Genomic DNA, 113845 nt, shown 5'->3' on the forward strand with positions numbered 1-113845 from the left:
GCGGCGCGGCTTCGAGCGCGAACGCCGTCACGCCAGCCTCGGCGAGTTTCGCGGCGTTCTCCGCATTAAAGGGATCGAGCATGCCGACCAGCACTGCGCCGCGCTTCATGAACGGCAATTCGCTGACGGTGGGCGACTGGACCTTGAGCACGAGGTCCGCGCCGAAGGCCGTGGCCGCATCGGCGACCTGCGCGCCCACGGCCGTGTAGGCCTCGTCGGGATAGCTCGCGCCGACGCCCGCGCCGGCCTGGATCGTGACCGTGTGGCCCTGGGCGACGTACTTCTTGACTGTCTCCGGCGTCGCGGCCACGCGGGTTTCGTTCGCCCGGGTTTCTGCGGGTATTCCAATGTGCATCAAAGAACCCCTGATTGCAAAAGCGTGATACGAAACAAACCAGTTGGCTGCCGAGGGTTCGAGCAACCCCGCAACCATCCCCGAATGTGAATGTCTCGCAACCGCAGAGACATTCGTTGTCCTGATTGATATGGATAGTCCGCAAAAGAGCGCAGCCCCGAAGGGCTGCTCTTCGCAAAATCCTGCTTTCTAAAGTACCTTCTTTTCGCGCAAGGTATCGATATCGGATTGCGACATACCCAGCACATCACGCAGCACGGCGTCCGTGTGCTGCCCGAGCATCGGCGGCGCTCCGTACGAATCGATAGGCGTGCCCGACATCTTCACCGGATTGGCAACCATACGGACCGCCTCGTCGGTGAGCGGATGCGCGACTTCAACACACATCGCACGCGCCTGCACATGGGGATCGGCGAACACTTGTTCCAGATTGTTGATCGGCCCCGCCGGCACCCCAGCCGCGTCGAGAGCCGCCAGCAGTTCATCGCTTTGCCATTTGGCGATAAGCGGTTCGAACACTTCGCCAAGCGCGCGGCGATTCTTCACTCGCAGTGCAATCTCGCTGAATCGTGGGTCGCTGGCGAGTTCGGGATGCCCGAGGACCTGGCACATCCGCGCGTATTGTTCGTTGTTGCCAGCAACGATCATGATGTCGCGATCGGCACAGCGGAACATGCGCGACGGCATGCCGCCGTTTCCCTCCGTACCGCGCCGGATCGGAACCTGCCCCGCAACGAGGTACTGGCTCGCATAGTGCGATGTGGCGGCGATCATCGCATCCAGCAGCGCCAGGTCGATGTACTGCCCCTCCCCACTGCCGCCTTGCGCCGCGTCGCGATGATAGAGCGCGGCGATGATCGCGGACGCCGCGTACTGTCCACAAAGGATGTCCGCGAGACTGGGCCCGGTTTTCATCGGTCCGCCGCCTGGCACGTCGTCGCCGTTGCCCGTGACGCTCATCAGACCGCCCATCGCCTGGAAAATCGAGTCATATCCGGGGCGGGGACTGTACGGCCCGGTTTGTCCGAACCCCGTTATCGAGCAGTAGATCAAGCGGGGATTGACGAGCTTGAGGCTCTCATAGTCGAGCCCGTAGCGTTTCAGGTCGCCAACCTTATAGTTCTCGAGCAGCACGTCGCAATGCGCAGCCAGCGAGCGGATCAGCGTCTGCCCGTCGGGCGTCGAAATATCGCACGTGATCGACTTCTTGCCGCGGTTCGCGCTAATAAAGAACGTCGATTCGCGCGTGACCTTGCCCTCCCGATCCATGAGAAACGGAGGGCCGAACTGCCGCGAATCGTCCCCTTTGCCCGGACGCTCGACCTTGATGACCTCCGCGCCGAGATCCGCCAGCATCTGCGCCCCCCAGGGCCCCGCGAGAATACGGCTCAGGTCGAGTACGCGAACCCCCGTCAACGCGCCTTTTGTCATATCAAACTGTCCCCTTGAATTCACACCGGCCGCGCCGCAAGCCATGCATCAGCGTCCGACGAACTTCGCCGTACGTTTTTCGATGAAGGACTGAACGCCTTCCTTTGCATCTTCCGTGTTGTAGAGAAACTGCTGCGTCGACTGAATCGTCGCGTAGGCATCCTGCCAGCCTTGCCCCAGTGAAACACGCGCGTTCTGAATCGTGGCCTGCACGGCGAGCGGCGCCTGCGAGGCGATTCGCTCTGCGATAGCAAGCGCGCGGTCGAACTCCTGGCCCGCCGGCACGACGTCCTGAACGAAGTTCATGTGGCGCGCCTCCTCGGCAGTAAACTCGTCGCCGGTGAGCAGCACCTTCATCGCGTTGCCCCAGCCGGCACGCTGGACCATGCGGAACGTCGCACCACAACCTGCCATGATCCCCCGCTTCACTTCAAGTTGGGAGAAACGGCAGTTATCGGCGGCCACGGCCACTTCCGACGCGAGCATCAATTCGACCGCGACCGTAAAGCAGATCCCCTTGAGAGCGATGACGACCGGCTTGGTGCGCAGCGGCGCGCGCAAGTTGAACGGATCGACCTCGCCCTCCGGAAGCAAGGGTTTGCCCTCACGGCGCAGCGGCGCGATCTTCGGCATGTCGAGCCCCGCCGTAAAGTGGTCGCCTTCGGCATAGACCAGACCGCAGAACAAATCGCTACTGTTCTCGAGCTGCGTGTAAGCGGCGGCTAGTTCCTTGAACATCTTCGGGGTAAAGCCGTTGCGCTTTTCCGGCCGGTCGATCCCTATCAAAAGCAGGTTCCCGCGTTGTTCAACGCGAATCTGTCCGTCCTCGTGACGAGTCGTCATGCACTGTCTCCTCGCGGTGTTTTCCGTTAGCAAATCTGACCATGGGCTCAATTGACAAAGCCGGGTCACACATTCAGAATCATAAACGTCGTTCACAAATTTGGCAACGCGCGGCACGACCCGGCGCAGTCTGAACGGGGTGCCACAGCCAACACAACCGAGGCCGGGCAGATACCGATGCTGGCTTAAGTGTTCACCCTGATTCCCGCAAGGAAAGACCATGGCCTACGAGACGATCATCGTCGAAATTCACGGCAAGACCGGCTTGATCAAGCTGAACCGTCCGCATGCCTATAACGCGCTGAACAACCAGTTGATGGACGAGCTGACGGCCGCACTCGACGGCCTCGAGGCCGATCCTGCCATCGGCGCGATCGTGCTCACCGGCAGCGAAAAAGCATTCGCCGCCGGAGCCGACATCAAGATGATGGGCGAATGGACGTACATGGACGTCTACAAGAACCAGTTCATCACTTCGAACTGGGAGCGCACCTCGCGTTGCCGTAAACCGGTCATCGCCGCCGTCGCCGGTCTCGCGTTGGGCGGAGGCTGCGAGCTGGCCATGATGTGCGATTTCATTCTGGCCGCCGACAACGCGCGTTTCGCCCTTCCCGAAATCACGCTCGCAACCATTCCCGGCGCCGGCGGCACGCAGCGCCTCACGCGCGTGCTCGGCAAATCGAAGGCGATGGATATGATCCTCACCGGCCGCAAGATGGACGCTGTCGAAGCCGAACGATGCGGGCTCGTGAGCCGCATCGTTCCCGTCGATACGCTCGTCGGCGAAGCGCTGAAAACAGCCGACGAAATCGCGCGATTCTCGCAACCGGTCGTGGCGATGGCGAAAGAGTGCGTCAACCGTGCTTACGAATCGAGCCTCGCCGAAGGCATCCTGTTCGAGCGGCGCATGGCTTATTCGACCTTCGCCACCGAAGACCGCAAGGAAGGCATGGCAGCCTTCGCCGAAAAACGCAAGCCGCAGTTCCGCGATTGTTGAATCGCTGAAAATGCCACTTCTGCCGTGGCTAACCGAGCACGCCAGGCCGCGCGCATCCAGCGCCCTCCTCTGGCACCCACACTCCCTCCCCAGACTACAGGCACGTGATGAAACCCTACGTCAACCGTATTACTGAACTACTCGGCATTCAATACCCCATCATTCAAGGCGGCATGCGCTGGGTGGCGCGGGCTGAACTGGCAGCGGCCGTAGGTAACGCGGGCGGTCTTGGGTTCATCTCCGCGCATACGCATGCAAGCGCCGACGCGCTCGCGCGTGAAATCGACAAAGTGCGTTCGCTCACGGACAAGCCGTTCGGTGTGAATCTGACCGTACTCGGCGCGAATGCCGGTCTCGACTATGACGCGTATGTGCGCACCATCGTTTCGCAGGGTGTCAAGGTCGTGGAAACGGCAGGTAGCAATCCCGCGAAATACATCGCCGAATTCAAGGCGCAGGGCGTCAAGGTCGTCCACAAGTGCGTCACGGTCCGCCACGCGGTAAAGGCCGAATCGCTCGGCGCAGACGCCATCAGCATCGACGGGTTCGAATGCGCGGGGCACCCCGGTGAAGACGATATCCCGGGACTGATCCTGATTCCCGCCGCCGCCGACAAGCTGAAGGTGCCGATTCTCGCCTCCGGTGGTTTCGCCGATGGGCGCGGTCTGATGGCGGCTCTGGCGCTCGGTGCGGACGGCATCAATATGGGCACGCGCTTCATGCTCACGCAAGAATCGCAGGTCCACCCGGCGATCAAGCAACGTCTGCTGGAAGCGACGGAGCGCGATACGGTGGTGGTCGGCCGCTCGCTCGGCGATGCAAGCCGTGTGATCAAGAATAGCGTGAGCCTCGCCGCGCTCGAACTCGAGCGCAGCGGGCACGTGACGCATGCCGACCTCTACGCGCTGACCGGAGCCAAGCGTTGGATGGACGCATTCGGCACGGGAGAAGTCGAAGGCGGCGCGTTCCCCGCCGGGATCGTGACCGGTCTCATCCACGACCTGCCGACTTGTGCGGAACTGATCGAACGCATCGTGAAGGAGGCTGCCGCGATCGCGCAACGCCAGCTCGGCTTCGGAGCCGCTCTCGCATGAAACTCACCGGTCTTCGCGTGGTGGACCTGTCACAGTTCATGCCGGGTCCGTTCCTCGCCGCCAATCTCGCGGAACACGGGGCGCAAGTCGTCAAGATCGAACCGGTCACCGGTGACCCCACACGCGGTGCACCGGGCACGGATGGCGCGTTCTTCGCCGCGATCAACCGCGGCAAGCGCAGCATCGCCCTCGACTTGAAGCATCCCGATGGACGCGAGGCGGCGCTCAAGCTGATGAACGAGGCCGACGTGGTGATCGAATCGTCGCGGCCGGGGGTGGCCGCCCGCCTTGGCATCGACTACGACACGGTGAGCCGGACGAACCCGCGACTCGTTTATTGCGCGATGACCGCATTTGGACAGAATGGCCCGCTCTCTCAACTGCCCGCCCATGATCCGGTGATTCAAGCGCTCGCGGGCACGCTGCCGCGCGATAGCCGCGGGATGCCCGTTACCACGGGGCCGTCGCTCGCGGCGCTCGCCGGTTCGTTGACGGCGTTGTCCGCTGTGTTGATGGCACTCCTGCGCGCGCGGGAAACCGGGCGCGGCGACTATATCGACGTCTCGCTCTTCGATGCGGCGCTCACGGCGCAGCCGTATCTGAGTGGCCGCTTGCTCAACACGCCGGACGTTTCACCTCAGGAAACGCCAGACGACGACAGCGGGCTCGCACTGCTCAGCAGCTATGAGACCGCCGATTCGAAATGGCTCTGCCTCGGCGGCCGGGAGCGCAGTTTTGCCACTAACCTGCTTACGCCACTCGGCCGCCCGGATCTGGTCGGCGACGCCATCGGTCCGGCCGGCGACGGTCAGACGCGGGTGCGCGCATTCCTGACGCGTACCTTCCTGACCCGCACTCTCGATGAATGGCTCGACTGGTTCGAGGGCCGAAACATCAGCGTCGCGCCGGTGCTCTCGCTCGCCGAAGCGCTCGACCATCCACATGCGCATGAGCGCGCGATGATTCAAAGCGATCCGTCCGGACGCAAACACGTTGCAAGCCCGATGCACTTCCGTATGGAGCCTGCGGCGCCGCCGCTCGCCGTTCCGCGCCTTGGTCAGCATACGGAAGCCGTACTGCGCAGCATCGGTTACAGCGAAGAGCGGATCGTGGAAGTCATCGCGTCGGGCGCCGTGCGTGGGCAGTACGACGACATCTATGCCGTTGCGCAAACGACTCAAACTACGCACTGACGCGAACAACATCATGCCTTTACTGCTAGAGGCGGACTCCGTCGACTTCGCATCCATCGTTCGTCCCGGAGATACCGTCGCGTGGGGTCAATCGAACGCGGAGCCCCTCCCACTCACGAGAAAGTTGCTAGAGCAACGGCACGGCATCGGCGCGTTTCGGATTTTTCTGGGCGCTAGTCGTTTCGACACGTGCCGGCCGGAGCACGCTGACTGCATCGATTTCGTTTCGTACTGCGGCACAGGCGCCAACCGCGCTTTGGCCAAGGCTGGCGCACTCGATATTCTTCCGTGCCACTACTCGCAGTTTCCCCAGATGATGGAGTCGGGCCAGTTTCCCATCGACGTCTTGCTGCTGCAGCTGGCGCCGCCCGATTCACTGGGTCGCTACAGCCTCTCCATTGCGCACGAGTATCTGATTCCGGCACTGAAGCACGCGCGCGTCGTCGTCGCAGAGGTGAATGAGCAGGCGCCCTGGACGTACGGCGAGCGCTACCTTCGCGACGATGAGATCGACTTCATCCTGCCGACGTCGCGCGCTCTACCCGAAAGTTCGCCCAGCGCAGCAAGCGCAACGGAACTGGCGATTGCGCGGTACACGGCAAGTTTGATCGATGACGGCGCCACGATTCAACTTGGTCTCGGCGCGATTCCAGAGGCGATCCTTGCCTGCCTCTCCGATCGTCGAAACCTCGGCATTCATTCCGGCACGATTGGGGACAAAGTCGCCGATCTAATGCTAAGCGGCGTCATCAACAATGCGCGCAAATCCATCGACATAGGCAAGACCATCGCCGGCGTGATGATGGGTGGCCGCCGCATTCACGAGTTCGCGCACCGCAACGACGCCATCGAGTTTCGTTCGACCCGCTACACGCACGACCCGCATGTGCTCGCGAGCATCGATCGCTTCGTCGCCATCAACTCGGCGGTCGAAGTTGATCTGAGCGGACAGATCAACGCCGAAATTGCGGGGGGCGTGTACGTGGGCGCAGTGGGCGGCGCGCTCGACTTCCTGCGCGGCGCGCGACGCTCTCATGGCGGCGTTCCCGTCATCGCACTGCCCTCCACGGCTGGCAAGGGCGCCACCCGCATTGTCGCGTCGTTGACCGGACCGGTTAGCACGCCGCGCAGCGACGCCGGGATCGTGGTGACGGAATACGGCGTAGCCGATCTGCGCGGACTGACGCTGCGGCAACGGCGCGAGCGCATGCTTGCGATCGCCCATCCGGACCATCGTGGCGCGATCGACCAGATGGCCGGCGCCCCGCCTTCCAATCGTTCCGGAAGTGCGACGCTCGTCGCCTGATTGCCATCGGGCCCGAATCAGAAACTCGAAACCCTGCAAGGAACTGTCCCATGAAACGCGCAGCAATTGTGTCCCCCGTACGCACGCCCGTCGGCACCTTTGGCGGTAGCCTGCGCGGTGTCTCCGTCGAAGAACTCGGCGCACTCGTTGCGAACGAAACGATCCGGCGAGCGAGACTCGATCCCGCTCGCATCGACGATGTCGTGTTCGCACAATCGTACGCGAGCAGCGAAACGCCCTGCGTGGGCCGCTGGATCGCGCTGCAGGCGGGCCTGCCCGTGGCAGTGCCGGGCATGCAACTGGACCGTCGCTGCGGCGGCGGCCTGCAGGCCCTCGCCACCGCGGCGATGATGGTGCAAACCGGCGCCGCCGACGTGGTGCTGGCCGGCGGCGTGGAAAGCATGAGCAACATCGAGTACTACAGCACGGACATGCGCTGGGGCGCCCGTTCGGGCTCCGTTCAGTTTCACGACCGTCTCGCACGCGGCCGCGAGCGCTCGCAGCCCGAATCTCGCTTCGGCTATATCTCCGGCATGATCGAGACAGCGGAAAATCTCGCCACCGACTATGGCATCAGCCGCGAGGCCGCCGACGAATTCGCGTTACGCAGCCACCAGCGCGCGGCGGCGGCGTGGGAGTCGGGCCGCATGGCCGAGGAAGTCGTTGCGGTCAGCGTGCCCCAAAAGAAGGGCGAGCCGCTCCGTTTCTCCAGGGACGAAGGATTCCGGGCGGACGCCAGCATGGAAAGTCTCGGCAAGCTTCGCGCTTTGATGCCGGGCGGCACGGTGACCGCCGGCAACTCCAGCCAGCAGAATGACGCCGCCGCCGCTTGCCTCGTGGTTGCGGAAGACCGTATCGAAGCGCTCGGGCTCGAACCCATCGCCTGGCTGACCGGCTGGGCCGCCGCCGGCTGCGAGCCGTCACGCATGGGCATCGGCCCCGTGCCTGCGGTCCAGAAGCTCATGGCGCGCACGGGTCTCTCGCTCGATCAGATGGATCTCGTCGAAGTGAACGAAGCGTTCGCATGCCAGGTGCTGGCAGTCCTCAAAGGCTGGAACTGGCACGATACCGACCGGCTCAACGTGAACGGCTCCGGCATATCGCTCGGCCATCCGATTGGCGCAACGGGCGTGCGGATCATGACGACGCTCCTGCACGAACTGACGCGTCGAAAGGGACGATATGCGCTCGAGACCATGTGCATCGGCGGCGGCCAGGGTATCGCCGCCGTCTTCGAGCGCGTTTGACACTGGGCGACGCAGCGCACGGCCTGGCGCCGTGCGCGTGCCCTAACCCTCAGGCCTCCACCTCGACCATCACGAAGTCGGCCTTGGTCGCGCCGCACTCGGGGCATGCCCAGTCATCCGGGATGTCTTCCCAGCGGGTGCCGGGCGCGATGCCCTCCGCCGGAAGTCCCGCCGCTTCGTCGTAGTAAAACCCGCAAAAAATGCATTGCCACTTTTTCATGATCGTCTATGAGTCGTTGAGGTGGGGTTATTTCAGGGCGCTACGTCCCAGGCGAGCGGCAGATAAAGCATGCCGTTGACCGAGCCCGAGCCGCATCGTGGCTTGTCGCCCTCGCGAATGCGGAAATCGGGAATGCGTTTGAGCCATTCCTGCAGGAACACCTTGATCTCCGTGCGCGCGAGAAACGATCCCGGACAGCGATGCGGTCCGTTGCCGAAAGCCGCGTGCATCACCGGCTTGCGCGTGAGGTCGACGGCAAGCGGGTTGCTGAACTTGCGGTCGTCGAGGCCGAACAGAGAGTTCGGCAACTGGATCTGGTCACCCTTCCTGAACTGGATGCCTTTGTATTCCATGTCCTCGGTAATGAGCCGCGCGGTATTCGCCACGCCAAAGCGCCGGATCAATTCGTCGACCGACGACACCATCAGTTCCGGATTCTCGATGAGTTGCTGCCGGTGCGCCGGATTCTCGGCGAGGAAACGTGCGATGAAACCCATCATCGAGGCGACGGTATCCAGGCCACCGAACAGCACGACGATAAACATCCCGAACATGCGCTCGGGGCTGATCGGCTTGCCATCGACCTGTGCGTTGACAATCAGGCTGACCAGATCGCCGCCCGCCTGGGCCTTGCGCTTTTCCACCCAGGTGGCGATATAGCCGCCAAGGCGATGCTGGGATTCGATGCGTTCGTCGAGATTGCCGCGTACGGCCCACTCCGCCCATTCGAGCAGTTGCTCGCGATCGCTCAACGGAAGGTCTGCGAGACGCAGAAAAATCACGATCGGCAGGATCTTCGAGAACTCCGAGACGAACTCGCATTCGCCTCGCGGAGCGATCTTTTCGATCAACTCGATTGCGAGGCTGCGCACGTCGCTCTCGAGCGACGCGATTGCCTGCGGAAGAAAAGCGGGCGTGATCAGGTTGCGGTACGCAGTGTGCTCAGGCGGGTCGAGTTCGAGCGGCACGAGCCGCGACTCGTTGAGCGGCGGAATGTTGACGCTTTGATGCGAGAAGCGCGTATGGTCCTTCTGCATCGCCTCGATATCTTCACCTCGCGTGGCGATCCAGTGGCCTCCATAGTAAGGGGACCATACGATGTCGGGCCCCGCGTGCAGCGACTTCCATGCCAGATGAACATCGTCTTGTGCGTCAGGCGGGTTCATATAGTCGAAATCGACCACAAGGTCTCGCGGAACATGGTCCGGCACGGTCCAGCCTTTCGTATGATTCATCTTGCGTCTCCTTTCATTTCGTCGTCTTCGAATGGATGAATCGCCACACTCTGCGTCAATGCGTCGGCGTTCATATTATGCAACGTCGTTCAGTTTTGCTATTATACCGAGGCGAGCATTTCTACATCAACGCCTGTATCGAACGGAGACAAGAGTGAGCGATTTCGTCAAGGACAAGGTGGTAGTGGTAACGGGTGCGGGTGCCGGCATCGGGCGCGACTTCGCGCTGCAATTCGCGGCGAACGGCGCCAAGGTCGTCGTCAACGACCTCGGTCGCAACGCCGAAACCGGCGAATTCGCCGCACAGCGCGTTGTCGCGGAAATCAAGGAGGCCGGCGGACAAGCGGTTGCCTCGATGGACAGCGTCGCCGAATGGGATTCGGCGCAGAAGATCGTGCAGGCCGCGCTGGACACGTTCGGCCGCATCGACTGTGTGGTGAACAACGCCGGCATCGTGCGTGACCGCATGTTCTTCAACATGAGCCTCGACGAGTGGAAGGCCGTGGTCGACGTCCACCTGAACGGGTCGTTTTTCGTGGCGCGTGCGGCGGCTCCGCATTTCAAGGCGCAAAACGGCGGCAGCTTCGTTCATATGACCTCCACGTCGGGTCTGATCGGCAATATCGGGCAAGCCAACTACTCGGCCGCCAAGATGGGTGTCGTCGGTCTGTCCAAGTCGATCGCCCTCGACATGGCCAAATTCAACGTGCGTTCGAATTGCATCGCACCGTGGGCGTGGACCGCGATGACGGCCTCGATTCCCTCGGAAACGCCGGAGCAAAAGGCACGCGTCGAGATTCTCAAGCGCATGGAATCGCGCAAGATCGCGCCACTCGCCGTGTACCTCGCTTCCGACCAGGCCGCCAAGGTTTCGGGCCAGATCTTCGGTGTGCGCGCCAACGAAATCTACTTCTTCAACCAGATCCGCATGATCCGCTCACTGCATCGCGACGGCGGCTGGACGCCCGAAGCGATTGCCGAACAGGTCATGCCGGCGTTCGAGTCGAGCTTCTTCCCGAACGTGCCTTCCATGGCGCTCACGCCGTGGGATCCGGTGTAAGCACAGTTGGACCACGCCCGCGCCACATCTTTCGGTGGCGGCGCGGGCGCCCCGCAATTCCCCTTACCCTTCTACCGAACCACGCACGCTTTCGGTCTTTTCGGACAAGCTGACGATGCGTCTTGCCTTGAGCAAGACCGGCAAGTCCACCATCCGTCCATCCACGGACACTGCCCCGCCTTCAGCGCGCTCATATGCCTCGACAATTTTCCGCGCCTTGGTGATTTCATCTGCGCTTGGGCTGAACGCAGCGTTGACCGCTGCAACCTGGCGCGGGTGAATACACAGCTTGCCGCCGAAACCCAGCGATCTTGCCTTCGACGCGTCATGCGCGAGTTGCCGTTCGTCATCGATCGCCACGGTTACGCCATCCACCGGAGACTGAATTCCGGCTACACGCGAGGCCAGCACGATGCGCGAACGCGCGTGCAGCAACGCGTCCCATGAACCATCGCAATCGAGATCGAGTTCGAAGTCCACCGAGCCGAAAATGAGCCGCTCGACACCGGGCATGCGCGCCACTTCCAACGCGTTCCAGACGCCCTCGGCGGATTCGATGATCGGCCATATCGGCTTCTGCGTTGCCACGGCGACAGCGGTCAGCGCTGCCGCGTTCTCCGCCTTGGGCAGCACGATGCCATCGATACCGTCGAGCACTGCAAGCGAGAGGTCATCCTCGAACCACTGAGTGCCAGCGCCATTGATGCGCAACAGCACGCGAACAGGCGCAGCCACAAATGTTCGCGCGGCATCGGCAACATGTGCGCGCGCGGACGCTTTATCCACGTCCGCGACGGCGTCTTCGAGGTCCACGATCACTGCATCGGCGCCTGCCGCGAGCGCCTTGGCGAATCGCTCGGGTTTGCTCCCAGGCACAAAAAGAAACGAACGCATAAAACTCCAGTTCAGAGACCGGTCCGCGGAAGTTAAAACACGTTGGCGGACCGGATTCAACACATCAGGCGAGCACGGCCGATGCTTCCATGCGCAACGACCCATCGCTACCCGAAATCCACAAGATCACCTTGCCGGGGTCCGATTCGTCCCGCTTCCCGCAGACATAGAAAGGTAACGTGTCCACCACCGGCTTGATCGCGCGGAACGAAAACGATCGCACGCGCACGCCCGGCAGCTCGGATCTCAGCGAGTCCATAAGTAGCGTGGCGAGCAGAGGGCCGTGCACGACGAGCCCCTCATATCCCTCTTCGCCGGTCGCGTATGGCCGATCGTAGTGGATACGATGACCATTCAAGGTAAGCGCCGAATAGCGAAACAGCAGCACGGGATCGGGAACGACCTCGCGCGCCCACTGAGCGCTCGCGGGCGCGGCCTGTGGCGCAGCCGGCTTTTCGCTCGCAGCCGGATGGTCTCGATAAACGATATCCTGGCGTTCGACGATCGCGAGTCCGGCAACGTCGCTGACCTCGTGCTTGACCTTGACGAACACGAGATCGCCGGTACGTCCCTGCTTGTGTGCAACGCTCTCGATGCGAGAAAGCCGCGTAATCGCGCTGCCCGCCTTCAGCGGCCGCAGAAACTCGAGTTGACTGCCCGCCCACATACGCCGCGGTAAGTCGACAGGCGGGAGGAAACCTCCACGCTTTGGATGACCGTCCGATCCGACCATCGACTGACGATGAACCGGCAGAAAATAAAGCCAGTGCCACAACGGCGGCAAGTCATCGCCCGCCGCAGCAGACGGTTCGTCACGGTCGAGCATGGCGCCGAGCGCCGCCATCGGCGTGAGCGTGACCTGGTCCTGCACTTCCTCGGTGCGTCCGGTCCATTGCTGCAAATACGTGATATCCATGACCATTGCGGTGATCACTCCAGATCCAGCGCTTCACGAATCGCAACGGCGATCGGGAGCAGCGGATCTTCTTCCGGCGTGGTCGGATTGAACAGCTTGTTGTGGCAGATTGCCACCGCGAGTTCCGTGTCCGGGTCCGCCCAGCCGATCGAATTGCCCTGCCCCGGATGACACAATGCGCGCGGCGAACGCGCCGCCGTCACCGGCGGATGATTGCCGCCGAACCAGAAGCCGCCGATCGTGATCGGAATCGGAAAGCCGAACATTACGGGGTCCGGCTCTTCGCTGTTGGCGCGCGGCGTATTCAGCGTGGCCACGAGTTCCTTCGAAAGGATCCTCACGCCGTCCAGCTCACCACCGCACGCAAGCATCGCCCAAAAACGCGCTTCACTACGCGCATTGAAGATCCCGCCCACGCCCGCCACCTCGGCGCGCCGTACGTCCGGGCGCTCGAACACCTGCGGCGTCAATGCGACCTGCTGCGGCATCGAGCGCAGGAACAGAGGCGGCAGGTATTCCGCGGGAACCGGCACCATTGCGTCGGTAAGACGAGCGACGCGTGGCTCGACCTCATCAGGAATGCCAATCCAGAGATCGTGTATACCGAGCGGCTTCGCAATCTCCTCCTGAACGAAACGGCCCAGCGAGCGCTTCTTCGGATCGGCGCGTCGGACCAGTTCGCCAACGATCCAGCCGAAGGTCATCGAAAGATAAAGCGTCTTCGTGCCCGGCTCGGCGAGCGGCTCCAGGTTCGCGATGGCGCGCGTCATCCATTGCCAGTCGCACATCAGTTCCGGCGTCACGCCGTCCGGCATCTGCGGCACGCAGGCGCGGTGAGTCAGCACATCGCGTACCGTCGTCTTGTCTTTCCCGTGCGCACCGTACTCCGGCCAATAGCGCGTGACCGGCGCGTCGTATTCGATGAGTCCGCGGTCCGCCAGAATGTGCAGCGCGGTTGCCGCGACGGCCTTCGTCACCGAATAGACGTTGAAGAGCGTATCGCCGTCAACCAACCGGCCGGTGGACGGATCGGCCACGCCGCTCCATGCGTCGATCACGAGCTTGCCATTCAGATAGGCCGCCACCTGCACGCCGATCTCGCCGCCTTCCCGCGTCGCACGGTCGAGCGCTTGTTGAACAAGCGCGTTTCGCTCGGATAATGTTTGCACTGTCAGGTCCATATCGTGTCTCCCATTCGTGAACATGTCGCTTTGACGGGCTAGGTCTTGCCAGACTGCGCAGCAATACCGGCAAGCCCTTCAAGCGCGAGTCCGTAGCCCAGTTCGTCGACCATGCGACGCTTGAATGGCTGAGCAAAGACCGCGCGGGTATAGCGCAGGGTTTCGATCGGCTTCGCCGCGAGGCCGCGGGCGATCTCCCAGGCGCGCTCGAGCAGCGCTTCCTGGGCGAGGACTTCGCCGACCACGCCAAGCTCCCACGCGCGTTGCGCCGTCATGCGCTCGCCGGTGAGCAGAAAGTGGCGTGCGCGGTTATGGCCGACCAACATCGGCCAGACGATCTGCACGCCATCCGCCGGCACGACGCCGTGAACGAAGTGCGCCTGATCCGAGATTTCGGCGTGACTGGACGCGAGCACGATATCGGAGAGCACGAGTAACTCGGCGTGAATGTGCGCCGGGCCGTTGATTGCGCCGATCACGGGAACCGGAATGTCCAGCAGTTGCATGAGCAAGTCCTGCCCCTCGCGCTGCAGGCGCGGCCAGATTTGCGCAAGCGGTTCCGCCGGCAGCTCGGCGTAGTTCATGGCGTCGCAGAAAGCATTGCCGGTGCCCGTCAGGATCACTACGCGATTTTCGAGGTCGCGTGCGATCTGATAGAACGCCTCGCCCAGCTGACTGTGAATGCTGCCGTCGAGCGCGCCCCACTTGAGGGGGCCGCCATCCGTGTGCAGGCGCACCTGTAGAACGCCATCGCGCCGCTCGAATTCGATGTTCGCAAAGCGCTTGCCATAGTCCTCGAGACAGCTCATCGTGCGTCCTCGAGGATCAGGCCGGCGGCGCGCCATGCCATCGCCATCATGGGGCCGTTGGTGTTACCGGAAATCATCGTGGGCGTCACGGAGAGATCCATCACGCGCAGGCCTTCAACGCCCCGCACGCGCAAGCGCGAATCGAGCACGGCAAGCGGATCGGAGCCCATCTTGCAGGTGCCGCAAGCGTGGTAGCCGGACTGTCCATCGCGCCGGTAGAGGTCGAGAATTTCGGCGTCGGTCTGAACGGCGGAACCTGGACGCGTTTCTCCTTCCAGCAGGCTAGCGAGCGGATCGGCGGCCAGCACGTTTCGCATGAGGCGGAATGCGTTGACGGCCATCCGCTGGTCGTACGAATCGGCGAGGTAGTTCGCAACGACTTCGGGCGGCACGCGCGGGTCCGCCGACTGGATCCTCACGTGTCCCTCACTGCGCGGACGCAGTGGATAGCTGAAAAGCTGCATGCCAGGAAACGTCTCGAACGCATAGCTGGCCGCGCCGAAATCCATCGAGTACGGCGCCATCATCAACTGAACGTCGGGGCGCTTCGCGTCGGGAGCAGTCTTGACGAAACCACCCACCTGATAGGAGCCGAGCGACATCACGCCACGACGGAACAGGAAATACTGCATCGCGTTGCGCCACAGGCGCAGGCCGCTGAACTGCCGGTTCTGCGAATCGCGCCACTCCTGCAAACGCGCCTGCATCATATACAGATAGTGCTCGCGCATGTTGAGCCCGACGCCCGGGCTTGCTGCCACGACCGGAATGCCAAGCGACTGCAGATGGCCGGGATCGCCAATGCCCGACAACTGCAAAAGCCGCGGCGACTCGATCGCTCCAGCCGACAGCACGACTTCGCGGCGTGCAAGGTAAACGATCTGCTGCCCCGCGCTTTCGCATTGCACGCCAGTTGCGCGCGTACCGTCAAACACGATTCGGGCGGCCTGCGTCGCGGTAACGACCGTGAGGTTCTTGCGCGAGCGAGCAGGTTTCAGAAAGGCTTCGGCCGAGCTCTGCCGCTGTCCCTTGCGTATCGTATAGATCAGATAGGCCACGCCCTCGTGGTCGAGCCGGTTGATGTCCTCCACGCGCCGAATGCCAAGCGATCGGCACGCCTCGAGAACAGCGTCGCCAATACGGTTGCGCTGTGCATATGGCGAGACTTTCAGTGGGCCGCCCGAACCCCGCAGTTCGTCGGCGCCCAGCGCGTGATCTTCGATCTGCCTGAAGCACGGTGACAGGTTCTGCCAACTCCAGCCCTCCACGCCCAGTTCGCCCCATCCGTCGTAGTCGTCAGGATGTCCACGCATGTACACCATGCCGTTGATGCTGCTCGAACCTCCGAGCATCTTGCCGCGAAGCCAGATTTCATTGCGGTGCCCGTTGCCGTCGTCGGGCTGCACCGGGATGAACCAGGCGTGCGCCGGATCGCCCAGCAGCTTCCCGAAACCCTTGGGCATCCGGATCAGGGGACTGCGATCCTCGGGTCCTGCTTCAACAAGCAGCACCGTGTGGCGCCCGCTTTGCGAAAGACGGTTGGCGAGCACGCAACCCGCCGCGCCCGCGCCAACCACGACATAGTCAAACTCCGTCATCAATGCGTTCTCCGCCGTCGGTGCGCGCCGGGCAACTCTATGCGCGAGTTGTCCGGCGGCACTTGCCTTGTTGGTCGGCCTCGTGCAAAGCCCGTGAGGCCGGCTTTGTTCTGATCAGCCGAAGACGACGGGAATCGAATGCGGAACGCGCATCATGATGCCGTTGATCTGCGGAGCCTGGGCGTCCGGATCGAGACGAAGATTGGGCAGGCGGTCGAGGATCGCGTTGAGCGCGCGCGTCATCTCCACGCGCGCGAGGTGTTGACCAATGCACACGTGAGGTCCATATGCAAACGCGAAATGCCGGTGAGCTGGTTTGCGATAGATGTCGAACTTGTCCGGATCGGGGAAGCGGCTGGGATCACGATTGGCGCTGCCTGCCAGCACGTCGAGAAATGCGCCTGCGGGAATCTCGATGCCACCGAGCGTGACGTCACGCGTCGCCAAGCGCGACTGCATCAACACGGGGCCGTCCCAGCGCAGCGCCTCTTCGATAGCCTGCGCGACCAGAGTACGATCCTGGCGCACCGCTTCGAGCTGCGCGGGATCGCGCAGCAGCGCGAGCAGCAGCACGCTGGTTGCGCGATAGGTGGTGTCGCCGCCCGCATTTACGAGCTGGCGCAGGAACGAAATGACGACTTCGTCCGGAAGCAATTCGCCATCGACTTCCGCAGTGGCCAGCGCACTGACGAGATCGTCGCCCGGATTGCTGCGGCGCGCCTCGACGAGTTGCGCGAAATAAGCACCCAGCTTCGTCGACGCTTCCACGCCGTGCGCCACGTCGATCGACACCAGCGTTTGCGCGATCGCCAGCTTGTGGAAGATCTTCACGTCTTCCGGCGGCAATGCGAGCTGACGGTAGATGATATTGAACGGATAGTGAAGCGTGAACTCGTTGACGAGATCCGCATGCCCGCGATCCACGAACTTCGACATCAGTTCGCTTACCACGGGATCGACCAGTGTGTCGCCCCATGCCGCCACGGTGTGCGGCAAGAACGCTTTCTGAAAAATGCGGCGGTAGCGCGGGTGCTCGGGCGCGTCCATCGTCGAAATGCTGCGTCCGAAGCTGATGCCGATATTGCGCTCGTACGACTTGTTCGAGAACGTAGCCGGATCGCCCAGCACCTGCGAGACCTCGTCGTATCCGAATACGCAGTAGTGCGCGACGTCGGACATCGTCAGGTCCGCCGCACCGCCCATCAGCACACGATAGTCCCCTTCCTGAACCGTGCCTTTTTCGCGCAGTTCGGCAATGCGCGGATACGGGTTGGCATCGGCTCCGTAAGCGAGCGAATCCTCGAAAAAGGGGTTGAACGTCGGATCGTCGAAGTCTTCAAGTCGCAGCGCGCCAGCCATGGTTCCAGTCTCCATTAGTCGTTCGATAGCCGGTACCGGCATTGCCGAAAGTACCTATAGTTGAACTATGTTCGATTTTGCACGATTGTGCAAGAACGATTTATCATTCGGTTGAAGGGGCCTTCGGCGCTTGCCGGTTGCGCCCGAAATGAAAGGAAAACCTATGTCGTCGAGGAATACCCAGACCGCCAGCAGGCCGGCAGCCGATAACAAGGAGCCGCGCGCTTCGGCTCGCAGCACCACGCCCGAGCGCATTCTCGATACGGCCGAAAGGCTGTTCGCGATGCACGGTTACTTCGGTACGTCGATTCGCGACATCATGCAGAGCTGCGGCATGGAGCTGAGCCTCGCGCGCTACCACTTCGGCAGCAAGGACGCCCTGTTCCAGCAGTCGATAGGCCGCCGCGCAGCCGCGATCAGCCAGCAGGTGATCGATTCGCTGGAAGCGGCGCTCGCGCCATTGCACCGCGAGCGGCCCGATGTGGAAGCCATCGTGACCGCGCTTTCCGCGCCGGCCTTCGCGCATCTGAAGAGCGGCGACCCGGGGTGGCAAAACTACCTGCGCCTGCTGACCCAGATCGGCTGCCTGCTGGAGCGGCCCGATCTCACGGCGCCGTTCTACGACCAATACGCGCCAGCGGCGGCCCGTTACCGCGACGCCTTCGCGAAGGCGCTGCCTGGCGCCACGCGGGAAACCGTCGAACTCGTGCAGCATTTCGTCGAGTCCGTGTTTCATCTGGTGCTCAACGAGCTGTACGCGAAAGAAGCCCGATCCGGAACGCGCGCGCTTACGGCACCACATATCGAGCGCATGCGCACCTATTTGATCCGCTTCGCGGTTGGCGGCATCGAGGCGATGGTCAACTCCGCGCGGGAGCAACGGGGGTGCGTGAGCGGGGTTGATGAGCATTGACAGCCGCGCCGACCGTCGTTCACAATTTGGAACAGCATTCAGAATAACTGAGGTCGCAGCGAGTGCGGCCGTGCGAGACGGAGTTCGCCTTATGACAGCTGTAGACGCAGAAAACACCGCGCTGATCGTCGGGGCGGGTCACGCTGCGGGAGAATGCGCGACCGCGATCCGCGAACAGGGTTGGACGGGACGCATCGTGATGGTGGGAGAAGAACCGCATTTGCCGTACCAGCGGCCACCACTTTCGAAGGCATTCCTGTCCGGCGAATCGACCGCCGAGCAGCTCTACCTGAAACCGCTTTCGACTTACGACAAGGCACGCGTCGAGTTCATTCCGAATACGCGCGTGGAGCGCATCGACCGTGACGCGAAACGGGTCACACTCTCCAATGGCGGCGAAATCAGCTACGCGAAGCTCGTTCTGGCCACCGGCGGCCGCGCGCGGCGACTCGCGTTGCCGGGTATCGAAGCCATCGAGAAGCTGCAGAACTTTCACTACCTTCGCACGCTCGATCACGTCGCGCGCATTCGTAACCAGTTTCATGCGGGCTCGCGCCTCGTGATCATCGGCGGCGGCTATGTCGGCCTCGAAGTGGCTGCAGTGGCCGTGAAGCGCGGCTTGCACGTCACCGTGCTCGAGGCATTGCCGCGTGTGCTCGCGCGCGTCACCGCGCCCGAGCTTTCCACGTTCTACGAGAAAGTGCACCGCGAGGCCGGGGTCGACATCCGCACGAATGCGATCGTGAGCGGATTCGAACTCGACGCGTCCGGCGACGCGGTCGCCGCAGTCGGCTGCGCGGACGGCACGCGTGTCGCGGCGGATCTCGTCATCGTCGGCGTGGGACTGGAGCCGGCCACCGAACTCGCGCAGGCCGCGGGTCTCGCCGTCGACAACGGCATTGTGGTGGACGAGCATACGCGTACCTCCGATCCGGATATTTTCGCGGTCGGCGATTGCACCAATCATCCCAATCCGTCGCTCGGCCGCCGGCTGCGCCTGGAGTCGGTGCCGAACGCACTCGAGCAGGCCCGCACCGCCGCGGCATCGCTGTGCGGCAAGGAGCGCGTCTATAACAGCGTGCCGTGGTTCTGGTCCGATCAATACGATCTGAAGCTAAAGATGGTCGGGCTGTCCCAAGGCTACGACGAACTCGTCTTGCGCGGAAGTCCCGAGAGCCGCTCGTTTTCGGCGTTTTATCTCAAGGATGGCGCGATGCTCGCAGCCGACACGGTGAGCCGTGCGCCCGAATTCATGCTGGCAAAGCGGTTCGTCGCCGAGAAAATTCTGGTTCGTGCGGCCGATCTCGCCGACGAGTCGATCCCGTTGAAAAGTCTGCTCCCCCAGTCCAACTAATTTTTCAGAGGTCCAGAAGCCATGCCGCTCATTCGATTCATCCAGCCGGACGGCAGCGAAGCCGGCGTAAGCGCCAACGTTGGCGACTCGGTCATGCAAACTGCCGTGAACAACCAGGTCCCGGGCATTCTCGGAGATTGTGGCGGCAGCTGCAGCTGCGCGACCTGTCACGCCTACGTCGACGAAGCCTGGCGCGGCCACATGCCAGCGGCCGAGTCCTACGAAGTCGACATGCTCACCTGTGCGATGGACGTGCGCGAAAACAGCCGTCTGACGTGCCAGATCTTCATGACGCCGGAACTGGACGGCCTGGTGGTGCGCCTGCCCGGCTCGGCGGCCTGAGCGTCATGACCACGACTGCCCCACGCACGACGCTAATCACCGGCGCGGCTTCCGGCATGGGCGCCGCCCTCGCCCGGCATGTGTCCGCACTCGGCGAACGGGTGATTGGCGTCGATCTGAACAATGCCGATGTGTGTTCTGACCTCTCCGACCCGACGGGACGTGCAGCGCTCGTCGCGCGCGTGCAGGAGATTGCGCCATCAATCGACGCGGTGGTCGCGTGCGCCGGCGTATCTCCCCCCGTGGCCGGCGACACGCTGGTGTCGGTCAATTACTTCGGCGTTGCGGACCTGCTGCCGCGCCTGTTGCCGCTCCTGCAGCGCGGAAAACAGCCCCGCGTTGTGGTGATCTCTTCACTGGCCTCGCTTCATCCCGTCGATACGCGGCTCGTCGAGTTGTGCCTCGACGGCGACGAAACCGCCGCGCGGGAACAGGCCGCGAAAATCGGCGCGCAATGCTATGCGTCGTCCAAACGCGCGCTGACCCAATGGATACGGCGCACGGCCGTGCTGCCCGGCTGGGCGGACCAAGGGGTGTTGCTAAACGGGATCGCGCCGGGCATTGTGAAAACGCCGATGGTCGCGCCCCTGCTGGAAACCGCCGAGGGCCGCGAGGCACTTGCAGCGGGTGTGCCCACCGCCGTGCGGGACTATGCGAGCGCTGAGCAGATCGTTCCGCTCCTTGCGTTCCTCGCCGGTCCGGCCAACGCCTACATGGTGGGCCAGGTACCCTTCGCGGACGGTGGCGCCGACGTGCTCTTGCGCGGGGAAGCGGCGCTTTGATGCACATGCCCGCGCTAGCGCCGAAGGCGCAAACACGATTACGGCGGCGCTTACGGCGCCTTCGTCAACACGTTGATGGCGTGCTGTTCGCTCTTGCTCCAGAACGCCGCCCACGTCGGAAAGCCCTGCGGGAGACGCGGCTGGTAACGGTCGCCCTCGTATTTGCCAGGCCAGTTCTGGAAGCGCGGCGCGCCGGGACGTGCGAGCCAGTCCGTCGAATACCAGTGCTGCTCTTCGCGGCGCTCGAAATACCACTGCCCGTCGCGCCGCACATAGTGATCGAAGTAACAGATCGCCATCACCACCCACGAGCCGTCGTCCTCGTGCTCCGCGCGGCAATATACGGTACCCGTCGCATGGTCAGCGTCGATGAAATCGACTGCGTGGCCGCAGATCTGGTGGATGCTGCGATAAAAGCCGCGCAGGATATGTTCGGACCCGTAGAACGTTTTCAGTGCAGCGCGCCCCACGCCCCAGCGGCCGCAATTGACGTCCTCGGCGAACAGTTGCACAAGGCTGTCCAGATCGCGCGAATCGACCGCGAGTGCGTATCGCGCCGGCAACTGCTGAATGGCGAGCTGCGCCTCGATGCGTTCGACACGCGCAAGAATGCTGGGGTCCGTCGTCATGCTGCCCCCTTCGCGACGTTGGCCGCCGCGGCCGAGCGTGCGCGGATTTCATCGGCATAGTACGGCTGGTGTGAAAGCAGTCCACCGTCGACGTTGAATACCTGGCCCGTGACGAACGCCGCTTCGTCCGAAGCGAGATACACGACCGCGTGCGCAATGTCCTCGGGCTGTCCAAGGCGAGGCGTGAGATGGTGGCTCAGCATCATTTCCCCGAGTTCGCCCGCGTAGTACGCCTGAGTCACCGGCGTGACGATCAGCCCGGGAGCAATCGCGTTGCACCGTATGCCCTCCTTGCCGTGCTGCGCGGCAATGTAGCGCGTCAAATTCTCGATGCCGGCCTTGCAGACGCCATAGGCGCTGTACCCCAGCGCGCCCGCCTGAGCGGAGCCCGAAGAGGTGTTGATGATCGAACCGCCGCCGCGCGAGCGCATGAGCGGCAGCGCGCGCCGCGAAGCCAGCATCGTGCCGCGAAGATTGATGCGCATCGTGTCGTCCCACACCGCGACGTCGACCGCCTCGACCGCCGCATCGACCGTACTGGAAAGCGACGTGGCGGCGGCGTTGTTGTGCAGGATATCGAGGCCGCCCCAGGTTTCGAGCGTGAGATCGAACAACGCCTCGATCGAGCTTTCGTCGCCGATATCGACACGCGCCGCAACTGCCTGGCCGCCCGACTCCTTGATACGGCGAACCTGCTCCTGCGCGCCTTCGAGATTCAGATCCGCCACGACCAGCAAGGCGCCTTCCTGCGCGAGCCTTACGGCGCAGGCAGCGCCGATACCCGATGCGGCCCCGGTCACAATCGCAATCTTGTCTTTCACGCGTTGCACGATCTGCTCCTCCCCGCTCAAGCCGTTGCCGGTATGCGGTTGCTTGCCGCAACGCGGTCGAGATGAAAGTCGATATCGCCGAACATCTTTTCCATCATCACCATCTTGCGGAAGTAGTGGCCAACCGGATATTCCTCGGTCAGCCCCATGCCGCCGTGCAACTGGATACCCTGCGCGCAAACGAAGCGATTGGCACGCGCGGCAACCGCCTTGGCCGCCGAGATGGCGCGGCTGCGTTCGGACGCCGGCCGGTCGATATGCGCGATCCCGCAGTACAACATCGAGCGCGCTTCCTGCGTGGCGACGAACATCTCCGCCATGCGGTGCTGCAATGCCTGGAACTTGCCGATGGGCTGGCCGAACTGAGAGCGTCCCTTGATGTACTCCGAAGTGATGGCCATCACCGCCTCCATCATGCCGAGGCTCTCGGCCACGCTCGCAAGGGCGGCGAGTTCCGTTGCCTGCGTGAGCACCTCCAGCGCGCGCTCCGGTCCGACGATCAGCGCATCGTCGCCGACCTCGACGTCGCGCAGGTCGATATCCGCCGCACGGGAGCTGTCGAGCAAGCGATACGACCGGCACGTGACGCCCGCAGCACGACGGTCGACAAGAAACACAGCAACGCCTTGCGATGCGCTTTCCACTCGCGCGGTCACGAGCAGTTGATCTGCCGACTCACCGGCCACCACCAGCGTCTTCGCGCCGCTGATGAGATACCCCGAGGAGGTTTTGCGAGCATGGGTTCGCGCATGGCAAGCCACCTTGTAGCGGCTGCCAGCTTCACTATCCGCGAGCGAAAGCAGCAGCTTGCCTTCGATGACGGCGGGCAGCAGCGTCTCGCGCAGAGGCCGCGCATCCCCTCGCTCGATAATCGTGGCGCAAAGCAGCGCGGTTTGCACGACGGGCTCGAGCGCCATGCCGCGGCCGAGCGCCTCCATCAGGATCGCCATTTCGACAAACGAGCACCCCAGTCCGCCGACATCCTCCGGCATGGTCAGTCCGAGCCAGCCAAGCTCGGCATATACGCGCCAATGCTCGCGGCTGAAGCCCTCTTGCTGCGCCGCGATGTGCGTGCGTGCCTCGAATCCATACTCCTGATGGACGTAGCGTTCCGCGCCATCCTTCAGCATCAATTGTTCTTCGGAGAAGTTGAAGTCCATGGCTACAGTCCGAATGCGAGTTTCGCAATGATGTTCTTCTGCACTTCGCGCGCACCGCCGTAAATGGTGGATGCGCGCGCGATGAGATAGCCCGACGTGCGGCCGCCCACGTAATCGGGCCAGTTTTCGTCGACCGCAGGATCGGCGTGCGCGACGCTGTGGTCGTCGAAGCGCATCACGCGGGGACCCAGCGCGTCCATCTGGAGCTGCGTCACGCGCTGCTGCATTTCCGACCCGCTGATCTTCAGTGCGGACACCACGGCGTCGAGGTTGCGCTCGCTCTTCTCTTCGGCGAGGATGCGCAGCACCGACCACTCGAGCGCCATGAGATCCGTTTCGATCTCCGCAACCTTGCGCGCGAACCCGGGCGTATCGATCAGCCGCACGCCGTCGACCATCTCCTGAGCGGCGATGTCCTTCGCGCGTTGCAACTCACGTTTGTTGAAGTACAGGAACGCGCTCGTCGTGCGCTCCTTCTCCAGAAGGTACTTCGCATAGGTCCAACCCATGCCCGCCTCACCCACGAGATGCGCCTTCGGCACACGGACGTTCTCGAGGAACACCTCGTTCAGTCCCCTGCCGCCTTCGATCGACACGATCGGACGCACGGTAATGCCCGGCGTGTCCATCTTGACGAGCAGGAACGAGATGCCTCGCTGCGGCTTGACCGTCGTATCGGTCTTGACGAGAAAGAATCCCCAGTCGGCAATGGTGGCGTCGCTCGTCCAGATCTTCTGGCCGTTGATGACGTACTCGTCGCCGTCGAGTACCGCCGTGGTTCTCAATCCGGCGAGGTCGGAGCCCGCGTTCGGTTCCGAGAAGCCTTGGCACCAGAATTCATCGCCGGACAGGAGCGGCTTCAGGAAGCGCTCCTTTTGCCAGGCCGAGCCGAAGGCGATGATGACGGGCGCGACCATATGCGTGGACTGCCAGCTGTAGTCCATGGCATCGGCGTTGTACAGCTCTTCCATGAAGATATGCTTGCGAAACCCGCTCCAGTCGGTGCCGCCATGCTCGACCGGCAAATGGGGCGCGCCCCAGCCACGCTCGTACAGAATGCCCTGCCACTTGCGAATGTCGTCGCGCGCAGGCGGATGCACGCCAACGCGCCACCGGCGTGAAATATCGGCGGGTGCATGCTCCTTGAAGAACTGCATCACTTCCTGGCGAAACGCTTCGTCTTCCTTGCTATAAGCAAAATTCATGTTTCCCGACTCCTGAATCTTTTACGCACCCGTATATCAGACTGGCCGGGCTCGCCCTGCTCGTGGAGGAGCCCCATTTAGCGGCCACGGAAGGCAGGCGCTCGTTTTTCTCTCGCGGCCAGCCGGCCCTCCGCTGCGTCTTCTGAATTCACCGCGAGCGCTACAGCATTCAGCTCCTGGGCCAGAAACTCTTCCATGCTTGCGGCGTTCAGCCGGAACAATTGCTTCGTCAGGCCAAGCGAAAAGGTCGGGCCGGCCGCCAGTTCGCCGGCCAGCTTCGCGGCTGCCGCGTCGAGTTCGCCGTCCTCGACGAAGTGGCTGGCAAGGCCCATATCGAGCGCTTCCTGGCCTGTCAGCCGGCGATTCAGGTACATGATTTCCTTAGCGCGAAACTCGCCGCAATGACGCGCAAGCAGATGCACCATGCCGCCTTCGGGCAGCGTGGCGCGCATCAGGAACGCGGGAATGAACTGCGCCGTGTCGGAAACGACCAGCTGGTCCGCGCAGAGCGCGAAGCTCCACGCGATACCCACCGCAACGCCCCGCACAGCCGCGACCATCGGCTTGTTCAGGTTGTACAGCCTGAGCGCGATCTTCTGATAGACGGCCATCGAAGCACGAGCATGGGCAACGCTCATCTGCGGCGGCGCGGCGCCGCTGCCTTTGATATCGGCGCCCGCGCAGAAAGCGCGGCCTGCGCCGGTGAGAATGACTGCACGAATCTCCGGGTCCTGCTCGATGCGATCGAGGTGGCCGAGAATCAGCTCGAGCATTTCCGGCGTCAGCGCATTGAGCTTCTCGGGGCGGTTCAGGCACAGCGTCGCAACTGCGCCGTTCAATGTGAGTTCAACGTCCATGATGTTCGGATCTTCGTTCGAATTCGGTTCGTCAACTGCCACGAGCGTGCAGGCGGATCATCCCGTCGCCGAAAGGCTCGTCGCGGCGCTTGAGCGCTTCCTTCAGCCCAACCGCGTCCATATCTGCCTTGAACTGCGCGCGGCGCGGTCCCTGGCTCTGGTGAGCCCGCGAGTCGTTCTCCACGGCGAGCCGCTGAAGCGTGCGCGAACCGGCCAGTTCCAACCCGATGTTGACGATGCGCTTGTTGGCCGCCAGCAGATCGGCGTCGACGAAAGACAGACGGCGCGCCAGTTCGCCCACCTCCGCCTCGAGTTGCTCCGCCGGCACCGCGTCCATGACGAGGCCGATTTTCGCCGCGTCTCTTCCTGACAGCGAATCTCCGGAAAGCAGCAGACGTTTCGCCCACTGAGGGCCGACGTGATAGAACCACATGTGCGCAGGGGGCGAACCGTTGGCGCGCGTGGCGGGAAAACCGATTCTCGCGTTGTCGGCGGCGATCACCATGTCGCATGCGAGCGCGAGATCCGTTCCGCCTGCAAGACAGTTGCCGTGAACCTGCGCGATGATCGGCTTGTGGATCTCGGCCATCAGATTGACCGTCTCTGCCTGCCGCTCCATCGACCAGCAGTCGTCGTCGAAACTGCGGATCGTGCCACGATACTCACCCGGATCGATGGCTTCCGCCGCCCGGTCCGTATACGTCGTCACGAGGTCGTATCCCGCGCAGAAGTCACGGCCCGCCCCCGAAAGCACGATCACGTTGACCGACTTCAAATCGTCGGCTTCCAGCAACGCCGCCTTGAGTTCCTGCAGCAGCGGATTGTTGATGGCATTGCGCTTGTCCGGGCGATTCAGCGTGATGCGTGCAACGCGCTCCGAGACTTCGAACTGTACGCACTCCGTACTTTTTAGCCATTTTGCCATGATCGGTTCTCTCTGAATGAAGCGATTGCCGGTTCAACTACGCAAACTGCTTGCGCAGAATCACCTTGCTGATCTTGCCTGTCGGCAACCTCGGTAGCTCGTCGACGAACGCAATGGCTTTCGGGCACTTGTAGCTCGCGATCAGGTCGCGACAAAATTCGATCAGCTCGGCTTCGCTGGCTTGTTCGCCCCGACGCAGAACGACGATCGCCTTGACGCATTCGCCCCACTTCTCATGCGGAACCCCGATCACGGCCACGTCGACGACGGCGGGATGCTGCACCAGTGCGTCCTCGACTTCACGGCTGTAAATGTTCTCCCCGCCCGAAATGATCATGTCCTTCTTGCGGTCGACGAGGAAGATGTAGCCGTCCTTGTCCTGATAGCCCATGTCGCCGGATCGATACCAGCCGTCTCGCAGCGCTTCCACCGTCGCGACGCTGTTATTCCAGTAGCCGCTCAATTGCGTCTGCGAGCGCAGCCATACCTCGCCCGTCCGGCCTTGCGGCAAGTCGTTGCCGTGGTCGTCGACGATGCGTAGTTCGATGCCGGGACACGGGCGCCCGACCGATGCGAGGCGCCGAACCTGTTCCGGCGAGCCGTGCGGCTTGACCTCGTGAGAAGGCAACCAGCATGCGTTGCTCTCGGTCATGCCGTATTGGACCGAAAACACGGGGCCGAGCACCCGAATGCCACGCGAAAGCAGCGGCGCAGGCACGGGTGCCGCCGCGGTGACGATGTTCTCGATGCTCGATACGTCGTAGCTCGACAGTTCCGGCACGTCGAGCACCGCCTGAAGCATGGCGGCCACCATGAACGTGAAGGTGATACGCTCCTCGGCGATCGTTTCCAGCATCTGCTTCGGCTCGAAGCCGCGATGCACGACCGTCGTGCCGCCCATCCAGGCCACAGAATTGACGAAGCCAATGCCGCCGACATGGAACGCCGGCGTGGTTTGCAGCACGCGCGTGTTGCCGGAAAACTCCGTGACGAGCGCGCAACTTTCCGCGGTGACGCACATGGCGTGGTGCGTGCGAACGACGCCCTTGGGACGCCCCGTGGTGCCGCTGGTGTACATCAGGTAAGCGTAGTCTTCCGGGTTCGATCGGATCGGCGGCCCTTCCAGCGGGCCCTCGTCCATCACCGCTTCGAATGAAACGGCCCACTGCGGCGTGTCGCCGATGCAGATGTACTGCTCGATTTCCGGCAATTGCGAACGCAGCTCATCCACGACATCCGCGTACTGCGCCTCGAAGACAAGCGCCTTGGGGGCCGCATCCTTGAGGATATAAAGAATCTCCGCTGGCGCCAGCCGGAAGTTGACGGTTGCCAGAATGAAGCCTGCCCACTCGCATGCGCGGTAACTCTCGTAGTACTCCGCACAATTCATCGCGAGGATCGCAACCCGATCCTGACGCCGCAGGCCGCGCTCATAGAGCGCCCCAGAGAAGCGGCGCGCGCGCTCGGCCAACTGAGCGTGCGTCAAACGGCGCTCAGCGTACACGAGCGCCGTGTGGTCGGCATGCAAGCGAGCGTTTCGCTCAATCATCTCGCCAAGGGTTCTCATTTCAGTCCCGTCGTTGTTTGTCACTTCGTTCTTTTAGCCTGCGAGCGCCTGCGGATCGGCCAGCACGGTCCCGATGAATGCGGCGAAGCGCGCCGCATCGGCTCCGTTGATCACGCGATGGTCGTAGCTCAGCGAGAGGGGTAACATCTTGCGCCAGCTAATACCGCCACCGCCGTCTTCTGCGGGTGCGGCCGCCAGCCGTGTTTTGGTCACGCCGAGAATCGCCACCTCCGGCGCATTGACGATAGGCGTGAAGCCGGTGCCCCCAAAGCCGCCGAGCGAGCTGATCGAAAAGCAACCGCCAGACATCTCCGCCATCGAAAGGCCCTTTTCGCGCGCCTTCAGGGAAATCGCCGCGAGTTCGGTTGCGAGTTCCTCGACGCTCTTCTTGTCGCAGTCACGCAGCACCGGCACGAGCAGTCCAAAGCGGGTGTCGACCGCGACCCCAATGTGGAAATACTTCTTGAGGACGATGTTCTTGCCATCCCCGTCGAGCGAAGCGTTGAATTGCGGAAACTCCTGCAAAGCGCGCACCACCGCCTTGATGAGAAACACGAGCGGTGTGAGCTTCACTGCCGCATTCGCCTCGTTGCGCGCCTTGCGCCAGGTTTCGAGCGATGTGATATCCGCGTCGTCGTGGTGCGTCACATGCGGAATCGTGAGCCAGTTGCGCGACAGGAAGGCCCCCGTGAGTTTCTGGATGCGCGAGACCGGCTTGATCTCCACCTCGCCGAATTCGGCGAAGTCGACCTGCGGCCAGGGCGGCAAATTGGCACCAAATGCAGGCGTTACGGGTTCGCCGGGTCCGGCATTCGCATTGGCCTGCGACCGGTTAGCAACGGATTCGACACTCATCGCGGATGCCTCTTCAAACGACCTTTGGGTACTTGACGGCGTGAAGCCGATCAGACGATTTCCGCCAGCAGCGTGCCGACGGGATACACCTCGCCAACCTGTGCGACGATGCGCAGCTTGCCCGACGCCGGCGATTCGACTTCCTGAATCGACTTGTCGCTCTCCAGCGCGTAGAGAATCTGGCCTTCGTTGACGGTCGCGCCGTCTTCGGCCAGCCATTCGGCCAGCGTGCCTTCGTTCATCGAAAAGCCCAGTTTGGGAAGCAGAACTTGTGTGGTCATGACGTTGCTCTATTGATGATGAAAATCCTTGGGTGCGCCGCTGTTATTTCAACGTGGCGCGAACCGCCGCTTCGATATCGGCCACGCCCGGAACGAAGGCGTCCTCAAGCGGCTTGGAGAACGGCACAGGGCAGAATTGTGCGCCCACGCGCTGCACCGGCGCCTTGAGTTCACGGAAAAGGGCTTCGTAAATGCGCGAAGCGATTTCCGCGCCCACGCCGAACGGCCTGACCGCCTCGTGTACGACGACGGCACGTCCCGTTTTGGCAACCGACGTCAATATCGTTTCCGTATCCAACGGAGAGACAGTGCGCAAATCGATCACTTCACACGCGATGCCATCTTTCGCGAGCGCCTCCGCGGCAACCATGACCTCTTGCATGCGGCGGCTGTAGCTGATCACCGTCACGTCGGTGCCTGCGCGCACCACGTTTGCCTTGCCAAGCGCAATCGCCACGCCGCGCTCCGGCGCATTGCCCGGATTCCAGTAGGACGGCATGTTCTCGATGAACAGGCACGGGTCGTCGTCGCGGATGCAGGACAGCATCAGGCCATAGGCATCGGCCGGGTTGGAAGGCGCGACGACCTTGATGCCCGCAACGTGCGCGAACCATGCCTCCAGGTAATCGGCATGCTGTCCGCCCGTGCCGAACCCCGCGCCCGTCATGGTGCGAATGACGAGCGGCACGTTGGTCTGTCCGCCCGACATGAAGCGCAACTTCGCGGCGTGATTGACGATCATGTCCATCGCGACCGTCGTGAAGTTCATCAGCATGATTTCCGCAACGGGACGCATGCCGACCATCGACGCGCCGATCGCGGCGCCGATGATGGCCTGCTCCGAGATCGGCGTCGAACGCACGCGCGACGTGCCGTATTTCGAAGACAGTCCCTTCGTTACGCCGACAATGCCGCCCTCCTGGCCATCGGCCACGTCTTCACCCAGCACGATCACATTGGCGTCGGCCGCCATTGCGTCGTCGAGCGCGTAGTTGACGGCCTGGATAGTGTTGATGTTCGTGGGTGCCTGGCTCATGCGATCACCTCGTCCTTGAAGATGTCACGGCGAAGCTCCGCAACGTCGGGATATTCGCTCGACAACGTGAATTCGACAGCAGCATCGATCTGCGCCTCGTGATCGGATTCCATCGCGGCCAGTTGCTCTTCGGTTGCGTGCTTCGCTTCGATGAGCCACTGCCGGAAGAGCGGCACGGGATCCCTGGCCACCCAGGCGGCCTTTTCGTGCTTGTCCATGTACGCGTCCGGGTCGCCGAACACGTGCCCCTGAAAGCGGAAGGTATTCGCTTCGATGAGCGTCGGGCCGCCGCCGTTGCGAGCGCGTTCGACCGCCTCGTGTGCCGCCCTGTGCATCGCGATCGGATCGTTGCCGTTGACCGTGACGCCGGGCATCTGATACGCGACGGCACGCTGCGCGATATTCGCCACAGACGTGCCGTAAGCGTATTTCGTGTGCTCGGCGTAGCCGTTGTTCTGGCACACGAAGATCACCGGCAACTTCCAGACGGAAGCCATATTCAGCGACTCATGGAAAGCACCGATATTCGACGCGCCGTCGCCGAAATAAGCCACGGCCACCCGCGGCTCGCCACGAATCTGCGCGGCCAGCGCGAGGCCGTTTGCAATGGGCATGGAACTGCCCACGATGCCCGTCGTCACCATGACGCCGGATGCGGGATGGGTAACGTGCATCGGGCCGCCCTTGCCCTTGCAAGTGCCGGTCACGCGGCCGCCCAGTTCGGCCCACAATTCCTTGAGCGGCACACCCTTGGCGATCATGTCGTGAACACCGCGGTAGATCGTGCAGATGTAGTCGTCGTCGGTGAGGCACACCGACATCGCGGAGGGAATCACCTCCTGGCCGCGCGGCGAGTAGTACGGCATGACCAGCTTGCCGGACTTGATGACGGCACGAAAGCGCTCATCGTTCTGCTTGATGAGTGCCATGCGCCGGTAAATGTCGACCAGGACTTCACTGCTGGGCGGCTGATAGGCGTTCATTCGTATCTCTCCTGTCTCACCAGATTTTTGGCGCGCCGCTTGCATGGAGCGCCGCGATATAACCAAATACGAACGACGCGCCGATACTGCTGCCGGCACCGGGGTAGCAGCGGCCGACCACGGATGCCGTGCAGTTGCCGGTGGCGTACAGGCCGGGAATCTGCGAGCCGTCTTCCCTGAGCACGCGAGCGTATTCGTCGGTCACGAGGCCGCCCGCCGTACCTACGTCGCCGGGGTACATGCGCACGGCGTAGAAGGGGCCCTCTTCGATCGGCCCGAGGTTCGGGTTCGGCTTGATAGTCGGGTCGCCATGACAGCGATCGAATGCGCGCGAACCACGCCCGTAGTCTTCGTCGACGCCCGTTTCGCAGAAGCCGTTGAAGCGCTCGATCGTTTTGAGCAGACCAGCGCGGTCGATATGGCATTTCGCGGCCAGTTCTTCGAGCGTATCGGCCTTGATCATGTAGCCGCTGTCGAGCCACTTCTCAGGAATCTGCCCCGGCATGGCGGTGCCCCACGGGTAATACTTGCGCTGCCGGCTGTCCATGACGACCCACGCGGGCACGGCCTTGCCGGTCTCCTTGTGGCGCTGGTACATGCGCTGGCCGATTTCCATGTAGGCGCCCGCTTCGTCGCAGAAGCGTTCGCCATCCTGATCAACCATGAGGGAAAACGGCAGCGAGAGGTCGAGGTGATGCATAAACGGCAGCGGTGAACCGTCCGGCGCGCGCGCGCCCTCGGGCAGTTCTTCGTTGGGGCCGAGCGACGTCACGACCCACCACGCCTCCTCCATGCAGTCCACGGCGCCGCCGAGCGCGATGGCGGCTTGCAGGATTTCGCCGGTATCGCCCGGATTCGCGTTCGTCCAAGCCGCCGATGAAGGCTGCGGCTGGTATTTGCGGCGCATTTCCGCGTTGTGCGAAAAGCCGCCGGTGTTGAGCAGCACGCCTTCGCGAGCCTGGATGCGCATTTCGCGGCCGCTGCGGACCGCAACGATGCCGGTCACGCGCCCGTCCTCGACAATGAGTTCGCGCACTGGCGTGTCGGTCCAGATCGGCACGTTCGCACGCAACGCCATCTGCAGCATGCGCCCCTGAATTGCCGCGCCGTTGGCAACCAGCTCTTTGCCCGTGATCTTCTGATACAGCATGCGGCCGCCAAGCTGCATCGCCTTGCGCTTGCCGCCCCACGTGCGCTTCATCAGAAAGAGTTGCGGATATTCGTCCGAATTGGCCGGCATCGAAGGGCCCTTGTAGCGCGACAGACGCGGCGCCCATTCGCCCAGCTCCTTCACGTCGAACAGCTTTGCCAGCAGCGAACGGCCACGCGGCTCGCCACCGGGCAGCGTGTCGTAGTAGTCGGACCAGCCGTCCGCGTACACGAACTGCATACCCTGCTGTTCGAGGAACTCGGCCATCTTCGGCCCCGTGCGCAGATACGCCTCGCGTCGCGCCTCCGATGTGCCCGGGCCTTGATAGGTCACCGCCGCGTCGAAGTACTGACGCGCGCGTTCATACGAATCGCTCACGCCGTGGCGCTTCATCACGTGATTGTTAGGCAGCCACCAGACCCCTCCCGAATAACCGGTCGAGCCGCCGACCTTCGGCAGCTTCTCGATGATGAGCGCATCCTTGCCCACCGACTTGCAGGCAAGCGCAGCGCACATCGAACCGCCACCGCTGCCGACCACCACGAAATCGTAGCTAGCGTCCCAGGTCCCCGACATCACTCCTCCTGCGCGATGAATTCGCGCAGCGCGCGATGGAAGTTCGACACCGACGTTTCCTGCAGCGGATTCGTGCGCGAACCCTTGAACCCGCGCGACTTCATGCCCTGCTGCACGTTGGTCATGTTCTGGAAGTCCTGCCACAGGATCAGGCCGAAGTTTTCCTGCGCGTTCTCTTTCCAGTCGTCCACGCCGTAATAGAACTCACGCTTCAACGGCGGCTCCGCACCCGGCGCGAAGCGCTGAAGCGACCAGATGTCGTAGATGCACGAATCGGGGTTGTCGCCGTCCGGCCGCGCACGATAGAACAGCGCGCCATCGGGGTACGGGAGAAACACGAGATTCGGAAACACGTGCCAGTCCGCACCCGCGCGACCGAGCTGCTCGAACGTAATCTCGGGCCAGCCCGCACCTTCTGCGATGGCCGCTTCGCGCTGGAACTCCATCGCCTTCCCCAAGACTTCGAACTGGTTGCCCGACGGCGACATTTCGTGCATCAAACGCTTCGCGGCTTCATAGTCGCGAGCCGTGTTGATCGCCTTGAGCGTTTCTTCCATGACGCGGAAGAAGTTCACGAGACCCTGGCGCACGTCTTCAGGCATGGGCTTGCCAGTGCGCGGCGACGGCGCGCCGATCATGCGCGTGGCCGTCGAGTACCCGAACATGCCGTGGCGGCCGTAGGCGAAGCTGCGCGTTACGTCGTCGCCGGCAACGTCGAGCAACTGCGGATGCGTTGCGGCAACGTGATAGCCTTCGTTGAACGCTTCGAGTGCGACCTTCCAGTTGCACGGCAGGCGAATCGACTTGTACCAGCGGTAGCGCATCTTCTCGAACTCGAAGCAGTTCGTGATCTCCGGCACCGGATCGAGGAATCTTGCGAGCGGTTCGGCGTTCGGATCCATGTTGATGAAAACGAAACCGCCCCACGTGTCCACCAGAACGTCGGTGAGACGCAGATCGCCATCGGCCATTTCCGGGCAGCCTTCCCAGTCTTGCCGGTCGAGCACGCGCGCCACGCTGCCGTCCAGATTCCACTGCCAGCCGTGATAGGCGCAGTGAAACTTCGCGGCCTTGCCGCAACCGTTGGTCAAGCGGCGCCCGCGATGCTGGCAGACGTTGAAAAAGGCCTTGATTTCTTCAGCCGACTTGCGCACGACGATGATCGACTCGCCCGCCACATCGAAAGTCACGTAGTCGCCGACGTTGGGAATCTCCTCCAGGCGGCAGGCGACCTGCCACACGCGCGGCCACAGGCGCTCGTTCTCCCGCTCGAGAAACTGCTTCGACAGGTAACTGTCCTTCGGGACGAAATCGAGTCTGACCGTGTGCGCACCCGAATCGGGACCTCTGTTACCCATGGATATCTCCTTGATGTGGCCGGCGTAGGCGCCGGTTCCGGCTTTTTATGTCGCGGCCGCTCGTTTTGCAGCCCGGTCCGTAACCAATATGCAACTATCGGTGCAATTTCCGTGAACGGCGTTCAGATGCTAGGCCTGCGCCCGGATTGCTGTCAATCCGGACGAACGTCAATCGAACTCAATCGAGCGCCGCGGTCAGTGCGGGTACCGCTTCGAACAGATCGGCGGTGAGACCGTAATCGGCCACCTGAAAAATCGGGGCCTCGCTGTCCTTGTTGATTGCGACGATGACTTTCGAGTCCTTCATGCCCGCAAGGTGCTGAATAGCGCCGGAGATGCCGACGGCGATATACAACTGGGGCGCGACGATCTTGCCGGTCTGCCCGACTTGATAGTCGTTCGGCACGAAACCGGCATCGACGGCCGCGCGCGAAGCGCCGACGGCCGCACCAAGCTTGTCCGCGAGCGCATCGAGCAGCTTGAAGTTATCGCCGTTCTGCATGCCGCGACCGCCCGAAACGACGATGTTCGCCGCGGAAAGCTCCGGGCGGCTCGACTTCGTGAGTTCCTGACCGACAAAACGGGCCCTATCGAAGGCCGGTGCCGTGGCAATCGCGCGCGCGGGCGCGGTGCCCGAACCGGTGGCCGCCGCATCGAAAGCGGTCGGGCGGATCGTGATGACCTTGATGGTATCGGACGATTGCACCGTTGCGAGTGCATTGCCCGCGTAGATCGGACGCACGAATACATCGGGCGCCCTGATGGCGACGACATCGGAAATCTGCGCGCTGTCGAGCAACGCCGCCACGCGGGGCATGAAGTTCTTGCCCACGGCCGTCGAAGCGGCAATCACATGCGTATAGCCGCTGGCAAGTGAAACAACGAGAAAGGCGAGATTTTCCGGCAGCGCGTGCGCGTACTCGGGTGCGTCCGCCACCAGCACCTCGGCGACGCCGGCAATGCTGGCCGCTTGCTCCACCACGGCCGCGGCGCCGTGGCCCGCCACCAGCACATGAATGTCGCCGCCCGCTGCGCCCGCCGCCGTGACGGCGTTGAGCGTGGCGCGCTGCAGGGTTGCGTTGTCGTGTTCGGCGATTACGAGAATAGTCATGATCAGATCACCTTCGCTTCGTTGCGAAGCTTTTCAATCAGCGCTGCAACATCCGGAACCATTACGCCGCCTTTACGCGCCGGCGGCTCAGTCACTTCGAGAACCTTCAAACGAGGCGCGACGTCAACGTTCAGCGCCTCGGGACTCAGCGTCTCCAGAGGTTTCTTCTTCGCCTTCATGATGTTGGGGAGCGTCACATAGCGCGGGCTATTCAGGCGCAGATCGGTCGTGACCACCGCTGGCAGATCGAGCGCGACACGTTCAAGACCACCGTCGATCTCACGTGTAACGAGCAGTTGCCGCTCGTCTACTTCCGTCTTGAACGCGAATGTCGCTTGCGGCCAGCCGAGCAATGCGGCGAGCTTTTGACCGGTTTGACCAGCGTCGTTGTCGATGGCCTGCTTGCCGAGCAACACCAGCTGCGGGTTTTCCCGCGACGCAACGGCGCTCAGCAGTTTGGCGACTGCGAGAGGCTGCAGGTCGGCATCGCTTTCGACGAGCACTGCGCGATCCGCCCCCATGGCGAGCGCCGTGCGCAACACCTCCTGCGATTGCGCAGTTCCCGCCGATACCACGACGACTTCACTCGCAATACCCGCTTCCTTGAGGCGCACCGCCTCCTCCACCGCGATCTCGTCGAACGGGTTCATGGCCATTTTCACGTTGGCCAGATCGACGCCCGAACCATCGGCTTTCACCCGCGGTTTCACGTTGTAGTCGATCACGCGCTTCACCGCGACCAGTATCTTCAATTTGACGCTCCGAACGCTTTGTTGAACAATGTTCTATATTCTGAACTCATCTTTTTGCGGCTGTCAACGAGAAGAATGAACAAGGCGTCATTCGGCAACGAATTTGGCGCTCTCGTTCACCACCATGGAGACAACGAATGAAGCTCTATCGATGCGAACGTTTTGAGGGAATCTCAGGCTTGGCGCTACACGAGGAACCTGATCCACCGCAGCCTGGCTCGCATGAGGTGCTGGTGCAGGTCAACGCAAGTTCACTGAATTTTCGCGAGCTCTTGCTGATGAACGGCGCATTTCGAGACTGGATGGCGCCCAACTTCATTCCTGCCTCGGACGGCGCCGGCGTCGTGCTTGCAGCCGGTTCTGGCGTTCGGCGTTTCAAGCCCGGCGACCGGGTGATGGCGAATTTCGCGGAAAACTGGCATGGTGGCGCCCGCCCGCAACACGCGGATATGCTGGGCCGCGGCGCGATAGTCGAAGGCATGCTGCGCGACAAGGCGGTGCTGAACGAGGAGGAACTGGTTAGCGTTCCGGATCATCTCTCCGACGAGGAAGCTGCAACGCTGCCTTGCGCCGCCGTCACCGCATGGAACGCGTTGTGCGGGCATGCGCCCCTTCTGCCGGGCCAGAGCGTCCTCGTGCAAGGTACCGGCGGCGTATCGATTTTCGCGCTGCAGCTTGCGCGTCTGTTCGGCGCTCGCGTGATTGCCACGTCGTCGAGCGATGCGAAGCTCAAACGCCTCGCGCAATTAGGCGCCGACGCCACCATCAACTACCGCGAAACGCCGCAATGGGACGACGCCGTGCTGCGCTTGACCGATGGACTGGGCGTCGACGTCGTCGTCGAGGTGGGAGGCGCGCAAACCTTCGGCAAGTCCGTTGCCGCCACACGGGATGGCGGCCGAATCAGCGTCGTGGGGCTGCTAACCGGCGCGCCCTCTCCGGGCGAGGGATTCTTCACGCGCGGCCTGTCGATCGCGCCGATCCGCGTCGGTTCCCGTCAGGATTTCGAAGCGATGAATCGCGCGATCGGGCTGCACAAACTGCGGCCCGTAATCGACTCGGTTTATGACTTTGCACATGTACCGGATGCGCTGCGGCACCTCGAAAGCCAGCAGCATTTCGGCAAGATCGTCATTCGCCACCCGCAAGCAGCCACTGCATGATCGATGGGAGTCAGACTATGAAACTGTTTTCACTGGAAGGGCAGATTGCGCTCGTCACCGGAGCGTCACGCGGGCTCGGCTTCGCCATGGCAAGTGCGTTGGCGTCGGCGGGTGCGACCGTCATTCTTTGCGCGCGATCGCGCGAGAGTCTGGAAACTGCCGCGGAATCGATCAGGAAGACGGGCGGCAGCGTCGACGTGGAACCGTTCGATCTCACGGATCAAGACGCGATCAGAAGCGGCGTACGCAACGTCCTTGCGCGTCATGGACGCATCGACGTCCTGCTCAACAATGCCGGCATTTGCGAATGGAGCGATTTTCTTCAGTCGAACGTTGAAATGTGGCAAAGGACGATGGATACCAACGTCACGGCCGCGTATCTGCTCGCGCAGGAAGTCGCTCGTCCCATGATCGAACGCGGGCACGGACGCATCATCAACGTGGGTTCCTACGTTTCGGTGCTCGGCCGGGAGAAGCTCCAGGCATACGTGGCCAGCAAGCACGCGGTCGCCGGGCTCACGAAATCGCTCGGCGCGGAGTTGGGCCGCCACGGCATTCGTTGCAACGGTATCTGTCCCGGCTATTTCCTCACCGATATGGCCGAGCCCGTTACATCGAATCCGCAAATGAAGGAGATCGTCCGCTCGCATATCTCGGTTGGACGCTGGGGGAACCCGGAAGAACTCGGCGGCGTAGCCGTGTTTCTCGCCTCCGAGGCCAGCTCCTACATGAATGGCCAGATGCTGATGGTGGACGGCGGCGTCTCGGAGATCCTGAGCTTCTCGATGTCCGTGGTGTAGGCCTGCCCAGCACCGTCCGCCCCGACGTTTCCTGACTTGCACGCAATTCGGCCGCCATCTTCGCAGATGGCGGCCCGCCACATTCTTTCTGCGGGCAGTGCCGCGTAACGCGGCACATGCGACACGGTCACGACCGCAGGGTCACCTCGCCACTGCGGGCTTCGACCTGCGACGAACCCTTCGCCGCGGCTTTCGCCACTGCCTTGCGGGTGATCCCTTGCAACAGGAAATGCGACAGCGCCGGGATCAGGATCAGCGCACCGATCATGTTCCACAGGAACATGAACGTAAGCAGGATGCCCATATCGGCCTGAAACTTGATCGGCGAGAATGCCCACGTCACCACCCCCGCGGCCAGTGTCACACCCACCAGCGCCACCACCTTGCCCGTGAACTGAACTGCGTGGCGGTAGGCCACCTTCAGCGGCTGCCCTGTGCGCTGGTACGCGAGCTGCACGCTCAGCAGGTACAGCGCGTAGTCCACCCCGATCCCGACCCCCAGCGCAATCACCGGCAGCGTCGCCACCTTCACGCCAATACCCAGCTTGACCATGAGCGCCTCGCACAGCACCGACGTAATGCCGAGCGGAACGACCGCCACCACCACCGCGCGCCAGCTGCGGAACGTGATGAAGCACAGCAGGATCACCGCCGCGTACACCATGAACAGCATCGTGCGGTTCGCCTTCGCAACGACCACGTTCGTCACCGCGTCAATACCCGCCGAGCCCGCCGCCATCAGGAACTGGTGGTCCGCGTCACTGTGCGCCTTCGCGAACTCCTCGGCCACCTCCATCACCCGCGAGAGCGTTGCCGCCTTGTGGTCCGTCAGATACGCAATGACCGGCGCCGTACCGCACGTCTGGCTGATCAGGTCCGGATGGTCCAGCAGGATCTGCCAGACCGTCTTGTTGATGATCGACGGCACACGATCGATCGTGTACCACTTCGGATAGCCCTCGTAGAAGCCCGAGGTCATCCAGCGCGTCAGGCCACCCACCGAGGTCGTCGTCTGCACGCCCGGAACGCCGCGCAGTGCGGTCTCGAGGCGGTCCGCCTCCAGCACGAGCGGGAAGTTGTTCGCGTCGCAGGTGCCGTGCGACGACTTGCCGACCACCACGAACAGATCGCTCGACAGCCCGAAGTGCGCGTTGATGTACGCGTTGTCGAGGTTGTAGCGCGAGTTCGGGCGCAGCTCCGGTGCGCCGCTATCCAGGTCGCCGATCTGCAGGTGCTGGCTGATCGACCAGCCGACTGCCGTGAGCGCCGCCGCGCACACGATCGCGCCCACCGCCCAGCGGCGCTCGGTGAACCGGTCCAGCAGGTTCCAGAGCGCACCCGCGGACGAGGTGCCGCGTTCGTCGTTCTGCTCGCCACGCACGCTGCGACGTGCCGCCGACGGACTCACACCCACATACGAGAGCAGCACCGGCAGGAGCAGCAGATTCGTGAAGACAAGCACGCCCACGCCCACGCTCGCCGTGAAGGCCAGGTCCTTGATCACCGGAATGTCGATCACCATCAGCACGGCGAAGCCGACGACGTCCGCGAGCAGTGCCGTGAGTCCGGCCAGGAAGAGCCGCCGGAACGTATAGCGCGCAGCCACGTAGCGGTGCGTGCCGCGCCCGATGTCCTGCGTGATGCCGTTCATCTTCTGCGCGCCATGCGACACGCCGATCGCGAACACGAGGAACGGCACCAGCACCGAATACGGATCAAGCACGTAGCCGAGCGTGCTGATGATGCCCAGCTGCCAGACCACGGCGATGAGCGAGCAGGCCACCACCAGCAGCGTGCTGCGATAGCAGCGGGTGTACAGAAAGATCACGGTGAGCGCAATCGCCGCGGCGATACCAAAGTACATCGCCACCTGCTTCAGACCCGCGATCAGGTCTCCGATCAGCCTGGCGAAGCCCACCACGTGCACGCGCACCTCGCCCCGGCCTTCGGTCTTGATGACCTCGTCGATCTGGCGCGAGAGCTTTGCGTAGTCAAGCGCCTTGCCCGTATCGGCGTAGTGGTCCAGCAGCGGCAGCTGGATCATGCTCGAATGCAGGTCGTTGGATACGAGGCTGCCAACGATATTGGCGCGCGCCACGTTCGTACGCAGCTGTGTAATCGCCTGAGTCGAACTGTCGAAGCCGTCCGGCATGACGGGACCGCCCGCGAAGCCCTTCTCGGTCACCACATTCCAGCGCACGATCGGCATCCACAGCGATTTCACACCCGGGCGATCAACGCCTGGAATCAGGAACAGGGCATCGTTGATGCGACGCAGTGCCGCCAGGTACTTCGGATCGTAGATGTCGCCGGAAGGATTCTCGACGACGATACGCAGCGAGTTGCCGAGTCCCTTCAGGTCCGCCTTGTTGGCAAGATAGTTCTTGATGTACGGATGCGAGAGCGGAATCATCTTCTCGAAACTCGCATTGACATCGAGCCGCGTCGCCTGAAACCCGAGCACCGCGGTGATGATCGCGCAGATGATCATCAGCCAGGGACGCCGGTTGAAGATCAGCCGCTCGAGCGCATTGCCAGAACGCGAATCGAACTGGGCAAGATCCGCCACGACGGGCATTTTGTCGAATTGGGCATTGTTGCCGCCAGCCATGTCTGCTCCCCCTTATTGCGACTTCGCCAATGTGACGCGCGTCAGGCCTGCTGCGCCGGCCAGCACCGCGGTGTCGTCGCGCAGCGCCATGGCGAAGACCCCGCCCGGCTGGCTCGCGCCCAGTGTGTGGAACGTTGCGCCCTGATCGGTGCTCTCGAGCAGTTCGCCGGCCTGCGTGGCCAGCAGCAGACGACCATTCGGGAGCTCGGCTGAGGCGAGGATGCTCGCGCCGGTTGGCAGCGTGATTTTGCTCCAGGTGGCGCCGCCATCGGTGGAGCGGTAAGCGTTGCCGAGCAGGCCGTATGCGACCATCGCGTTGCCAGCCGCGGCGAGTCCGAAGAGGCTGCCCTTCGACGGCGAGGACATCGCAACGAAGCGCTGCCTGTCGGGGTCGAGTTTGAGCAGCAGCCCCTGCTCGCCCACGATATAGAGCGTCCCGTTAATACGCCGCATCGCATGCAGGTTCAGGGCGTCCGGGTTGTCGACGCGGTCAAACCATGGAACCCAGTTCTTGCCGCCGTCTTCGGTATGGAAAATGATGTTGAACGAACCGATGACCCAGCCCGAGCGCTCGTCGTCGAACCAGACGTCGAGGAAAGGACGTCCGCCCTGGTCGGCCACGAAGCGCTGGGCCTCCTCGCGCGAGGCCTTCAAGTCCGGCGAATCGCCCCGCTGCTGCGCGTAATAGTCGGTCATCAGCTTCGCGGCCTGCTCGCCGTCAAGCTGGCGCGTCCAGGTATTGCCGCCATCGGCCGTATGGAGCACTTCCCCATCGTGTCCGACCGCCCAGCCCAGCGTCGAGGACTTGAAGGTCACCGCAACAAGATCGGCGCTCACTGGCACGTTCACCTGGCGCCAGTGCGCCGCGTCGTCGTCCGAGACGAGAATGACGCCGCGTGGCCCCACCGCGACCAGTCGCTGGCCGGCCTGGGCAACGGCCATCACGGGTTCGTGTGCAGCGCGTGGGTTGGTGATTGCCGGCGAGTGCATCGGGTCGGCAAACCCCGCATAAACCGCACTGCTCGCGAGGCCTGCTGCCGCCACCAGGGCGAGCCAACGAAACATGGTATTGCGCATTGCGTCTCCTTCACAGTTACTGCCGATCGACTCCGCGAGCTGTCCTGGGCTTTATGTAATTTTGGCGTGCAGTGCCGGGTCGAACCGGCACTGCAAGTTTGCTGCGCTTACTGCTTTACCGCCTGCTACCGGATACCGCTTGACTGCATGTGCTCCGGCGTAAAGAAGTCATGCGAAAAGCTGCTATTGAAGAAGACGCCCGGCGATTCGGCCGGATGGCTTCCGAAGATATACACACCGCTATTGAAGTCGTAGAACCAGTTGCCCAGCGAATACGGCACTTTGTAATCGTAGGCAGGCACCGTGGTCTGGAAACCCCCACGATAGAGCTTGCCCGACTGGTCGTACGCGTCCATCATTCCGCCGCCGCCGTCCTCGTCGAAGTACATCGTCTTCTTGCTGTAGATGTGGCGCGAGCCCGGCTTGAGCGTCAATTCCACAACCCACACCCGGTGCAGTTCCCAACGCACATCGTCGGGATTCACGAAATGCGGCGTCAGGATCTTGCTCGCAGGCGTCTCGTACTGTTGCTTGTAGTCGTTGTACGGGATGTACATCTCCTTCTTGCCGATCAGCTTCGCATTCCAGCGATCGATCTTCCCGTAGAACAACTGAATGTCGTCCATCGTGATCGCGCCCGAGTAGCCGGGGTTCGGAGTGTCATAGGCCAGGTCTGGCGCGACTCGTACGCGACGCTGACCGGGGTTGTACTCCCACGATTGCTGGTCGTGATCCGCAGTGTCCGTGAAGAACCAGTAAAGCGTGGTATCACCAATCATTCGCGCCGGCGCTACGAAATCATTGTTGATGTACTGCCAGACGGCAGTGCCACCCTTCTTCTTGAATGCATCTTCCTGCTTGAGGTCGAAATACGGGTAGTAAATCGAACTCTTGAATTGCGCCGCGAGGATCGGCGTGCCGCTGGTGTCGACGAGCCACGTCTTTACGTTGTTGCGCTGCGCCGTACCGACGTAGCGCAGTTCCCAGTCCCACATCGCTTCCTGCCCATTGCTGGGCACAGGAAACGGTTTTCCGCCGAATGCATCTGCCACGAACAGACCGTTCTTTTCGAGCTTCGCACTCTGCGCATTCTTTTCCGAGTTCGCCAGATACCAGTCCGGGTACGAGACGGAACGGTGCGTCGGGTAAACATCCATGCGGTACGTCGGGTAGCGCTTGAACAGCTCGAGCGAACTGGCACTCAATTTGTCGGCGTATTGCTGGTAGTTTTGCGCCGTTATCTGCATCGCCGGCTTCTCACCGGCAAACGGATCCGCCCACTTTCCCGAGTCGGGCTTAAAACCCGCCGGCGCCTGCGTAATTCCGCCCGTGTACGCAGGAATCGTCCCGTCCTTGCTGCCGGCAATTTGCGCGCCGAATGGCGTCATCCCGTTCTCGAGCGCGCCAGCCATCGGCGCCATGCAAACAGCCGCCGCAAATGCGAGCGCCTTCATCAACATCAGGTGCTTCTTCAAAGCCTTCACCATCCCTTTCCTGATTAACTCAGAACCAAAAGCAACAACGCTACTTTCGATACCCAACACCCATGTAGAACTTCGTTGCCGAAGCGTCCTGCCCGGCGGGGCCACGCAGGACGCTACTAATTACCTCACTCCTGCATCGGCAGGCAATTAGCGCACACCCGCAGACTGCATGCGTTCCGGCGTGTAGTAGTCGGACGGGAAGCTCACGTTAAAGAGAATCCCCGGCGTCTCGGCAGGGTGACTGCCGAAGATGTAAATGCCGCTATTGAAGTCGTAAAACCAGTTGCCGAGCGAATACGGAACCTTGTAGTCGTAGGCGGGCACCGTCGTCTCGAATCCACCACGATAGAGCTTGCCCGACTGGTCGTAGGCGTCCATCATCCCGCCACCGCCATCTTCATCCAGGTAGAGCATCTTGCGGCCGTAGACGTGGCGCGCACCCGACTTGAGCTTCAGGTCAATGACCCACACACGGTGAAGCTCCCAGCGTACGTGATCCGGATTGACGAAATGCGGTGTGAGGATCTTGCTCGCCGGCGTTTCATACTGCTGCTTGTAGTCGTTGTACGGGATGTACATCTCCTTCTTGCCCACGAGCTTGGCGTCCCAGCGATCGATCCGTCCATAGAACAACTGGATGTCATCCATCGTGATTGCCCCCGAATACCCGGGGTTCGGCGTATCGTAGGCCAGATCCGGCGCCACCCGCACACGACGCTGCCCCGGGTTGTATTCCCAGGACTGCTGATCATGATCCGCCGTATCCATGAAGTACCAGAAGAGGGTCGTATCGCCAATCAAGCGCGCCGGTGCCGCGTAGTCGTTGTACACGTAATACCAGTTTGCGAGGCCCGCTTTTTTCCGGAATTCATCCTCCTTCTTGATATCGAAGTACGGGTAATAGAGCGAGCTCTTGAATTGCGCCGCAAGGATCGGCGTACCACTCGAGTCCACCAACCACGTTTTCACGTTATTGCGTTGGAGCGTACCGACGTAACGCAACTCCCAGTCCCACAACGCTTCCTGCCCATTCTTCGGCACCGGAAACGGCTTTCCGCCAAATGCTCCGGACAGGTAAAGGCCGTTCTTTTCAAGCTTCGCGGTTTGAGCGTTCTTGGTGGAGTTCTCCAAATACCAGTCGGGATACGAAACGCTGCGGTGAGTCGGATAGACATCCATCCTGTAAGTCGGATAGCGCTTGAATAATTCGATTTCCGACGCACTTAATTTGTCCGCGTATTGCTCGTAGTTTTGTGCCGTGATCTGGAGAATGGGTTTTTCACCGGGAAACGGATCCGCCCATTTTCCTGAGTCCGGTTTGAATGCGGCCGGAGCCTGCGTGATGCCCCCGGTATAGGCAGGAATTGTCCCGTCCTTGTTTCCTGCGATCTCGGCGCCAAACGGCGTCAATCCGCTATCGGCGGCTAGCGTGTATGGCGAAGCCCAGATTGCCGCAAGAACCGCAAGCGCCTTAAGAAGCTTTGGGAATCTTTTCACAGCTGTCTCCATTATCAAAACGTCGTCTGATACGTGATGCCGAGCCACGACTTGTCGCTGTACGGCGCGCCGAGAGCGGTTGCGGCGCCCGCCGTCGAGTACCCCTTCTTGTTCATGTAATAGGTGTAGGTGATGTCCACCTCGTGCTTGTTGTAGATTGTGAAGTCGAGCCCGACCACGAACGTATTCTGGCCTTGTGCCTCGGCGGCCGGCGAGATAACGGACGAGTAGCCCTTCAGGTTCAGATTGACGAACAGCGGCATCGTCAGGTCGACCCCAGGGAATACCTGATACCACTGCGGGCTCGCACCGATCCCGAGACCGGCCCAGAAGCGCGTCGAGCAGTTATTGAATGCAGAATTGCCCGATGCCGAACACTGGCCGGTGGTGTCATAGCTGGAATTCGCAAAATTTCCCGCATTCGACTGCACGCTCAACAACTGATTGAACGAGAATTCCGCCTGCAGGAACATGTTGTCCCACAACGGCGACTTGCCGAACGACTGCGTAACGTTCAAAAGACCATGCAGCGTACGGCCGGTCGGCGCGTCGTTGACCGTCGTCGTGTTGACTGCATTGAGCGGCATGTTCCAGCGGTATGAGACTTCCCCAGCCACGGCGGCATTGCCGATAGCACTATTGAAGCCCAGACCGATCAGGTTGACGTCGTTGCCGTATTTCGCCGTGACGCCCGGCAGATTGGTGCCCGGGAAGAGTTGCGGCCCAGCGCCCGGCACGAGCACGGCCGCCCAAGGCATCTTCATGGCGAAGTGGCGATACGTCAGTTCGTAGGTGGTTGCCAGCGAATCAACACGCCACTTGCCGTCAAGACCGATATCACCGATCTGACCTTTGGTCGGCGGTACACGCGGAATCGCGAACGTGCCCAGTCCGGGGATCGTCGTGTAACTGGCCACCGGCGGCCCATAGAGAATCGGATCCGCACCGCCGAAATAGGTGCCGCCTTCTGGCAGGCGATCGTGGTTCCACTCGAAGGTGTATTGCGCCCCGAGGGTGATCGTATCCGTAATGTTCGTCGTCACGTCAGCCTGAGCCGTCGGCAACACGATTTCCTTCAGCGATGCGCTCGGGCTCTGCGTCAGCTTCATCAGGTCCAGCGGCGCCTGGCCAATCGCCACCGAGTTGGCGCCGCCCAGCGTAGCAAACGCCGACTGCCCCCAGGTTACCGCCGTACGGCCTAGCTTGACGTTGACAGAATGCCCGCCGAGGTCAAAGGTGTTGAACACGAAGGCATCACGCAACTCGGCGCTCGGTCCCTGGTAATACTTCTTGATGTAGCTTGTGTACTCGTTGTTGGGATAGTTCGGCGGAAATGCAGGATTGCTCGTGTTGTGATTCTTGAACGTCGGGTCGTACCACGCATCCATACTGATGCGGAAGCCCGACGTCTCCTTGTACTTGAAATCGAACTCGCTATAGAGGTTCAGCATCGCCTGGATCGTGCTGAACCTCGGCGTCGACAGATCACCTTCGTCGTAGGTCGGACTGTTCGTGTAGAAGTGATCCGGGTTCTGAAGCCGAATGTCGTAATCCGCACGCACCGTGTTATCCCATTCCATGTCGATGTCCGGGTTCGGCACATCGAAGTGAAATGCATTGGCGTTCGCGCTCCACAACCCGCAAGCCGCCGCGATACAGGTTGCATGCACGCCAAGGCTGATCGCACTTGGCTTCAGGCTCTTCATTTTCATGCGTCTCCTCTTTTCTTTGTCGAACTGCCGCAGAAAAGGCCAAGGCCGTTGGACTGCCGCAGACTTTTAGCTATGAAGCGAAACCGGCCTCCCTACCTCGTCAGCATCGCGTCTCGGGGTCCCCCAAGCGCATCACCAGAATGCGAATGCTGTTCGCAAAGATAAACGCTCGAAACCTGACTGTCAACGCTCGCTCACCCCTATGCGGTACATTTTCTCGAACGCCGTTCACAAACCTGGGTAAACGAGGGTTCGATTTTTGTCATCGGCTTAACTCGGTACATGCATGCCTCGGCCAAGTGGCGCCGACTGCATACGGCGCGCGCGCGTTGTGCCCACGCGTGTTGGCAGCGCTCGCATTTGCGGGGCATTCGCCTCGCCTGTGCGGGTTGGCGATGCGATCTATGGGAGCTTTCGCTGCAACAACCCGGCGGCGGTTCATCAATCGACATGCAGGCCGGACGCGGCCAGGTACCGCCGACCCAAAGCGGTACGCGGTACCGGTCATGGCAGAAGCGGCGTTTAGTCTGTCGATTCAATGGTGAACGGAGGAAGAATTGCACGAGCGACCGAAGCGCTTACGGGACCAGGCCGTCTTCCTTGGCAGTCCTTCCATATATGCCGGCTGTCGGCCGAGACTTTCGCGATCCGCTACCCCGTTCCTGCGCGAGAGTGCATTGCTGGTTTTCGGGGAGCAGGAGGGAACACGCGCCAGGCCCCATCGTCATGCCGAAAGAAGAATATCGAAAGCCCCCCCTCCGAGGCGGATGACCGTGCGAGCACACACCTCGTCTGGCTCGAATTCGCGAAGTTATATCGGGTCACGTGCACCGGGGTGGTCGCAGAGGGCGCGAACCATTTTTCGATGAGCGCACGCAAAGAACTTTCTCCAAGTTTCATGCCCTGCTCCTTCAACCGCTCGGTGCGCGCCTCTGACGATCACACTCACGAGTGCAAATGGAGGCACTCACCAGTCAGCCCAGACACCCGGTTCCTCGTGCTCCGGTTGCCGTCGCGAAAGGATCCGTGTGATTGGACACAAATGTGTCTACTGACTAAATATTAGTAGTCAGTAGACCCATTATCAAGATTCAACCGTACCAGGGGAAATGCCGGTATGGACAAGTCCACCCTATTTTCTAGTAGCATGCGTGATGCTACGGGGCGAGAGCCGCATGTGATCTGGAATCAATTAGTCGTCGGACTACCGTTTATTCGTCGCCTGACTAGCAGTATCATCAGATCAAACTCGCCGCCGTCCGTGTCGAATCGGAAGACGTACCTACCGGGGGCGGGAACAGTTGCCAGTCTTGTTCGTCTCGCCCTTACAACGCGCGCGAGAGGGACAGGAAACGCCAAGGAGAGCACAACAGATGAAAGACCTGACCATCTCATCGGCAGACCTCGACAAGCCGGCAGCAGACGCGCCTCGGCGGCGAGGGAACAGATCTACACGTGTGCCAGCCATCATTGAAGTGGCGATCGAAGTCTTCGCATCGGAAGGCAACGCTGGATTCACGCAACGCCGCATCGCCAGCGACGCAGGCATCCGGCTGAGGACGCTGCAGCACTATTTCAGCACCCGCGAAGAACTATTGCGGGCCACGATAGAGGCATTCACGAATCGCTATTTCGAACACTATCAGGCGATCACGCAGGACAAACACCGGCCACCGGAGGCCCGGCTGGACATGATCGTCGAAGAGGCATTCTCTGTGCTGACGGCACCCGGCGGCAATCGCGTTAGCGCCTTTGTGCTGGAAACCTGGAGCCTGGCTGAACACGAACCGTATCTCCATGCCCTGATGGCCAAATCCACTGCGGATTTCCAGGTTCTTCTCGCGGAACTGATCGCGGAAATCAACCCAACCTTGGCGTCGGCGGAATGTACGCTGCGTGGCGCCCTGCTTCTTTCCCATCTGCAAGGTCTGGTCGTCTTTCTTCGCCGGTCGGGGACGAATACACCCGAGCGGGATTCATTCCGTCACGCCATGAAGGTCGTCTGGCGTGCGCTGAGCAAAGCGTCTCCATGAATCTGAAGTTCAGGTGCGCGCAGCACGGGTAGCGGTCTGCGCGCACCGCCTTCTGCAGATGTGGACGCTCAGCCGGCGACTTTCCACACAAGAGGCAAGTGGTACAGCGTGCCGTTCACCCCTCCGTGGACACCCGCCTTCTCACCCGGCTTGATCTGGAAGTCAGGAATACGCTTGAGCCATTCCTGGAGGAAAACCTTCAGTTCCACGCGCGCAAGGAACGAGCCGGGACAACGATGCGCACCATTGCCGAACGTCGAATGAATCGGCGTGGGCCGGGTAAAATCGACGGTAAGCGGATCGTCGAATTTTCTCTCGTCGAGGCCATGCAGCGTGGTCGGCATGATGATCATGTCTCCCTCTTTGAGCCGCACGCCCTTATATTCGAAATCGTGAGTGATCCGCCGACCCTGGTTGACCACCGGGAAACGCCGTAATAGCTCGTCAACGGCCTTTTGGGTCAGTTCGGGATTGTCGATGAGCTGCTTGCGGTGCGCGGGACTGCCGGCCAGAAAACTGGCGATGAATCCCATTGCGGACGCAACGGTATCGAGGCCGCCGATCAGCACGAGTCCGCACAGACCGCGAACCTCCTCGTCGGTCAAGGCTCGCCCGTCGATTTTCGAATTCACGATCTTGCTGATGAGATCGTCGCCCGGATTCGCGCGCCGTTCGGCGATCTTCACGCCCAGGTACTGGAAGATTGCGCCTAGCGCACCGAGCTTCTCCCTGGCGTCCACCGGGCGCACCATCTTGTCGGCGAGACTCAGGAGGTACTCGCGATCCTCGGCGGGCAGCGCCACCATGTTCATGAAAATGCCGATCGGCAGATGCTGCGCGAACCCAGAGACGAATTCCACTTCGCCCTTCGGGTAAAAGTCTTCAATCAACTCGATCGCCATTTCGCGCGCTTTTTCTTCGAGCTTGCTGATCGCCTGCGGCATGAACGCGGGCGCGATCAACGCACGATACGCCGTATGCTGCGGAGGATCGAAGAAGATCGGCGGCAACGGCTGATGCTCGACCAGGGGAACGGTGAGCTGCTTCGACGAGAAGTTCTCGTAGTCCTTCAAGATGTGATAGATGTCGTCGCCGCGCGTGGCGATCCAGTGCCCGCCGTTGCGAGGCGTCCAGAAAATGTCGGGAATCCCTTCGGCGTGCAGCTTCTTGAGCGAGAGATGGTAGTCGTCTTCTGCGCCGGGCGGGTGATAGATATCGATATCGAATACCCGTTCCGGCGAAACGTGTGCGGGTACCGGCGCCAGTTCCGGAGTCACGCCATGGCCAGTTGCTGACATAAGGTTGTCTCCTTTCTTCGAATTGACCGCTCTACGCGGTCGGATGAATCGTTCTTGTTGCCATCGAGCCGCGGTTACAGGAACGCGCCGTATAGCTCGATATGGTGCTCGGTGTTTCCCCACGTCATGTCGATGCAGGTGAGGCGCTTTACATACCAACCCACCGCCAGCTCGTCCGTCATGCCCATCCCACCGTGAAGCTGCACTGCCTGCTGCGCGACGAAGCGCGCGCTGCGCCCGATCAGCGCTTTCGCAGCGGTCACAGCGCGATGAGCGGCAACGTCATCGTCTTCGCCGAGCCTGGCAGCCGCAAAATAGACGATCGATTTCGCCTGCTCCACCGCGGTCAAAATATCGGCGGCGCGGTGCTGCAGCGCCTGGAACTTGCCGATGGGCGAGCCAAACTGCTTGCGTGTGCGCAGATACTCGAAAGTCAGTTCGCTCAGCCGCGACATCGCGCCCACGGCTTCGGCGCACAGCGCGAATATGCCCTGATCGACAGCCCAGTCGAGCAACGGGTAGCCTCGATCGATCGTGCCGATCACCGCCTGTTGGTCGACTCGCACCCCGTTCAGCACCACTTCCGCGACACGCTGGCCATCCAGTGCGGGAAACCCCTTGACGCTCACACCTTGCGCGCGCGCATCGACAGCGAAAAGCGTGATGCCGTGCTTGTCCGCCTGCTCGCCTGCCGTGCGCGCCGAGACCAGCAGAATGTCCGCGCAGTCGCCGTGCAGCACGACGCCCTTGCGGCCATCGAGGACGAACCCGTCGCGCGTTGCCTCGGCCCTCGTCGCGACGTTCCACAAATCGAAACGCGCGCCAGGTTCGAGTGTTGCAAGCGCCGTCTTCAGGCTGCCGTCTGCGATGCCGGCCAGCAGCTCCGCCTTGCGTGCCTCGTGTCCCGCGCGCCCGATGAGCTTCGCGCCGATCACAGCCGACGAAACGAACGGTTCCAGCACGAGTCCCCGGCCGAAGGCTTCCATTACGAGCATGGTCTCGACCGGTCCCGTGCCAAGGCCGCCGTGGTCCTGCGGCACGTTTAGCGCGAGCACGCCCATTTCGGCGAGCGTGGACCAATGCGCATCCGACCAGCCCTGCGGCGTGGCAGCGAGACGGCGCCTCGCCTCGAAGTCGTATTCCTTTTCGACGAAGCGACCGACCACGTCGGCCAGCATCTGTTCCTCTTCAACCAGCGTGAAGTCCATGGCGTGTCCTCAGATGCCGAGCGCCTGCTTGGCGATGATGTTTTTCTGCACTTCGGTCGAACCGCCGTAGATCGAAATCTTGCGCCAGTCCAGGTAGTGCGCGGCCAGCGCGTTGAGCAATTCGCCGTTCGCGGTTTCGCCGCGCCAGTCCGCCTCCAGCGCTTCGCTTACGAAGGGCACTGCATACGGGCCTGCGCATTCCATGATCAGCTCGGTGAGCTCCTGCTGAATCTCCGACCCGCGGATCTTCAGCACCGAGGCTTCCGGCCCGATGGGACGCCCTGCGGTTTCAGCGGAGACCACGCGCAGAAGCGACCATTCGTGAGCGATCAAATCGATTTCCACCTTGGCGATGCGATCGCGAAAGCGCACGTCCTCGATGAGCGGTTTGCCGTGCTTGCGCTCGGTGCTCGCAATCTCCTTGAGACGCCGCATGAAGCGCTTGCAGTTGCCAAGTCCGGCGATATTCGTGCGCTCGTGTCCGAGCAGATACTTCGCGATCGACCAGCCGCGATGCTCCTCTCCGACGAGATTGCTCACCGGCACTTCCACGTTGTCGAAGAACACTTCGTTGACGTCGTGACCGCCGTCCAGCGTGCGAATCGGTCTGACCGTGATACCGGGCGTCGACATATCGATCAGCAGGAACGAGATGCCTTCCTGCGGGCGGCCGCTTCCGTCCGTGCGAACCAGACAGAAAATCCAGTTCGCCCATTGCGCGAACGAGGTCCAGATCTTCTGGCCGTTGACCACATAGAACGATTGACCGTCACGCTCGATACGCTCTGCACGCGTTTTGAGCGAGGCCAGATCGGAACCCGCGCCCGGCTCGGAATAACCCTGGCACCACCAGTCCTCCATCGAGACGATGCGCGGCAGGAAGCGCTCGCGCTGCGCCGCAGTGCCGAACTTCTGGATCACGGGTCCGACCATCGAAAGGCCGAACGGCATCTGGCGCGGCGCGCCAGCGGTAAAGCATTCCTCGTCGAAGATATTGCGCTGCGCGGCATTCCAGGCGGCGCCGCCGAATTGCGTGGGCCATGCGGGGGCGCCCCAACCCTTTCCAGCCAGAATTCGTTGCCAGCGCACGTAGTCTTCGCGCGGCACATGGCGGAAATTCAGCACGCGATCACGAATGTCGTCAGGCAAATGCGTCGCTACGAATTCCCGCACCGTGGCGCGAAACGCCTTCTCGGCGGGGCTTTCTCTCAGGTCCATCGTCAGGCTCCAGTCGCTGCCCGGCAAGTCGCGTTGGCACTGCCAGGCGCGGTTTCAGGCAATTTCCACGATGCCGTTGTTCAGCACCACCACATCGCGCGCGTCAACACGCGCGCGCAAATGCAGGCGGGTGTCGCTATCCCTCCAGAACTGGAAACGCACTTCTTCGCCCGGATAAACCGGCGAAGTCAGACGCAGGGCGAGCCGCTTCAGACGGGTGGCATCGTTGCCGGCGAAGGTGCGAATCGCGGCGTAGCCCGCCATGCCATAGGTCGCGAGGCCGTGCAGAATGGGGCGGCTGAAACCCGCCTTCGAAGCCACTTCAGGATCCGCGTGCAGCGGGTTGGCATCGCCCGAAAGGCGATAGATCAACGCGGCATGGGCGCCGGTGGAGAAGACGTATTCCGCATCCGGTGCGCGCTCCGGCACCGGCGGAAGCGCTTCGGGCGGCACGTCGCTGACCCCCGACTCCGCGCTAAACCCGCCGTCGCCACGCAGAAACGACACCTGGCGGACTTCGGCGAGTTGTTCGCCGCTCGAAACGTCGATGATGTCACGCATGAGCTCGACGATCGCGCCCTTTCCCGCGCCTTTATCGGAGATGCGGCTCACGCGCGTCTTGCTGACGATGGTCGCGGCAACCGGCATCGGCCGCACGAAACGGACGTCCTGCTCACCGTGCACGAGCTTCAGGTAGTCGATGCCCGTACGCGGATCGCGCATCCACGATTTCGGCCACGCGAACGCGGCCGCGCAAGTCGGCATTGCCTGCAGGTCCCTTTCATAGACGTAGCGCAGCTGGTCTGCGTCCAATGGGTCTCCGCCGAGGCCAAGGCCCAGCGAATACAGCATGACGTCGCGTTCGCTGTACGTCTGCGTAACATCTTCGATAGGCCAGTTCTTGACGACTTCGTAGTTCAGCATGAGGGTGTCCTGTAGGTGCTCAGTAGTCCGTGAAGTTGGGCTTGCGCTTCCCGAGGAAGCTCGCCATGCCTTCCTTGTAGTCGTCGCACTGGTTGGCGATCGGCATATCCAGACCGGCCGACATGATCGCCTCGTGGGGCGTCTGGAAAGGCACCTCCCAGACCTGTTCCTTCATGATGCGCATGGAGCGCGGCGAGCAGTAATCCGCCATTTCGCGCGCGTAGGCATAAGTCTCTTCGACCAGTTTCTCCGCCGGGATCGCACGATTCACGAGTCCCATGCGCTCGGCTTCGCGCCCTTTGATCTTGCGGCCCGAGAGCAGCAGGTCGAGCGCATGCGCCTGGCCCACGTGGCGCGCGAGGATCCACGCCATGCCGTATTCGGCGGTCAGACCGCGCCGCGCGAATGCCGTGGTGATGGTGGCGTCTTCCGAAGCAAACCGGATGTCGCAAAAGAGCGCGTGAATCAGGCCAATACCGACGGTCGCGCCATTGAGCATGGCGATCACCGGCTTCGGAATGGCCGGGTAATACGAACAACGCGTCTGCCAGTCCGCGCGCTTGCGCATGTCGAACGGACGCGGCAGCTTGGTCATGAGTGCGGCGGGGTCACCACCGAAGCTGTGAATATCGCCGCCCGCGCAAAACGCCTTCCCCGCGCCGGTGAATACGATGACACGCACACCGCGGTCCGCGCCCGCGGCCTGCATTGCCTCGTACACGTCCGTCGCCACCTGGTCGTTCCAGGTGTTCATGTGTTCAGGACGGTTGAGCGTGATCGTCGCGATACGGTCCTTGACGTCGTACAGAATGGTCTCGAAGCGCATGAGATCCCCTCTCGATGATCAGAATGAACGCGGCAGGTCGAGCACATGCTCGGCGACGTAGGACAGAATCAGATTCGTCGAAATCGGCGCCACCTGATAAAGCCGCGTCTCGCGGAACTTACGTTCGACGTCGTATTCGCAGGCGAAACCGAAGCCGCCATGCGTCTGCAAGCAGGCATTCGCCGCTTTCCACGAAGCCGTGGCCGCCAGATGCTTCGCCATGTTCGCTTCCGCGCCGCATGCCTGATGGTTGTCCAATAGTTCACAGGCTCTGTAGCGCATGAGATCCGCCGCGCGCACGTCGATATACGCCTCGGCGATCGGAAACTGGATACCCTGGTTCATGCCGATTGGCCGGTCGAAGACGATACGCTCGCTGGCGTATTTCGATGCGCGTTCAACGAACCAGTAGCCGTCGCCGATACATTCGGCCGCGATTAGCGCACGCTCGGCATTGAGCCCGTCGAGGATGTACTTGAAGCCCTTGCCTTCCTCGCCAATCAGGTTCTCTTCGGGAATCTCCAGATTGTCGAAGAACAGTTCATTGGTCTCGTGATTGACCATGTTGGGAATCGGCCTCACGGTCAGACCGTTGCCGATCGCCTGGTGCAGGTCCACGAGAAAGCACGACAGCCCATCCGACTTCTTCTTCACGTCAGACAAGGGCGTGGTGCGCGCGAGCAGGATCATCATGTCCGAATGCTGCACACGCGAAATCCAAACCTTCTGGCCGTTGACCACATAGCGGCCGTCTTTCTTCACGGCGGTGGTCTTCAGCTTCGTGGTGTCCGTTCCCGTGGTCGGCTCGGTCACGCCCATCGACTGCAGGCGCAATTCGCCGCTCGCGATCTTCGGCAGATATTTGCGCTTTTGCGTTTCCGAGCCGTTGCGCAGCAGCGTGTTCATGTTGTACATCTGGCCGTGGCAGAACCCGGAGTTGCCGCCGTTGCGGTTGATCTCCTCCATGATCACGGACGCCTCGGTCAACCCGAGGCCGGAACCACCGTACTCCTGAGGAATCAGCGCCGCCATCCAGCCGGCCTTCGTCAACGCGTCGACAAACGCCTCCGGGTACACGCGCTCGTGATCGATGCGGCGCCAGTACTCATCGGGATATTCCTTCGAGAGGTCGCGCAGGGCGTCGCGCAGTTCCTGATATTGGTCGGGAGGGGTAATTCGGCTCATGAATGTTTCCGTATACTTGGCTGGACGCGGCTCACGCTGCTGCATCGATCAGCCCGCCGGCATTGGCGAGCTGGGTCAGATGATGTTCGGTCGAGCCGAACTGGATATCGATCACGCTCAGGCGTCGCATGTAGTGGCCGATCTTGCACTCCTCGGTCATCCCGATGCCGCCGTGCAGTTGCACGCCTTGCTGGCCGACGAAGCGGCCCGAGCGTCCGATCTGCACTTTCGCGGCGGACAGGCTGCGATCGCGCTCCCCCGCATCCGGCTCCTCGCTCATCATGGTCGCGAAAAGCGCCATGCTGCGCGCCTGCTCCACCATGACCAGCATATCGACCGCCCGATGCTGGAGCGCCTGAAATGACCCGATGGGTACGCCGAACTGCTTGCGGACCTTGAGATACTCGACGGTTTCTTCGTGCGCGGCGGTCATCGCGCCTACAGCTTCCGCGCTCACCGCGGCGATTGCGTGCGCAACGACTGTTTCAATGAGCGGGTACGCGGCACCCGCGACACCCAGCACGTCGCTATCCGGAACTCGCACGCCGGAAAATTCGATATCTGCCGCGCTCAACCGGTCCTGTGTCGGATACACGCGGCGTGTCACGCCCGCAGCGTCGCCCCTCACCACGAACAGGCCGATGCCGTCACGCTCGCGCCTGCCGCCCGACACCCGCGCCGACACCACGAGGAGATCGGCATTGCCGCCATGCAGCACGACGCGCTTGGCGCCGTCGATCACCCATGCGTCGCCTTCGCGCCGCGCAGTGGTCGCCACGTCCGCCAGGTCGTAGCGCGACTGCGCTTCGCTGTGCGCAAAGGCCATCAGCAATTCGCCCTGCGCGATCTGCGGCAGAATCGCCGTGCGTTGCGCCGCGTTGCCGCCAAGGCGCACGAAGCCGCCGCCCAGCACGACCGTTGCGAGGTACGGCTCGACCGCGAGGCCGCGGCCGAGCGCCTCCATGACGATCATCGTCTCGACAGGACCGCAGTTGCTGCCGCCGTATTCCTCATCGAATGAAAGACCCAGCAGCCCCATCTCCGCATAGCGCGCCCATTGCGCGCGGCTGAAGCCGTCCGGCTCCACGAGGTACTTCGCACGCTGCTCGAAACCGTACTCGTCCTTGACGAGACGCTCGACGCTGTCCTTGAGCATGCGCTGCTCATCGGTGAAATCAAAGTCCATAGCCTACGCTTCTCCGCTGTTCGACCGTCGCTCAAAGTCCCAATACCGACTTGGCGAGTATGTTCTTCTGAATCTCGTTGGAGCCGCCCACAATCGAAACGTGACGCGCAAAGTAGTGGTTCGGCGCGATCGTCAGCGCCCATTCGGGCTCGCGAACCGCGTCGCCAAGACCGCGCAGGAAGTCGATATCGAGCGGCAACGCATCCGGCCCCGCCACTTCCAGCAGCAGTTCGGCGGAAAGTTGCTGGAGTTCCGAACCCTTGATCTTCAGGATCGAAGTCTTGGGGTCCGGCACATGGCTCTCTTGCGCACGGCTTTCGGCGATCACGCGCATCTGCGTCATTTCCAGCGCCTTCAACTCCACTTCCACGGCCGCGACCCGCTCCCGAAAGCGCGGGTCGTCCCACAGCACGCCGTCCCCGCAGGGCACGCGCTTCGCGAGGTCCTTTGCATGCCGCACGCGCATCTTCGAAACGCCCACGCGTGCAATGCCGCTGCGCTCGTTGCCGAGCAGATACTTGGCGTAGTCCCAGCCCTTGTTTTCCTCGCCGATGCGATTCGCAACCGGCACGCGCACGTTGTCGAAGAACACCTCGTTGGTTTCGTGGTGGCCGTCGATCGTGATGATCGGGCGCACCGTCAAGCCCGGTGTCTTCATGTCGATCAGCAGGTAGGTAATACCCTGTTGCTTCTTCCCGCTCGAGTCCGTGCGCACGAGACAGAACATCCAGTCGGCGTGATGCGCCGTAGAGGTCCAGAGCTTCTGCCCGTTGATGACGTAGTGGTCGCCTTCTCGAACCGCCTGGGCGCGCAGTGCGGCCAGATCCGAACCCGCGCCCGGCTCGGAAAAGCCCTGGCAGAACCAGTATTCGAGGCTCGCGATGCGGGGCAGGAAGTGGCGCTTCTGCTCTTCGCTGCCGAACGCGATCAGCACCGGGCCGATCATGTTCACGTTGAACGACAATGTTTCGGGCGCCGGGGCCATGTGCAGCTCTTCCTTGAAGATGTATTGCTGCACGGCGCTCCAGCCGGTCCCGCCCCACGCCTTGTCCCACGCGGGCGTCGCCCAGCCGCGCTCGTAGAGAATGCGTTGCCAGCGGCGCAGGTCGGCCGCCGAATAGCGCTGCCCCAGGGTGGCCTTGCGTCGAATGTCGGCGGGCAGCGCTTCCTTGAAGAAGGCGTTCACCTCATTGCGGAACGCCAGTTCTTCGTCGGTATATCGCAGATCCATGAGTGTCTCGTTTCGTTTTCTTAGGCTCGCCTGGCGTGTGCCACTCAGGCCAGCGTTCCCGCTTCTTTCAGCTCGCCAATGCGGCCCGGTTCGAGCCACGCAGCCAGCGCGGCGTCGACCGTTGCCGCGTCGGGCGCTTCAGGCGCGGTCGGTTTCGCGGGCACCGTGGTGGAAAAGCGCGGCGCCGGAGCGGGCTGCACGATGCCGTCGACTTCGATGAACGTGCCGCGCGCCTTCAGATGCGCATGCTCGGGTGCCTCGGTCCACGACAGCACCGGTGCGAAGCATGCGTCCGAATGCTCGAGCAGCGTGGTCCATTGCTCGCGTGTGCGGCTCTTGAACTTCAGCGCAAACAGGGCGCGCGCGGCAGGCCAATTGCTTTCGTCAAGCTGAGCGCCGAGGGTTCGCGTGTCGATGTCGAGCAAGCGCAGCAGTTCGAGATAGAACTTGTCCTCGATGGGACCGATCGTGATCCACTTGCCGTCCGCGCATTCATACACGTCGTAGAAGTGTGATCCGGAGTCCGTGATATTCGTCCCGCGCCCATCACGCCAGATTCCGGCAGCCTGCATGCCGAAGAACGTAGTAGCAAGGTTGGCCGTACCGTCGACGATCGCGGCATCCACGACCTGGCCTGAGCCGCCGTTACGCGCGTGCAGAATTGCCGAGAGCAGCCCCATCGCGAGATACAGCGAACCGCCCGCATAGTCGCCGATCAGGTTCAGCGGTATCGACGGCGGCTGATCGCAGCGCCCGATCGCGTTGAGCACGCCGGTGATCGCAATGTAGTTCAGGTCATGCCCCGCGTACTGCGCGAGTGGTCCGTCTTGCCCCCATCCCGTGATGCGCCCATAGGCGAGTTTCGGGTTGCGACCGAGGCAAACCTGCGGACCGAGCCCCAGGCGCTCGGTCACACCAGGGCGGAAGCCTTCGATCAAGGCGTCGGCGCGCTCCGCCAGAGAAAGCACGAGTTCGACAGCCTCCGGGTCTTTCAGGTCGAGCGCGATCGTCTTCCGGTTGCGCAGCAACAGGTTGTAGCGCAGCGGGCGCTCGATACCGAGCTTGACCGGCTGGCGACGCTCGATGCGCAACACCGTCGCGCCCAGGTCGGCGAGCAACATCGCGGCCATGGGGCCCGGCCCGATGCCGGCAAGCTCAATGATTCGGACTCCCGCGAGCGGACCCATCGTTCAACCCTTGCGCGCATGGGCGCGCATGGCGTCCCATTGTTCGTCGGTCCAGTCCTGCATGGCACGGAAGGTCGGGCCGCCAACGCCCTGCATCCAGCGGCCGCCGTCGATCACGATCATGTCGCCGGTGATGTAGCCGGACCCATCCGATGCCAGATACGCGTAAAGATCGGCGAGTTCCGTGTGATCGCCGAAGCGGCGCAGCGGAACGGAGCGCTCCTGCGGTTCGACCTGCGAGCCCGGCGGATACAGTTGCTCCCAGGCGCCGGGCGTAGGGAAAAGTCCGGGCGCCACCGCGTTCAGACGGATGCCCTTCGGGCCCCACTCGACCGCAAGGCTACGGGTCATCGCGAGAACGCCCGCCTTCGCCGCGGCGGAGGGCACCGTAAAGGCCGAGCCGGTCATCGTGGGCGTAGACACTGTGCTGATCACGTTGCCCGCGTGGCCCGCGTCGATCCAGCGCTTGCCCGCCGCGATCGTGCAATAGAAGCTGCCGTGCAGCACGATGCCGAGCACCGCGTCCACCGCGCGCGGCGAAAGGCTCTCCGTGCGCGCGATGAAATTCGCCGCAGCGTTGTTCAGCAGCACATCGAGCGGGCCGTCCTGCCAGATCGTATCCATCATTGCCTCGACGGATTCCGCGCTGCGCACGTCCGCCTGCACCGTCGTGACGCGTGCGCCGGGCACCGCGCCGCGAAACTCGTCGGCGGTCGCGTCGAGCACTTCCTTGCGGCGGCCGCAGATGACAAGATCGGCACCCAGTTCGAGATAACGTCGGCCGATACTCTTGCCGAGCCCCGTGCCACCGCCGGTGATCAGGATTCGTTTGTTCTTCAGCAGGTCAGGCGTAAACATTGGCATTGAACTTCCTGTAGAGACAGCAATGAAGAACGTCGGCTTCAGGCGCCCGTGAAAACCGGCTTGCGCTTTTCCATGAAGGCCTTCACGGCTTCCGTGTGATCGCTCGTTTGACGCGCCAGCGGATTGAGATCGGTCTCCAGACGGCATGCGTCCTCGATCGAGTTGCCCGCGTTGACGAGGCTCGCCTTCAGGAGCGCCAGCGTCACCGGCGGATAGCTCGCAAAGCGAGCCGCGGCCTCGATCGCCGCATCGAGCGCGTGTCCGCTCACCGTCAGCTCGCTGACGAGGCCGATGCGGCGCGCCGTGGTTGCATCGATGACATCGCCCTTCAGCATCAGTTCGCGCGCCTTGCCGCCACCCACCTTTTGCGGGAGCGTCCAGAGAATCCCGGTGTCGGGCAGCAGGCCTACCTTGCCGAAGGCACACGAGTATTTCGCCGTCTCGGCGCTGACCACGACATCACAGGCAGCAGCCAGCGAGACGCCCGCTCCGTAGCACGTGCCTTCCACTGCCGCGACGACGGGCTTCGTGCCCGTATAAATCAGCTTGAACAGACGCACGCCCACCGCAATGCGTTCACGCAGCGCGAGCAATGGCGGCGTGGCCGCGTGCATTTCCGAGAGGTCACCGCCCGCGCAAAAATGGCCGCCCGCGCCCGTCAGCACGATGGCGCGCGTATCGGGGTCGTCGTTCATGAGCCGCTGAAACACCTCCGTCAACGCGAGCCGCATCTTCATGGAGAACGCGTTGCGGCGCTCGGGATAGTTCATCGTGACAACGCTCACGTCGCCTTCACGGCGCACCTGCACGACCTCGTCGGCGCCCGCAGTCATTTCCTTCTGCTCGATACTCATCGCATGGGTCCCCGCGCTCATTCACCGGTGAAGACCGGCGTGGTCTTTTCCATAAATGCCTTGCAGGCAGCCTGATGGTCTTTCGACTGACGCAGGATGGGCTGATAGTCGATCTCGGCGCGCAGCGCGCCTTCCATGGTCGTCGCGGCGTTGGTGAGCGACTCCTTCAACAGCGCCACGCCGAGCGGTGGCAAGGCCGCGAGGCCGAGTGCAACTTCAATCGCCCTGGCGCGCGCCGCGCCCGACTCGACCACTTCGTTTGCGAGGTCGATTGCCGCGGCCTTGTTACCGTCGATCTCCGTGGCGAGCGAAAGCATCTCGCGCGCGCGGGCCATGCCAATGCGCTTCGGAAGCGTCCACAGAACGCCGGTATCTGGAATCAGCCCCACGCGCAGAAACGCAGCGCAAAAACGCGCGCTCGACGCTGCGACGACGTAATCGGCCGCCACCGCGAGCGACAGGCCGGCGCCGAAGGCCACGCCTTCCACCGCCGCCACAACGGGCTTCGGACCCGCTTGCATTTCGCGCACCACCATGCACGATTCCGCCAGAATTTCGCGGCTTTGCAGGATCGTGCGCTTCGTCATCTCGGAGATGTCCGCACCCGCGCAGAAATGCTCGCCCGCGCCAGTGAGTACAATTGCGCGCGACTCTGGGTCGTCGACCATGAGACGATGCACCGTGTCACGCAGCAACTGGCGCATCTGGCGCCCCATCGCATTGCGGCGTCGCGGATTGTTCAACGTCACGATCGCGACCGGCCCCTCGCGGGTCACCTCGATCAGCGCCGCCGTTTCGGTTGCTGCCGTTTGTTTTTCGCTCATGTTGGCTCCCTTCAGTCGGCCACGAACACCGGCTTGCGCTTTTCCATGAAGGCGCTTACGGCCTCCCGGTGTTCGCGGCTGCGGCGCAGGATGGGCTGCAGGTTGACTTCGGCTTCGATCGCTTCGTCGAGCGTGCGGATGCCCGTCGCGAGCGCGGCCTTCAGATGCGCGGTGGCGACCGAGGGCAATTCCGCGTACTGTTGTGCCACCTTCAAGGCCGCGTTCAGCGCCTCGCCGGGCTCGACGACCTGATTCGCAAACCCGGTCTCGCCCGCTTCTACTCCGTTGAACTCGCGTGCGCTCAGCATGAGCTCACGTGCGAGGCCACCGCCCACGCGTTGCGAGAGCGACCAGTAGAGCCCCGTATCGGGCAAAAGCCCGACTTTCACGAACGCGCTCGCATAGCGCGCCGCCGACGATGTGACGACGTAGTCGCAAGCCGCTGCGAGCGAGAGGCCTGCGCCAAACGCAAACCCTTCGACCGCGGCGACAACCGCTTTCGGGCCTTCGACCATCAGTCTGAAGATATCGAGCGGCAGTTCATTGCGTTGCCGGTACTCGAGCACCTTGCGCGTCTGCATCTCCGAGATGTCGCCGCCCGCACAAAACGTATTGCCGGCGCCGGTCAGGACAATTGCGCGGCAACTTTCCTCGTGATGCATCAGACGATAAAGTTGCGCATACAACGTCTGACGCATCTTCAATGAAAATGCGTTGCGGCGTTGGGGGTAATTCAATGTGACGATCGCGATTGCGCCGTCTTGCTGGACCTGGACGATCTCTGTCGCGTCGCTGCCGATCTCTACGCTCATCTGTCCGTCTCCCATGCAAAACTGTTGACCGTGGCCTGGGCGGCCGCCGTGCCTTACAGCGTTTCCTCAGTTCCGAGAATCACCGTGGCCTGGCTCGAGAGCACGCCGCCGTTGCCGTGTGCGATGGCCAGCTTCGCGCCGGGAATCTGGCGTTCGCCGGCGCGCCCCGTCAGCTGCCGCATCGACTCTTCGATCAGGAAAAGCCCATACATGCCGGGGTGAACGCAGGACAACCCGCCGCCGTTGGTATTCACCGCGAGCCGGCCGCCCGGCGCGATGGCCCCGTCCGCGACGAAGCGGCCGCCTTCGCCCTTGGGGCAGAAGCCGAGGTCTTCCAGGAACAGAATGGTGTTGATCGTGAATGCGTCGTACAGCATCGCGACGTCGATATCGCTTGCCTTCACGCCCGCCATTTCATACGCGCGCCGGCCCGATTGCGCGGCCGCCGTCACCGTGAGATCGGGCATGCTCGCAATTTCGCGGTGTGACGTGGCCGAAGCCGCGCCGAGCAGATAGACGGGCTTGTCGGTCAGATCGCGTGCGCGGTCGGCGCGCACCATGACGACGGCCGCCGCGCCATCCGTCACGAGGCAGCAATCGCGTACGGAAAGCGGGTCGGATACGAGACGCGCGCCCATCACGTCATCGATCGACAAGGGCGTGCGCATGTACGCATCCGGGTTGAGCTGCGCCCATTTGCGCGCGGCGACGGCCACCTCGGCCAGATGTTCGCGCTTCGTGCCGAACTGGTGCATATGCCGCGCCGCCGCGAGCGCATAAGACGAGACCGGATTCATCGGCTTGTACGGGCTCTCCCACGGCGAGGGACGCGACGACTGCACGAGCTTGCCCGCCGCGCTGCGCTGGTTGCTCCCATATGCGATCAGCGCGACGTCGATCTGGCCCGTAGACAAGGCCATCGCCGCAGTGTGTGCGTAAATCTCGAACGCCGAGCCGCCGCTTCGGTTGTTATCGGTGAACCTCGGGTTAATACCGAGATACTCGGCAAACGTGAGACCCGAGAGCATGTCGTCGGGCGTGCACACGAACAGGCCATCCACATCGCCGGGCGTGAGCCCTACCTGGGCCAGCGCGTCGACGCAAGCGCGCGCAGCAAGGTCCATCGACGACAACCCAGGTGCTTCCCCCATCCCATAGGTGGCGCCTGCCACCAGTGCGGTACGCCCGCGCAAGTTGAATTCCATTCGATCTACCTTTCATCAGGTGCGACCGGCTCTTGACGGCCGGTTGCGGGTTAGCGGGCGTCAGGCTGGTTCGAATACGAGCAGTGCCGCATCCCCCCGGTAGACGATCTTCGCCTGCACGGGCATGCCAATGCGCACGGCCTCCGGCTCGATGCCCTCAACGCAGCTGAGCATGCGCACACCTTCTTCCAGATCGATCACTGCGACGTTGTAGCTCGGCGTGGGCGACTTCTGGCGCACGACCGTGGTGGAATAAACCGTGCCTTTCCCGCACGCGTCGACCCATTCCAGATCGCGCGCCCCGGTGACCGGCTCGGCCACGCGCGGATAGAACACATAGCGGCCGCTGCTGCGGCTGCGCTGGATCATCAAGCGGCCCTCGGCCAGAAACTTCTGATAGTCGACTTCAGGACAAAGAGAGTCCATTCCCCGCTCCTCCAAATCGTTTTTGCCTTAGGGCTCCCGCGAATCGAGCCGCTATGTCGGGCCAAAATGGAACAAATAACCGAACACTGTTCCAAATATTAAACGCATCGGAAGCGTGCTGTCAACGGTGGGAAAGCCCTGTCGTGCCCCGCCCCACAAGGCTGACACTACATCCCGGCGAAATTCCGGACGCACCTCGGACAAACCCGCGCCAGCCGGTTTCTGCGCTTGACGGCCACCTGATCCATCGTTTACTTTATCGAACATTGTTCAACATTTTGAAGAGACCGGGGTGATTCGGGAGTGGTCAGCGGGGGCAACCTGGCCCGCTCCGAAAGACGAATCCTGGCCCGATCCGGAAAACCGCCAGTAAGAGAGCTCGAAGTGACATACGAACTAACAGACGACCAGGTTCAGATCCGCGATCTCATCCGTCGCGTCGCAAGGGAGCGTGTGGCACCGCGCGCCGACGAGATCGACCGTACGGCCGAGTATCCGCACGACATGTATGCACTGCTTAAGGAACTGGGCCTCTTCACGTTGCCGTTTCCGGAAGCGTATGGCGGCGCCGGCAGTGTGATGTCGGCCTGTATCGCCGTCGAGGAGTTTGGGCGAGTTTGCTACAACACCGGCTATTTGCTGGTCGTGCAATGGACGCCCTTTGGCGCCATTCTCGAAGGAGGCACGGATGAACAGAAGGCACGCCTTCTGCCCGGACTCGCATCCGGCGAATTGCGCGGCGCGCTCTCGATTACCGAATCTCAAAGCGGCTCCGACGTATCCGGCATTCGCACCACAGCGCGCCGCAAGAACGGCGGCTATGTGCTCAACGGCTCAAAAATCTGGTGCACGAACTCCCATATTGCCGACTTCATTCTCGTCGCGGCAAAGACGCTCGATGAGGAAGGGCAGCCGCTGGGGATCAATCTTTTTATCGTCGATCGCAACACGCACGGGCTCACCATCGGTAATGAAGAAGACAAGATGGGCGCGCGAGGCGTAGCGTCTTGCCCCCTCTATTTCGACGACGCCTTCATTCGCGCGGAAGACCGTCTCGGGCCGGAAGGCGGCCAGGGATTCAAGGTGGCGATGGAAGCGCTCAACACGAGCCGCCCCATCGTTGCCGCGCGCGCGGTCGGCATTGCGCAGGGGGCGATCGACCATGCCGTCAAATTCATTCAGGATCGCGTAGCGTTCGGCCAGACCATCAGCAACTTCCAGGGTGTGCGCTGGATGATTGCCGACATGGTCACGCAGACCGAAGCCGCGCGCCAACTTGTCTACCGCACCGCGTCGCTCGTCGACGCGGGCGTAAGCGGACGCGAACTCGCTCCAATGGCTGCGATGGCGAAGATGTTCGCATCGGACGTCGCCATGAAGGTCGCGACTGACGCCGTACAGCTTTTTGGCGCTGCCGGCATCTCCAACGAGTACCCGATAAACCGGTATTTCCGCGACGCAAAAGTTGTGCAGATCATTGAGGGCACGAATCAAATCCAGCGCAACATTGTCGCGGACAACGTGCTGGGCCGCATCAAGAAGAACTGAAAAAGACAGTTGAGCTAACAAGCGAGCGACAACAACAGAGGACAGGCAATGGAAGAAGTCGAAACGGTTGGTTTGGGTATCCACTGGGAGGACCTGCCCGTTGGACGCAAGTTCAAGACCGTGGGCCGCACAGTCACCGAAACGGACGTCGTGAATTTCGTATCCGTGACCGGCATGCTGGAAGTGCTGTTTACCAACACAGAGTTTCTAAGGGAGCAGTCCGCGATCAAGGGACGCGTCGCGCCGGGAGCACTCGTGTTTACGCTCATGGAGGGGCTGCTCACGCAGGCCACCATGCAGGGCGTCGGCTTCGCGTTCCTCAACATGGAGCTGGATATCAAGGGTCCCACCTACGTGGGCGACACGATTCATGTGGAATGCGAAGTCATCGAATGCCGGCCCAGCAACGGGCGCCCAGGACTCGGTCTCGTACGCACGCGTAATCGCGTGATCAAGCAGGACGGCACGGAAGTGATGGTGTACACGCCGCTCAGACTCGTGAAGGGCAAAGAATACAAGGCCTGAGCATGGAAAATCCACAACAACCCCTCGAACGGGCCACGGGCCCGTTAGCCGGTGTGCGCGTGATCGACCTGACCATCAACGTGCTCGGTCCGGTCGCCACACAGCTGCTCGGCGACATGGGTGCGGACGTCATCAAGATCGAACCGCCCGAAGGCGACCAGAACCGCAAGAACGGCCCCGGCCGCAATCCCGACATGGCCGTGTTCTATACGATCATGAACCGCAACAAGCGGAGCGTGATCCTGAACCTCAAACAGGCCGAGTGCCGCGACGCGCTGCTCAAGCTTGTCGAAACGGCCGACGTCATCGTGCACAGCATGCGTCCGAGCGCCGCCGAGCGGCTCGGCATCGGCTACGAAGCCGTACGGGCGCGCAACCCGCGCATCGTCTACGCGTCGGGCGCCGGCTACCGCATCGACGGCCCCTACAAGGACCGCCCCGCCTTCGACGACGTGATCCAGGGCGAAACCGGCATTGCCGCGATGAACCGTGACGCTGACGGCTCGCCGCGCTACTTCCCCACCGTGATCGTCGACAAGTTCTGCGGTTACGTGCTGGCCTCCTCAATTGGCATGGCGCTCTATCACCGCGAGCGTACCGGCCTCGGTCAGCTCGTCCATGTGCCGATGTTCGAGACGATGCTGCAGTTCAATCTTTTCGAGCATCTCTGGGAAGGCGCGCTGGGCTCCAATGACGGCACCGGGCTCGGCTATCCGCGCATGTTCTCGCTGTACCGCCGGCCCTATGCGACGAAAGACGGCCATATCTGCCTGCTGGCGGTGAACAACGAGCAATGGCGCCGCGTGCTGTGCGCAATCGATGCAGCGCATTTGCTGGACGACCCGCGTTTCTGCCACATGACCGAGCGCATGCGCAACATCAACGAGTTGTACCGCATCGTCGGCGACGCCATACGCAATAAGACCACGGCCGAATGGAACGCCATTTTTGCCTCAGCAGACGTTCCGCACGGTCCCGTACGCGACCTGAAAGACCTGATGCACGATGCGTACATCAGGGAAACCGGCTTCTTCCAGCGCTTCGATCACCCGACCGAAGGCGACATGATCATGACCTCGATCCCGGTGCACTTCTCCGAGTCGCCCGGCAACGTTCGCTATCTGCCACCGAATCTCGGCGAGCACAGCATCGAAGTCCTGATCGAAGCGGGCTATAGCGCGAGCGAAGCCAGCGCGCTCGTCGCCCGTGCCACGGGAAAAGGCGAAGCCGTTACGGAAGCGTTGAGCAAAGACTAACTGGCGCGAAAGCGCCTCGCACATCACGGAGGGAATCAATGAAGGGGCTCAAGGAGAAGGTCGTCGTCGTAACCGGCGCCGCGGGCGGGATCGGAACCGCCATCAGCAAGCGATTCGGCGAGGAAGGCTCGACCGTCGCGCTGTTCGATCTGAACGAACAAGGCGCGGCACGTGTCGCGGCAGAAATCGAGGCGGCGGGTGGCAAGGCGCGTGCGTACCGCGTCGACATCACGGATCACGAAGGCGTCCATGCCGCGGTGGCCAAAGTCGAGGAAGACCTCGGTCCGATCGAGGTGCTCGTCAACAACGCGGGCTGGGACATGGGTTCGTTTTTCCTGCAAACGGAGAAGCCGTTCTGGGACAAGGTCGTCGCGATCAATCTGTACGGACCGCTGAACATGCACCACGCCGTCTTGCGGCGCATGGCTGAGCGTGGGCGTGGCCGCGTCGTGAACATCTCGTCGGACGCGGGACGCGTGGGCTCTTCGATGGAAGCCGTCTATTCGTTCTGCAAAGGCGGTCTCATCGCGTTCACGAAAACCATGGCGCGCGAAATGGCCCGCCAGCATATTCCCGTCAACGTCGTGTGCCCCGGCCCCACCGCGACCCCGCTGCTCGACAACCTCGCCCAAGGCGAGAAAGGCGAGCGCATCAAGGCGGCGCTCGTGAAGGCCGTGCCTTTTGGCCGCATGGGCGAGCCGGGCGATATCCCTGGCACGGTTGCCTTCCTCGCGAGCGACGACGCCGCTTTCATCAGTGGCCAGGTCATCAGCGTGTCCGGCGGCCTGACGATGGCCGGCTAAACGCCGCCCCAAACCTGCTCAACAAACAACCTCGGAATACGACATGGAATTCAGGGACATTATCTACAAGGAAGCGGACGGCGTCGCGACGATCACCATCAATCGCCCCAACGTCTATAACGCATTTAACGCCAATACCTGCGAAGAGCTCATCAAGGCCTTCGGTCTCGCGGGATGGAACAAGGACATCGGCGTCGTGGTGCTCACCGGTGCGGGCGAAAAGGCGTTCTGCACCGGCGGCGACCAGTCCGGCGACGGCTACAACGGGCGCGGCACCGTGGGCCTGCCAATCGAGGAACTGCAAAGCATTATCCGCGACATTCCGAAGCCGGTGATCGCACGCGTGAACGGCTACGCGATCGGCGGCGGCAACGTGCTCGTGACGATCTGCGACCTCGCGATCGCTTCCGAAACCGCGATCTTCGGCCAGGTCGGCCCGAAGGTGGGTTCGGTCGATCCGGGCTTCGGCACCGCGTACCTCGCGCGGATCATCGGCGAGAAGCGCGCACGGGAAATCTGGTACTTGTGCCGCAAATACAGCGCGAAAGAGGCACTCGACTGGGGCCTCATCAATGCGGCCGTGCCGCCCGAGCAACTCGACGCCGAAACGAAAAAGTGGTGCGACGAGATTCTGCATATGAGCCCCACCGCCATTGCGCTGGCGAAGCGTTCGTTCAATATCGATACCGAGAATATTCGCGGCATCGGTGCGTTCGCAATGCAAGCGCTCGCAATGTATTACGACACGGACGAATCGAAGGAAGGCGGCAACGCGTTCCGCGAAAAGCGCAAGCCGGAGTTCCGTAAGTACGTGAAGTAAGCGGGAGAATGGCATGCAGGGCGACGCCTGGTTTTGGCGTCGCCCTGCGTGCGCTTGCCGCGTTGCAGTTGACGTTTAGTACTTGCGGAAATTCACGCCGACACGCGTGCCAAGTCCCGGTAGCCGGTTCATGGGGCGGCTGCCATGCTCCGGCGCCGCTTCGCCCCACGCGAACCATACGTCGGGCTCGCGTCTGTCTCCTACACGCCGCCAGCGCCCGTCCACCTGCGGATTCTTGAGCGTCCCAAGACCGACGAGACGCCCGCGCGGATCGGGCACGAACTCCCACTCGTCGCCAAAGGCCGAGTAGCGGATACCCTCCTGCCAGTAGCCATTCGCGCCGAAGTCGACCGTGCCGGTCACGTCATAAGTGAAGCGCACCTCGCCCTTTTCGTTGCCGAGAATCGCAAAGCCGAACATGTCGTTGCCGAGCGTGAAGTGCCCAAAGTCGATACTGCCATCCCTGTATCGCGTGGCCCATGTGTACCAGACGAGTTCCAGTTTCTCCTGTACCAGGGCGTCTTTCGTTTTGTAGATTTCGCCGCCCTGGTACATATGGATCGGATCAAAGCCGATCATGCCGCGCACCTTCTTGCCGAGAATCGTACCTTCCATCTCGAAGATGTTCGCGACGTAATACATGCCAGCATCGCGGCCCGGCAGATACCAGTGCATGCCGGGCTTCACCAGCTTGCCTTTGATATCCATCGCGTTCTCCTCGTACCAGCTGCAGTCGTCGGGTGTCCAGGTGACGTGGAAACGGTTGCCAGGCGCTTGCGGATGGCTGCACCAGTGGATGCGCCCCTCTTCGAGCGATCGCGTAAAGCCGTCGTTGGGCACCGATGTCTTGCCGACCGGATGCATATGCAAGCCGTCGTCGTGGCCAAGCGTCGTACACAGGTAGAAACGCCGGCGCGTGTCCTTCGCGTCGGTATTCAGGCCAGCGGGAATGCGTCGCATTGGACAGTAGATCTCACCGTCCTCGTCGCGTAGCGTCCCCCACAGGTAGAGCGCTTCGGGCGGCATGCCGAAGTAGGCGCGGTTGGACAACATATCCTCGATGGTGGGCTCGAAGGCGCTGACGAGAGGTTGCCAGCCAAAATCGCCGCGGCGCGGCATGGTGGGTTGAGTGTCGCTCATGGTTGAAGTGTCCATCGTCGTGGTGAGGTATTTGTAGGACCCACCACTATAGGTATACCGGCTCACGGAGAAAACCGGTTGATTCGTCCACCTCATCAGACGTGCGCCAGTGGAGAAACAGGCAGGCTCGTATCGCAGCTACCGCATTGATTTATCGACTTTCGCAGTTGCGCGGTAGCGCACGCCACCATTGCGGAAAGAGAGTTCGTTACATGTAACGATCGCGTACACTGTATTGAACAATGTTCACTTTTCATTACTCCAAGTCTGGACATGCCGAAATCCTCCGCCGAACGTGTCGCCGAATATCGAACCCGCATGAAGACCGAAGGCATGGTGAGCCTGACACTTATCGTGCCGGCAGCCGACGTCGCACTCTTCAACCAATTCGCCGCGCAACGCCGCGAGAAGCTGCTCGAAGGCAGGCACCCTGGCGAAGCCCCTCGCCAGCAATGGCTCTCGATGCTGGCAGCAATGACACCTGTGCACTCGCCAGCCGTTGAGCCACGCCGCAAGCGCAATTCGCTCGGCGCACCGATCACGCGTGCCCAGACGCTCTTCTTGTCGCTCCTGAAGCACATCATCGACCAGGGATGGCCTGAGGGACTGCCTCTCGGCTCGGAACAGGATCTCATGAAAATCCACGGAGCAAGCCGCGCCACGGTGCGCGGGGCGATTCATCTGCTCGAGCACCACTCTATCGTGAGGGTGCAGCGTGGCACCGGCGGCAGCGTAATCGTCGCCCGGCCGGACCTGAACGCAACGATGCAGGCCGTCGGCGTCTATCTGGAGTATGCGGGCATTGCGCCGCGCGATATTCTTGCGACGCGCCGTGTACTCGAATTGGCCACTCTGGATCTCGTCATGGAACGGCTCGATCGGGAAGGAGAACAACGTCTGCGTGACCAGGTGCAGGCCGAAGCGCAACTCGACGGCGGCGCAGCGGCCGATTCACTCCTGCGATTTCATTTCCTGCTGGCCGAATTGTGCGGCGATCCCACCCTGCGCCTTTTCGACGGCATCGTCCTCCAACTGGCCGACGCCCATTCCACGTTCACCGGCGCAGCCGACCCGAGCGGGACCGGGTCGTCGCGAGAATCAAGGCATACCATCACGAGATTGCGTGCGCAATCATCGCCCGCGACAGGGACCACGCTCGCGGGCAAATGACCGAGTACATCGCGGGGATCAGAACGTGGCTCGAATAGCGACCGCGTTCGCCCCGCTAGCCTCAACGGTCGCCGATCTCGATCCACCGCCCGCTGCGGCCGGATTCGATCACCGCCTCCACCACCCGGTGCGCGTGCGTGGCTTCCTCGAAGCTGGGTGACGGTGCGCGTTTTTGCTCGATGGCCTGGAGCATGTCGTGAAACATCCATCCCATTGAAACCATATACGAAGGCGCATTCTCCTTCGAGAACCCCGTTCCGGGTACTGCGAAATAATGTGAAGGCGTTTCAAGCCATTCGCCTCCCGCAGTACCGAATTCAAATGGCTCCGGCTTGCCCGCATAAAGACGCGATGAAACCCCGTCGCCAAACGTGGGATCGACATAGAGCAAGCGCCCTTTCGTTCCCCACAGTTCTACGCGGATGCCGGGACCGTCGGCCACAGCCCAGCTCGTCTGGACCGTGCCTAGCGCGCCGTTTTCCATGCGCAGCACGCTACAGCCGAGATCGGCGGTGTCCGGCGTGAATACGCTGCCGTCCGGCAAGCGCCATTGCTTGATGCCCGTAGTGTCCGAACCGGCAGCCGACTTCACCCGCCCGAGCAGCGGCATGAGCAGGAGCACCATGTGGCTGCCGAAATTTCGCCATGCGCTGCCGCCGCTTTGCGAGTCGGCAAGCCATTTGTAGGGCGAAACGCCGCCGCCGGGATAGGAGGCGTGCGGATAGATGAAACCATCGTGGTTGCGCAGCGGCTGAAGCAGCTGGAAATTGAATCCGAGCGGTTCGCCAAGGAAACCTTCAGCAATCAGTGCCTGCATGTGCATCGCTGCCGGCACCCAGCGGAACTGCGCATCGACGACCCCAACCAGCCCCTTCTTCGCCGCGAGTTCGCTCTGCGCAACGGCATGCTCCGTATCGACCGCAAAGGGCAGCGCGTCATACACGTGCTTACCGGCGTTGAGCGCCGCCATCACCATGTCATAGCGATACGCGGGCCGGCTGCCCACATCGATGATGTCGAGCGTCGGATCGGCGACGAGATCGGCGACGTTCCAATACGCGCGTGGCACGCCGAATGCCTGCGCCGCCGCTTCGGCCGTCTCGCGGTGCGCGGTACAGACCGCCGCCACCTCCACATCCGGCAGCAGCCGCCAGGCGCTGCCGTGCACTTTCAGGCTCCAGTTGGCGCCGATGATGCCGATTCTGCGTGTCACGATCGCTTCTCCATGTCTCGCTCCTTCCTTTCGATGGTCACAGGCCGAGCCTCTTCCGGCCGCTGCTTCGCCGTCGCCCGATAGCCGCTGATGATCGATTCGAACTCTTCCCAGACGCTCTTCGGTTGATCGAACCGTGTGGTGTCATCGATTTCGACGAGATGCCGTTCGATGTCTTCCGGCGACGGAGGACTGTCGTGCCGGCTCAGCCAGCCGTTGCCCTCACCGACGAAAACGCGCGCAAATCGGCCGCCCGTGGCCGTGTAGAGCGCGCGATTGGCCTTGCACCGCTCACTCGCCAGCCATATCGCCATCGGCACGACAAATTCGTTGCGGATGCCCGGTGCGACCAGCGCGAAATCTTTTGGCATGCCGTCGTGAAAATCGGCAGGCCATTCATCGCTGCCCTGACCCAGCCGGCTGGCGCCGCAGGGAAGGAGTCCGTTTACATGGATGCCGTACTTCACCCCTTCCACGCCAAGACCGTTCATGAGCCCCACGAGGCCCGCTTTCGCGGCGCCGTAGTTGGCTTGCCACACCGAACCGAACATGGCGGCCGCGGAACTGGTCAGGACGATGCGCCCGTATTTCCCGGCCTGCATCGCCCGCCAAGCCGGCTGACCGACATAGAACGCCGCCATGAGGTGAACGTCCATGATCGAGCGGATCTGCTCGTCGGTAAGTGCCTCGAATGGCGCGTTGCACAGAAACCCGGCGTTGTGAATGAGCACATCCACTCTGCCAAACGCGCCCAGTGCCGCCTCCACGATTGCGGCCCCGCCGGTTCGCGTTGCGCAACTCTCATGGCAGACAATCGCGTTGCCGCCAGCGGCCTCGATTTCATCGACGACACGCTGAGCCGCGCTGCGCGCACCCGTGCCGGAAACTACGTTGCCGCGCGGATCGGTTCCCAGGTCGTTGACGATAACGGCGGCGCCGCGCGCCGCCAACGCCTTCGCATAGTCACGTCCTAACCCGCTTCCCGCGCCGGTGACAATCGCAACGCGGCCGTCGAACCGAATCGTCGACTCCGCATCCGGTAGGTGTTTTGCGTTCATGCATGCGCCCCGACATCGACGCGTAGTCGCCGCAGTTTCATGCGCTTGATGAGCCACTGACCACCAGCCTTCTCGTAGGTCTCGACGTAGTGGCCGTAACCATGCAGCGTGCGATTCGGATACGCCGACTCCGCCCCCCAGCGCAACATGTCTTCCATTGCCCACGTGCCGTTCGCCGTCGTGCTCGACGTGATATCGATCTCTGGGCAATGGCCGTGATGAACGCTCACGCATCCAGCAAGCGGCACGCTGACCGCGCGCACGATGTTCTCTCTGCCCGCGAGAATGCATCCGGGCACATCGTCGCTGATGTCGAGTTGGCCATCAGGCGCGAACACGGCGCCGAATGCTTCCCAGTCTTTCGTATCGACGCTGCGCAGATAGCGCGCTTTGAGTTGCTTGATCTCCTCGATTGCAAGGAGTCGTTCGATGTCGGTCACGCAGGTTCCTCCATGGATCGACGTCTTCCGCACTTTGCTTTGATATCCTTGAGAAACAATAGCACCGTCAGTACCATTATTCAATACGCGGATTCTGACATGTTCTCGTTCACTCACATCACTATGACAGGAGCAGCCGATGGAAATTCTGGATCGCAGAAGCGCGCTTGAAGGACGCAGAGCCGTGTTGATTGGCGGCGCGGCAGGAATTGGCAGAGCGGTCGCGCTGGCGCTCGGCGAGGCGGGTGTTGACATCGCGTTTTGCGACGTCGATGACAAAAACATTACGAGCACATCGTCGGACTTGCGAGCGATGGGTCACCGCGTGTTTGCGTTGCATGCGGACGCCACACGGAGTGACCAACTCGCGCAGTTCTATGGTGAGACCGCGCGCTTTTTCGACGGCATCGATGTGCTTGTCAACGTGGTTGGTGGCACGTGCATGCAGCCATTCATGGAACGCACGGAGCGCGATTGCGCCGACGACGTTCAGCGCAATTTCGGCTACGTAGTCGAATCCATGCGCCACGCGGTGCCGCTATTGCGGCGCAGCGGCCGCGGCGGATCGATCGTGATTTTCACGACCATCGAAGCACATCGCGGCGCTGGTGGTTTTGCCGTCTACGCGGGCGCGAAAGCGGCAACGACGAACTTTTCGAAGGCGATGGCCTGGGAACTCGGCCCACTCGGAATTCGCGTGAACATGATCGCGCCCGACACGACGCCCAGCGCCGGCAACGCCGCAGCCATTCCCGAGCCCTGGCGCTCGCTCAACGCAGAGGCGCCGCCTGAATGGTGGTCAAAGGCCTTCCAGATGTACATCCCGCTGCAAACGCCTCCGGTTGCGGACGATCTCGCCAATGCAGTGCTGTTCCTCGCATCCGATCTCGCGAGGTCGATCACAGGTCAGGTGTTGCATGTGGACGGCGGTGTCGCGGCCGCACTGGGCATGCTGCGCTGGCCTTACGATGAGGGCGCGACGCTCCCCGTTCCCAGGGGCGGCACGCTGCGCAAACTGTTTGATTAGCGCAGCGGCGCGAGCCCTCACCTATTTCCCGGCAGTGGCGCGCGGCAGTATGCCGTCGAGGAACAGCGTGAGTGCAAACTCCAGCGCGCCTCGCCGCTCGTTCTCGCGAGGTGGCTCGCCGAGGAAGCTGGCGAGACCGCCGCTCGTCAGCGCGCCGAAACACGCAGCGGCCGCACGCGGCTCGGCAACAGCGATCTTTCCGTTGCGTGCCAGCGTAGCGAGATAGTCGGCGATGGGAGCCAGCGCCCTATCCTGCTGTTCTACAACGTGCCCCAGCATGTCGCCCAGTTCTTCTCTCGCCTCACTTACCGCCCGCCACATCGCGCGTATGCTCGGATCGGCGTGATAAGACTGAATGATTTCGCCGTAATCGCGCAGAACCGAGCGCGGCGAGCGGCGAGCATCGGTGGAGACCTGGGCAAGCGGATCGAGTAGCAGCGGAACGCCGCGCTCCATCGCCGCGCTCAGCAGACCGGCCTTGCTTCCATAGCGCCGGTAGATCGTGGACTTGCTCGCGCCAAACGAGGCCGCAATGCCGTCCATAGTCGCGGCTCGATAGCCCACAGCCATGAACTGCTCCAGTGTGTGATCGAGCAGTTCGTCCTGGCGCTTCGCCGCGTCGGCCTTGAATGGGCGGCCCCGCTTCGCACCTGGCAAAGCCTCGTCGTCAAGCGTGGCCTGCGGCCTTTTCACTGCGTTCATGGCGTGCCGATAGAGATTGCGTATGCATTGCCGGTATTGAAACCAGTACGCGTGAGATTGTAGCCCAGGGGCCACGTGTGCCGGACCTGCCAGACCCGCTGCAAGCTCTATCGTCGCCATGACTTTCTACATCATCAGTTTGCCCAGCCGGTTCGACGCTGCTACCGCGTCGTCGATCATCTCGTCGAAGATGGCTTCGACGTTCCTCACCGCATCGGCAAAGACTGCAGCGTGGCCGTAGTCGATCATGCCCTTGCGGATGTCGCCAGTCACGTAGGCATCGTGCGCGAGCGCGCCCATCACGTGAGGACGGAATTGCTCGAACTCGGTCACCTGCGCGCGATCCAGTTCGAGGACCGCCTCAGCGCTCTCGTTGCGCAGCACGCGATGGTGATCACGGATCGCAGACTTGACCACGACGCTCTCGCTGCCGTCGCCCGCCACCACCTTCGCCTTGACCTCGGGATGAATCCACAGCTCCTCGGCAACCATCATGCGCGTGCCCATGATGACGGCGTCGGCCCCCATCGCCAGCACGCCTGCAAGCTGACGCCCCGTACCGATGCCGCCGCCAATCACGACGGGCAAGCCAACTTCCCGCGGCGCTTGCGCGGCCTGCACGATGCTGCCGATCTGATAAATGCCGGGGTGGCCGCCGCATTCATTACCGACGACGATCACACCGTCGACACCCATTCGCACGGCCGTATGTGCATAGCGCACAGCGGGCACCTTGTGCAAAACCTTGATGCCCGCCTCCTTGAGCATGGGCACGACCGCTTCTGGACTCGCACCCGCCGTTTCCACGCAGGCGACTTTCTCTTCAATCAGAATGCGGATCTGTTGCTTGACGCGCTCCACGCCACCCGCTTGCCGCGATATGTACAGATTGACGCCGAAGTTCTTCGCACCGCTGAGTCCACGACAGGTCCGCAACTCGTTGCGAAATTCGTCGGCATCGGGAAAGCCGGCGCCGACGATAAACCCCATGCCGCCTGCATTGACGACGGCGGCGACATATCGAGCGTCGGACACGTGTGGCCCGAGACCGCCGCAAAGAATGGGGTGGCGAATGCCGAGCAGATCGGTGATTCGCGTCTTGAACATCTGTGGGCGCACGATGCGGTTTCCTCGCGCAAATCAGCGAAACGAAATCGTGTGGCCACCGTCCACCGCGATCGTCTGGCCATTGATATAGCCGCCCGAGGGCGACGCCAGAAGCACGGCGAGCCCGGCAATCTCCTCGACCTCGCCGAAGCGCTGCGACGGATTGCGGCCACGGTACCATTCGACCATCGCCTCGTCTTCCCATTGCGAGCGCGCCATCTCTGTCTTGAATGTGCCTGGCGCAATGCAGTTGGCAGTGACCCCCTTCGCTGCGAATTCCATCGCGAGGTTTCGCACCAGTTGCATGTCGGCGGCCTTGGTGAGCCCGTAGGTTCCCGTCACGGCGTCGCCGAACAGACCGACCACCGATGCCACCGAAATGAAGCGGCCATAGCCGCGCTCGATCATGGCCGGCATGGTCATCTGCGCGAGCCAGATATTGCTCTGCACGTTGACTTGCATGAACTTGTTGAACGTTTCGTCCTGCAGATCGAGGGCGGATCCGATCCACGGATGAATTGCCGCATTGGCCATCACGATATCGACTCTGCCCCACTCGCCTTTCGCTGCATCCACGAGGTTTTGCAGCTCGGCCTTGCGCCCGATGTTGCAGGCAAACGGCATCGCCACGCGACTGCCGATCTTCTCGTTGATGGCTTGCGCGGCGGTTTCGCACGCGTCGGCGTTGCGGCCCGAAATGATGACCTTTGCGCCATGCTCGGCCATGCCGAGCGCGCTGGCGTACCCAATACCGCGACTCGATCCGGTGACAATGGCGGCCTTATCGGTCAGGTCGAAAAGCGAAGAGCGCATGCATACTCCACATTAGAATGGTGTGCCGATGAAGGAGCTTTACCGTGCCGAATTAGTCTTGTTTGCGTTTCTGCTGGGCGATGAACGCCGAGGCAATCTCGTGATGCTCATTGCTGAGCGTTGCCGCAAGCTGCCTCGCAAGCGTCGTGTCGAGCATCTGCGCCGCGCTGCGATGGAGGTGGAGATTCATCAGCTTCTTGGTTTCGCGCAGCGCGTGACGCGGTTGCTTCAGCAGCTTTTCGGCAAGCGCCAACGCTTCGTCCATCAGCTTGCCCGGCTCCACGACGCGGTTGGCGAGTCCGTATTCAACCGCCTGCTGCGCAGTGATGCGATCGCCCGTAAAGATCAGTTCCTTCGCCCGCAGCAGGCTCGTGTAGAGCGGCCACGCTACGGAAATACCATCGCCCACGACTAGACCGATGTTGATATGCGGTTCGGCCAGAAACGATTTCTCGGACATCAAAACGATGTCGCACAACGTGGCCATCGTCGCGCCCCACCCCACCGCAGGGCCGTTGACCGCTGCGATAATCGGAATCGGTACGTCGATGAAACCGTGTATGGTCTGGCGTGCGTTCTCTTGAACCCGCCGGGCGAACTCAGGGTCGTCGAGCGTCTTGACGAAATGGTTCATGTCTCCGCCCGCGCTGAATGCCCGCCCCGCACCCGTGAGAATGCCCACGCGCGCCTCGGGATCGTCAGCGAGCGCCGCGAATAGCTTTGGATAGCTAAACAACATCTCCGTAGTCGACGCGTTCAGATCGTCGGGCCGGTTGAGCGTGACGATGCGCAGGCCGCCATCTGCCGTGACTTGAATATCGTCTGGAAGGCCGTATAGATTTGTCATGTTTGCCGTCGTGGCAAAAGTTGCTGGATGAGCCGGCGCTACCGCGCCCGGGTTACGCGCCTTGTTCGGCGGATCGATTACTTCTGCCCTTGCCACGCCATGCCGCCGCGTTGCTTTCGTTCCGCTAGCGCGGCCTTCTCGATGCGCAAGGCATCCTGGAGTGTTGCCAGCGCGCCCTGATCGATCACCTGCTTGACGGTTGCGAGGAGGTCGGGACGGCGGCTCGCAATCGTCTTCGCAACCGCCTGTGCCCGCTCCATCAACTGATCGTGACCCACCACCTCGTTCACAAGGCCAATCCGCAACGCGGTTGCCGCGTCGATCGGCTCGCTCGTCAGGCTGATCTGCTTGGCCCACCTCGGGCCCACGATATAGGGCAGCCGCGCTGTCATGCCGCCGCCTGCGAGCGCGCCGATTTTCGCGTGCGTGTCGGCAAAGCGCGCTCGCTCGGACGCAAGGATGAAATCGCATCCCATTGCAAGCTCGAACCCGCCGGTAACGGCGGCGCCGTTCACCGCCGCGATTACTGGCTTGGTGACGCGCGGCCACATGTCGATCATTTCCGCGACTCGCGCGCGGGGTGCATCGGGCGCCGAGAAGTCATTGAGGTCGAGCCCCGAGCAAAAGGCCGGATCGGCGCCCGTCACAATCAGCACGCGCAGGCTTTCGTCGGCTTCGAAGCGGCGCAGTGCTTCGACCAGCGCTTCGGTCAACGCAAGGTTCAGCGCATTGCGCGCCTCGGGCCGGTTCAGTGTAAGCGTGAGAACGGCGTCCTCACGCGTCGTGCCGAGCAGATCGGTTCTTGTTGCGTCCATGGCAGTGCCTCGATAAGGTTCAAGCCGTCGCCGCCAATGCCTCGTGTTGAATCTGGCACGCGTAGCGATTCAGGTGATAGTCCATGTTGCCGAACAACGCGTCGAGCACGAGATGGCGGCGATAGTGATGACCTACCTTGTATTCGTTCGTGATGCCATAACCGCCGTGCAACTGAATGCCTTGCTGCGTGACGAACTTCGCACTGCGCGTGGTCTGCGCCTTGCAGCCTGAGATCTCCACGCTTCGCTTCGTGCTGTCCTCGCTGAGCGCAAGCAATGCACGGTGCAGTGTTGCGCGCGCCTGCATGGCATCGATCGCCATGTCGGCCATACGGTGTTGCAGCGCCTGGAAGCTGCCAATTGGAACGCCGAACTGCTTGCGTGTTTTCAGGTAGTCCGAAGCGAGTTCAATGGCGTCTTCCATATCGCCCACAAGTTCCGCGCAAATCGCAACGATGGCTTCGTCAACTGCGGCCTGTAGTCCTTCGTAAGCGCGCCCTGGCTCGCCGACGACATCGGCATCTGCCACGATCACGCCATCGAGCAGCAGATCGGCCGACGGCGTGCCGTCGAGCAGTGCGCACGTCTTGAGCGTCACGCCCGCCTGCTTCGGATCGACGAGAAAAATACCGATGCCGTCCTTGTCACCGGCCGCACCCGCGGTGCGAGCGACGACAAGCAGCCGGTCGGCAACGGGTGCACCTACCACGAGCGTTTTGTAGCCGTCCAGGCGCCAGGCGCCGTCTGCCGTCTTCTGCGCCGTGGCCGTGACGTAGTGCACCTGGCCTCGCGCCTCGCGCTCGCTGTGCGCGACCGCATAAACGGCTTCGCCGGAGACGATTTCCCCGAGCATGGTTTCGCGCTGTCCTTCGCGCCCGCAGCGCGTGACGAGCGAGGCCGGAAAAACGCCACACATCACGTAGGGTTCGAGCACCAGTGCGCGCCCGATCTGCTCGGCCACGATGGCGCTCTCCACCGGCGAGAAACCGAGCCCGCCCATTTCCTCCGGCACCGCGATGCCAAGCCAGCCCATTTCTGCGAGCACGCGCCATGTCTCACGCGAGAAACCGCCGCGTTGCGAAGCCAGATTGCTGCGATGTTCGAACGTATAGCTCTTTTGCACGAAGCGCTGCGCGCTTTCCTGCAGCATCCGCTGTTCGTCGCTCAACTCGAAGTCCATGCTGCACCCTCTATCTACCGGCAATTGATGCGATCACCCGTAACGGGGATCGACGGCTGTTCCTGGATCGACGCAGGCGTCACAGATCGAACATCGCCTTCGCGATGATGTTGCGCTGGATTTCGGCCGTGCCGCCGTAGATCGTGCACGCGCGCCGGTAGAAAACCTCGGCGGCGAGGCCCGGCGCGTATTCGGGCCCGATAAACGACGCGTCGCGCAGTGCATGTTCCTCGTTCGGATCGGGGTAGAACACGGCGCCGTAGTCGCCAATCACCTCCAGCAACATTTCCGTGAGCTTCTGGTGAAGTTCCGAGCCTCGCACCTTGAGCATGGACCCGATTGCCATGCCGCCGCTACGCTCGTCGATCCCTTGATGCAGAATCTTCTGCACCGCCATATCGATCGCCCGAACCTCCAGTTCATGCTGCGCGAGACGCGAGGCAAACGTGGGGTCCTGGATCAATGGCCTGCCCGCCGCGCGCTCGCGCGACGCGTAGTGCCGGATCTTGCGCAGATAACGCTTGAGCGCCGGTGCTTCGGCGCCGAGGAACGCACGTTCGTTAAAGAGCAGAAACTTCGTATATCCCCAGCCTTTGTTCACTTCGCCGATCAGGTTTTCGGCGGGCACGCGCACGTTGTCGTAAAACACTTCGGCCAGGTGATGACAACCGTCGAGCGACCCGATGGGCCGCACTGTGACACCCGGCGTCGCCATGTCGAGCAGCAGGAATGAAATGCCCTTCTGCGGCTTCGCTTCGCTGTCCGTTCGTACCAGCACGAAGTTCCATTGGCCATAGGCGCCAAAGCTCGTCCAGATCTTTTGTCCGTTGACGATGTAGTGGTCTCCATCGCGAACCGCCGTCGTGCGCAGCGACGCGAGATCGGAGCCCGAACCCGGCTCCGAAAAGCCCTGCACCCAGAACACTTCGCCGCGCTGAATCGGTGGAAGAAAGCGGCGCTTCTGCTCTTCGTTTCCGAACTCGCAAATCACGGGTCCGACGAGCGATACACCCGCCTGATTCTGCGTTGGAGCGCCCGCCAGATAGCACTCTTCCTCGAAGATGTAGCGCTGCATCGCGGTCCAGCCCGTGCCGCCATCGGCGATGGGCCAATGCGGCACCGACCATCCGCGTGTTTCATGCAGAATGCGGGTCCAGCGCTGCGAATCGTCGTCGCCTGCGAGGAAGCCCTGCTGGCCGCGAAACGCCATATCCGCCGGCAGGTGCTCTTTAAGAAAAGCCCGAACTTCTTCGCGGAACGCAATGTCGGCGGGGTCTACGCGAAAATCCATATTCTTTAGCTTCCAGCGTTTTCGGTACGTTGAACTCGATCTGCTTCGACTGCGCCGGCATTGCCGACCAGCGTGCGCGACGTAGGCGGCATGCGATAAAGCTCCTCTACGACGCCGCGACGCCGCTCGAGCACGTTGCGCTGGCTAATGGCGCTCTTCGCGCTCAATTCACCGCTGTCGAGCGTGGGCTGCTCGCTTTCGAGCACAATGCGCGTGATGCGGGCAGAACTGCCGCCGGGTCGCGCAGCGAGTTTGTCGACGCCCTTTTGGAAGAACGCCAGCACACCACGGCTGTTGACGATCTGATCGACGCTCGGCGTGGGCTCGTGAAGGTCGTCGCACAGCGCACGGCACGCTTCGACGTCGGGGAATACGAGTGCAGTCAGGTAATCGCGGTCGTGCCCCGCAACGACAATGTCGCGCGCATACGGGCCGAAAATGTTCAACGCATGCAGACGCAACTCGGCGACGTTGACCCACGTGCCGGTGGACAGTTTGAAATTTTCCGCAATGCGGCCATCGAAGCGCAGGCCGAGTTCGATACGCTGCGGGTCGATGAACGTTGCAGCGTCACCGGAGCGGAAATAGCCCTCCTCGTCGAACGAGGCGGCGGTGCGCTCGGGATCTTTCCAGTACCCGGGCGTAACGCAGTCGCCAAGGAAGCGGATTTCCAGCTTCGCCCCAACAGGCGCGACCTTCACCTTGACGCCAGGCACGGGCAACCCCGCGATCGCCTCGCGTCGCGGATCCCAGGCTGCCGACATAGGCGTGGGGCCCGCTTCCGTGCCACCGATGCCCGACATGATGAGCACGCGCTGGCCTATCGTGCGTACGGCGAGTTCGTCGAGTTCGGCCCAGATGTACTCCGGCAGACTTGCGCCGCCGTAGTAGATCAGCGCGAGCTTGCTGAAGAATTTCTCGCGCAAGGCCTTGTCGGCCTGAAGATGCGGAATGAGCGAGGCCAATCCCTGAGGCGTATTGAGGTAGACCACCGGCGCGATTTCACGCAACGCCTGCACAGTCGGGCCAATTTCCTCCGGCGTTGGCTTGCCGGGGTCCAGATAATAAGTGCCCCCGCCGTACAGCACCATGCCGAAATTATGCGTGCCGCCGAAGGTGTGATGCCACGGCAGCCAGTCGACGAGATCCGGCGGGCCGTCCTGAAGAAACGCGAACACCTGCGCGACCTGCTGGCGATTGCTGCACAACATGCGCTGCGGGTAGATCACACCCTTCGGTGCGCCCGTCGTACCCGAGGTGAACATGATCTTGCCCACTGTGTCCGGGCCCACTGCGTTGAACGCCTTTTCGACATCGGCGCTAACCGGCGTCTTCAGCCACTCCGCGACACGCGAACCGGCCCGGCCCTCCGGCAACGGGCCGACGACGACGCACTCCACGTCACCGAATACCTCGCGCAATGCGCGGCCATACTGGGCGCCGTCGTCCGCGAACACGAGCCCGGGTGTGCACACGGCCGCCAGTTGCTTGAGCTTCGAAAAGTCCTGCGATAAAAGCGAGTACGCGGGCGTGACCGGAATATAGGGAATGCCGACGTGCAATGCGGCAAGCGCAAAGAGCGCATGCTCGAAGCTTCGATCCGAAAGAATCATCAACGGACGCGACTGGGACAAACCGCGATCGAGCAGCGCCTGCCCCAGCGCACGCGCACCGTCGAACGCCTGCTTATAGGTTAGGGACTCCCACGACTTGCCGTCCGGCGTGCGGCGCGCGAGCAACGCGCGCTCGGGCGTAACACTCGCCCAGTGTTCGAGCCGCTCCGTCAAGCGGACGGGATACGGTTCGAGCGGTTCCTTCAGTTCGTACACCACGCTGCCATCGGGTCTGCGCTCGACAATCGCCTCCATGCTGCCAAGGCGAATCGGGCGAAACGGTACATCCATGAGGGCATCGTGCGAAGCCGTACCTGCATCCATCTGCATCGTCCTGTTGTTATCTGGCAAGCCATGTCCCGCGAGCGTTCGCATCACCTTCCGGCAGACGGTAATCTCACAGCCCCATAGCAACCAATAATTGAACGTTGATCATCATGTTGAACCAGCATAACGCGAAATCGAACGCACGTCTATCCGGTCGTCACCCACAAGGAAGGTCTGACGCTCAACACGTATCTGGCGCGAATACTCCATGTAATACGCAATACGATCGCGTCCTTGCGCACTGCACAATAACGTGGACATGAACCAAAAAATGCGCTATTTTATGAACGCTATTCATATTTCCAAACGCGATGCGTAGGTCATAACTACTCGTCGGATCAAGGAGCCATCATGTCGGTTGAGGTTGTCGTCACCGCTGCCGTTCGCACGGCGATTGGAGATTTTGGTGGTGCCCTAGCGAGCGTTCCGCCTACGCAACTTGGCGCGACGGTCGTTCGCGCGCTGCTCGACCGCACGAATCTGCCGGGCGACGATGTCGGCCACGTGGTGTTCGGTAATGTGATCCATACGGAGCCTCGCGACATGTACCTCGCGCGGGTGGCGGCGCTCGAGGGCGGCGTGAGTGTGGACGCCCCGGCGCTGACACTCAACAGACTGTGCGGCTCCGGCCTCCAGGCCATCATTTCCGCCGCCCAGGCCATCGCGCTCGGCGAGACCGAAATCGCCATCGGCGCGGGCGCGGAAAGCATGTCGCGCGCAGCGTACGTTGCCACTGGCGCGCGTTGGGGCTCACGCATGGGCGACATCCGCCTGATCGACATGATGGTCGGCGCGTTGACGGACCCGTTCAGCGCTTGCCATATGGGCGTGACGGCGGAGAACGTCGCGAGGAAGTACGGCATTTCGCGCGACGACCAGGACCAGCTCGCCGTCGAGTCGCACCGGCGCGCCGCACGAGCCATACATGATGGCCACTTCCGCGAGCAAATCGTGCCTGTACCACTCCGCACGAAAAAGGGCGAAAGCGTTTTCGATACCGACGAGCATGTGCGGCCCGGCACGACCGCCGCGGATCTCGCCAAGTTGCGCCCCGCATTCCAGAAGGACGGCACGGTCACGGCCGGCAACGCGTCCGGCCTTAACGACGGCGCCGCGGCGGTACTGCTGATGGCGCGCCGCACGGCCGAGCAACGCGGCCTTCGCCCACTCGCGCGGCTCGTGTCCTGGGCTCACGCGGGCGTCGATCCCCAATACATGGGCATTGGCCCGGTGCCTGCAACACGCAAGGCGTTGCAACGCGCTGGCTTGACCGTGGCCGATCTGGACGTGATCGAAGCGAACGAAGCATTCGCCGCACAGGCTTGCGCCGTCGCAAAAGAGCTAGACTTCGACAGCGCCCGGGTCAATCCAAATGGTTCGGGCATCTCGCTCGGCCATCCGATCGGCGCAACCGGTGCCGTCATTGCGGTGAAAGCGATTCACGAGCTGCACCGTTGCGGCGGCCGCTATGCGCTCGTCACGATGTGCATCGGCGGAGGCCAGGGCATCGCGGCGGTCTTCGAACGCATTTAGGGTTACGCGCAAGCGGTTATTCATTGAATCAGAGGGAGTGACGTGGTACGGCCCGAACAACTGCTCCACCCGCAGCGACAACCCGTTTCACCACGCCCGGCGGCAACGATGCTGTTGCTGCGCGACGCGCAATACGAAGGTGCGCCCGCCATTGAAGTGCTGATGACGCGGCGTTCGGCGCAAGCGAGCTTCGCACCGGGCGCCTTTGTCTTTCCTGGTGGCGCGATCGATCCATCCGATGCACGCATCGCAGCGTGCGCGTCACGGCGCGTCACACAAGACGAAGTGCAGGCAGTTCAGGCTGTGGCCGCCATACGCGAGACATTCGAGGAGCTAGGCGTGTTGCTCGCGCGGCGAAGCGATGGCGCGTTCGTCGACGACAGCGATATGGCGATGCTCGACCGAAGCACAGCGATCGAGGAACATTGCGCGCAGCGAAGCCTCACGCTAGCCGCCGACTGCATTTATCCCCTTGCGCACTGGATCACCGACCGCGACCTGCCTCGACGCTTCGACGTGCAGTTTTTCGTGGCGCGCATGCCTGCCGGACAAACCGCTGTCGCGGATGGCGCAGAGCAATTCGAACCGGTGTGGGTCAATCCCTCCGACGCGCTCGCGCGCCACGCTGTGGGCGACTTCGCCATGATCTTCCCAACCGTGCGCACGCTCGAACGCCTTTGTTCGTTCGAGTCGGTCGAAGCGTTGCTTGCTGCATGCGCCGGTGAAAAACCGCTGTGGAGTAGTTGTCCGCGCGGTGGCCTGAAAGCCGGCAACGTCGTGCGTTGCATGGAAGGCGACGCGCCTTATGGGGAGCTTCGCCTCGTGTGCCCTGACGGCCAGGTGCTTCACGCGCTCGACTGGCGATCGACCGATGCCGTCTCGCTTCTAAGAAATGTGATGCGGTTGACCGTCGCCAACGGCGGCATGATGACGGGACCGGGCACGAATACCTATATCGTCGGCTCGGCGGCAACCGGCTTCATCGTGATCGATCCCGGGCCTGACGATCGGGCGCACCTCCAGCGCATTCTCGTGGCAACGGGTGGCGACATCCGTATGATCGTCTGCACGCACTCGCACGCGGACCACGCGCCCGGCGCGCGGCCACTGCAAGCCGTGTGCGCGAACAAGCCAGCGGTCCTCGGTCTGCCGTCCGGGTCCTTTGCCAGGGCGAGCAGCCATTTCGTACCGGACCGCGAACTGCGCGACGGTGAATGGCTCGCGCTTGCCGGTGATGGCGAAACACATCGATTGCTCGTCGTTCCGACACCGGGGCACGCGAGCAACCACGTGTGCCTCGTCCTCGTCGAGGACGGATTGCTGTTCAGCGGAGACCACATCCTGAATGGAAGCACGACCATCATCGATCCACCCGACGGCAACATGACTGCGTACCTCGCGTCGCTGGACCGACTGGACGCGATCTGCGTTGAACATGAGATCGACTTCATTCTGCCTGCACACGGCTACGTGCTCGACCGCGCGCGTGAGCAGATCGCGCGCCTCAAGGCGCACCGCATGGCGCGGGAAGCAAAGATCGCGCAGGCAGTGAAGATACTGCCGAACGGCTCGATCGATGACTGGCTACGCCATGCCTACGACGACGTACCAGCACGGCTCTGGCCAGCCGCGGCCCGCTCGCTGCTTGCTCATCTCGAACGGTTAGACGAACAAGCCCCACGTTGCTGAATACAAACTGCCTGCCCGCGCCCGTTTTGAATCCGGGCACGGGCAGACGTATTCGAAAGGCGCCTTAGCGCACGCTCAGTTATCTTCTGCAAATGCGGCCAGCCGGCCGTGAATGAGTGCGCGCGCCTCAGCAACCATCCGGCTCACGAGTTCCGCGCAGGTGGGAATATCCTCGATCAGCCCGATCGCGAGACCGGCAGGGAACGTTCCATCTTCCGTATCCCCCGTTTCGTACATGCGCTTTCCGCGCTCGCCACTCACGAGTGGTTTGAGATCCGCGAATGTCGCGCCTTCCTTGTATTCGAGTTCCAGCACCTTCTCCGCAACAGAATTTCTGAAAATGCGCGAGGTGTTCTTCAGCGTGCGGAAAATCAGCGCCGTGTTGCGCTCGTCGTTCTCGACCAGCCTGCGCTTGACGTTCTCATGAATCGGCGCTTCCTGCGTGGCCATGAATCGCGTACCCATGTTGATGCCGTCCGCACCGAGCGCGAGTGCCGCGACCATGCCGCGCGCGTCGGCAATACCGCCCGATGCCAGCATCGGAATACGCAGCTTCGCGGCGGCCGCCGGCAACAGAATGAGGTTGGGCACGTCGTCTTCGCCTGGGTGGCCGGCACATTCGAAGCCGTCCACGCTCACGGCGTCACACCCCAATGCCTCTGCTTTCAGCGCGTGCCGCACAGAGGTGCACTTGTGGATGACCTTGATTCCCGCAGCCTTGAACGCCGGCATGTGCGGCTCGGGATTACGCCCCGCCGTCTCGACCACCTTCACGCCGTTCTCCACGATCGCTTGCACGTACTCATCGTACGGAACCGGTTTGATCGTCGGCAGAATCGTCAGGTTCACCGCGAACGGCTGGTCCGTCATCGATCGAACGCGGCCAATCTCATTGCGCAGCGCCTCCGGCGTGGGTTGCGTGAGCGCGGTGATGGTGCCGAGCGCACCGGCGTTCGAGACAGCAGCGGCCAGTTCCGCGCGGCCCACCCACATCATGCCGCCTTGAACGATGGGATATCGAATCCCAAGCAACTCTGTAATGCGCGTTTTCATGTACTGATCCTGTGATGTAAGTGCAACCTGCTTCTGCAGCGTGTGGCCCGTCGAGCGTAGCACGCGTTTGTATTTACGAACACCGTGCAATTATATACACTTTATTTACGTTGCCGATATGGGTGTGCCGCGCACGCGCACGAGCGTCGGATTGCACGAGGCATGAATGATCAGGAGAGTTGATGAACACGCGAGACAAAGAAATTGGCACTGAGGTAGCGTCGGCTCGCCCCACGCGGGATGAGGCGGAAGAAGCCGTGCGAACGCTTATCCGATGGGCGGGCGACGACCCCCAAAGAGAAGGTCTCATTCAAACACCCGCACGCGTCGCGCGCGCGTATCGCGAGTTCTTCTCCGGATACGAATCCGATCCGATGCAGATTCTTGCTACGACGTTTTCCGAAGTGGATGGCTACGACGAGATGGTGGTGCTAAAAGACATCCGCTTCGAAAGCTATTGCGAGCACCATATGGTGTCCATTATCGGGCGCGCGCACGTTGCTTACCTGCCCGAGCATCGCGTGGTCGGCATCTCCAAGCTTGCACGCCTCGTCGACGTATATGCCAAGCGTCTGCAGATTCAGGAGAAGATGACCGTTCAAATCGCCGATGCGTTGAACACGGTGTTACAGCCCAAGGGAGTCGCCGTGATCCTCGAAGCCGCGCATCAGTGCATGAGCACGCGCGGCGTGCATAAACCCGGCGCTTCGCTGGTGACGAGCCGGATGCTGGGTGCGTTTCGCGATGATCCATCAACGCGCCGTGAGTTTCTGTCAATCGTAGGCCACAGCACGATCATGCCGCTGCCCAATAGCTAAAAAGCCAACGTCGGCTCCACGCCGACGTTGGCTTGCATGAGATGCTGGTTATTCGTGACGAGCGTCGCGCGACGCTTATGCAAGCCCCTAAACCTCGCTGGGCTGACGTGTCGTGAGAGGCCGCTCGTAAGAGACGTCTTCGCGATTTCGCGAACTCACGCCATTGCTCATCAAGATTTCGCGCCAGGCAGCAGGCACTACGGCAGTCGTGAGTTCGTTGATCGCCTCCGAGATGCAGACGCGGGCGGCAATCGCCCACACGCCATTGCGCTTTTCGAAGCGGTCGATATAGCGCCCCACCGCAAGCGTGTCCGGCTTGACGCGATTCTCGCCGAAGAAAAGCCAGTACGTTTCCCCGTGCGCCTCGTCGCCCTTCAGCTCGACACTGTGATTGAACACCATATGGTGGTGCGATAGCTGATGCTCCGTGTGGTACGCAAAGGCCCAGTTTGCGAATTCCTCTGCATTGCCAACGAATGCGCCGTGGTCATCGATCGCATCCGGGTGGTACGCCGACAGCGTCAACTCACGGTCCATGCGGTCGACCCCGCGGCAATAGCGGTGCACGCATTCGAGTATGGCCTGTTTGTCCAAAAGCGCTTCCACGCGTGCGCTCAACTCTTCGTTCATGGTTTCTACCGTTAGTAAGTCATGGCGACGAAAAAGACCACCGCGCCGATCACCGCGCCAATGAAGCAATACCCTTCACCTGTCGACAAATCGGTTTCCTCTTCCTGCGCGCGACTCGCAATCGCACACCCAACGAGGCCCGCGAATGCCGTTGCACCGAGCACGGCAATCGTCATCACAACGTCGAACAGCGCCGAACGGCCCAACTCTTCCATGCGCAAGTCGCGTTGCAGCAGCCAGATCGCCGCTGCCGAAATCGACAAGAGGATAAGCGGGAGCCATACCCTGCGCGCTTCTCGAGCGCGCTCGCCAGGCATCGTTTTCATCGTGCCGCCCCCTCCATGCGCAGCTTGCCGAAGATACGGTGCGCCATCGCACCCAGCGCGCGCGCCGCCCAATTCGATTGTTTTGCGCGATCCGATTCGTCCGACGAGGGAGGATGGCTGCCCGTAGGCTGGCGCCGATGGTGGAACGTGTAGTCCGCGAGAGGGCCACGTAAATCGCTGTCGAGCAGGTACATAGCATGTCTCCGATCAGGCTTGTGCCACGCGGGCGCATTCGCGGCGCCTCTATGTCGACATCGTAGGTGACGAAGTTCCGTTATGCAACAACTCGTTCAATTAACTGTGTCGGTGTTTTCACCAGCCGCCAGGGCGTAGCGTGCAGCGTATGCGCGAGCGCAAGCTACGCACACGGTCAATTGTGCGCAACGGATCGTATGCAATTTGGGCAAAGCAAAAGGCAGCCCAGGCCGCATCGCCGATGCGGCTTCGCAACGCGAAAAACGGGCCGCCGAGGGGATCAGGAAACCTGGAAACCGCCGTCGACAGCCAGGAGCTGGCCGGTGACATAGTCCGATGCCGGAGAGGCAAAGAACAGCACGGCGCGCGCGATATCGGAGGCGACGCCAATGCGGCCTAGCGGCATACGGCCGGGCTGCGTAATCGGCCCGCTTGCCTGATGGACCTTGGTCGATGCAGCCGCGCCCTCCGTCGCCACGCCGCCCGGCAACACGGCGTTCACGCGAATCGCGTCTGCTGCGAATTCGAGTGCGGCCACTTTGGTGAGATTGTTGACGCCCGCCTTCGATGCGCCGTAATCGCCGTTGTCGAAGATTACGGGCTGCAGCGAAGCCACCGACGAGATATTGATGATGGAACCGCCGCGCTTGGCCGCTTGCATGCGCTTGATCGCTTCGCGCATGCAGAGGAAGGTGCCGCGCAGGTTCACGCCGAGAACCTTGTCCCACTTCTCGGCCGACGTTTCGACGAATTGCGTCTTCGGATAGATACCCGCATTGTTGACGAGAATGTCGAGACGCCCGAGCTTTGCCTGAACGGTTTCGTACATCGCAAGAATCGAAGATTCATTGCCGATGTCCACCTTGACGGCGATCGCCTTACCTGAAGCGCTTTCGATTTGTTTGACCGTTTCCTGCGCCGCTTCCTCGTTCAAGTCCGCCGCGACCACAGCGGCGCCGGCCGACGCCAGCAACAGCGCCGTCTCGCGGCCGATACCCGAACCTGCCCCTGTCACAATCGCCACTTTCTGATCGAGACTGAAAAGACTCGCCACATTCGTGCTCACTGCTCCTCCTTTGGCTCGCCATGCGAGCGGGTTATTTTGTGAACGTCATTCGTAAACATAAACACCCCACCGTGGGGTGTCAAGATGAACGCGGAAACGAATGACGCAAGGAGCAGCGAGAACGAATCGGTGCAACGGTGCTGCTGTGAGCGTCACGCCGGGTGCGGCGACGCGATTTCGCGCATGATGTCGAGCATCGCGCGGTGCCAGGGCTTGTGGGGTCTATCCGCCCACACCAGTGACACTTCCGTTTCGCCGGAAGCCGGAACATCCTCAATGTCAACGTAAGCAACACCTTCCACGGGCAGGTATCGCGCCGAGTCCAGCATCAATCCGACGCCCAGTTCGTGCGCGACGAGGTTGAGCATCGTATAGGGGTGGCGCGCCTGCTGAGTCACTCGCGGCGACAAGCCCTCTTCGCGCCGCGCTGCTTCGAACGCGGCGAACAGCGGTTGCGACATCTGCTGAGGAAACATGATGAGTGGATATCGCGCGAGATCCGCAATGCGAATCGAACGCTGCGTCGCGACGGGCCATTTCGCGGGAACCGCAGCCACCACGCGCAGGCGCTCGATCACCACGCTCTCCAGACCCGAGACGTCCGCCGCACTGGTCACCACCACGCCCAGGTCGATGCTGCCGTTCTTCACGCTCGCGACAGTCAGGGCACTACCACGCTCGATCAATCGGACATCGACACCGGGCCATTGCTTGCGCAGCCCCTGAATGGCGAGCGGCATGATGCGTAGCGCGCACATCGGCACGAACGCCACGCTCAAGCTCGCCAGTTCATCGGCTGCCTGGCGCACCCGCCGCTCCGCTAGTTCCGCTTGCGCGATGAGCGGCTTGGCTTCCGCGAGCAACGCGGATCCCGCGGGCGTAAGGGTCACTCCGCGCGGCGTGCGTTCGAGCAGCTTGATGCCAAGCTGTTCCTCCAGCCGCATGATCGACTGGCTGAGCGGCGGCTGCGCCATGCCGAGGCGCGCAGCCGCACGCCCGAAGTGCTGGGTCTCCGCAACCGCAACAAAGTGTCTGAGGTGCCGCAATTCCATGGCTTGATATGACTTCGATATCGAGAGTGCCGCCAGCATATCGCCTTTGTCCTATTGCGGCGCACTGCGGATGAACCCTGGTCACATTGTTGAACGCAGGCGGTATCGGGCGCATCCGGACTTGACGTAGACCCGCGTTGAACATACATTTTTGAATATCGTTCTAAATTATGAATAATAAACGGGGCCGCCCGGATGATCTGGAAGAGGCATGGGGCAAGAGAACATTTCGAAGCGTGAATACGAATTGCAAGACCATGAACTGATGGTTTGCTGCGTAGGCGTTCAATCTCAAGTCGTCTATTCGAACCCGGTGTATGAACGTGTGACGGGATATTCGCTGCAGGAGCTCCAGGCTATGCACGGTTCGAACCGCATACGCGACGTACCGCAGCTCGTACTGGCCGACCTTGGGGGAGCCGTCAAGCAGGGCAAGCCATGGACCGGTCTGATCAAGCTCGCCTGCAAGGGTGGCACGCTGGTGTGGTGCCGCCTCAATATGGCGCCGCTCGTTTCGCACGGTCAGTACATCGGCTCCCTCATGGTTCTCAGCAAGCCGGTTCATGGGGAAATCGAGCAAACCGAAGGGCTTTATCGGCGCCTGCACGCCGACCGTGGCGGGAAACTCGGGTGGGCGCAGGGACGTATCGTTCGCGGCGGCCTCGTTGGCAAGGCCGCCAGCCGCGTTCGTTCGTTGGGTCTTAAGCGCTATCTCTGGGGCGCGCTGCTCTCGCTCGCCTTGGTGGACGCACTCGGTCTGGCTAGCCGGAGCGACGATCTTGCGTCGGTCTCGTTCTGGGGTGAAATCGCCGCCCTGCTTCTGCTGACGGCCGCGGCAGGTATGTTCCTCTCCAGGGTCATCGTGAACCCATTACAGGACGCTGCGCGAGCCGCAATGAAGATCGCCGCGGGCGATCTCAGCGCAACATGCCACAGCGATCGAAGCGATGAAATCGGTGACGTGCTCCGAACCCTGAATCAGGTCAGCATCAACATGCGCGCCACGGTGCTCGATGTGCGCAATGGCGTTAGAACCATGCAGCGCGTCACCAGGGAAATCGCGTCGGGAACATTCGAACTCTCCGGGCGCACGGAAACGCAGGCCAGCAGCCTCGAAGAAGCCGCAGCTTCGATGGAGCAAATCAATTCGACGGTCGGCAACAACGCTGATGCCGCCCGCCAGGCTAGCGATCTGGCAGCACGTGCGAGCCATGCGGCGGCGGACGGCGGCCGCGTGGTGGACCAGGTCATCTCGACGATGGGCCAGATCACGCAATCGAGCAGCAAGATATCCGACATCATTTCCGTGATCGACGGCATCGCTTTCCAGACCAATATTCTGGCCCTGAACGCGGCAGTCGAAGCCGCGCGTGCTGGCGAACAAGGACGCGGATTTGCTGTCGTGGCAGGCGAGGTTCGCAATCTCGCGCAGCGCAGTGCGCAGGCCGCAAAGGAAATCAGCGCGCTGATCACGCAGAGTGTCGAAAAGGTCGACGACGGGTCGAAGCTGGTCGATTCGGCAGGTAAGACGATTGCGGATATCGTTGCCCAGGTTCGCGGCGTCACCAGTCTGGTGAGCCAGATCGCAGAGGCGTCGCGGGAACAATCGGCTGGCGTCGGTCAGGTGAGCCAGGCGGTAGAGCAGTTGGACCGCATGACACAAGTGAACGCGACGCTCGTTCAACAGCACACGACCGCAGCCGATAGCTTGCAGCAGCAGACCGAGCGGCTCGCCGAAATGCTTTGCGTTTTCACGTTATCGCGCGACGAACGGAACGCGCTGCTAACAGGAACCGGAACGTGATCCCGCCCCGCTAAACGCGTTCAGCAGAATTCTGGCGTGCGTTTCGATCTACCCGAACACGCCCGCCAGCGTTCAATCATCCTGCCACGATCATTTCCGCGGCCTTCTCGGCCAGGGCGATCGTTGCAGCATTCGTATTGCCCGAAATGATGTTCGGCATGACGGAGGCGTCGACCACACGCAGCCTCTCGACACCGCGAACCCGCAATTGCGGATCGACGACGGCGGTCTCGTCCGTTCCCATCCGGCAACTGCCTACCGGGTGGTAACCAATACCCACGCGTTGGCGCACGTACGCTTCCCACGCGCTATCGCTTTCGGGCAGCGATGCGGGCTCGTGATCGCCGATGACGTGTTTCGCCAGCGGCGGCGCGGCAAACACCCTGCTCACGAGACGACTACCCTTGATGGTCAGTTCGAGATCGCGAGGATCTCCAAGCAGCGCGTGCTCGATGACCGGCTTCGTAAGCGGATCGCGATCCTTCAGACTGATGCGCCCGCGTCCGTGCGGCCGCAAAACCTGCGATCCAATCGTGACGCCCGCTTGCTTCGCCAACGCGGGATGTCCACCAACGAAGCCAATCGCCAGCGGCAAAAAGCTCATGGCGATGTCTGGCTCGTTCAGTTCGGGGGCACTGCGCGCGTAGGCCATCGCATGGACGGCGATCGACGTCAGAATCCCCTTCCTGACTGTCGCATACTGCAGCAGGTGTCCCGCGAGACGCAGCGGCCCCACCATGGTGTTGTACGTCGGCACATCGATCAGGCGGCTCTGCGAGACTCCGCAGTGCTCCTGCACATTGCGGCCAACGCCGGACAGATCGGCAACGACTTCGATACCCATCGCGGACAGATCCGCTCCTGCGCCAATGCCGGATCGCATCAACACGCCAGGCGATGCGATCGTTCCGCCACTCAGGACGACCTCCCTGCGCGCAAGAAAGATCTGTCGCGCGCCATCGACGATGACATTGACGCCAATCGCCCGCCGCCCCTCGAACAGCACGTTGTCGACAAACGCGTTAGTCGCGACGGTGAGGTTGGGCCGCTTGAGCGCAGGTTCGAGATAAGCCTTGCGTGCACTACAGCGTTTGCCATTTCGCGTCGTGCCGTAGACGATGAACGAACCATGCAGGTCGCCCGCGCAATACTCGTCGCGCGCCGGCATGCCGCAATGCCCGGCGGCGTCGAGAAAGGTATGCGCCAATGGATGCAGTACGCGCGGCGGCGAGACCGTCAGCGGGCCATCCGAGCCATGCACGGAGGATGCCGGACCAGCGAAATTTTCGGATTTCCGGAAGTACGGGAGCAGGTCGTCGAAGCCCCAGCCGGCACACCCGCCGTCATGCCACGCATCGTAGTCTCCGCGCTGGCCGCGGATGTAGACCATCCCGTTGATGCTGCTGCTGCCGCCTAACGCCTTACCCGCGGCCCATGTCGTCACGCGCGCGCCGGCCGAAGGATCCGGCTCGGTCGGATAGATCCAGTCCGCCTTGGGATTGCCCATCAGCGCAAAACTGCCGGCAGGCATGTCGAAGAGAAACCCCTTTCCTTCCTTGCCCGCTTCCAGCAGCAACACGCGAGTTGAAGCGTTCTCGCTCAGCCGTGCCGCGATCACGCACCCCGCCGATCCGCCGCCGATAACGATATAGTCGAAAATGCTTTCGCTCATCGCTTGCCTTCCCTGCGCGCAACGAAAACATTCTTGAGCTGCAGATACTCTTCCATGCCGGCCCAGCCGCCCACCCTGCCGAAGCCGCTTTGCCGGTAGCCCCCGAACGGCGCGCCGGGTGCCATCGAAGCGAAACCGTTGATGTTCACGTAGCCCGCGTGGATGCGCTCGGCGAACGCGTGCGCACGGTCGAGATCGTTGGTATGCAGATAGGCGCCGAGGCCGTAGCGCGTGCCGTTGGCGATCGCGAGCGCTTCTGCGTCGTCGGCGAACGGGGTGATCGAGAGCACGGGACCGAACACCTCGTTCTGTTCCAGCGCACTTCCTGGCCGGACATCGGCGAACACGGTCGGCTGAATGAAGAAGCCGTCGGCCAGTTCGCCCCCCACCCGCTCGCCGCCCGCAACGAGCCTCGCATCGCGCCGCGCTTGCGCGATGATGCCGAGGATACGGTCGCAGGCTGACTGGCCGATCACCGGGCCCGCGACCGTGCCAGGGTCGAAGGGGTCGCCCACCTTCATGCTCGCAGCCACCGCCGCGGCGCGCGCCACCATTTCGCCGTAGCGCGATTGGTGCACAAGCAGCCGCGTCGGGTTCAAGCAGCCCTGCCCGCTGAGACCCAACGCGCCATAGACAGCCTGTACCGCAGCTGCGTCGAGATCGGCGTCTTCGAAGACAAGGTTGGCGGACTTGCCGCCCAGTTCCAGCGCCACCGGCTTGAGGCACGCCGCCGCCGTCGCCATCACACGCCGCGCGACGCCTTCGCCGCCCGTGAACGTGACCTTGCCGACCTCGGGGTGCGCCACGAGCGCCTCGCCCGCTTCGGCTTCGCCGGGCACGACATTGAAAAGGCCCGCTGGAAAGCCAGCTTCGTGAGCGAGTTCGGCGATTCGCAGTGCGACGAACGGCGCCAGCGCTGGGGGCTTCAGAACGACACAATTGCCAGCGGCGATTGCCGGAAGCGCCATCATGCAGGTCGCCATGAGCGGACCGTTCCACGGGATGATGACGCCCACGACGCCATAAGGCTCCCGGCGTGTGTAGTTGAATCCCGGCGCCGGATAAGACTCTCCGTACGAACCCTCGATCTTGTCGATCCAACCCATGTAGTGATCGACCCAGCCGAGCGCCATGTCCATCATCGGGAGCGCTACCGGAATACCCGACTCTCGGGCTCCGAGAAATGACAGTTGCGCCTGGTTCGCTTCGAGCAACTCGCCCAGGCGCCGAAAGCTTCGCGCCCGCGCGCGTGGCCCCATCTCCATCCACATGCGCTGCGCCGCCCTGGCAGCCTTCACGGCGCGGTCGATATCGCTCACGCTGCCGAGGGGCACGACGGCTTGAGGCCGCCCTGTTGAAGGGTTGACATGTTCGACGCGGGCTGCGCCGTCAGCTTCGACGAATGCACCGCCGATATAGAGGCGCCCGGGAACATCGAGCGGGCGCTGGTGCGATTGGGAAAGTGCCATGTGCCGTTCCATTGTGCGTTTGACTGCTACAGGCAGGAGACGCGTGCAGGAACCGGCGCCGGTCACGCGCCGTCGAGGTCAGTCGTGTCGTCTCCTGAGCATTTTCGTGGTCGGCCTGGCGCGCGCGGCGCGGGCCGCCTCTGATAAATTCGATTCTAGCGTCGGCCCATGCTCTACACTGCTTACTAAACGGAACATTTAGAGTGACTTTTTTTCATTAATCGACGATGCCAGAAATCCGGAATCTGCAGCCTTTCGTTCAGGCCGTCCGTTGCGGCAGCTTCATCGCGGCGGCAACCCGCCTACAGGTCACGCCGCCTGCCATCAGCAAGAGTATCGCGGCGCTGGAGCGTGAACTCGGCGTGCGCCTTTTCAACCGGACGACACGCAAGCTGAGCCTCACGAGCGAGGGGCGGCAGTTCTATCAACGGGTGGCGCCTTTGTTGAATCAGCTCGACGAAGCCGTCGCGGATGTGCGGCGCAGTCCCGAGCATCCGGAGGGCATGATCAAGGTATCCGTCACGCCGACGTTCGGGAGGCATTGCCTGACTCCGGTGATCGCGGAGTTTCTGCAACGCTATCCGCTCGTCGAAATCGACATCAGCTATGACGAAATTGCGCCAAGCCTTGTCAACGACGGCGTCGACGTCAGTATTCAGCACGCCCGGGGACGCGGAACCAATCATGTCTCCCGTCCGCTGTGCGACTACCCCATCGTACTGGTCGCGAGTCCGGGCTATCTCGAACGCAAGAGCGTTCCTCAAACACCGGAGGAACTAGCGGAACACGAATTCGTCGGCATCCGTATGCCGTTCGGACTCGCCGCGCTTCATCTCGAACGCATGCCAGGAAGTACGCGAAAGCGCGGCGCCCGGAAGGACAGGACGTTCGTCCACCATCCCCGCGGGCGTCTAACCGTGGCAGGCCAACCGGACACCAGCCTCGTCGCAGCGCTCAGCGGCGCAGGGATCACGCCATCATCCGTGCCCGTGGTGCTGCCTTATCTGCTTACCGGCGCACTCAAGATCGTGCTTCCCGAATGCCGGGTGCACGGCGACGAGGCGGATGGTACGGGACCGCGCATTTACGTGCACTATCCCCACCGCCAGTATCTGCCCGCGAAAGTCAGGGTTTTTGTGGATTACCTGCTCGAACGGTTTCGTTCGACCGATACCGCCCAAGCCGAACTCGACACATTTGCGGCCTGAATGCCGGGCGGTTTCAAACTTCATTCGCGTCCGGCACCGCGCCGTCGATACGCGGACGGACTCATCGAAACGTATTTGTGGAAGATGTTGCGAAACGCGCGCACATCTGAATAGCCCACCATGACGGCGATCTGCTCAATTGAGACCTGAGTGTTGCGCAGCATGCGTTTTGCTGCCTCGATTCGCAATGAGCTTGCATAAGCCCGCGGCGTCACGCCGAGGCTTCGTGTGAAGCGGCGCAGCAACGTAGCGTGACTAACGGCCAGCACGTCCGCCAGTTCGCTGATCTTGAAGTCCTGGGCGAAACGCTGTGCGAGCCAGAACTGCGCGCTGCTTACGAGCGGATCGTCGCTCGACAGGCGGCCTTCCTCGCGCTCGCCATCCGTGCCTGTCGTCGAGGCTAGCCATTGAGCGGTATGCGATGAAATCGCACGATCGACGAGGCGCGCCACGAGTTGCCATTCGCTTGCCGGCACGCTGCAGGTGTGCGCGCCTCCGTGCTCTGCGATCGTGGCGCCTGTGTCCACGCGCACCTTGGGATAGCGCGAGCGCAGCAAGCCCCTGAGCACGCGCGGGACAGCCGCAGGGCCACCATCGAGAAGGCCTGCCTGAGCGAGCAGCAATACCCCTGTGCCGCTTGCGGCCAGTACCGCGCCCCGGGAACGTTGCCAACGCAGCCACTCCGTCACCGGCTGTGCGTGGTCGAGCAGCGTAACGAGCGCCTCTTCGCTGGCCACCGCAAAGGCCGGGACGTAGACGATGCTGTACTCGGCGTCGCCCAGCAAATCGCCGTCACTATCCATCTTCCGGCCGCCGGCGAACTCCAGACCGCCCGCGGTGGCGCTCAACAGGCGCACCTGCGTCTTCATCGTGTGGCGGTATGGCGGCGCGAACTGCGTAAATACATGCCGTGCAATGAGTGCGAACCCATCCGCCAGCGCGCCCACGCTCGACAGGTAGCTGCCCGGCAGCACGAGCGCGGCAACATCTTTCACTGGCTCAGTCGGCGTGGCAGGCTTGCGAATTTCGATCCCCTTATATGCAGAATTTGATCCTCTTTCGCGGCGATCTTAGCACGCATCATCGTCATCATTGTCAGCGAAAAAAATGGCGGGGAGGAGCAGAGCCGCTACCCGCCACCCATAGCCGCGCCGCTGCGGTAAAACAGGAGACGCAAATGAAGAGCCTGGAAGAAAAGCACGCCTATGGTTTAAAGGTATTCGGCGAAATCATGGGTGAGGACAAGGCCGCCGGCCTGCGGGCCGCAAGCGAGTCCAACGGCTTTGGCGCCGATATTTCACGCCTTGCCGTCAATTACGCGTTCGCGGACGTATGGGGCGACGACAAGCTCGAGCGCAAGCAGCGCAGCCTCGTGACGCTCGGCATCCTGATTGCCAACCGGCAGACACTCGAACTGAAAAACCACGTCCGCATTGCAGTACGCAACGGTCTGAGCGCACGAGAGCTCGAAGGTGTGCTCATCCAGGCGCTGCCGTATGCAGGCTTCCCGGCTGTCGCCTCCGCCACCACCGCGGTACTCGAGACGCTGCGGGAACTGGGCATCGACACTACCACCCGCACTTCGGAAGAACGCGGATTGCTGTGAGACAGCGGCAAAGCGCCCCTGCGACCTGAGGAGACAATTTGTGAGCACACCAATCGCGGATATCGTGCCGACGATGCGCGAATTCAACGTTTCGAACGATCAGCTCGGCGATCACGCCGCGCTGCAACAACGCTGGGACGAAGACGGCTACCTGTTCTTCCGCGACGTACTGGACCACGAGCCGCTCGAACGCATGCGCGCACTGCTCGTTGACCACCTCGATCGCAACGGTTTCGTGGACCGTAACGATCGGGACGTGCGATGGACCGGCAAGGAGCGCGAAAATTTCTGCTTCTTTCCCGTGAAGGAAATGAATGAGCAGCGCGCCGCGCGAACCGTGATGGAAGATCCCGCAACTCGCGCATTCTTCCAGAGGCTCTTCGACGTACCGCTTTATTGGGTGCCGTTTACCGAATACCGCACTTCGCCGCCCGCCATCGATAAAAACCGCACACGCTTCGACTTCATTCACGAAGATGCGATCTACAGCGACCGCCTCGACTTCATCATTTGCTGGATTCCACTCAGCGATATCGACGCGCAAGTTGGTGGACTGGCCGTAGCGGAAGGGCTGCACAAGCTTCCGTGCCTGCACAAGAAGGACGGCGACAAGATCATTCCCATCGACCTTGCGAGCGTGCCCGAAGAAGCATGGCGCCGCACGAACTACCGTCTAGGCGACGTCCTGTTGATGAGTCGGCGCACGCCGCACTCCGGGCTCAGCAATCATTCGGACCGTTTTCGTCTTTCGCTCGACACGCGCATCCTGCCGCAAGGCGGCAGTTTCCCATTCGCGCCGCGGCTGCCCTATGTGGGCACGCTGACGTCTATCGCGCCTGACCAGATCGTTGTGCGCGACGCCGATGGCGAGCATGTCTTGCGGCTCGACGAAACGAGCTATTTGCGCGGTTTCCAGGGCAACCGCGTGCGCGGCGACGAGATTGCCGATGTTTATCAGCCTGGCTGCGAAGTGATCGTCGCACATGAAGGCGGCCTCGTTCAAACGCTGCGACCGCAGCATTGATCGTGCTATCGCGCGGAAAGACGACGCTTCGTCTTTCCGCTTCGCGCCCCTTGGCGCCCGCGCATTCGCCACCGCGCACTTTTATGAACATCGTGCTAATATTAGAACACAAGCACGATTCCAGGCGATTCCCCAATGACCGGTCGCATGGCTAGTGACTTCGTGCGCTATGTGCCCAGCCACGACACGGCTGGCCTACCTCTATAGTTCGACCACCGGAAAATCATGACCGATTCATCCGACGCGACACTCGTCATCGGCGCTACTGGCGCGCAAGGGGGTGCAACCGCTCGTCGCCTCCTTGCGGCTGGACGTACAGTGCGCTTCCTGACACGAGATCCAGACTCGCCGACTGCGCGAGCACTCATCGAAATGAACGCGCAGGGCCTAAGGGGAGATCTGGACGACCGTGAGTCGCTCGAGAAAGCGATGGAGGGCGTCCGCTCCGTCTTTTCCGTTCTCCTTCCTGATTTCGATCGCAGCGACAGGGAGCGCCGCCAGGGCTTCGCGCTCATCAACGCAGCGCGCAACGCGGGCGTCCCGCAATTCGTTCATACCTCCGTGGCGCAGGCAGGCAATCATTTGACGTTTCCAGGCTGGAACGAGAAGCGCTGGAATCAAAAATACTGGACGGACAAATGGGACGTCGAAGAGGCCGTTCGCTCTGCGGGTTTCGAATCATGGACGGTCTTGCAACCGGCATTCATGATGGACAATCTCGCTGAGCCGAAAGCGCGCGCGATGTTCCCGCACCTGCGCGAGGGCTTGCTGCTCAGCGCGTTGCTGCCCGATTCCCGGCTCGACTGGGTTGCCGCCGACGACGTGGGTGCGCTCGCAGCCAGCGCGCTCAACGACGCGCAACGCTGGCATGGCGAGACTGTGCCGCTGGCTTCGGAGAAGCTCACGATGTCTGAAGTGGGAGCTTGCCTCAGTCAGGTTCTTGGCAGACAGATTGGCGTTTCGCACGTCTCGCCGGACGAAGCGCGAGCAAAGGGACTCGCACCGGGTTGGGTGAACGCGCAGGAATGGATCAACGCGGTCGGGTATCGCGTCGACATCGATTCGCTCTCCGAACATGGCATCCAGCTGACCTCGATGACAGACTGGATCGACGCGAATCGACAGCACATCCCGCTTGCGTGACAGGTGTGCGAAACAATCCTTGAGCAATGGAAGAGCCGCAATGAATGTCAGTGCCCCCTCCTGGTTCGATCTCGCCATGAGCCAGCCACGCCGCTCCCACTTCACCGAAGCCAGCGGGGCCGCAGTGCACTATGTCTCCTGGAACGCCGCAGACACAGGCAAACCTCCGCTCGTCTTCGCGCATGGATTTCTAGGCCACACGCACTGGTGGGACTTCATTGCGCCGTTCTTCACCGATCGCTTTCGTGTGTTCGCTCTGGATTTCAGCGGCATGGGTGAGAGCGGCTACAGGCAGGAATACAGCGCAGAAATTTTCGTGCGCGACCTCGTAGCCGTCGTGGACGCAATCGGCTCCGGTCCGTGCGTTGCAGTCGGCCACAGCTTCGGCGGATCTCGTCTCCTGCAGGCGTGCGCGACTTTTCCCGATCGTCTCTCGCATGCCATCGTGCTCGATTCGTATTTCATGCTACGCGGCGATAGCTTGCCTGCCGTGGAACGACGCCCGCCTCCACGCCCCTATCCGGACTGGCAAACCGCCGTCAGCCGGTTTCGCCTCATCCCCGAGCAGGATTGCGGGCCGTGGCTTCTGGAACATCTCGCGCAGACATCGCTTCGCCAAACCGCCGACGGCTGGGTGTGGCGCTTCGATCCGAAGCTTCGGGATCTCCAGCCGGTCGAGGGAGAGGAAGAGCTGCTGAGCCGCATCACGGTTCCCGTCAGCTACGTTCACGCCGAGTGCAGCAGCGTGGTCAGCACAGATCGCGCGCGGAACATCGCAGCGGCGATTCCCCACGCAAAAGGGCCCATCACGATGCCGCGCGCGGGCCATCACATGATGCTCGACCAGCCGCTTGCACTGGTGAGCCTCTTACGGGCGTTGCTGGCATGAAACCCGACACAACTGCAACCTGGACAAGTGAGTTGCCTCTCTCGGCTCTGATCGCGCGCGCCGTCGAACAGCACGGCGCCACGCCGCTCCATTTTCATATCCAGGGCGGCGCCTACACGTGCACCACGCAGTCCTTGCTGCGCGACGCGAGAGGGATATGCAAGGCGCTGCGAGCGATCGGCCTGCGTCGAGGCGATGTGATCGCGATACAGCTCCCCACGCAGCGCGAGACTGCGCTTCTGTATCTGGCTGCACTCGAAATCGGCGCCGTGCTCGTACCGATCGTCCACATCTACGGTCCAGCCGAAGTCGGCTTCATCCTTCGGCAGTCGCGCGCCCGATTTCTTTGCGTACCCGACCTCTGGTGCGGCACGGACTACCTGGAGCGTGTCGCCGCGCTGGGCGACCCACCCGATCTGGAGCGCGTCATAGTCGTTGGCGATCGGGTGCCAGCGAACGGCATCACGTTCGATGCGCTGCAGCGACTCGCGGCGACAACGCACGATTCGCATCCCGGGGACGCGCCGACGCCGGAAGACATCTGCCTGCTGCTGTACACCTCGGGAACGACGGCTTCTCCCAAAGGCGTTCAGCACTCGCATCGAACCGTTGGCGCAGAGTGGCAGATTCCGTTCATCGACGGGCCAGGGCCATACCTGACGCCCTTCCCTGCCGGGCATATCGCAGGCTTCAATTTTCTGTTGCGTCCGTTCGTCACCGGCACGGAGATGGTGTTCATGGACCGATGGGACGCCTCACTCGCCGCACGACTCATCGAAGAGCACCGGGTACGCCTTTCGGGCGGCACGCCGTTCCATCTTCAAGGACTCCTTGATGCCGCTCGTCGCGACGGCCGCAGCCTGGCGTCGCTCGTGTCTTACGGTCTGGGCGGCACGGGCGTCACGCCCGAGCACGTCGCCCTGGCCGATCGCGCCGGATTTAAGGGAACGCGCGCTTATGGGTTGACCGAACACTCGACGGTGAGCGTTGCCTGGGCCGATTCTCCTTTTGAAATTCGAGCCAACACGGACGGGCGCGTTCAGCCCGGCTCTCAGGTGCGCGTTGTCGACGAGTTGGACCGCGACCTGCCTGCGGGACACGACGGCGAGATTCTCATCAAGGGGCCGGAGTTGTTCGTCGGCTACACCGACCCGGCACTCAATGCGGCGGCATTCACTGAAGACGGATGGTTCCGGACTGGCGATATTGGCCATCTCGACGAAAGCGGCTTCCTGACCATCACGGACCGAAAGAAGGACATCGTAATTCGCGGTGGAGAAAACATCTCGTCGCTCGAAGTGGAGCGCGTGCTTGCCACTCACCCCGCCGTACGCGATGTCGCCGTCGTGGCGCAACCCGACGCCCGATACGGCGAAAGAGTCTGTGCCGTAGTCGTCTTGCACGAACACACGGCACTCGACCTGAGTGCGGTTCAGACCCACTTTGCCGCCGCGGGCGTGGCGAAGCAAAAGACCCCCGAGCATCTTTGTATCGTTGCTGAACTGCCGCGCACGCCATCAGGAAAAGTGCGAAAAGGAGACCTGCGCAAGCAGCTTTCCACGTAATGGCAGTCCAGTCGGCACCTATCGCGCGTGTTTGTCCTGGCGCGACTTGAAAAAACGATCTCGCCGCTTCGACACCTCATCGGACGCAGCGAGCCGATCGTAAATCGTACGCGCCGCGGTCAAGCCGGCCTCGAAATCTGCCGACTCGGCGGCGGCAGCGATGGCATCCAGGCACTTGCTTTCTATCGCATCGCCGCAGGCGAGACGCGCGCGCGCCTGAGCGATAACGGAAACCGGATCGTGGTCCGGCAACGGCAACCGGCGTATCAATGGCAACGCCGCGCTGCCCATCTTCTCTCGCGCCAGTTCGATCGCTTGGCGCAACAAGTGCTGCTCATCGCCCTCAACGATTCGGTCGAATAGCGTTGTTCCGGCGAACGTGCTAGCGGACACGATTTGCGCAGCGAGAATGAATTCGATCGATTTTTCGAGGCCCAGCACACGCGGCAAACGCTGCGTCCCGGACAACGGGATCACACCAAGCCTGCACTCCGGCAGCCCGATCTGCGCATTGCCCTCCACAAGCCGGTAATGGCAGACCAGCGCCGTTTCCAACCCACCGCCAATGGCAAATCCGTGGATAGCGGCAACAACCGGCTTCTCGCTTGCCTCGATCACCGGATGAACGTGCAGCGACAACGCAGGGGCTGCCGCCGCAGCGCCCGTGCCGAATTCGCGGATGTCGCCGCCTGCAGAGAAGCCACGACCGCAGCCTTTGAGCACGATCGCTCGAACTTCCGGATCGTGCCGCGCCGCTTCGAACGCAGCGACGAGCCCGCGACGAACTCCGAGGCCCAGCCCGTTGACCGGTGGGTGGCTCATCGCGACGACGGCCACGTCGTCTTCTACGTAATACTCGACGTTGTCGAAACGCTGGACGTTCCGGTTGGTCATCGATCGTTCGCCAGCCAACTCGGCATATCCGTCGGCCACGGATCCGCATATACCGCGTGCACACCCATTGCAGTCGTGTAGGCAAGATTCAGTACATTGCAAAACGCGACGAAGGCCAGCACCCGCAGCGCCGTGCGAACCGCAGAATGGCACTCGAGACGATCGACACCTCGTTCGATCGCCGTGTAACCGTTGTTGTCGACGTTCATCAGAAGGAACGCAGAAGCCACGAAGGCGGACGGAAACAGCAGGAACTCGTAAACCGGAAACTGGTAGTAGTGACCGCCCCAGAACGAAACACGCTGAAACGCGCCCGGCCAAGCATCGAATCCCATGAAGCGGCTGGCAGCGATGTCGAGCAGACCCATCGTCATCCAGATGGCAGCGAAGCCCGCGAGCGTGATTCCAACGTTACCTGCACGGGGCCAACGCTGGCGGACCGCACGCATCGCCCATAGCGCAACCACTGCGGTACCCGTGAAAGTGTAGAAATAGCTCGGTGCGTCTATCAGGATGGGCTCAGCAATGCGCGCATGTGGCGATTGCCAGAACGGAATGAAACGGCACCAACAGCCAAAATTTAACGCATAGGCGTTATAGGTGAACATCGGACGAAGAAAGTCCAGCCACGGATCAAGCCAGTATGCAGAGAGCCAGCCGATCATCATGAGACGCACTGCGTCGATGCGGCGGCTTTTGACGATTCCGTAGACGAACCAGATTGCCACCGGAATCAACAGCAACACGCTGACCCATTGGTAATGGTCGATCGTCGCCTTCACGGATTCCGGAATCGTGTCCGTGCCCACATCGACGGGGCGGAAGTCCTCCGAACGAATCCATGCCACGTAGGCATAGATTTGCGCAAACGCGAAAAGCGCGCCAAGCGCAGCCCACGCATACACCCTGTGCCAGGTCGTGCTGCGTCGAGCGACCATCTCCGACATGTTTGCCTCCTCATCATCACATCATTCACATTTGTGAATAACGGTCTAAAAAATGTACCCTGCTGAGGAAACAACGTCAAGCGCAATACGCAATGCTGGCTTCGATAGCGGCACGCCTGGCCGTGCCATTCAACTCCCCGAAGGTCGTTATCGGCCGATAAGGTCATAAATCTCGTGATCGAGCGCTGCCATTGCGAATCGCGGGGCAACCGCGCAATTGTTGACTTCCACCTGCCATTCCACCGGGTTCACGAGCCAGAAGAACAGCCCGTAGACGATGTGCCGCCGATACGCTTCGAGCGCGCTTTCAAATGACGGCGGCTCCATTACCCCGTAAAACCCAAGCCGCTCGAGATAGTGCTCGAGCAACGCACGCTCCCATCGCGGTCGATCCGCGATGTCCAATGCCGAGATCAGGAAATACGTGACATCGTGCGCCCACGGTCCGCGTCGATACGACTGCCAATCGAGAAAGCCGGGCGTGCCGTCGCGGTCGAAATAGAGATTTCCGAGGTGAACGTCGCCGTGGAGAAGCGTCATCGGCCCGATTCGGTCGAAAGCGCGCAGATCGAGCAACGCGCGCTCCATCCAGTCCCGATCATGAAACCGCTTTGGCACGGCAGCCCCGCGAGGCAACTGCGTATAGCTCGCGAAAACATCGGGTTTTAACTGGCCCCAGTGATAGGTGCCTGACTCGCCATCGGGCAGCGGATCCTGCGGCGCCAGCCAGTCCAGTTCACCACCACTATCGAGTTCCGGCGATTGCCAGAACTGGGCGTGCCAACGTGCCTGCGCGTCCAGATTCGCCGCAGCCTGCGCAAATGTGAGCGGCTTTTGCACGCGGCAGAATTCAACGTTCCGCGAGCTTAGATCTTCGAGGATCACGATAGACTGCCCGCTTCGAGCGTCCGTCTCTGCGTAAAAGCAGGCCGGTACGTTCGCGTGCATGTGAGGATGGACTTCCTTGAAGAACCTCGCCTCGTATTCGTATATGTAGGCATTCAGATTCCGATATTCTGGAACGAAACCGCCCTTCACGATCAACGACTCCGGCAAGCCTAGCTCGCGCCCTCTTGCGTTGTAGACAGGATGCACCCTGACTTTGGTAGCGGTTCCGTACATCACGTCACTCACTGCGCGTGATTCGACCGTCACGCCCTCATGACCGCGCGCGAGCGCCGACGTCAGCCACGACGGCGTGATTTCCTCGACGTGCAAGGGAAGCCTTTCGGGAACCGGGTTCGATCTGTTCGCAACAAACATGTTGACGCGCTCCTGGGAAGTGCATGTGAGTTCGCGCATGTTGCGCGGCACCTCCAGACGCTCGCAACAGGGGAAATCCCGGCTGGCGTCACCGTTTCAAATATAGAACAACGTACACATGTTCGGACACGCTTTCACTCCGGTACTGGCCTGGCAATCGCCTCGCCGCCCTGAAGTCTCGTGGTCTTGCGCGCTCCGATTTGATGAAAATTACTCACTCTAATTGTTCCATACGGTAACCATTGTGCGTCGAGGGTTGTCGCTAGAATGCAGAAAAATCGACAATCCTTCAGGAGACAACCCGATGACCACGACCGTGCTTGAACGGCTATTCGGCATCAGCGGAAAAGTCGCCGTCGTTACCGACAAGGGACGCAATTCCAGTATCGATATTGCCCCTGTGCTGGCCGAAGCCGGCGCGAAGGTCGTGATCGCGGATCACAGCGCGGCGCACATGCAGCCTGTCGTAGACAGAATCCTTTTGGCAGGCGGGGAAGCTGTCGCGATCGAGACGGACGTGGAGCGCGAAGCCTCTGTGATCGCGTTGTTCGAACAGGTGAAGGCGACTTGGGGCAGCCCCGACATCGTGGTCAATTGCGCCGCGATGACCAATAACGGACCACTCACGGATTTCACCGAAGCGGCCTGGGACGAAGTCATGTCGATCGACTTGAAGTCCGTTTTCTTCTGCATGCGAGAAGCGATCAAGCACATGCTCGTCGCAGGCCGGGGTGGCCGCATCGTGAACGTGACCACTATGGGAGCGATGCATGCCGTCCTCAACGGGAATGGCCCTTACGGCGCCGCGCGAGCGGGCGTAACGGGCTTGGTTCGCTCCGCGGCGCTCGACTATGCCCCCGAGCAGATCCTCGTCAACTGCGTGCTTCCCGGCGCTGTGCCCGGCAAGGTTCAGTTTCATCCCGACACGCAGGCTCGCCTGAAGACAGGAAAACTCACGGGTCCCGGCACGGATGCAGAGCGACGCTTGCCGCTTGGATGGGGAGATCCCGCCGACATCGCAGCGGCGGTCTTGTACCTCGCGGGCCCGTCGGGCCGCTATATGACGGGCCAGTCGATTACGCTCGACGGCGGATTTCTGATTAGCTGAAGGTCCGCGAGGAAGCACAACTCTCAGCGACTACTCAAACGGAGCATTCCATGTTTAGCGAAAACCAGATCGGCGCGCGCCTCGCGCAGATTTTCAATCTCACGGGAAAGACTGCCGTCGTTACCGGCTCTGCGCAAGGTCTAGGCCGCGAAACAGCGCGACTGCTTGCTGAGGCGGGCGCCAATGTCGTGATCGCCGACCTGAACCCGGATGCCGCGTCCGCAACTGCGGCGGATATCGAGGCAAACGGTGGCATTGTATTGCCCTGCAAGGTGGACGTTGCGGACGAAGCTTCCGTCAAGGCACTCTTTGCAGCCATCGATGCAAAATTCGGTGCCGTAGACATTCTCATCAACAACGCTGCGCACCGTTCGAAGGCTGAGTTTTTCGAAATGTCTGTGGAGCAGTGGGACCAGATGCAGGACGTCACGCTACGTGGCACTTTCCTATGCTGCCGCGAGGCGATTACGCGCATGAAGGAAAAGGGCGAAGGTGGCTCGATCGTCAACATATCCTCCGTGGGTGCGCTTCGACCCACGTTGTGGGGCGTCAACGCCCACTACGACGCCGCGAAGGCCGGCGTGGACAGCATTACGCGAACACTGGCCAGCGAGTTTGCGGCCGATGGAATCCGCGTCAATTCGATCCTGCCTGGCGGTATGGCCAGCGAGGGCGGCAAAAACATCAGCACCACCTTCAGGATACGCGGGCCGATCGTGGGCGCAGGCCGCGTTCCTATGGGTCGGATGGCTGCCCCAATCGAAGTCGCCCAGAGCGTGTTCTTTCTCGCAAGCCCCGCCGCAAGCTACGTCACCGGCCAAATCATCGCAGCGGACGGCGGCTTCACGGTCAGCTAGGCAACCGCCGCAACGATGCGCACGCAGTAGGAAAAACTTAGGATACTGAAATGCCAAGGATTACTTTCATCGAGCATGACAACACGGAGCATACCGTCGAGGCGAATGCCGGCCAGTCGTTGATGCAGGCAGCCATCAGTAACTCGGTGCCTGGCATCCTCGCCGATTGCGGGGGCTACTGCAATTGCGCGACATGTCACTGCTATGTCGACGATATGTGGGCCGCAAGGATTCCACCCGCGAAGCACGCCGAACTGGATATGCTGAGCGGCGCCATTGATGCGAATAGTAACAGCCGGCTCGGTTGCCAGATTCAGGTGACTAATGAACTCGACGGATTAGTCGTGCGGTTACCCGCTTCGCAAACCTGATCAAAGCAACCGGTGAACACTCGTTCGCGGAGAACTCAAATGTCCCATATCGCTGTCCCTCTCGTACCGGTTCCCGACCATGTACCTCAAGAACTCGTTGTAGACTGGGATTTCAGCAAGCCTCCAGGCGGCGAAGCCGACATTGTCGGCGCGTGGAAACGCCTTCACGATGGTCCGGACATTGTCTGGACGCGGTACAACGGCGGTCACTGGATCCTCACACGAGCGGCGGATATCGAATTTGCGCAGCGCAATCACGACCCGTTCTCGATGCACGAGATCACGCTTCCCGCCAGCACGACGATGCAGATCTTGCCTCTGTCGGCCGACCCTCCCGAGCACGCGGACTATCGTGCGCTGATCAAGCGCTTCTTCGCGCCGAAGGTTATCCGTGACATGGAGGGCGAAATCCGGGAACTGGCGGTCTTGCTAATCGAAGGTTTCAAGAAGAAGGGCCGTTGCGAATTCATGTCCGATTTTGCGATGAAGTTCCCGATCACCATCTTCATGCGACTCGTGAATCTCCCACTCACCGATCTGGACGACCTGCTTGCGTGGACCGAGGCAAGCGTTCGGGCGAATGACCCAGAGCGTCGTGAGTGGTCGCAGCGCATGCTGTTCGGGTACCTTGAGAATATCATTCGCGATCGCCAAAAGGAGCCGGGAGCGGATCTGATCAGTGCAATCGTGAATGGAACGGTATTCGGACGACCTCTCACTGAGCAGGAGATACGCGGCATGATGGTCAACGTCATCTTTGGCGGACTCGACACTGTCGCGTCGACCATGGGTTTTGCCGTGCTCTATCTCGCGCGCAACCCAGCACATCGTCGCCAACTGGCGGAGCACCCGGAACTGGTGGGCAACGCCGTCGAGGAACTGCTGCGCATGTTTGCACCATCCAGCACAGGCCGTGTGATGACTCGCGACTTCGAATATAAGGGTGTCCGCTTCAAGGCGGGAGACCGGGTGTACGTCCGCCCACTGTTGCATGGCATGGATGAACGCAAGTTCCAGTGCCCAATGCACGCCGATTTTGCGCGCGCGAATGCATCCCAACATGCAGCCTTTGGCAACGGCCCCCATCGCTGTGCAGGAGCGCTGCTGGCCCGAAACGAGATTCGCGTTTTCCTTGAGGAATGGTTCCGGCGCATTCCCGATTTCGAACTTGATCCCGCAGGGCAGATAGGCTTTGAAGGGGGAATGGTGAATTGTGTGACACGCGTGCCGCTCGTCTGGAACTCCGGTGCCCACCAGCTCAGCGCATAACGTTCAGAGAGGCCATATGGCCTCTTGACCGGGGTTTATGATATCGGCACTGGAGCGTTCGGCATGTTCGCCATTGCCGCTGACGTTACAGTGGAATACTTCGGCGAGGAAGGTCAATTGCCGGATATTCTGAAATACGAGATCGTTACCCTATATCTTTTTAAATAATCTTTAGCACTCTGCAATTCACGATACCGATCGCGCCAGAGCGTGGCCGATTGGAGGCGAAATATCGACAAGGCAATTCCTCAAAAACGAACTATATTTAGAGCACCGACAATGCTTCGCTTAGTCGACTAACCTCAAGATTAAAGTCAGCCGTTGATGCTCTAGTCCGACTCCACCAAAGTGAGCGACGTCATTGCGTAGTTCCGCGCAGCGTTTTGTGAAGTCATCGACCCGCGCGGCCTCGAACCTCATCGGAACGATTGTGATGAGTTTCATGAGGCGCTCCTTCAAGCTAGGTTCGCCCTGGAACTGAAGCGCGCGCTGTAACCACGAACGCTGCCTGGAATCCGTATTCGGTGTTCCTCTGGAACAAGGCGAGGAAGCGCGCAGACACAGCTTATGACTGGCCAGAAGAAAAAATCTACACCCACTTGCTGGACCAGTTCAAATGCGCCGCCCCTCGAGGCGTTGTCACGGTTGGAAAAGCAAAAGTACACGTCAGATGCGCTTCGGCAATACGCTGATGAGTGGAGGGCTTCGCGAGGACCTTATCAGCCATCCGGATTTGTTGAGGTTTACCGGTTTCCGGAAACGCGGGAATAACTACTTTGGAAACACCCGGACGACGGTCTTCGTCTCCTTGACGCGACGAAGCAGACCGCCGCGAACTACGCAGGTGCAACCGCGTGGGCTCATTCATTCATCAATCGAGTGAAAGCGGCGGAATCACGTGTTCAGCGCATCGCTAATGATCGGAGGAGCACTCTGACGAAGCAGAAGGAGCCAGCGTCCGAGTCGGAGCTCGCCACGACTTATCCTTCACGCTGAACCTCGGCCAGAGCGGAGGTAAGCCATTGTCAATGTGCAGCCGTCAAAATACGACTCTCTCGCGCGCTCGGAGTACCTTCAATGCTCAAATCCGTGACTAAATGAGTACGCGAGCCACCGTAGGATCTTTACCTGCAGGGCGATTGAGGGGTTTGGTCGGTTGGGTACCAAGCTGACGGATAAGCCGATGTTTTTTCGTCTCACACGTGCCCGAAGGCCACGCGTTCTGTTGGTGGAGGTAAGCGGGATCGAACCGCTGACCTCTTGCATGCCATGCAAGCGCTCTCCCAGCTGAGCTATACCCCCGTACAGAACGACTTCTGCGCCAGTGGGATGACGCAGAATCGAGCAATGTCGGCTAATGGACCTGCTCGAAGAGCCGCGATTATATACGCCGCGGACGTAACCTCGCAAGCACTCTCGCGCTCGCCAGGAACTATACTGGAGTCCTTAAGATTGCCCGCAAAAGCAAAAAGCCGGCTCATGAGCCGGCTCTCTTGCGCCATTCGCAGCACAAGCGCGCGAATGCAATTCGTTCCAGTATCACCACGCAGTTTCAGCGCAAGATTCTGAATTCAACTTTGGTGCCGACGGCGAGACTCGAACTCGCACAGCTTTCGCCACTACCCCCTCAAGATAGCGTGTCTACCAATTTCACCACGTCGGCAATCCAATACGACCCGGGACTCGTTAGATCCCGTTCACTCTCGCCTCGTGGGCTCGAAGGGTCGCCATTGTATCGACTCGTCGCGCATTTTTGAAGGCCCTGTGTGAAGATTTTTTGAAGCCTCGCGCCGACGCTTAAAACTCCAGCGTTGAAGTCAATTCGAGCGTGCGTCCGAGTCCCACGCCCAGCTGATTCGACCCCGCCGCGCTCCAGTAGCGCCGGTTGGCCGCGTTCTCCAGATTCGCCTGCACCGAAACGCGTTTGCCGTACACGCGCGTCGCGTAACGCACGCCTGCGGTCAACAGCGTATAACCGCCGATCTGCGCCTGGTTCGCGTTGTTCACCTGGCGCGGCCCCACGTAATAGATGCCGCCATTCACCGAAAGACCCGCGAGCACCGGCACGCGATATTCGGCAAACAGGCTCGCCGTGACGTGCGGCGTATTCTCCGGCGTCTTGCCGACGAGCGTCGGGTCGGAAGAATCGATCTGCTTCGCGTCGAGATAAACGGCCGATGCCGTGAGCGAAACGTCCTTCGTCACATCGCCCTGCACCGAAAACTCCACGCCGCGATAACGCGCGTTGCCGTCCATCACATAGACGTTGTCGGCATTCGTTTCGGCGCTGGCCTGTTTGAGGTTGAAGAGCGCAAGCGATACGAGCGTATTCCCGGCGAGGCGCGTGCGCACGCCCACTTCCTGCTGACGGCTCACCGCCGCGGGCAGGATCTGGTTCGCGTTGACGGCCGTGGCCGGCGCGCTGCCCGCCGATTCGAGCGCCTCGACGTAGCTCGCGTAGACGCTCGTCTGCGGTGTGATGCGGTAAGTGATGCTGCCCGAGGGCGACGTGTGGTTAATATCGGAGCTCGGCGTACCGGCCTGCGAGGTCATGTACTCCGAGCGGCGCACGCCGGCCACGATTTGCAGGCGCGGGGTGATGTCGATCTGGTCGAACAGATAGATGCCGCTGTTGCGCACGTGCTGCGCGTAGAACTGCCGCGCGCTGCC

105 protein-coding genes, 2 tRNA genes and 1 pseudogene (1 of these 108 cut by a window edge) are annotated in these 113845 nt (G+C 61.9%); 34 read left to right on the plus strand and 74 right to left on the minus strand.

Annotation, left to right across the window (positions count from 1 at the left end; genetic code table 11):
* The 3 genes and pseudogenes from AB4Y42_RS29520 to AB4Y42_RS29530 form a co-directional block, all read right to left on the minus strand.
* A pseudogene (locus AB4Y42_RS29520) lies at positions 1-355 on the minus strand (NAD(P)(+) transhydrogenase (Re/Si-specific) subunit alpha); the annotation flags it as partial.
* A 189-nt stretch (positions 356-544) separates the two neighbouring features.
* Positions 545-1786, minus strand: a complete 1242-nt coding sequence (locus AB4Y42_RS29525) for a CaiB/BaiF CoA transferase family protein (protein ID WP_368696129.1) — start codon at positions 1784-1786, stop codon at positions 545-547.
* 48 nt (positions 1787-1834) lie between these two features.
* Complete coding sequence (locus AB4Y42_RS29530; protein WP_368687470.1) at positions 1835-2629, minus strand: crotonase/enoyl-CoA hydratase family protein; 795 nt, start codon at positions 2627-2629, stop codon at positions 1835-1837.
* A 220-nt stretch (positions 2630-2849) separates the two neighbouring features.
* On the opposite strand from AB4Y42_RS29530, the gene AB4Y42_RS29535 reads away from it, so the two are divergent.
* The 5 genes from AB4Y42_RS29535 to AB4Y42_RS29555 all read left to right on the plus strand — a co-directional run bounded on the left by AB4Y42_RS29535 (position 2850) and on the right by AB4Y42_RS29555 (position 8466).
* The gene (locus AB4Y42_RS29535; RefSeq protein ID WP_368696130.1) at positions 2850-3626 is read left to right on the plus strand and encodes an enoyl-CoA hydratase; all 777 of its coding nucleotides are present in this window, start codon (positions 2850-2852) and stop codon (positions 3624-3626) included.
* 107 nt (positions 3627-3733) lie between these two features.
* Complete coding sequence (locus tag AB4Y42_RS29540; RefSeq protein WP_368687468.1) at positions 3734-4720, plus strand: NAD(P)H-dependent flavin oxidoreductase; 987 nt, start codon at positions 3734-3736, stop codon at positions 4718-4720.
* The gene (locus AB4Y42_RS29545; protein WP_368696131.1) at positions 4717-5913 is read left to right on the plus strand and encodes a CaiB/BaiF CoA transferase family protein; all 1197 of its coding nucleotides are present in this window, start codon (positions 4717-4719) and stop codon (positions 5911-5913) included. The genes AB4Y42_RS29540 and AB4Y42_RS29545 overlap by 4 nt, the downstream gene beginning before the upstream one ends.
* Positions 5914-5926: 13 nt before the next feature.
* The gene (locus AB4Y42_RS29550; RefSeq protein WP_368696212.1) at positions 5927-7219 is read left to right on the plus strand and encodes an acetyl-CoA hydrolase/transferase family protein; all 1293 of its coding nucleotides are present in this window, start codon (positions 5927-5929) and stop codon (positions 7217-7219) included.
* A 50-nt stretch (positions 7220-7269) separates the two neighbouring features.
* Positions 7270-8466, plus strand: a complete 1197-nt coding sequence (locus AB4Y42_RS29555) for an acetyl-CoA C-acetyltransferase (protein ID WP_368687466.1) — start codon at positions 7270-7272, stop codon at positions 8464-8466.
* A 49-nt stretch (positions 8467-8515) separates the two neighbouring features.
* Here AB4Y42_RS29555 and AB4Y42_RS29560 read toward each other — a convergent pair whose 3' ends face one another.
* Complete coding sequence (locus tag AB4Y42_RS29560; RefSeq protein WP_008917747.1) at positions 8516-8686, minus strand: rubredoxin; 171 nt, start codon at positions 8684-8686, stop codon at positions 8516-8518.
* 32 nt (positions 8687-8718) lie between these two features.
* Complete coding sequence (locus AB4Y42_RS29565; RefSeq protein ID WP_368687465.1) at positions 8719-9921, minus strand: cytochrome P450; 1203 nt, start codon at positions 9919-9921, stop codon at positions 8719-8721.
* A gap of 154 nt (positions 9922-10075) precedes the next feature.
* Between AB4Y42_RS29565 and AB4Y42_RS29570 the strand changes: the two genes are divergently transcribed.
* Positions 10076-10981: an SDR family NAD(P)-dependent oxidoreductase gene (locus AB4Y42_RS29570; protein ID WP_368687464.1), complete on the plus strand. Its 906-nt coding sequence runs from the start codon at positions 10076-10078 to the stop codon at positions 10979-10981.
* Positions 10982-11044: 63 nt separating this feature from the next.
* On the opposite strand, the gene AB4Y42_RS29575 is transcribed toward AB4Y42_RS29570, so the two are convergent.
* The 6 genes from AB4Y42_RS29575 to AB4Y42_RS29600 all read right to left on the minus strand — a co-directional run bounded on the left by AB4Y42_RS29575 (position 11045) and on the right by AB4Y42_RS29600 (position 17738).
* On the minus strand, positions 11045-11875 hold the full coding sequence (locus AB4Y42_RS29575; protein ID WP_368687463.1) for a CoA ester lyase: 831 nt from the start codon (positions 11873-11875) through the stop codon (positions 11045-11047).
* 64 nt (positions 11876-11939) lie between these two features.
* A complete protein-coding gene (locus AB4Y42_RS29580) occupies positions 11940-12797 on the minus strand; it encodes a MaoC family dehydratase N-terminal domain-containing protein (RefSeq protein ID WP_368687462.1) in 858 nt (285 codons plus the stop codon).
* Positions 12798-12805: 8 nt separating this feature from the next.
* Positions 12806-13960, minus strand: a complete 1155-nt coding sequence (locus AB4Y42_RS29585; protein ID WP_368696132.1) for a serine hydrolase domain-containing protein — start codon at positions 13958-13960, stop codon at positions 12806-12808.
* Between the two features lie 50 nt (positions 13961-14010).
* A complete protein-coding gene (locus tag AB4Y42_RS29590) occupies positions 14011-14781 on the minus strand; it encodes an enoyl-CoA hydratase/isomerase family protein (protein WP_368687460.1) in 771 nt (256 codons plus the stop codon).
* Positions 14778-16379, minus strand: coding sequence for a GMC family oxidoreductase (locus tag AB4Y42_RS29595; protein WP_368696133.1), 1602 nt, complete (start codon positions 16377-16379; stop codon positions 14778-14780). The genes AB4Y42_RS29590 and AB4Y42_RS29595 overlap by 4 nt, the downstream gene beginning before the upstream one ends.
* Positions 16380-16493: 114 nt before the next feature.
* Positions 16494-17738 carry a cytochrome P450 gene (locus tag AB4Y42_RS29600; RefSeq protein WP_368696213.1) on the minus strand — a complete coding sequence of 415 codons (1245 nt, stop codon included), beginning with the start codon at positions 17736-17738 and terminating at the stop codon, positions 16494-16496.
* A 163-nt stretch (positions 17739-17901) separates the two neighbouring features.
* Between AB4Y42_RS29600 and AB4Y42_RS29605 the strand changes: the two genes are divergently transcribed.
* The 4 genes from AB4Y42_RS29605 to AB4Y42_RS29620 all read left to right on the plus strand — a co-directional run bounded on the left by AB4Y42_RS29605 (position 17902) and on the right by AB4Y42_RS29620 (position 21129).
* Positions 17902-18651 (plus strand): TetR/AcrR family transcriptional regulator, encoded by a 750-nt coding sequence (locus tag AB4Y42_RS29605; protein WP_368687457.1) that lies wholly within the window; start codon positions 17902-17904, stop codon positions 18649-18651.
* 91 nt (positions 18652-18742) lie between these two features.
* Complete coding sequence (locus AB4Y42_RS29610) at positions 18743-20005, plus strand: NAD(P)/FAD-dependent oxidoreductase (protein WP_368696134.1); 1263 nt, start codon at positions 18743-18745, stop codon at positions 20003-20005.
* Between the two features lie 21 nt (positions 20006-20026).
* Positions 20027-20347 carry a 2Fe-2S iron-sulfur cluster-binding protein gene (locus AB4Y42_RS29615; protein ID WP_368696135.1) on the plus strand — a complete coding sequence of 107 codons (321 nt, stop codon included), beginning with the start codon at positions 20027-20029 and terminating at the stop codon, positions 20345-20347.
* Positions 20348-20352: 5 nt separating this feature from the next.
* Complete coding sequence (locus AB4Y42_RS29620; protein WP_368687456.1) at positions 20353-21129, plus strand: SDR family NAD(P)-dependent oxidoreductase; 777 nt, start codon at positions 20353-20355, stop codon at positions 21127-21129.
* A gap of 50 nt (positions 21130-21179) precedes the next feature.
* Here the strand turns inward: AB4Y42_RS29620 and AB4Y42_RS29625 are convergent, their stop codons facing one another.
* The 15 genes from AB4Y42_RS29625 to AB4Y42_RS29695 all read right to left on the minus strand — a co-directional run bounded on the left by AB4Y42_RS29625 (position 21180) and on the right by AB4Y42_RS29695 (position 36404).
* On the minus strand, positions 21180-21758 hold the full coding sequence (locus AB4Y42_RS29625) for a nuclear transport factor 2 family protein (RefSeq protein WP_368687455.1): 579 nt from the start codon (positions 21756-21758) through the stop codon (positions 21180-21182).
* Entirely contained in the window at positions 21755-22588 is an 834-nt protein-coding gene (locus AB4Y42_RS29630) for an SDR family oxidoreductase (RefSeq protein WP_368687454.1), read from the minus strand. Before AB4Y42_RS29630 ends, AB4Y42_RS29625 begins: the two co-directional genes overlap by 4 nt.
* 17 nt (positions 22589-22605) lie before the next feature.
* On the minus strand, positions 22606-23748 hold the full coding sequence (locus AB4Y42_RS29635; RefSeq protein WP_368687453.1) for an acyl-CoA dehydrogenase family protein: 1143 nt from the start codon (positions 23746-23748) through the stop codon (positions 22606-22608).
* 2 nt (positions 23749-23750) lie between these two features.
* Positions 23751-24953 (minus strand): acyl-CoA dehydrogenase family protein, encoded by a 1203-nt coding sequence (locus AB4Y42_RS29640; RefSeq protein WP_368687452.1) that lies wholly within the window; start codon positions 24951-24953, stop codon positions 23751-23753.
* 77 nt (positions 24954-25030) lie between these two features.
* The gene (locus AB4Y42_RS29645) at positions 25031-25810 is read right to left on the minus strand and encodes an enoyl-CoA hydratase/isomerase family protein (protein ID WP_368687451.1); all 780 of its coding nucleotides are present in this window, start codon (positions 25808-25810) and stop codon (positions 25031-25033) included.
* A gap of 31 nt (positions 25811-25841) precedes the next feature.
* The gene (locus tag AB4Y42_RS29650; RefSeq protein ID WP_368687450.1) at positions 25842-26735 is read right to left on the minus strand and encodes a crotonase/enoyl-CoA hydratase family protein; all 894 of its coding nucleotides are present in this window, start codon (positions 26733-26735) and stop codon (positions 25842-25844) included.
* A 37-nt stretch (positions 26736-26772) separates the two neighbouring features.
* Positions 26773-28302, minus strand: coding sequence for a class I adenylate-forming enzyme family protein (locus AB4Y42_RS29655; RefSeq protein ID WP_069268802.1), 1530 nt, complete (start codon positions 28300-28302; stop codon positions 26773-26775).
* 33 nt (positions 28303-28335) lie between these two features.
* The gene (locus AB4Y42_RS29660; protein ID WP_368687449.1) at positions 28336-29157 is read right to left on the minus strand and encodes a 2-oxo acid dehydrogenase subunit E2; all 822 of its coding nucleotides are present in this window, start codon (positions 29155-29157) and stop codon (positions 28336-28338) included.
* 50 nt (positions 29158-29207) lie between these two features.
* On the minus strand, positions 29208-29438 hold the full coding sequence (locus tag AB4Y42_RS29665; RefSeq protein ID WP_069268804.1) for a biotin/lipoyl-containing protein: 231 nt from the start codon (positions 29436-29438) through the stop codon (positions 29208-29210).
* Positions 29439-29481: 43 nt separating this feature from the next.
* Positions 29482-30474: an alpha-ketoacid dehydrogenase subunit beta gene (locus tag AB4Y42_RS29670; protein WP_342947379.1), complete on the minus strand. Its 993-nt coding sequence runs from the start codon at positions 30472-30474 to the stop codon at positions 29482-29484.
* The gene (locus tag AB4Y42_RS29675) at positions 30471-31457 is read right to left on the minus strand and encodes a thiamine pyrophosphate-dependent dehydrogenase E1 component subunit alpha (RefSeq protein ID WP_342947378.1); all 987 of its coding nucleotides are present in this window, start codon (positions 31455-31457) and stop codon (positions 30471-30473) included. The genes AB4Y42_RS29670 and AB4Y42_RS29675 overlap by 4 nt, the downstream gene beginning before the upstream one ends.
* A 16-nt stretch (positions 31458-31473) precedes the next feature.
* Complete coding sequence (locus tag AB4Y42_RS29680) at positions 31474-33183, minus strand: FAD-binding protein (protein WP_368696136.1); 1710 nt, start codon at positions 33181-33183, stop codon at positions 31474-31476.
* Entirely contained in the window at positions 33183-34541 is a 1359-nt protein-coding gene (locus AB4Y42_RS29685; RefSeq protein ID WP_069268808.1) for an SRPBCC family protein, read from the minus strand. The genes AB4Y42_RS29680 and AB4Y42_RS29685 overlap by 1 nt, the downstream gene beginning before the upstream one ends.
* Positions 34542-34719: 178 nt before the next feature.
* On the minus strand, positions 34720-35652 hold the full coding sequence (locus AB4Y42_RS29690; RefSeq protein ID WP_368696137.1) for an electron transfer flavoprotein subunit alpha/FixB family protein: 933 nt from the start codon (positions 35650-35652) through the stop codon (positions 34720-34722).
* Between the two features lie 2 nt (positions 35653-35654).
* Complete coding sequence (locus tag AB4Y42_RS29695; protein WP_069268810.1) at positions 35655-36404, minus strand: electron transfer flavoprotein subunit beta/FixA family protein; 750 nt, start codon at positions 36402-36404, stop codon at positions 35655-35657.
* Between the two features lie 137 nt (positions 36405-36541).
* Between AB4Y42_RS29695 and AB4Y42_RS29700 the strand changes: the two genes are divergently transcribed.
* Both AB4Y42_RS29700 and AB4Y42_RS29705 read left to right on the plus strand, forming a co-directional pair.
* Positions 36542-37567, plus strand: a complete 1026-nt coding sequence (locus AB4Y42_RS29700; protein ID WP_368696138.1) for an NAD(P)-dependent alcohol dehydrogenase — start codon at positions 36542-36544, stop codon at positions 37565-37567.
* 17 nt (positions 37568-37584) lie between these two features.
* Positions 37585-38367, plus strand: coding sequence for an SDR family oxidoreductase (locus AB4Y42_RS29705; protein WP_342947375.1), 783 nt, complete (start codon positions 37585-37587; stop codon positions 38365-38367).
* Positions 38368-38494: 127 nt separating this feature from the next.
* Here the strand turns inward: AB4Y42_RS29705 and AB4Y42_RS29710 are convergent, their stop codons facing one another.
* From AB4Y42_RS29710 to AB4Y42_RS29730, 5 genes are all read right to left on the minus strand, one after another.
* Entirely contained in the window at positions 38495-40978 is a 2484-nt protein-coding gene (locus AB4Y42_RS29710) for an RND family transporter (protein WP_368685191.1), read from the minus strand.
* Positions 40979-40990: 12 nt separating this feature from the next.
* Entirely contained in the window at positions 40991-42055 is a 1065-nt protein-coding gene (locus AB4Y42_RS29715; RefSeq protein WP_368687445.1) for a WD40/YVTN/BNR-like repeat-containing protein, read from the minus strand.
* A 125-nt stretch (positions 42056-42180) separates the two neighbouring features.
* Positions 42181-43542, minus strand: coding sequence for a DUF1329 domain-containing protein (locus tag AB4Y42_RS29720; protein ID WP_368696214.1), 1362 nt, complete (start codon positions 43540-43542; stop codon positions 42181-42183).
* Between the two features lie 144 nt (positions 43543-43686).
* The gene (locus AB4Y42_RS29725; RefSeq protein ID WP_368696139.1) at positions 43687-45036 is read right to left on the minus strand and encodes a DUF1329 domain-containing protein; all 1350 of its coding nucleotides are present in this window, start codon (positions 45034-45036) and stop codon (positions 43687-43689) included.
* Positions 45037-45050: 14 nt separating this feature from the next.
* On the minus strand, positions 45051-46748 hold the full coding sequence (locus AB4Y42_RS29730; RefSeq protein WP_256094873.1) for a DUF1302 domain-containing protein: 1698 nt from the start codon (positions 46746-46748) through the stop codon (positions 45051-45053).
* Positions 46749-48121: 1373 nt separating this feature from the next.
* On the opposite strand from AB4Y42_RS29730, the gene AB4Y42_RS29735 reads away from it, so the two are divergent.
* A complete protein-coding gene (locus tag AB4Y42_RS29735; protein ID WP_069266531.1) occupies positions 48122-48781 on the plus strand; it encodes a TetR/AcrR family transcriptional regulator in 660 nt (219 codons plus the stop codon).
* Positions 48782-48849: 68 nt separating this feature from the next.
* On the opposite strand, the gene AB4Y42_RS29740 is transcribed toward AB4Y42_RS29735, so the two are convergent.
* From AB4Y42_RS29740 to AB4Y42_RS29810, 15 genes are all read right to left on the minus strand, one after another.
* Positions 48850-50079 (minus strand): cytochrome P450, encoded by a 1230-nt coding sequence (locus AB4Y42_RS29740; protein ID WP_069266530.1) that lies wholly within the window; start codon positions 50077-50079, stop codon positions 48850-48852.
* Positions 50080-50153: 74 nt separating this feature from the next.
* On the minus strand, positions 50154-51287 hold the full coding sequence (locus AB4Y42_RS29745) for an acyl-CoA dehydrogenase family protein (protein ID WP_368696140.1): 1134 nt from the start codon (positions 51285-51287) through the stop codon (positions 50154-50156).
* A gap of 9 nt (positions 51288-51296) precedes the next feature.
* Positions 51297-52505, minus strand: coding sequence for an acyl-CoA dehydrogenase family protein (locus tag AB4Y42_RS29750; protein WP_368602283.1), 1209 nt, complete (start codon positions 52503-52505; stop codon positions 51297-51299).
* Positions 52506-52559: 54 nt separating this feature from the next.
* Positions 52560-53429 carry a MaoC/PaaZ C-terminal domain-containing protein gene (locus tag AB4Y42_RS29755; protein WP_368602282.1) on the minus strand — a complete coding sequence of 290 codons (870 nt, stop codon included), beginning with the start codon at positions 53427-53429 and terminating at the stop codon, positions 52560-52562.
* 19 nt (positions 53430-53448) lie between these two features.
* On the minus strand, positions 53449-54255 hold the full coding sequence (locus AB4Y42_RS29760) for an enoyl-CoA hydratase (protein WP_368687441.1): 807 nt from the start codon (positions 54253-54255) through the stop codon (positions 53449-53451).
* Positions 54256-54273: 18 nt separating this feature from the next.
* Positions 54274-55440 (minus strand): acyl-CoA dehydrogenase family protein, encoded by a 1167-nt coding sequence (locus AB4Y42_RS29765; RefSeq protein ID WP_368687440.1) that lies wholly within the window; start codon positions 55438-55440, stop codon positions 54274-54276.
* A gap of 31 nt (positions 55441-55471) precedes the next feature.
* Positions 55472-56626 carry an acyl-CoA dehydrogenase family protein gene (locus AB4Y42_RS29770; RefSeq protein WP_368687439.1) on the minus strand — a complete coding sequence of 385 codons (1155 nt, stop codon included), beginning with the start codon at positions 56624-56626 and terminating at the stop codon, positions 55472-55474.
* A gap of 31 nt (positions 56627-56657) precedes the next feature.
* Positions 56658-57857 carry an acyl-CoA dehydrogenase family protein gene (locus AB4Y42_RS29775; protein ID WP_368696141.1) on the minus strand — a complete coding sequence of 400 codons (1200 nt, stop codon included), beginning with the start codon at positions 57855-57857 and terminating at the stop codon, positions 56658-56660.
* Positions 57858-57901: 44 nt separating this feature from the next.
* The gene (locus AB4Y42_RS29780) at positions 57902-59044 is read right to left on the minus strand and encodes a CaiB/BaiF CoA transferase family protein (RefSeq protein ID WP_368696142.1); all 1143 of its coding nucleotides are present in this window, start codon (positions 59042-59044) and stop codon (positions 57902-57904) included.
* Between the two features lie 3 nt (positions 59045-59047).
* On the minus strand, positions 59048-59902 hold the full coding sequence (locus tag AB4Y42_RS29785; protein WP_069266522.1) for an SDR family oxidoreductase: 855 nt from the start codon (positions 59900-59902) through the stop codon (positions 59048-59050).
* Positions 59903-59946: 44 nt separating this feature from the next.
* The gene (locus AB4Y42_RS29790; protein WP_256094871.1) at positions 59947-60762 is read right to left on the minus strand and encodes an enoyl-CoA hydratase/isomerase family protein; all 816 of its coding nucleotides are present in this window, start codon (positions 60760-60762) and stop codon (positions 59947-59949) included.
* Positions 60763-60779: 17 nt separating this feature from the next.
* A complete protein-coding gene (locus AB4Y42_RS29795) occupies positions 60780-61586 on the minus strand; it encodes an enoyl-CoA hydratase/isomerase family protein (protein ID WP_368685200.1) in 807 nt (268 codons plus the stop codon).
* 11 nt (positions 61587-61597) lie between these two features.
* The gene (locus AB4Y42_RS29800; protein ID WP_368696143.1) at positions 61598-62398 is read right to left on the minus strand and encodes an enoyl-CoA hydratase/isomerase family protein; all 801 of its coding nucleotides are present in this window, start codon (positions 62396-62398) and stop codon (positions 61598-61600) included.
* 53 nt (positions 62399-62451) lie between these two features.
* Positions 62452-63603 (minus strand): thiolase, encoded by a 1152-nt coding sequence (locus AB4Y42_RS29805; protein WP_368696144.1) that lies wholly within the window; start codon positions 63601-63603, stop codon positions 62452-62454.
* Positions 63604-63663: 60 nt separating this feature from the next.
* Positions 63664-64029 (minus strand): Zn-ribbon domain-containing OB-fold protein, encoded by a 366-nt coding sequence (locus AB4Y42_RS29810; protein WP_069266517.1) that lies wholly within the window; start codon positions 64027-64029, stop codon positions 63664-63666.
* Positions 64030-64413: 384 nt separating this feature from the next.
* On the opposite strand from AB4Y42_RS29810, the gene AB4Y42_RS29815 reads away from it, so the two are divergent.
* The 5 genes from AB4Y42_RS29815 to AB4Y42_RS29835 are packed head-to-tail and all read left to right on the plus strand — an operon-like array spanning position 64414 to position 68981.
* The gene (locus AB4Y42_RS29815) at positions 64414-65577 is read left to right on the plus strand and encodes an acyl-CoA dehydrogenase family protein (protein WP_069266516.1); all 1164 of its coding nucleotides are present in this window, start codon (positions 64414-64416) and stop codon (positions 65575-65577) included.
* 48 nt (positions 65578-65625) lie between these two features.
* Complete coding sequence (locus tag AB4Y42_RS29820; protein WP_069266515.1) at positions 65626-66102, plus strand: MaoC/PaaZ C-terminal domain-containing protein; 477 nt, start codon at positions 65626-65628, stop codon at positions 66100-66102.
* A 2-nt stretch (positions 66103-66104) separates the two neighbouring features.
* Positions 66105-67358, plus strand: a complete 1254-nt coding sequence (locus AB4Y42_RS29825; protein WP_368696145.1) for a CaiB/BaiF CoA transferase family protein — start codon at positions 66105-66107, stop codon at positions 67356-67358.
* Between the two features lie 38 nt (positions 67359-67396).
* Positions 67397-68161, plus strand: a complete 765-nt coding sequence (locus AB4Y42_RS29830) for a glucose 1-dehydrogenase (RefSeq protein ID WP_368687432.1) — start codon at positions 67397-67399, stop codon at positions 68159-68161.
* Positions 68162-68204: 43 nt separating this feature from the next.
* Entirely contained in the window at positions 68205-68981 is a 777-nt protein-coding gene (locus AB4Y42_RS29835; protein ID WP_368687431.1) for an enoyl-CoA hydratase-related protein, read from the plus strand.
* Between the two features lie 75 nt (positions 68982-69056).
* Here the strand turns inward: AB4Y42_RS29835 and AB4Y42_RS29840 are convergent, their stop codons facing one another.
* Positions 69057-70121 (minus strand): hypothetical protein, encoded by a 1065-nt coding sequence (locus AB4Y42_RS29840; protein ID WP_368696146.1) that lies wholly within the window; start codon positions 70119-70121, stop codon positions 69057-69059.
* A gap of 318 nt (positions 70122-70439) precedes the next feature.
* Between AB4Y42_RS29840 and AB4Y42_RS29845 the strand changes: the two genes are divergently transcribed.
* On the plus strand, positions 70440-71291 hold the full coding sequence (locus AB4Y42_RS29845) for a FadR/GntR family transcriptional regulator (RefSeq protein WP_368696147.1): 852 nt from the start codon (positions 70440-70442) through the stop codon (positions 71289-71291).
* Between the two features lie 61 nt (positions 71292-71352).
* Here AB4Y42_RS29845 and AB4Y42_RS29850 read toward each other — a convergent pair whose 3' ends face one another.
* The 3 genes from AB4Y42_RS29850 to AB4Y42_RS29860 are packed head-to-tail and all read right to left on the minus strand — an operon-like array spanning position 71353 to position 74002.
* Positions 71353-72504 carry a Gfo/Idh/MocA family protein gene (locus tag AB4Y42_RS29850; RefSeq protein ID WP_368687428.1) on the minus strand — a complete coding sequence of 384 codons (1152 nt, stop codon included), beginning with the start codon at positions 72502-72504 and terminating at the stop codon, positions 71353-71355.
* Entirely contained in the window at positions 72501-73562 is a 1062-nt protein-coding gene (locus AB4Y42_RS29855; protein WP_368696148.1) for an SDR family NAD(P)-dependent oxidoreductase, read from the minus strand. Before AB4Y42_RS29855 ends, AB4Y42_RS29850 begins: the two co-directional genes overlap by 4 nt.
* Positions 73559-74002, minus strand: coding sequence for a nuclear transport factor 2 family protein (locus AB4Y42_RS29860; protein ID WP_368696149.1), 444 nt, complete (start codon positions 74000-74002; stop codon positions 73559-73561). Before AB4Y42_RS29860 ends, AB4Y42_RS29855 begins: the two co-directional genes overlap by 4 nt.
* Positions 74003-74141: 139 nt before the next feature.
* Here AB4Y42_RS29860 and AB4Y42_RS29865 point away from each other — a divergent pair, with 139 nt between their 5' ends.
* Positions 74142-75029 carry an SDR family NAD(P)-dependent oxidoreductase gene (locus AB4Y42_RS29865; RefSeq protein WP_368696150.1) on the plus strand — a complete coding sequence of 296 codons (888 nt, stop codon included), beginning with the start codon at positions 74142-74144 and terminating at the stop codon, positions 75027-75029.
* A 21-nt stretch (positions 75030-75050) separates the two neighbouring features.
* Here the strand turns inward: AB4Y42_RS29865 and AB4Y42_RS29870 are convergent, their stop codons facing one another.
* The 8 genes from AB4Y42_RS29870 to AB4Y42_RS29905 form a co-directional block, all read right to left on the minus strand.
* Complete coding sequence (locus AB4Y42_RS29870) at positions 75051-75731, minus strand: TetR/AcrR family transcriptional regulator (RefSeq protein ID WP_368687424.1); 681 nt, start codon at positions 75729-75731, stop codon at positions 75051-75053.
* Positions 75732-75857: 126 nt separating this feature from the next.
* A complete protein-coding gene (locus AB4Y42_RS29875; RefSeq protein WP_368696151.1) occupies positions 75858-76838 on the minus strand; it encodes an NAD(P)H-dependent flavin oxidoreductase in 981 nt (326 codons plus the stop codon).
* 33 nt (positions 76839-76871) lie between these two features.
* Positions 76872-77651, minus strand: a complete 780-nt coding sequence (locus AB4Y42_RS29880; RefSeq protein WP_368696152.1) for an SDR family NAD(P)-dependent oxidoreductase — start codon at positions 77649-77651, stop codon at positions 76872-76874.
* A 52-nt stretch (positions 77652-77703) separates the two neighbouring features.
* Complete coding sequence (locus AB4Y42_RS29885) at positions 77704-78498, minus strand: enoyl-CoA hydratase/isomerase family protein (protein ID WP_368696153.1); 795 nt, start codon at positions 78496-78498, stop codon at positions 77704-77706.
* Between the two features lie 77 nt (positions 78499-78575).
* On the minus strand, positions 78576-79313 hold the full coding sequence (locus AB4Y42_RS29890; RefSeq protein WP_368696154.1) for an enoyl-CoA hydratase: 738 nt from the start codon (positions 79311-79313) through the stop codon (positions 78576-78578).
* A gap of 19 nt (positions 79314-79332) precedes the next feature.
* A complete protein-coding gene (locus AB4Y42_RS29895) occupies positions 79333-80493 on the minus strand; it encodes an acyl-CoA dehydrogenase family protein (RefSeq protein WP_069266505.1) in 1161 nt (386 codons plus the stop codon).
* A gap of 79 nt (positions 80494-80572) precedes the next feature.
* Positions 80573-81784: an acyl-CoA dehydrogenase family protein gene (locus AB4Y42_RS29900; protein WP_368696155.1), complete on the minus strand. Its 1212-nt coding sequence runs from the start codon at positions 81782-81784 to the stop codon at positions 80573-80575.
* Positions 81785-81789: 5 nt separating this feature from the next.
* Positions 81790-83721, minus strand: a complete 1932-nt coding sequence (locus tag AB4Y42_RS29905) for an AMP-binding protein (protein WP_368696156.1) — start codon at positions 83719-83721, stop codon at positions 81790-81792.
* Between the two features lie 354 nt (positions 83722-84075).
* Between AB4Y42_RS29905 and bktB the strand changes: the two genes are divergently transcribed.
* A complete protein-coding gene (gene bktB, locus AB4Y42_RS29910; protein WP_368696157.1) occupies positions 84076-85257 on the plus strand; it encodes a beta-ketothiolase BktB in 1182 nt (393 codons plus the stop codon).
* Between the two features lie 42 nt (positions 85258-85299).
* Positions 85300-86946, plus strand: a complete 1647-nt coding sequence (locus tag AB4Y42_RS29915; protein WP_368696158.1) for an MBL fold metallo-hydrolase — start codon at positions 85300-85302, stop codon at positions 86944-86946.
* Positions 86947-87021: 75 nt separating this feature from the next.
* On the opposite strand, the gene AB4Y42_RS29920 is transcribed toward AB4Y42_RS29915, so the two are convergent.
* Complete coding sequence (locus tag AB4Y42_RS29920; protein WP_368687415.1) at positions 87022-87999, minus strand: NAD(P)H-dependent flavin oxidoreductase; 978 nt, start codon at positions 87997-87999, stop codon at positions 87022-87024.
* Positions 88000-88181: 182 nt separating this feature from the next.
* Here AB4Y42_RS29920 and folE point away from each other — a divergent pair, with 182 nt between their 5' ends.
* Positions 88182-88817: a GTP cyclohydrolase I FolE gene (gene folE / locus AB4Y42_RS29925; protein WP_368696159.1), complete on the plus strand. Its 636-nt coding sequence runs from the start codon at positions 88182-88184 to the stop codon at positions 88815-88817.
* 87 nt (positions 88818-88904) lie between these two features.
* Here folE and AB4Y42_RS29930 read toward each other — a convergent pair whose 3' ends face one another.
* From AB4Y42_RS29930 to AB4Y42_RS29950, 5 genes are all read right to left on the minus strand, one after another.
* Positions 88905-89516 carry a nuclear transport factor 2 family protein gene (locus tag AB4Y42_RS29930; RefSeq protein ID WP_368696160.1) on the minus strand — a complete coding sequence of 204 codons (612 nt, stop codon included), beginning with the start codon at positions 89514-89516 and terminating at the stop codon, positions 88905-88907.
* Positions 89459-89773 carry a hypothetical protein gene (locus AB4Y42_RS29935; RefSeq protein ID WP_254353341.1) on the minus strand — a complete coding sequence of 105 codons (315 nt, stop codon included), beginning with the start codon at positions 89771-89773 and terminating at the stop codon, positions 89459-89461. Before AB4Y42_RS29935 ends, AB4Y42_RS29930 begins: the two co-directional genes overlap by 58 nt.
* A complete protein-coding gene (locus tag AB4Y42_RS29940) occupies positions 89770-89967 on the minus strand; it encodes a hypothetical protein (protein ID WP_368687412.1) in 198 nt (65 codons plus the stop codon). Before AB4Y42_RS29940 ends, AB4Y42_RS29935 begins: the two co-directional genes overlap by 4 nt.
* Positions 89968-90248: 281 nt before the next feature.
* Positions 90249-91034, minus strand: coding sequence for an SDR family NAD(P)-dependent oxidoreductase (locus AB4Y42_RS29945; RefSeq protein ID WP_368687411.1), 786 nt, complete (start codon positions 91032-91034; stop codon positions 90249-90251).
* A gap of 152 nt (positions 91035-91186) precedes the next feature.
* Positions 91187-92086: a LysR family transcriptional regulator gene (locus AB4Y42_RS29950; RefSeq protein ID WP_368687410.1), complete on the minus strand. Its 900-nt coding sequence runs from the start codon at positions 92084-92086 to the stop codon at positions 91187-91189.
* A gap of 211 nt (positions 92087-92297) precedes the next feature.
* On the opposite strand from AB4Y42_RS29950, the gene AB4Y42_RS29955 reads away from it, so the two are divergent.
* Positions 92298-93890: a methyl-accepting chemotaxis protein gene (locus tag AB4Y42_RS29955; protein WP_368696161.1), complete on the plus strand. Its 1593-nt coding sequence runs from the start codon at positions 92298-92300 to the stop codon at positions 93888-93890.
* A gap of 76 nt (positions 93891-93966) precedes the next feature.
* On the opposite strand, the gene AB4Y42_RS29960 is transcribed toward AB4Y42_RS29955, so the two are convergent.
* Complete coding sequence (locus AB4Y42_RS29960) at positions 93967-95562, minus strand: GMC family oxidoreductase (protein WP_368687408.1); 1596 nt, start codon at positions 95560-95562, stop codon at positions 93967-93969.
* A complete protein-coding gene (locus AB4Y42_RS29965; protein ID WP_368696162.1) occupies positions 95559-97031 on the minus strand; it encodes an aldehyde dehydrogenase in 1473 nt (490 codons plus the stop codon). Before AB4Y42_RS29965 ends, AB4Y42_RS29960 begins: the two co-directional genes overlap by 4 nt.
* Before the next feature lie 227 nt (positions 97032-97258).
* Here AB4Y42_RS29965 and AB4Y42_RS29970 point away from each other — a divergent pair, with 227 nt between their 5' ends.
* Positions 97259-98239, plus strand: coding sequence for a LysR family transcriptional regulator (locus tag AB4Y42_RS29970; protein ID WP_368696163.1), 981 nt, complete (start codon positions 97259-97261; stop codon positions 98237-98239).
* Between the two features lie 20 nt (positions 98240-98259).
* Here AB4Y42_RS29970 and AB4Y42_RS29975 read toward each other — a convergent pair whose 3' ends face one another.
* Positions 98260-99234 (minus strand): GlxA family transcriptional regulator, encoded by a 975-nt coding sequence (locus AB4Y42_RS29975; RefSeq protein ID WP_368696164.1) that lies wholly within the window; start codon positions 99232-99234, stop codon positions 98260-98262.
* Between the two features lie 182 nt (positions 99235-99416).
* On the opposite strand from AB4Y42_RS29975, the gene AB4Y42_RS29980 reads away from it, so the two are divergent.
* The 5 genes from AB4Y42_RS29980 (at position 99417) to AB4Y42_RS30000 (ending at position 104466) form a co-directional block, all read left to right on the plus strand.
* On the plus strand, positions 99417-99845 hold the full coding sequence (locus AB4Y42_RS29980) for a carboxymuconolactone decarboxylase family protein (RefSeq protein ID WP_368687404.1): 429 nt from the start codon (positions 99417-99419) through the stop codon (positions 99843-99845).
* Between the two features lie 40 nt (positions 99846-99885).
* The gene (locus AB4Y42_RS29985) at positions 99886-100869 is read left to right on the plus strand and encodes a phytanoyl-CoA dioxygenase family protein (RefSeq protein ID WP_368696165.1); all 984 of its coding nucleotides are present in this window, start codon (positions 99886-99888) and stop codon (positions 100867-100869) included.
* 225 nt (positions 100870-101094) lie between these two features.
* Positions 101095-102012 (plus strand): NmrA/HSCARG family protein, encoded by a 918-nt coding sequence (locus AB4Y42_RS29990; protein ID WP_368687402.1) that lies wholly within the window; start codon positions 101095-101097, stop codon positions 102010-102012.
* A 40-nt stretch (positions 102013-102052) separates the two neighbouring features.
* Positions 102053-102901 carry an alpha/beta fold hydrolase gene (locus tag AB4Y42_RS29995; protein ID WP_368696166.1) on the plus strand — a complete coding sequence of 283 codons (849 nt, stop codon included), beginning with the start codon at positions 102053-102055 and terminating at the stop codon, positions 102899-102901.
* Positions 102898-104466 (plus strand): AMP-binding protein, encoded by a 1569-nt coding sequence (locus tag AB4Y42_RS30000; protein WP_368696167.1) that lies wholly within the window; start codon positions 102898-102900, stop codon positions 104464-104466. The genes AB4Y42_RS29995 and AB4Y42_RS30000 overlap by 4 nt, the downstream gene beginning before the upstream one ends.
* Before the next feature lie 18 nt (positions 104467-104484).
* Here the strand turns inward: AB4Y42_RS30000 and AB4Y42_RS30005 are convergent, their stop codons facing one another.
* The 3 genes from AB4Y42_RS30005 to AB4Y42_RS30015 all read right to left on the minus strand — a co-directional run bounded on the left by AB4Y42_RS30005 (position 104485) and on the right by AB4Y42_RS30015 (position 107570).
* Positions 104485-105360 (minus strand): enoyl-CoA hydratase-related protein, encoded by an 876-nt coding sequence (locus AB4Y42_RS30005; RefSeq protein ID WP_368687399.1) that lies wholly within the window; start codon positions 105358-105360, stop codon positions 104485-104487.
* Positions 105357-106307: a spirocyclase AveC family protein gene (locus AB4Y42_RS30010; protein ID WP_368696168.1), complete on the minus strand. Its 951-nt coding sequence runs from the start codon at positions 106305-106307 to the stop codon at positions 105357-105359. Before AB4Y42_RS30010 ends, AB4Y42_RS30005 begins: the two co-directional genes overlap by 4 nt.
* Positions 106308-106454: 147 nt before the next feature.
* Positions 106455-107570: a phosphotransferase gene (locus AB4Y42_RS30015; protein ID WP_368696169.1), complete on the minus strand. Its 1116-nt coding sequence runs from the start codon at positions 107568-107570 to the stop codon at positions 106455-106457.
* Between the two features lie 304 nt (positions 107571-107874).
* Between AB4Y42_RS30015 and AB4Y42_RS30020 the strand changes: the two genes are divergently transcribed.
* From AB4Y42_RS30020 to AB4Y42_RS30035, 4 genes are read left to right on the plus strand one after another with little or no spacing between them, the layout of a single operon-like run.
* Positions 107875-108678, plus strand: a complete 804-nt coding sequence (locus AB4Y42_RS30020; RefSeq protein ID WP_368687396.1) for an SDR family NAD(P)-dependent oxidoreductase — start codon at positions 107875-107877, stop codon at positions 108676-108678.
* Positions 108679-108728: 50 nt separating this feature from the next.
* Positions 108729-109535 (plus strand): SDR family NAD(P)-dependent oxidoreductase, encoded by an 807-nt coding sequence (locus AB4Y42_RS30025; protein WP_368687395.1) that lies wholly within the window; start codon positions 108729-108731, stop codon positions 109533-109535.
* Between the two features lie 50 nt (positions 109536-109585).
* Positions 109586-109906, plus strand: a complete 321-nt coding sequence (locus AB4Y42_RS30030; RefSeq protein ID WP_368687394.1) for a 2Fe-2S iron-sulfur cluster-binding protein — start codon at positions 109586-109588, stop codon at positions 109904-109906.
* A 39-nt stretch (positions 109907-109945) separates the two neighbouring features.
* Positions 109946-111175, plus strand: a complete 1230-nt coding sequence (locus AB4Y42_RS30035; RefSeq protein WP_368696170.1) for a cytochrome P450 — start codon at positions 109946-109948, stop codon at positions 111173-111175.
* A 288-nt stretch (positions 111176-111463) separates the two neighbouring features.
* On the opposite strand, the gene AB4Y42_RS30040 is transcribed toward AB4Y42_RS30035, so the two are convergent.
* The 4 genes from AB4Y42_RS30040 to AB4Y42_RS30055 form a co-directional block, all read right to left on the minus strand.
* Entirely contained in the window at positions 111464-111754 is a 291-nt protein-coding gene (locus AB4Y42_RS30040; protein WP_368696215.1) for a HEPN domain-containing protein, read from the minus strand.
* A gap of 647 nt (positions 111755-112401) precedes the next feature.
* Positions 112402-112477: transfer RNA gene (locus AB4Y42_RS30045), tRNA-Ala, on the minus strand.
* 276 nt (positions 112478-112753) lie between these two features.
* A tRNA-Leu gene (locus AB4Y42_RS30050) sits at positions 112754-112838 on the minus strand.
* 134 nt (positions 112839-112972) lie between these two features.
* Positions 112973-113845 carry the end of a TonB-dependent siderophore receptor gene (locus AB4Y42_RS30055; RefSeq protein WP_368696171.1) on the minus strand. It continues 1344 nt past the right edge of the window, so the window shows 873 of its 2217 coding nt (coding positions 1345-2217); its start codon lies off the right edge, out of view; its stop codon occupies positions 112973-112975.

It is taken from the genome of Paraburkholderia sp. EG286B (assembly GCF_040965655.1).
Classification (GTDB): domain Bacteria; phylum Pseudomonadota; class Gammaproteobacteria; order Burkholderiales; family Burkholderiaceae; genus Paraburkholderia.

Bases quoted from the DNA above. Each gene is read 5' to 3' on its own strand.
- AB4Y42_RS29640 (WP_368687452.1), bottom strand. From the start codon at position 24,953: ATGAATTTTGCTTATAGCAAGGAAGACGAAGCGTTTCGCCAGGAAGTG.
- AB4Y42_RS29790 (WP_256094871.1), bottom strand. From the start codon at position 60,762: ATGAGTATCGAGCAGAAGGAAATGACTGCGGGCGCCGACGAGGTCGTG.
- AB4Y42_RS29745 (WP_368696140.1), bottom strand. From the start codon at position 51,287: ATGGACTTCACGCTGGTTGAAGAGGAACAGATGCTGGCCGACGTGGTC.
- AB4Y42_RS29660 (WP_368687449.1), bottom strand. From the start codon at position 29,157: ATGAGTGTCGAATCCGTTGCTAACCGGTCGCAGGCCAATGCGAATGCC.
- AB4Y42_RS29830 (WP_368687432.1), top strand. From the start codon at position 67,397: ATGAAGGGGCTCAAGGAGAAGGTCGTCGTCGTAACCGGCGCCGCGGGC.
- AB4Y42_RS29590 (WP_368687460.1), bottom strand. From the start codon at position 14,781: ATGAGCTGTCTCGAGGACTATGGCAAGCGCTTTGCGAACATCGAATTC.
- AB4Y42_RS29805 (WP_368696144.1), bottom strand. From the start codon at position 63,603: ATGGAATTCAACTTGCGCGGGCGTACCGCACTGGTGGCAGGCGCCACC.
- AB4Y42_RS29990 (WP_368687402.1), top strand. From the start codon at position 101,095: ATGACCGATTCATCCGACGCGACACTCGTCATCGGCGCTACTGGCGCG.
- AB4Y42_RS30030 (WP_368687394.1), top strand. From the start codon at position 109,586: ATGCCAAGGATTACTTTCATCGAGCATGACAACACGGAGCATACCGTC.
- bktB (WP_368696157.1), top strand. From the start codon at position 84,076: ATGTCGGTTGAGGTTGTCGTCACCGCTGCCGTTCGCACGGCGATTGGA.
- AB4Y42_RS29935 (WP_254353341.1), bottom strand. From the start codon at position 89,773: ATGAAAACGATGCCTGGCGAGCGCGCTCGAGAAGCGCGCAGGGTATGG.
- folE (WP_368696159.1), top strand. From the start codon at position 88,182: ATGAACACGCGAGACAAAGAAATTGGCACTGAGGTAGCGTCGGCTCGC.
- AB4Y42_RS29620 (WP_368687456.1), top strand. From the start codon at position 20,353: ATGACCACGACTGCCCCACGCACGACGCTAATCACCGGCGCGGCTTCC.
- AB4Y42_RS29855 (WP_368696148.1), bottom strand. From the start codon at position 73,562: ATGAACGCAAAACACCTACCGGATGCGGAGTCGACGATTCGGTTCGAC.
- AB4Y42_RS29650 (WP_368687450.1), bottom strand. From the start codon at position 26,735: ATGGCAAAATGGCTAAAAAGTACGGAGTGCGTACAGTTCGAAGTCTCG.
- AB4Y42_RS29920 (WP_368687415.1), bottom strand. From the start codon at position 87,999: ATGAAAACGCGCATTACAGAGTTGCTTGGGATTCGATATCCCATCGTT.
- AB4Y42_RS29615 (WP_368696135.1), top strand. From the start codon at position 20,027: ATGCCGCTCATTCGATTCATCCAGCCGGACGGCAGCGAAGCCGGCGTA.
- AB4Y42_RS29645 (WP_368687451.1), bottom strand. From the start codon at position 25,810: ATGGACGTTGAACTCACATTGAACGGCGCAGTTGCGACGCTGTGCCTG.
- AB4Y42_RS29810 (WP_069266517.1), bottom strand. From the start codon at position 64,029: ATGGACTCTCTTTGTCCTGAAGTCGACTATCAGAAGTTTCTGGCCGAG.
- AB4Y42_RS29610 (WP_368696134.1), top strand. From the start codon at position 18,743: ATGACAGCTGTAGACGCAGAAAACACCGCGCTGATCGTCGGGGCGGGT.
- AB4Y42_RS29680 (WP_368696136.1), bottom strand. From the start codon at position 33,183: ATGTCGGGGACCTGGGACGCTAGCTACGATTTCGTGGTGGTCGGCAGC.
- AB4Y42_RS29885 (WP_368696153.1), bottom strand. From the start codon at position 78,498: ATGACAAATCTATACGGCCTTCCAGACGATATTCAAGTCACGGCAGAT.
- AB4Y42_RS29720 (WP_368696214.1), bottom strand. From the start codon at position 43,542: ATGGTGAAGGCTTTGAAGAAGCACCTGATGTTGATGAAGGCGCTCGCA.
- AB4Y42_RS29905 (WP_368696156.1), bottom strand. From the start codon at position 83,721: ATGGATGCAGGTACGGCTTCGCACGATGCCCTCATGGATGTACCGTTT.
- AB4Y42_RS30020 (WP_368687396.1), top strand. From the start codon at position 107,875: ATGACCACGACCGTGCTTGAACGGCTATTCGGCATCAGCGGAAAAGTC.
- AB4Y42_RS29765 (WP_368687440.1), bottom strand. From the start codon at position 55,440: ATGAGCCGAATTACCCCTCCCGACCAATATCAGGAACTGCGCGACGCC.
- AB4Y42_RS29785 (WP_069266522.1), bottom strand. From the start codon at position 59,902: ATGTTTACGCCTGACCTGCTGAAGAACAAACGAATCCTGATCACCGGC.
- AB4Y42_RS30025 (WP_368687395.1), top strand. From the start codon at position 108,729: ATGTTTAGCGAAAACCAGATCGGCGCGCGCCTCGCGCAGATTTTCAAT.
- AB4Y42_RS29705 (WP_342947375.1), top strand. From the start codon at position 37,585: ATGAAACTGTTTTCACTGGAAGGGCAGATTGCGCTCGTCACCGGAGCG.
- AB4Y42_RS29655 (WP_069268802.1), bottom strand. From the start codon at position 28,302: ATGAGAACCCTTGGCGAGATGATTGAGCGAAACGCTCGCTTGCATGCC.
- AB4Y42_RS29775 (WP_368696141.1), bottom strand. From the start codon at position 57,857: ATGGATCTGCGATATACCGACGAAGAACTGGCGTTCCGCAATGAGGTG.
- AB4Y42_RS29550 (WP_368696212.1), top strand. From the start codon at position 5,927: ATGCCTTTACTGCTAGAGGCGGACTCCGTCGACTTCGCATCCATCGTT.
- AB4Y42_RS29955 (WP_368696161.1), top strand. From the start codon at position 92,298: ATGGGGCAAGAGAACATTTCGAAGCGTGAATACGAATTGCAAGACCAT.
- AB4Y42_RS29740 (WP_069266530.1), bottom strand. From the start codon at position 50,079: ATGTCAGCAACTGGCCATGGCGTGACTCCGGAACTGGCGCCGGTACCC.
- AB4Y42_RS29770 (WP_368687439.1), bottom strand. From the start codon at position 56,626: ATGGACTTTGATTTCACCGATGAGCAGCGCATGCTCAAGGACAGCGTC.
- AB4Y42_RS29895 (WP_069266505.1), bottom strand. From the start codon at position 80,493: ATGGACTTCGAGTTGAGCGACGAACAGCGGATGCTGCAGGAAAGCGCG.
- AB4Y42_RS29950 (WP_368687410.1), bottom strand. From the start codon at position 92,086: ATGGAATTGCGGCACCTCAGACACTTTGTTGCGGTTGCGGAGACCCAG.
- AB4Y42_RS29690 (WP_368696137.1), bottom strand. From the start codon at position 35,652: ATGACTATTCTCGTAATCGCCGAACACGACAACGCAACCCTGCAGCGC.
- AB4Y42_RS29565 (WP_368687465.1), bottom strand. From the start codon at position 9,921: ATGAATCATACGAAAGGCTGGACCGTGCCGGACCATGTTCCGCGAGAC.
- AB4Y42_RS29730 (WP_256094873.1), bottom strand. From the start codon at position 46,748: ATGAAAATGAAGAGCCTGAAGCCAAGTGCGATCAGCCTTGGCGTGCAT.
- AB4Y42_RS29880 (WP_368696152.1), bottom strand. From the start codon at position 77,651: ATGCGCTCTTCGCTTTTCGACCTGACCGATAAGGCCGCCATTGTCACC.
- AB4Y42_RS29715 (WP_368687445.1), bottom strand. From the start codon at position 42,055: ATGCGCAATACCATGTTTCGTTGGCTCGCCCTGGTGGCGGCAGCAGGC.
- AB4Y42_RS29890 (WP_368696154.1), bottom strand. From the start codon at position 79,313: ATGGACGCAACAAGAACCGATCTGCTCGGCACGACGCGTGAGGACGCC.
- AB4Y42_RS29580 (WP_368687462.1), bottom strand. From the start codon at position 12,797: ATGGTCATGGATATCACGTATTTGCAGCAATGGACCGGACGCACCGAG.
- AB4Y42_RS29940 (WP_368687412.1), bottom strand. From the start codon at position 89,967: ATGTACCTGCTCGACAGCGATTTACGTGGCCCTCTCGCGGACTACACG.
- AB4Y42_RS29755 (WP_368602282.1), bottom strand. From the start codon at position 53,429: ATGCTGAACTACGAAGTCGTCAAGAACTGGCCTATCGAAGATGTTACG.
- AB4Y42_RS29980 (WP_368687404.1), top strand. From the start codon at position 99,417: ATGAAGAGCCTGGAAGAAAAGCACGCCTATGGTTTAAAGGTATTCGGC.
- AB4Y42_RS29535 (WP_368696130.1), top strand. From the start codon at position 2,850: ATGGCCTACGAGACGATCATCGTCGAAATTCACGGCAAGACCGGCTTG.
- AB4Y42_RS29710 (WP_368685191.1), bottom strand. From the start codon at position 40,978: ATGGCTGGCGGCAACAATGCCCAATTCGACAAAATGCCCGTCGTGGCG.
- AB4Y42_RS30015 (WP_368696169.1), bottom strand. From the start codon at position 107,570: ATGTTTGTTGCGAACAGATCGAACCCGGTTCCCGAAAGGCTTCCCTTG.
- AB4Y42_RS29700 (WP_368696138.1), top strand. From the start codon at position 36,542: ATGAAGCTCTATCGATGCGAACGTTTTGAGGGAATCTCAGGCTTGGCG.
- AB4Y42_RS29560 (WP_008917747.1), bottom strand. From the start codon at position 8,686: ATGAAAAAGTGGCAATGCATTTTTTGCGGGTTTTACTACGACGAAGCG.
- AB4Y42_RS29820 (WP_069266515.1), top strand. From the start codon at position 65,626: ATGGAAGAAGTCGAAACGGTTGGTTTGGGTATCCACTGGGAGGACCTG.
- AB4Y42_RS29525 (WP_368696129.1), bottom strand. From the start codon at position 1,786: ATGACAAAAGGCGCGTTGACGGGGGTTCGCGTACTCGACCTGAGCCGT.
- AB4Y42_RS29750 (WP_368602283.1), bottom strand. From the start codon at position 52,505: ATGGACCTGAGAGAAAGCCCCGCCGAGAAGGCGTTTCGCGCCACGGTG.
- AB4Y42_RS29530 (WP_368687470.1), bottom strand. From the start codon at position 2,629: ATGACGACTCGTCACGAGGACGGACAGATTCGCGTTGAACAACGCGGG.
- AB4Y42_RS30005 (WP_368687399.1), bottom strand. From the start codon at position 105,360: ATGACCAACCGGAACGTCCAGCGTTTCGACAACGTCGAGTATTACGTA.
- AB4Y42_RS29995 (WP_368696166.1), top strand. From the start codon at position 102,053: ATGAATGTCAGTGCCCCCTCCTGGTTCGATCTCGCCATGAGCCAGCCA.
- AB4Y42_RS29825 (WP_368696145.1), top strand. From the start codon at position 66,105: ATGGAAAATCCACAACAACCCCTCGAACGGGCCACGGGCCCGTTAGCC.
- AB4Y42_RS29795 (WP_368685200.1), bottom strand. From the start codon at position 61,586: ATGAGCGAAAAACAAACGGCAGCAACCGAAACGGCGGCGCTGATCGAG.
- AB4Y42_RS29760 (WP_368687441.1), bottom strand. From the start codon at position 54,255: ATGCGCTTCGAGACCATTCTGTACGACGTCAAGGACCGTATCGCGACG.
- AB4Y42_RS29960 (WP_368687408.1), bottom strand. From the start codon at position 95,562: ATGAGCGAAAGCATTTTCGACTATATCGTTATCGGCGGCGGATCGGCG.
- AB4Y42_RS29605 (WP_368687457.1), top strand. From the start codon at position 17,902: ATGTCGTCGAGGAATACCCAGACCGCCAGCAGGCCGGCAGCCGATAAC.
- AB4Y42_RS29575 (WP_368687463.1), bottom strand. From the start codon at position 11,875: ATGCGTTCGTTTCTTTTTGTGCCTGGGAGCAAACCCGAGCGATTCGCC.
- AB4Y42_RS29800 (WP_368696143.1), bottom strand. From the start codon at position 62,398: ATGAGCGTAGAGATCGGCAGCGACGCGACAGAGATCGTCCAGGTCCAG.
- AB4Y42_RS29625 (WP_368687455.1), bottom strand. From the start codon at position 21,758: ATGACGACGGACCCCAGCATTCTTGCGCGTGTCGAACGCATCGAGGCG.
- AB4Y42_RS29545 (WP_368696131.1), top strand. From the start codon at position 4,717: ATGAAACTCACCGGTCTTCGCGTGGTGGACCTGTCACAGTTCATGCCG.
- AB4Y42_RS30000 (WP_368696167.1), top strand. From the start codon at position 102,898: ATGAAACCCGACACAACTGCAACCTGGACAAGTGAGTTGCCTCTCTCG.
- AB4Y42_RS29735 (WP_069266531.1), top strand. From the start codon at position 48,122: ATGAAAGACCTGACCATCTCATCGGCAGACCTCGACAAGCCGGCAGCA.
- AB4Y42_RS29665 (WP_069268804.1), bottom strand. From the start codon at position 29,438: ATGACCACACAAGTTCTGCTTCCCAAACTGGGCTTTTCGATGAACGAA.
- AB4Y42_RS30010 (WP_368696168.1), bottom strand. From the start codon at position 106,307: ATGTCGGAGATGGTCGCTCGACGCAGCACGACCTGGCACAGGGTGTAT.
- AB4Y42_RS29685 (WP_069268808.1), bottom strand. From the start codon at position 34,541: ATGGGTAACAGAGGTCCCGATTCGGGTGCGCACACGGTCAGACTCGAT.
- AB4Y42_RS29900 (WP_368696155.1), bottom strand. From the start codon at position 81,784: ATGGATTTTCGCGTAGACCCCGCCGACATTGCGTTCCGCGAAGAAGTT.
- AB4Y42_RS29595 (WP_368696133.1), bottom strand. From the start codon at position 16,379: ATGACGGAGTTTGACTATGTCGTGGTTGGCGCGGGCGCGGCGGGTTGC.
- AB4Y42_RS29965 (WP_368696162.1), bottom strand. From the start codon at position 97,031: ATGGCACTTTCCCAATCGCACCAGCGCCCGCTCGATGTTCCCGGGCGC.
- AB4Y42_RS29635 (WP_368687453.1), bottom strand. From the start codon at position 23,748: ATGGACTTCAACTTCTCCGAAGAACAATTGATGCTGAAGGATGGCGCG.
- AB4Y42_RS29835 (WP_368687431.1), top strand. From the start codon at position 68,205: ATGGAATTCAGGGACATTATCTACAAGGAAGCGGACGGCGTCGCGACG.
- AB4Y42_RS29540 (WP_368687468.1), top strand. From the start codon at position 3,734: ATGAAACCCTACGTCAACCGTATTACTGAACTACTCGGCATTCAATAC.
- AB4Y42_RS29600 (WP_368696213.1), bottom strand. From the start codon at position 17,738: ATGGCTGGCGCGCTGCGACTTGAAGACTTCGACGATCCGACGTTCAAC.
- AB4Y42_RS29675 (WP_342947378.1), bottom strand. From the start codon at position 31,457: ATGAACGCCTATCAGCCGCCCAGCAGTGAAGTCCTGGTCGACATTTAC.
- AB4Y42_RS29670 (WP_342947379.1), bottom strand. From the start codon at position 30,474: ATGAGCCAGGCACCCACGAACATCAACACTATCCAGGCCGTCAACTAC.
- AB4Y42_RS29845 (WP_368696147.1), top strand. From the start codon at position 70,440: ATGAAGACCGAAGGCATGGTGAGCCTGACACTTATCGTGCCGGCAGCC.
- AB4Y42_RS29875 (WP_368696151.1), bottom strand. From the start codon at position 76,838: ATGTTCAAGACGCGAATCACCGATCTGCTCGGCATTCGCCACCCCATT.
- AB4Y42_RS29840 (WP_368696146.1), bottom strand. From the start codon at position 70,121: ATGAGCGACACTCAACCCACCATGCCGCGCCGCGGCGATTTTGGCTGG.
- AB4Y42_RS30035 (WP_368696170.1), top strand. From the start codon at position 109,946: ATGTCCCATATCGCTGTCCCTCTCGTACCGGTTCCCGACCATGTACCT.
- AB4Y42_RS29970 (WP_368696163.1), top strand. From the start codon at position 97,259: ATGCCAGAAATCCGGAATCTGCAGCCTTTCGTTCAGGCCGTCCGTTGC.
- AB4Y42_RS29870 (WP_368687424.1), bottom strand. From the start codon at position 75,731: ATGAACGCAGTGAAAAGGCCGCAGGCCACGCTTGACGACGAGGCTTTG.
- AB4Y42_RS29780 (WP_368696142.1), bottom strand. From the start codon at position 59,044: ATGGGTCCGCTCGCGGGAGTCCGAATCATTGAGCTTGCCGGCATCGGG.
- AB4Y42_RS29555 (WP_368687466.1), top strand. From the start codon at position 7,270: ATGAAACGCGCAGCAATTGTGTCCCCCGTACGCACGCCCGTCGGCACC.
- AB4Y42_RS29865 (WP_368696150.1), top strand. From the start codon at position 74,142: ATGGAAATTCTGGATCGCAGAAGCGCGCTTGAAGGACGCAGAGCCGTG.